This window comes from 'Nostoc azollae' 0708 (assembly GCF_000196515.1).
GTDB lineage: Bacteria > Cyanobacteriota > Cyanobacteriia > Cyanobacteriales > Nostocaceae > Trichormus_B > Trichormus_B azollae.
In genome coordinates this window covers 2,980,001-3,095,343 of the sequence record NC_014248.1, presented here as the reverse complement: position 1 = coordinate 3,095,343, position 115,343 = coordinate 2,980,001, and the positions used below count along the sequence as shown (strand labels likewise).

Sequence of the window (115,343 nt, the reverse complement as noted above, 5' to 3'; positions counted from 1 at the left end):
ACCCAAGTATCAAAAGAACTTTGATCCTTTAGTACCTGGTTTCCATTATGTAGATTACAACGATATTAGAGCAGTTGAAGCTGCTGTAACTGAATTAGATGAAGGCAATTATCGCGTTGGTGCAATTTTAATTGAACCCTTGCAGGGAGAAGGGGGTATCCGTCCTGGTAACGTTGCTTACTTCCAGCGATTGCGACAGATTTGTGATGAAATCGGTATTTTATTGATTTTCGACGAAGTGCAAGTGGGGATGGGACGCAGTGGTAAATTATGGGGTTATGAACATCTGGGAGTAGAACCAGATATCTTCACCAGTGCTAAGGGACTGGGTGGTGGTATCCCCATCGGTGCAATGATGAGTAAAAAATCCTGTGATATTTTCCAACCAGGAGAACACGCTAGTACCTTTGGTGGAAATCCTTTTGTGTGTGCTGTGGCGCTGAGTGTTTGTCAAACTTTGGAAAAAGAGAATATTTTGCAGAACGTCCAAGAACAAGGCACACATTTACGGGAAGGATTAAAAGTGATCGCACTCAAATATCCTCAGCACATCTCAGAAGTCCGGGGTTGGGGTTTAATTAACGGTATGGAAATAAAAGCAGAATCTTCTTTAACTGCGGCTGATTTTGTCAAAGCTGCAATGGATGAAGGTTTATTATTAGTAGCTGCTGGTCCAAAAGTCGTCCGGTTTGTACCTCCTTTAATTGTCACTGAGGAAGAAATAAATCAAGCACTACACGCTGTAGAAAAGGCTTTAGCTAAAGTTACAGCATAATTTATTTGTAATTCGTAATTCGTAATTCCTAATGCCTAATTCCTAGTTCCTAATTCCTAATTCGTAATTTTAGGATTATCAATTACGAATTTTTTTATTTTCAATATGGAATGCAGTGGTGAGCAAAATGGTAAAAAGTCGATTATGGTTAGCAATAATATGTGAGAAATCATGACAGAAACAAAATCTAATCATGAAGTTTAGAGAGGGAGAATATTCCTAGAAACTCAGTGGAATCACGAACACAAAGATCAATGGGGAGCTGAACGTGAAACATTGTATCAACCCTGCAAAATAACTTTTGAGCAGTTACAAATAGAATTAATGAAACTCACTATAAGTCAAAAACCTCAATGACGCAAAACCTGGAAATCTAGCTTAGTTTGACGATTGTATGAACAAGGTTGGCAAGGAAAGGATATTCGTAACCTTTACCGCTTGATAGACTGGTTTATGATGTTACCAAAGGTATTAGAAGCAGAGTTTTGGAAATATCTTAAGCAATTTGAAGAGGAGTGAACTATGATTGATATTACTACAGGTGAGCGCATTAGCTACGACCGAGGAATAACAGAAGGTAAGCACAATATTGTGGTACGACGACTACAAAAATGCTTGGAAGAGTTACCAAGAAAAATAAGAGCGAAAATTCAAACTCTTTCTCTCAATCAGTTGGAAGAACTTAGTGAAGCATTGCTAGATTTTACAGCTAGTGAGGATTTATTTAACTGGTTGGAAAATAATCAACCAGAATAGGAGATTTACCTTTCATAAATTAATAGAGCCAGGTAAAAATAACTGTCCTAGCTTTTCCATAGAACTTTGATGTTCTGCACTTGCTAAACCTTGCTGTAAAATTTCCAATACTTTAGCTAAATCCCCAGTTAATAAAGCAGACTTATCTAAGTAAAGACGAGGGAAAAATTCATAACAAATAGCACCCTCACCATTAGCTTCTAAGTGTCAGTATTCTCCATCTTCTAAAATAAACCAATCAAGTTCACCGTCATAAACTTGCCAGATTAAATCTTCTTGTACCTGATTTCGACGATAAACTTTAAGTTTATCATGGGTATCAACAGCCGTACTACTAGCCGCAATTTATATAATTGATTCTGGCGCACCTTCAACATAATCATCTGCACTGATCTCCGACTGTCCAGCATTTTCAATTCTTAACAGTGTGTCTGGTTTAGGTTCATTATCGGGACGTAAACAAAAATCAAGCCCAAATGTAGCCCAAACTAGCTTGATAACAAGGAAACACATCCGGATTCAAGTTGGACCAATCAATAAATAGAAAAGATATGGCTGTTCTAAACGCTTTTAAAGCTTAAGTAAAGGTATTCAAAGGTTCCTTAGCCCACCTTGGTCTTAATCCTCCAGTCCACTGATGGCAAATAATAAAAGTGTAGGCACAGAAAACCAAAATAAAATAGCGCAGTAAACTGCTGTTATCTCGAACTTGATATTCTTTGAGTCCTAACCATCCCTTGGCTTCCCTGTAAACAACTTCTACCCAATTTCTCTGAGAATATGTATCAACTGTCCATTGGGGTGTGACAATTGATGAAGAAATATCGGTAATAAGGTAGTCAATATCAGTGGCTTGAGAGAAAGTAGAAGCCTTAATGACGACAGCAATATTCCCCTTTCCAGTTAAGGCTGATATTTCTACTTCTTTAGTTACTACCCATAATGTTTTGGGTTTATCTAACTCCAGTTGAATTTGTGTAACAGCCTCTTGGGTTAAATTTTGTGCTAATTCATCTAACCTAATTATTGCTGGACTATCCTCTTGGTCACTGCTAAGGACTGTGGGATTTTTACCTAATCCTCCTCAATACTTTCAATTCCGATTCTCTATCTTTAATAAGAAAGATGTATTGTGGCCATATCCAGGATCTATAATTACTATTCCTGGTTGATAACCACGGCTTAAGGTCAGATCTATTAATTTAATTCCTAACTCAGGTTTATTCTCAAATAGAGGGTCTTATTTCCCTTTTGGTAAAGAATCACCGTGGTGATATAACTCCATATGTAATGCTAAGCTTTTACTGCCATCATATAGATGTGTTATTACTACTACTATTCCAGTATCCCTTTTCCCAATTTCTCCAATATATTTTCCTCCTACTCCATCCCTAAAATTCCCCCTTTTTCTATGGACATAATCATCAATTATATTGACTTGGGAACTGGACCAAGGTGCTTCATTTAAAAAGTGGTGTAATCGGTGGTACGTCACCCCTAGGGCATTCTCTGCCATTTCAAATAGGTTTTTTCTCTCACTTTCACCCAATCATCCCCCTAAATAATGTCTAAACTCTCTTCTTTCTGCTTGATGAGTAAATACATCATCAAATGACACCATCTTCCAAACTATGGTGCCATTGCTGGGGCAGTGGTTTCTTTCATCAGCTTCTTTTAATCTGAAAGCTACACCGGAATCCTATTATACTCCTTTTTACTCTTAACTTTTGTTTAAGTCCCGTTATCTATACTATATCGAATCTAACACTAGCATTATTAGCTATTTCCACTCCTATATAATATGCAGTGTAAAAACCCAACCAAGCCATAATATTAGAATGAGGTTCACCATGAATTTTATATCTGACAGGTGGTGCTATATAAACAGTTCGTTCAACTAAATCGGTTCTTTTGACATCTGGCATTGTCTGACAGGTGGTGCTATATAAAGAATTCGCTCAATTAAGTTAGCTTTTTTGACATCTGGCATTGTATGATAGCGACGTTCAAATTCCATGCGGGTAAGTCTATTGCCGTTTTCCAGAGGTGGAGTATCTTGAGTCAGTGTCATAATCTTAAACCCACTAATTCAACTATTGCTTCTATTATTAAACATCTACAGGATGCTGTCCATAATATGGTAATGCTTCTGACCAATGGGGACATTTATCTTGTCGCCAATCTAAATAAGCTAATTCCAAAATACTTGTTACAGTGGCTGCTAAACTTGATGTGGCTTTGATTAATTGATATTCACTATGCCAATTTGCTAAAGTTCCTTGCCATACTTTTGGTGTGAATACTGTATCTGGTAATAAAGTTATGATTCCTGAATTATCAGGAGCCATTTGATAAATCGCGCCAAAAACTTGCGCTCTTTGTGCTGGCATCTCTACAGCAATAATTGGTTGAGTATTGGGATTTTTACTGTTTTCATACCAAGCTACTGCTGCTAAAGTAGAAATTGGAAATACGGGAATTTCTAACTGTTGTCCTAAAGTCCTAGCTGTTACTACACCAATCCGACTGCCTGTAAAACCTCCTGGACCTTTAGCAACGGCAATAAAAGCCAAATCTGTCCAGGTTTGGGGTTCAATTAAATCAATTAAATATTGATGGATGAGACTGGATAAATCACGTCCTAAATTCCAAACATGGGTGCGGGTATATTCTGCAAAATTACTAATTACCAAACCCAGTTCAGGTGTAGTAGTGTGCAGTGCTAAAGCGTATTTTCTGGGAGGGAGAAGTTCTAGTTTAGTGGTCAAAGTGATTTATTTATAAGAGTAACTGCAAATATAGATTATAAAGTAATCAACAGAAATTAAACTATATAATAATGTAGAGATGTTTACGTAAACATCTCTACAAAATCGAAAGCAGGTGAAATCCAAAGTCTAAAATCTAAAGTTCAAGTCGGTACTAATTCACCGGGACGCAATTTAGCCCATTTACCCATTTCTTTTTTAAAGCTGAGACAACCAACTACATCCCATTCCATTTCAATCATTTCGCCTTTTGTGCGAATATTGACATTGATGGAGGGTTCGTTGGGATCAAGATCTGGGGTTTCAGTCAGGTGGGGTTGTTGATGCTGACTTTCTACAGCATTGTAGGTTACACAACGGTCTACATAGTGGCAGTTCACACAAATACACATAATAGAACCAACTCCAGGAACCTTTATACTTAATGTAGCTCACGGAAAAATGTTAGGCATTAGTTAGTGGATTGATTTTTATTAGACTTATTGCAAAATTGTTTATGTGGTATGATGGGGAGTTTTAGATTCTATGTATTGTTGGTATTCCTTGCGCTCCCTAATTCAAACATAACCCTGTAACTCTAACTTTTGGCTAAAACAAAGACAACCCCCTTTTATAACATAAAGTTAATTCTGTAAGAGGTCTATTACAATGAGTGATTTTGTTGTTTCTCGTTTAGATGCCCAAAATTGGCCTTTCAGTTTGGAGTGGTTGCCAAAACCTGTTTATATGGTTGGTGGGGCAGTGCGAGATGCGATTTTGGGTAGGAGTGCGGAATATTTAGATTTAGATTTTATTATCCCAGATGATGCAATCAAAGTAGCATGTGCGATCGCCAAACATTATCAAGCTGGTTTTGTCTTACTCGACGCAGAAAGAAACATTGCCCGTGTGGTGTTTCCCCATGCTACCGTTGATTTTGCCCAACAGGAAGGAGATAGTTTATTCACTGATTTACATAGAAGGGATTTTACAATTAATGCGATCGCGTATAATCCCCATACCCAGGAAATTATTGACCCCCTCCAAGGCTATGCAGACATAGCAACTGGTATATTACGCATGATATCACGTGCCAATTTGCAAGATGACCCTTTGCGATTAATGCGGGCTTATCGTCAAGCTTCCCAACTTGGCTTTACCATTGAACCATCTACCCAAGCTAATATTCGTACCTTAGCAGCAGATATTAATCAAGTTGCACCTGAAAGAGTGCGGGTAGAAATTGGTTATCTCTTAGCCAGTTCTCAGGGTACACCGTGGCTAATCAGCGCGTGGGAAGATGGCTTATTAAGCTATGTCTTCCAAAATGCTATACATGAAAACGTGCTAAAATTAACGGCAGTTGATCAAGCAGCACATTTGATTAGTGAAAATTGGTCAAAACTAGGAGAAGAACTGCAAAACTATGTTCGTGATACTGTTAGCACAACATGGTTAGGTATTGCTAAACTAGCTTGTCTTGTTCACCAAAACCCAGAAATTGCAGAAACGGAACTCCAAGACATTACTTACAGCCGTGTAGAAATTCGCGCTGTTATTACCGTCCTGCGACTGTTCCCGCAGTTTAAAAGAATTAATCTTTCCCTACGAGAACAGTATTTTTTGTTTCAGGAGGTGGGAGTTATGTTTACTAGTATAATCACCTTAGCCTTAGCAGATGATATTGTCATAGAGGCGAAATCTGGCCATAACCCGCTATTGGTTTATACACCTTTAATCAACCGTTATCTGAACCCTGATGATCTGGTAGCTCACCCCTCACCGTTAGTTAGTGGTAGAGAGGTGATTATAGCACTAAATATTCCAGCTTCACCACTCGTGGGAAAAATATTGAGTGAAATCGCTGTAGCCCAAGCTGAAGGGAAAGTTTCAACAGTAGAAGAAGCAATAGAGTTTGCAAAGCAGTGTTTCGAGGGTTAATTGAGCCATACTTATTTGCCTTTCGTTGAATTTGGTAACAAAGATTTTAAAATCAAAAGAAAAAATAAATTGAATTAACTATGATAGTGATATGAAAGTTCTATTTGACTTATGAACTTACTCATGGAAACTGGGCATTGGGCATTGAGTTTGTTCAAGTCCTATTTAGGATTCTGATATGACAGTGTTATTGTGTGGATAAAAATATATGGCTAATGGGTAATTGGGAATAACAATGGTAAGAATTCAGGAGTCAGGAATCAGAATGTTTGAGAAATTGGTTAATTATCAAATAGGTATTTTTGGCGTTAGTCTGAAAAAGCTGACTGCTGATGGCTGAATGCTTACTAAGTAGGTTGGCATTAAAAATTGTCCTTACGACAGGGAAAAGACAAGAGGTGAACCGGCGCGGTCCTGGGGGTTTCCGCCATCAACGACTAGAGAGGCTGAAGGGCAAAAGGGAACAGGGGTTTGGTGACTTTACCTTTTGTCACATAATTCTGTTTTTTACTAATGAGTTACTTAAGTATAATAAAATATACCAAAGTTATGAACAGTAATTAGCCAGAAATTCCTATTCAATAGGATTGAGCGTGAGTAAGTGAGGGATAAAATCATTATGTTTCGGAAAAAACACATTTAAAACTTTAAGAATTACACAATGCAAGGAAAGGACAATTACCAAGAGCAACAGGAAATTAATTCTACTGATGAAGAGGGGATGATTTTCCAGCTTGCTGATACCACTATACAGGCGTGTAATGCTGCTGCTGAGAGAATAATTGGATATAAAAATGAGCAAATATTGGGAAAAACTCCCTTTAAACCTCCATGGCAAATAGTTCATGAAGATGGAACAATTTTTACGCCAGAAACAGTTCCACCTATAGTTGCTTTACAAACAGGTAAGCCATGCAAAAACGTCGTCATGGGGCTTTATCAGCCAACTGGTCAGCTAGTTTGGTTATTGCTTAACTCCCAGCCTTTATTTCAAACTAACAAATCTACTCCCTATGCAGTTGTCACCACATTTACCGACTTTACAAAAGTGAAATGTCGGCAATCTAGGAGTGATGCTTGTATTACCAATAATAAAAAACTAATAGTAACTTGGAATCAAGATCAAGCTGTAGAAATTTCTCCAAATACGGATAAGCAAAAGCTAAACCAACCAGTTGCAGAACCTATATCTGACGATTGCACCAAAGCCTTCTTATCCATGCAAAACCATATTTTAGAACTAATTGCTACGGGTAATTCACTCTCTGAGATCCTCGAAAAGTTAGCTCAGTCAATAGAAGCGCAGTTGGCTGAAGTTTTCTGTTCCATCATGTTACTAAATGATACAGGCACAAAATTATATCCTGGCGTAAGTTCTAGTCTACCAGAAAAATATATTCAAGAATTAAAGAATGGTGTTCCCGTAGGTGCAGATGTAGGTAGTTGTGGCACATCAGCCTATACCAAACAAACAGTAATAGTCTCAGACATTGCCAGCGATCACAAATGGGTAAAATACCGTGACTTGACATTGACGAATAACCTCAAAGCTTGTTGGTCTACACCCATTTTGGACAGTCAAGGCCATGTTTTAGGAACATTTGCACTATATTATCCCACAGTTCGCATTCCTCAAAAATCAGATCTGCAACTCATTGAGAGAGCATCTCACCTAGCAGGTGTAGCAATTGAACGTCAAAGATGGCAACTAGCTTTGCAACAAAGTGAATATCAATTGCGATTAATGACGGAAACAATTCCCCAACAGGTATGGACAGCACAACCTAACGGTCTGGTTGATTATTATAACCAGCGGTGGTGTGACTTTACAGGTAAAACGCAAGAACAACTGAAAACTGAGAGTTGGGAGCAGATTATTCACCCAGAAGACTTACCAAAGGTAGAAGAATTGTGGGCTAAAGCGGTACAAACCGGCAGTGACTATGAAGTAGAAACTCGGATGCTCTCTGGGAGTGGAGAGTACCATTGGATTTTGGGACAGGCACGTCCTTTGCGAAATCAACAGGGACAGATTGTTAAATGGTACGGTACCAATACCGACATTACAGACCATATCCAAGCCAGAGAAGCTTTACGAGAAAGTGAGCTAAACTTCCGCACCTTGGCAGATACCATGCCGCAGATGATCTGGACTGCTAAAGGAGATGGCTGGTTAGAATACTGTAACCAACGTTGGTTGGACTATACTGGTATGACACTGGAGGAAACTCAAGGTTGGGGTTGGCAACCTGTACTGCATCCCGATGATGCACAAATCTGTATAGATATTTGGAGTGAGTCAGTTCGCACAGGTCAAAATTATCAAATTGAGTACCGCTTACGTCGCGCTAGAGATGGGCAATATCGTTGGCATCTAGGTCGAGCCTTTCCACTACGCAATCAAAAGGGACAGATTATCAAATGGTTTGGTTCCTGTACTGATATTGACGACCACAAGCGGTCTGAGGAAGCATTGCGAAATGCCCTCCAAGAAAAGCAAGCAGCTTATGAAGCCGCTGAAACAGCGAATCGCGTTAAAGATGAGTTTCTGGCTATCCTTTCCCACGAACTCCGTACCCCGCTTAATCCGATCCTGGGATGGTCTCAATTGTTAAAAACTGGCAAACTGGACAAAGATAAGACAGATGAAGCCCTCAAAAGTATTGAGCGTAATGCAAAATTGCAGGTTGACCTGATTGACGATTTACTAGATGTGTCACGCATCCTCCGAGGCAAACTAACTCTGAATGTGACTACAGTTAATTTGGCAGATATAATTTCTGCAGCATTGGAAACAATGAGTTTAGCAGCCTCTGTTAAACAAATTGCCGTTCAAACCCTAATTGAACCGAATATAGGAAAAGTTAGAGGTGATCCGGCTCGCTTGCAACAAATTGTCTGGAATCTTTTGTCTAATGCTATTAAATTTACACCTCAAGGCGGAGAGGTAGTAGTACAGCTAGAGCAAATTGGTTCAATGGCTCATATTATAGTTAGTGATCAAGGTAAAGGTATCAACCGTAAATTTCTACCTCATATATTTGAACACTTCCGGCAAGAGGATGGCTCAACTACCAGAAAATTTGGTGGTCTGGGATTGGGACTAGCAATAGTCCGCCATTTAGTAGAATTACACGGTGGTACAGTTGAGGCCGATAGTCCAGGAGAAGGACAGGGCACAACTTTAAAAGTTATACTACCGTTAATATCTTCCTTGCCAGTGACAGTTACGAATGGTCAATTTGAGGACGTAGCTTTAAGTTTAAAAGGAATTAAAATTTTGGTTGTGGATGATGATGTTGATTCGCTGGCTTTTGTTAAAGTTGTGCTGGAATTGTATGAGGCAACTGTGACCACAGCGGCATCAGCACCAGAAGCATTACAAATTGGGGTACAGTTAAAGCCTGATGTTTTGATCAGTGATATTGGAATGCCGGAGATGGATGGTTATGAACTGTTAAGAAGAATGAGAGCTTTGTCGTCAGACTTGGGTGGAGACATTCCAGCAGTAAGCAAAGCTATACCGAAGGCGATCGCTCTAACAGCATTTGCTGGAGAACTTGACGAACAACAGGCAATGGCGGCAGGTTTTCAAATACACATACCTAAACCAGTAGAACCAGAGGCGTTAGCAGCAGCTGTTGCCCAAGTTCTGAAAATAAATGTTTAGCGGGACTTAAACAAAAGTCAAGAGTAAAAAGGAGTATAATGCGGTTTCGGTGTAACTTTCACGTTCAAAGAACCTGATGAAAGAAACTACTGCCCCAGCAATGGCACCATGGTTTGAAAGATGGTGTTAAAGGTTTGATGGTGTATTTACTCATAAAGGGGAAAGAAGAGAGTTTAGACATGATTTAGGGGGATGATTGGGTGAAAGTGAGAGAAAAAACCTATTTGAAATGGCAGAGAATGCCCTAGGACTGTGGAAGTAGCAATTCACACCGGCAGTTTGAACAAAGTCAGTTATGTTGAAGATACTATATGCTGCTTTTAAACATCGCGCTATTCATACTTACCATAGAGAAGGGGCAGGAAGAGGACACGCACCAGAAATTATTAAAGTGTCTGGACAATTTAATGTTTGGCCATCTTTCACTAACCCGACTCGTCTCTACACCCTCAACATCTTAGATGAACATCATGGTGTGTCATCATCTTGATCCCAGTATTCCGGAAGATGTGGCTTTTGCTGAGTCGCGCATATGGCAAGAAACTATTGCTACTCAAGATATTTCGGACAATTTAGGTGCATTTAGTATGATCTCTTCTGATTCTCAAGGGATGGGAAGGGTATGAGAAGTAATAATTAGAACATTGCAAACAGCCCGTAAAATGAAAATACAATGGGGAAGACTAGCTGGAGATAGTTTAGCTGATAATCTCCGCGGTCAAAGATATGTGGCTAAATACACTATTAATCCGTCAATTACCCATCGTATTTCTGAGTATGTTGGTTCTGTGGAAGAGGGGAAAATCACTGATTTGTGTTTATGGAATCCGGTATTTTTTGGTATCAAAGTAGAAATAGTTATTAAAAGAGGAATGATTGCTTAGTCACAAATGGGTGACGCTAATGCTAGTATTCCTACTACTCAACCTGTCCATATCTGTCCCATGTTTGGCAGTTTTGTCGGTGCGCGTCACGCGACATCATTCACTTTTATTTCTCAAGCAGGTTTAGAAAAAGAAATTCCCCAAATGTTAGGTTTACAAAAGTCAGCTGTTGCTGTTTCCGGAACTCGGCAAATTAGTAAGCGCGATCTGAAATTCAATTATGCTTTACCTCAGATTCAAGTTGACCCGGAAACCTACGAAGTTCGAGCAGATGGAGAGTTATTAACTTGTGAGCCAGCAACGGTTTTACCAATGGCGCAAAGATACTTTTTGTTTTAGGTTATGACTGAACAATCTACCAATTATGATAAAGGCTGACCCTATTTCCCCAACAGTCCCTGATGTTCACACTTAAAACCATGCTGTTGCCAACTATGTATATCTACATCTACCAGTTTTGTTACCTGTGAGCATTGGGGCTGAATGACTTGACTGAGGAGCGCCCAAAGCAAACTACGTATTATATCTAACTCAGTCTTTATCCAAGATTCTCGATTACCAGGAATACCGATTTCCTTGACTGTTTCAGTTTCTACCCAAATTCCATGAGCGCCTAAGATAATCTGTGCCATCAACTTGGCTCGGAAGAAATGAGTACCAGAAGTAATTAATTTTACCTTCCTTACTCTCCAATTTCGCAAAATTGGTACACCATTATAAAAATTTTCAAAGGTAGAATGAGCACAATTTTCTAACCAAACCTTTTCTAGGTGTGCTGCTTCCCGCTGAAAAATGATCCAAATACATGGATCTGGAGAACCTTGAGAAATTAAAATCGGGATTTGGGGATATTGTTTTGCTAGTTGGGCGGCATGAATTTCTCGGCGAATACTACCCCCTAGTACAAGAAAACCATCTACTGGCTTTGAGGAAGCAGAAACTAAGGTTATAGTTGTGAAAGTCAACCAACTAAACAAGATAAAACACAACCCAAAAACAATATTTTGTAACAACCGCCACAACTTTCTAAATCTAGCCTTCAAGGAAATAGACAATTTGATGGTAAATCTCTGCTTCATAACATAGAAAAATAAAACTTTGTTATCTACTATTAAAAAGTACTGTTATCAAGTCAACGAAGTGCTATCTTAGGAAAAGAATTTAACGTTTAAAGATGAAGTGGTGACTAGTATCACTATGTTGCTTTAGTTGTTTTTACAGTGGAGCCAGGAAAACCAAAGGTTCATTTTGAATAAAAAGACAATAGATTACTCATCCCTTACAAAGGAAGAAAACGATGGATTAAGCATAGCTGAAATTACGGTATAAAAACTTAAAAGTCTCAGTAAAAACTGATTGCTAAACTGTCAACAATACAAATATTCCATCTGATATACATGAACCAATCTGCGAAACGTTACTCACCGCTTCAAGCAGTCTTAATTGGTGGAGCGATGGCAACAACTGCCACTATATCTCTATTTGGTCAAGCTTGGACTCGGTGTGTTCATGCTGCTTTACAAGATAGTCCTAAAGCGTTGGTTTACCAAGTATGGCAACTGGTGAATCGTGAATATGTTGATAGCAAATTTAATCAACAAGATTGGGAAGCAACCAGGCAGAGCCTATTAAGCAAAGACTATACTTCCAATGATCAAGCTTATGTAGCGATCCGCGAAGCCCTTCAAAAATTGGGAGATCCATACACACGTTTTATGGATCCCAAACAATTCACAGCCTTGACTACTCAAACATCTGGGGAAGTTTCTGGGATTGGTATTCGCATGGAAGTCAATGAAAAAACCAAGCGATTAACCATTGTCGAAGCTATAGAAAATTCTCCTGCGGTAAAAGCTGGTGTTAAGTCAGGTGATGAGATCTTAGCAATTGATGGTAAAAGCACTCTCAAAATGAAAGTGGATGAGGCATCTAATTTAATTCGCGGTAAGGCTGGTACTGGTATAACTTTGCGGTTGGGACGACCAGGAAAAAATCAGTTTGATTTGAAGCTGACAAGGGCAACTATCGAACTTCCTACTGTGAATTACACTCTTAAACAAGAGGGTGGTCGTCGGATTGGCTATATAAGATTGCGGGAGTTTAGCGCCCACGCGGCTGATCAAATGCGTCGAGCTATTGGCAATTTGAACAACAAAAAAGTCGATTCCTATGTATTAGATTTGCGAGGAAACCCAGGTGGTTTGTTGCAAGCTAGTATTGAAATAGCGCGGATGTGGCTAGATAATGGTGGCATTGTCAAGACTGTAGATCGTGTGGGAGGTAGTGAAGAAACTAAAGCCAATCGCACAGCCTTGACAAACCAACCTTTAGCTATTCTCGTTGATGGTAATTCCGCTAGTGCTAGTGAAATTCTCACGGGGGCTCTCAAGGATAATAAACGGGCATTAGTTGTCGGTAGTCAAACTTTTGGTAAAGCTTTGGTGCAATCAGTACATGAACTTACTGATGGTTCTGGGTTAGCAGTGACTATTGCTCACTACTACACCCCCAAAGGTACGGATATCAATCACAAGGGCATTACACCTGATATTCAGCTAGATTTGACGGAGGCTCAAGAACGTCAGTTAGCTGCTAATCCAGATCTAATTGCAACTGTCAATGATCCACAATATGCCCGTGCTATTGTTGCTCTGTCTAATACAAAGTTTGCCCAACCTATGACACCTCCTCAAAGTTCTCAACCTCTAAGCATTCGAGCTGAAGATTTGAAATTTTAAACTTTGTTTCCAGCTGTTCATGTATTTTCTGTAATTGATTCAGATCCCACTCTTAAGAATAAAGAGTGGGATTCGTTTGGAAATTTGAGATTTTGGATTTCGGATTGAGAATAATAAAACTGAAATAGAGACATTCTAAGTAGTTACTAGTATAAATTTATTAATTTACCTTAGAGGATTTTACCCGTATTTCTCACAAGCAGTAAAAAATAAGTTTACATGACCTGATGTGAGACTAAATTTTGATACATCATCAATCAAAATTGAATCGCAGAGATAAATTAAATATAAAATCTCATTTATAAAGCTAAAAAAGTCACTATCTTTTTATTGGTAGTAAAATCAAAATGCTCTGTTCATAAAATTAAGCATGACAAAACAAGACTTGAATCGACCCAAGGGCGAAGTATGATTAATTAGAAATAAGTAAAAGGCAATTTAACTTCAAATTAAGCAGTATTAGTGAGCATTCTTAAGCGTCTATGAGCAGTAGCAAAGATATGTCTGTATGGGCAAGAACTAGTAATCGCAATTAAAATGGGACGTGTACTTACAGTAATCAAAGCTCCTAACTTCAATAATTTGGTACGAATAGTCCCAACAGTAGCATTTTGTAATTCGGTTTTAGCTAAACATTTTTGACCCAAGGCATTGAGCAAAACCTAAGCCATAGAAGAGAACCATAAACCTCATTGATTTCCCGCAAATGTATGGTTGCTTGTTCTATCACTAAAAAGTTCTAATTGTTGTTCTTTAAAACGATTTTCCATCTCCTCGCGCTGACAATATTTTTGTCTATATAGTTGACTAGGAGGTACTTTATTAGTAGAAAGTGAAGTTACAACAAAACGAAGATTAGTCTCTTTTACTCCATATTCAACTTTAAAAACAACACGACGACTACGGCTCCAAGATTCACGAGTTTTATAGTCTAACGACTTATACCAAATTGAGTTATTAATCAATTCACCAGCAAATTCTGCAAGTTCTTCATCTATTTTAAACATAGTTTCTAAACTTTGAGTCGTTCTGTCCATCCCAATTAAACGACTATTTTGCACCAATCCAAAAATATAATCCACACCCATTTGGGATTCACACCATGTCATGATATCGTCTCTAGAATAAGCACTATCTCCACCTACTAAAATCTCAACATTCTTCCATTATTGACCTATTTGTTTAATCACTCTTTGTAGTTCTGATAATGCCCCAAATGCTGGGTCTACCTTTAAAGGGCGAAGTTTGGCTGCTAATAGATGTTTTCCACAGAAAACATAAAGTGGAGCATAGCAGTATCCCCCATCATAAGTATTGAAGAAAACTTGCTCCTGATAGCCGTGTACTAAGTCATCAGTTACATCTAAATCCAAAACAATTTCTCTTGGTTCTTCGGCGTAAGATTCTAGAAATATTTTAACAAATAAGCTTTCAATTTCTGATGGAGAATGCCCGATTTTATGGTACCCGCTGTCTGCTCCTTATTCCACATCTTCAGGACAATGTTCCAGGGGATTTAATATACTCTTTGCTGTCAATGTTGCAGGTTCATTCTCTACTCCAATGCTTTTTCCTAATGCTATAGCAAACATCTAGTCATGACGTAATTCTTCGTGGTTATTCAAGTCTTTATACCCCATGACCGGCCCGTATATTCCTTGTTTAATTAAGCTCTCTATTAAATGGTCAATCCGATTTGGCTTTCGCTAATCTTGGAAACATTGTGCAAACTGTGATGTGATTTGTAATTTTCTGTCTATTTCAGCAATTAAGCTGAATCCTGCATCTGCTCTTACTTGTCCACCCTGGAAATTGACTATCACTGGCAGCCATTTTTGTTGCTCAAATTTCAACTGTTTTGGTATATAATCTGTTGAAGATGGGCTCATGGTTGACAACTGCTGAAATGCCTACTATATATACATTTTCGCAGTTTTAGACCCCTTTTTTTATCTTTTTGTGAGAAATCCGGGTTTAGATTATGAATCATCAGTTAGTTGATGTAAATACTGCCCAAAGCTTTCTACCCAAGGTGTCCGTGGTGATTCCTTTTTATAATAGTGAAGCAGACTTACCAGATTTGCTGAGTTGTCTATTGTTGCAAACTTACCCAAAAGAGCAGGTAGAGTACTTATTAGTAGATAATAATAGCAGCGATCACACCCTCTCCATTCTACAAAAGACGGCTGGAGATTCTCCCATTGCTATCCGTCCTTTAAGTGAAAACAATATTCAAAGTTCCTACGCAGCCCGCAACACAGGGATTAAAGCTGCTACTGGTGAAATAATTGCCTTTACTGATGCTGACTGTCGTCCCCAATGCCAATGGTTAAATACATTAATTCAGCCTTTCATAAATTCAGAGGTGGTAATTGTTGCTGGTGAGATTGTGGCATTACCAGGTACAAGTTTATTAGAAAAATTCGCTGCTCAACAAGAAACCTTATCTCAAAAACATACCCTTGCCCATAAATTTTGTCCCTATGGACAAACCGCAAATTTAGCAATTCGTCATCATACTTTTACCAAATCAGGCTTATTTCGTCCCTATCTTACCACTGGTGGAGATGCAGATATCTGTTGGCGCATTCTTAATGCTAATCTAGGTAAATTAGAATTTGTGACCGATGCTATTGTTAAGCACCGTAACCGCGTTACTACGAAAGAACTAGCCAGTCAATGGCGACGCTATGGACGTTCAAATCGTTATTTACATGAATTACATGGTATAGAACTAACGAGAGAAATAAAAACTAAAGAATACATTTATATCTTACTACGTTGGTTATTAAAAGAGGTACCAACAATAAGTATTAATAACATTATTGGTCAAGCTAGTTTTCAGGATTTATTAAGTACTCCTTTGGGCTTATTTACCTCTAGAGAAAGAAGTTTAGGGCAAAGAAAAGCCAAGTTACCAGAAAATGCTAAAATCATTGAATCGTTATAAAATACTAAAATTTTTGAGGGTTGAAAATTGATTTCAGCAGTGGTAATTTTATTATCCTTTTATAGATAGGTAAAATCAGAAGATAATCTTCTATATACATTTTTATAAGAAAATAGGCTGAAACCCCTGATAGCATGGCGTTAGCCATATTTGTGACAAGTAAAGGCTGAAAGTCTTTTGTCAAGAGGCTTTTGGAGAAATATGGGAAAAAATTAGTCAGTCCCACTTTGAAGATCAGGAAAAGGAGCGACAATTAACTTAATATTTGTTTTTCGCTTCTGTTTGATAATACCTAAATCTCGATTTTGAGGGTCAGCAAAGTATTTAACAGGATCTGTTGCGTTACCTTTTTGATGAGCCATAGTAGAATGATAAAGACCACGATAGATCATTTCTAATGAAATCTCATCAAAAGGCAGAGAAAGTTCATCTACTACGGCATCACCTAAATATACTAAAACACTATAAAATAACCACGTTACCCAAATTTGTAATTTAATTCCATTGATCGAACCTGTTTATAAATAACTTAAACCCAAGAGTCTTTTGACCGTACTAAAAGCATCTGAAGTTCGCCTTGACTAAGGTTTGTGGGATTACACCACAGAAAACCATCTCTGGCTAACATTCTTGTCAGTTCTCTGACTCCTGCTATATCTCGCCACAGTAAGGGTCAACACTGCAGCCATGATCAACGGTAAATTCAGTATCCGTTGTCTGAGTCCTAGTTTTCAGTAGTAATTTTCTTGATTTCTAATGTCTGGTGTTAGTAATCTTTCCAATTGCTGGGCTATTACTTCATCTTCCACCATTGGTCTTTGTTTGTTTTTGCCGTGGTCTCGATTGGTTTTTCGGCTGCCTGTCATGGCTTGTTTCAATTGCTCAATTACTTGTCTACACTGAGTTTCTCACGATTTTTAACCTATCCAAATACCACCCTTGACAATTTCTTCTTTTCCTTAACTTGTCACCAATGCGTTAGGCATATTGAATACCTCAAAACCTAAAAAGTTTTGAGGGACAAACGTATATATAAGGTATATATAGAATGTCAATTTTTAAGTCAGGGATGGAAGCTAACAGCAGGATTTATCCTGCATTGATATTCTAATTGATTACTTGAATCTTTGTAAAAAAAATAGCCAGAACCAACTCCAAGACTTCCTCGGATGAGGCTAAGTGTTCCTATATCTGCCAGAAATTCCCGTCGTTTGGTTCTGCGACTTGATCTTAATTCTTTGATAAGTAGGTAGACACAAATAAACATAACTATGTGAAAAAATGTAAAGTACTTAAAACCCTTGGGATTGCTTGATTGCCCTTTGCTGCATCCGCCATGATATAGTCATAAATCTTTCTGCCCACCTACTTAGCAGAAATGCGTTCAATACCTTCGCTAGTGGAAATGTTGTTTTGTTGACAAAAGCGAATAATCTTGATTGTGTGTGGTACTGTTCTAAACAGTTCTCAGTGAGTCATATTTTGGCCCAGGTGAGTTTGTTTCTTGGTACTAGCCTCTAGGTGCTGAAGTATATATCAATGTGATTGAATATTTAATAATACACTTTAAAAGTGTCACCTTTGATTTCACTTGAATTGAAGCACATTCTAACTATTGATTGGTATCAATAAAAGTTATTCACAGGATTTGCATCAGATATGCCCATCCCCAATACCCAATCCAGACCAAATTTCGCTAAAGTTAGATAAAGGTAAATTTATAGGAATTTTCGATGTCAGCACAACTGTTACTGGTAGATGACGAACCCGGATTGAGGGAAGCCGTGAAAGAATATTTACAAGAAAGCGGTTTTAAGGTTCAAACTGCCAGTAATGCCCGTGAAGGTTGGGATATGATGCAGCATAGTATACCTGATTTAGTGATTTCTGATATCATGATGCCCCAAGTGGATGGTTATCATTTCTTGAAGCAAATGCGAGATGATGCGCGTTTTCAAGCTTTACCTGTGGTATTTTTAACAGCTAAAGGCATGACAGGTGATCGCATTCAAGGCTATCAAGCTGGTGTTGACGCTTATCTAGCCAAACCCTTTGATCCTGATGAACTGGTGGCCATAGTTGAAAACTTACTCGTCCGTCACACTGTAAAAACACAGGTAGCTAGTGAAGATACGGAAAATATGGATATTGCTAAATTAGCCCATGAAATTTCCAAAATCAAAGATTTATTAAGTCCCAGAAATGCAATTACTCAAACCCCTCCTCCGTTCAAAATAGATTTAACTCCCAGAGAACAAAGTGTTTTAAATCTAGTAGCCGAAGGTTTAATGAACAAAGAAATTGCACGTCGCTTAGAAACCAGCGTTCGCAACGTAGAAAAATACGTCAGCCGTTTATTTAGTAAAACCGGCACAAATAGCCGTACAGAATTAGTGCGTTTTGCCCTAGAACATGGACTAGCTAAGTGATTTAATGTCCCATTAAAGCTTGCATTATTTTTGTTTGGGCTAGTACAGTACAGCGTAAATAAACCAACGATTCCAAATCTCTGAAGAGATCACGCTGTATACGTTTTGGATTTTGTTGGACCAGCCTTCTGGAAGCACTATTTTCTGAGCTTGGCTCTTCTAAAAGAAGCATTTTCAATTCAGGGCGGTAGTGGTGATTGGTAATAGGAACAACCTATACTCTGAGTTACTTATTAAACAGAAGAATTGAGGTTTCCCGCAAAGGCGCAAAGTTTAGAATCTTGAATTTTCCGATTTCTTATGCTAATTCAGTAATGCCAAGTTTATGATTCCACCCAATTCAAACACAACTGACGGAAATCTTCACCCCTTGCTTCAAAATTAGGATATTGGTCAAAACTTGCGCAAGCTGGAGATAATAACACAACTGATGCTTGATATTGTTTTGCTAATTCTGCGGACTTGGGTACAGCTTTTGCCATTGTTTCGATAATTTCAAAGTTAGTATATCCCACTTCTTCTAGACGTTGAGCAAATGTAGGTGCAGCATTACCAATTAATAAAACAGTAGCAGCTTTAGCCTGAATTTTATTTAACCAGCCTGTATCATCTCCAGCTTTTGCTTCACCACCGGCAATTAAAATGACAGGACTTTTTACAGATGCTAAACCCACTTCAGCCGCATCATAATTGGTGGCTTTGCTATCATTAATAAAATCAATTCCTTCCCATGTGCAGATATGTTCTAAGCGATGGGTAACACCAGGAAATTCATGGACTGCATGCGAAATTGCTTCAATATTAATTCCTCCTAACCGGGCTGCAGCTACTGACATGAGAAGATTTTGTTGATTGTGTTCTCCTACCATTCGCAAAGCAGAAACTTCTACAATCGGTTGAGATGTGGAAGTTGCAGATAATTTTTCTATTACCCAGCCATTTTCCATATAAAAGCCCTTTTCACCGATTAAAAATTCTGGTCCTTTCACAGTTGTCCAATAAGCATTATGCCAATGATTTAATCCTACTTTGTTTAAATAAATATCATCGCCGTTAAATATTTGTAAATGAGAATTATTTAACAATTTGGCCTTAATATTGTAGTAATTTTCTAAGGTTTTATGACGGGCTAAATGATCTGGTGTGAATGTTGTCCAAATACCAATGGGGGGAGAAAGTGTGACAGAAGATTCGATTTGATAACTGCTAAGTTCTCCAATGATCCAATCTGGTTTTTGTACTGATAAAGCCACTTCACAAGCAGCCATACCGATGTTACCACAGGCAGGAGCGTTCAATCCTGCGGCTTGAAAAATGGCGGCAGTTAGCGACGTAGTGGTAGTTTTACCATTCGTGCCGGTAATGGCTACCCAAGGGATATTTTGCAAATGTCGCCAGGCTAGTTCGATTTCACCAATGGTTTCAATGCCTAACTCTCGCGCTTTGACTAATATAGGAATGTCCCAAGGTACACCAGGGCTAACAACTATTAGTTGTGGTAAAATTTCACTCTCTAGGTCTGGTGTGTTACCTAATTTAACGGGAATTTGTTCGTTAGCAAGTTCTTGTTGTTGTTCCAGGAGGTTTGGAGAGGTGTTGTGATCGCTTAATTCCACCTCCCAGCCTTCCTGTTTCAACAATCTTGCTGCAGCAATACCGGACTTTCCCAATCCAATCACAACAGCTTCTGGCATAGACTGTGCAGCATCCCTGGTTAAGCTACCCTATAATAGCGTTAATCGGCAAAAATTACACCTGTTTTTGTTGTCTTTTGCTACAGATTTTTGACGATCGCCCCAAAGTCAGCTAAAACACGGGCATGATTACGAAGTAGTCCCAGTAAATTTAACCGATTTCGTTTAATCTCAGGATTTAGATCCATGACTAAAACGCTATCTTCACCATCAAATAATTTACTCACGGTGGGAGCAATTTTTTCTAGTGCGGCTATTAATATTTGATAGTTGCGGGTTCGTTGTGCTGCTTGGGTTTGGGGTACTAACTCAAGCAAGGCGTTGTAAAAGGCAGATTCAGAAGATTTTTGGAATAATTCGGGTTTAACTACCGCTGTTGGTTCTAACTGCTGGAAGTTTAAATTACCTTGTGCAGCCAGACGGGTAGAACGGTTGACGGTTTCGTATATTTTATCTAATGTACCATTATTGCGGATTTGTTGTAAATAAAGGGCGCGATCGCGCACATCTAATAAATCCTGTAATGCCCGTTCTGTATATTCTGGATCATTTTCTCCCAATACAGCATTGACTAAATCATAATCTATTTCGTCAATAAATATTTGTACTTCTGCTTCTTGAAATAGAGTGCGGATTCGTTGTATGAAAAAGTCCTGCAATACTTTAATTAGTGAGTCTCTATCTTTGTTAAAAGCTGCCGCAAACTCTGTGGCTGTTTGCTCTAACAAACCTGCTAAATCAAGCGTTAAACCATCTTTATAGTCTTGGTGAGTTGAGTCAGAAGATTGTGAGCAAATAATCTTAATTATTGCATTAGCTGCCCGTCTTAAAGCAAAAGGATCAGAGGAACCTGAAGGTTTTAAACCTAAACCAAATATACTTACTAAAGTATCTAACCTATCTGCTAAGGCAACAACTTTACCTGTAATAGTTCGTGGGAAATTATCACTTGCATATCGTGGTAAATAATGTTCATAAATTGCCAGTGCTACTTCTGAATCTTCAGCACTAGCTAGAGCATATTTTTCACCCATAGTGCCTTGCAATTCTGGGAATTCAGACACCATCTGGGTGACTAAATCTGCTTTACAAAGTAAGGCTGCTCGTTGAATTTTCTGTCTTTCATTATTGCCTAATTGCAACTGCTGAGAAATTCGGGCAGCAATATTCACTACTCTCTCGACTTTGGCACGAACTGATCCTAAGTCTTCTTGAAAAGTAACTGTTTCCAATTGAGGTAAAAAGCTTTCCAATGGTTTAGCTAAATCAGCTTTATAGAAGAAACGCCCATCAGCTAACCGCGCCCGAATTACTTTCTCATTACCAACGGCAATGATATCTGATTTTGTCGGATCGCCGTTAGAAACAGTGATAAAATTAGGTAATAATTCGTGATTCTCTGAAGTCTTGAAAACAGGGAAATAACGCTGATGGTTCACCATTACTGTAGTTGAGACTTCTGTAGGTAATAGTAGAAATTCGTCTTCAAATTTTCCAACTACTGCGGTAGGATACTCTACTAAATTTGTAGTTTCTTCTAATAAATCAGGATATATTGGTGTGAAACCGCCTAATTTTTGAACTGCGGTTTTGACTTGTTCAGTAATGATGTTTTCCCGTTCTTCTGGTGAAACTATCACGTAACCAGAACGCAGGGTATTTACATATTCTGTCGCGTGGGAAATGCTGACAGGTTCGGGATGTAAAACGCGATGTGCTTGAGAAATGCGATCGCTCTTAACCGTTTTATCTCCATTCTTTAATTCTAAGGGCAAAACATCCCCATCCAACAAAGCCACTAACCAGCGAATTGGACGGGAAAATCTACCATCACCACTTCCCCAACGCATCAACCGCTTTCCTTCTAAACTCCAAACCCACTGGGGAAAAAGTTCTGTCAAAATTTCCGCAACTGGACGGCCGGGAGTCTTTTTCTGGATGAAGACAAAATCACCTTTCTCCGTAGGTCGAATTTCAAAAGCGTCCAGTTCTACACCTTGTTTTTTAGCAAACCCAACTGCTCCCGGTGTGGGTTTACCATCTTTAAAAGCTGCTTGTGCCGATGGACCTTTGATTTCTTCTTCTTTATCTGGTTGCTGGGATGGTAAACCTGTAATTAGAACTGCTAACCGTCGGGGAGTTCCATAAACTTCCACAGTTTCAGTTTTGAGGTTGTTAGCTTCCAGAGTTTGAGGAATGCGCGATCGCCATTGTACTATGGCACTACTCAAAAAGCTTGCAGGTAGTTCTTCAGTACCAACTTCTAATAAAAACGCAGGCATAGGACACTAATCTTTATCAGTCAACTCCACCAGTTTACCTTGTCATAAGGCTGAGATATGCGACGTACAACAGATTTTGGTGAATAATCTCTGTGATTTCTCAGTTAAGTTGGGATTCTCAACAGTCATTGGTGCTGTATGATAGCTTCACAAACAAAACCAATAGAGAAAATCAAGATTGTACAAATTGTTACTTTAAAAAAGACGTTTCTGTAGAAACAAAATAAATATATAGATTATAACATTGATGAGCAGGAGGGACGCAGAGATCTTTTGATTAGCAATTAAGCAGAATAGCAGGTGATAGAGTTGAATCTCTGGTACTGTCTGTAATGCAATGCAGCGTAAGCCATATTTTATGATAGCTGTATGTTCTCATCCAAGTGATAACCGCCACAATGACACACTCAATATTGTGTAACTATTTAGTAGGATGAATTTCCTCTCGGAGACCTACGCCATTGATTCATTATTTCTCGCTATTTTGGAGTCAAAATCCTCTCAATTTGTTGTAGTTGCTGTTGTATAATTTGAGTTCATTACTATCTTTGTTCTGCGGACAAACTGAGCGATCACAATTTCTTCATTGACAATTTATAGCGACCATTATTAACAGATTTTACTTGCTGTTGGTATTCGGGAGATAAAAGTGCAAATATTTGTGCTTCACTTTCCTCTCTAATCCGTTTAACTTGTGCTTTTTGAGTGTCAGTTAAATTAAGTTCTGACATTTTCTCTGAAGCTTGATTTAAATCTTTTTGATTATGATGGATAATGTCTGCCATTGTTAGACGATGGATAGTTTCTGTCATTGTCCTATGTTTGATAACTTGTTCCATTTTCCCTGGAATTATTGGGAACAGAAGTGCGATCGGGAGAGGTTAGTTGACATCCTGTAGTAAGAATAGAGATAGGTAAACCCACAACAGCAACAGCAGGAATAGCATAAATACTCAACTTCCGTTTATAGTTCATGAATTGATACTCCATAAATACATCTCAATTTCACCGAGACATACTATTTATATATCAGTTCTTTTGGCGATAGGTCCAAGAATTATAGTTGTTGTTAACAACTAAGAAAACTACCATCTCTGTGTAATTCAATGAATTTGATATTAAATAGTAGCTACAAAAATTAGCAAATATATTCAGAACTTTAACTAACCTTAATATAGACCAAAATCTGGCCTGTGGTTATTGTCTCGTCGTTGATTATTGTCTGATCTATGACGAGTTTCTTGGCGCTGGTTTCTATAATTGTTCGGATTATCAGTTAATGCTGGAGATATTCCTACACTACGGAGTGTAACTAAACTAAGTGTACTAAGTAAGACAAGAGGTTTGTCCAAATTCATAACACTTCCTCTTGACAGTCAGATGAATTTGATGCTTGTTTTATTCAACCTACTTAAAGCAGAAAATTATAGTTGCATAGCTATATATAGGTAAAAGGGCACTAATTTATTCATAAATTTAGTTATGTTGATGTATAATTATGAAAAATAATTGTATTGCAAAAGAATGTGTAGTCTGGTATAACTAAAAAAATAGAATAATTATTTTTTGAACTGCTAAAATGCCTCTGGAATTACAAAATCTCACAGGTGGTTATACTGTTTCGCCAATTATACTACAAACGGGTGGAACTTGGACTTATGTCATACTGATAGCGCAGCTTATCTCTTCAGGACACTGGGTGAACGCGGAGCGTGCCCTACGTAGGCTCTAGTATCTCGGAGATTCTTTACTATCTCTTTCAGAGACGCTCCGCAAACCTTCAGAATGACACCTTTAAACCGTTTCTAGTAGATCCAAGATATTAATCTTTCTTTGCAAACTGGAGAATGGTTGAGTTGAGTAGATGCTAATAGTTTTGGTAAATCTACTTTACTGAAAGTAATTAGTTGAATTCTCTCTCCTCAACAAGGAGTAATTTTAGTAGATGGGAAGGCAACTCACTCACAACCTCCTCTTAGGACGTTTGAAAAGTCCTTAGTGATGTATCAAAACCTTTTAAAACAACCTCTAATTTAGTAGCTCAAAAATTAGCACTTTTACCATAACAGCAACCAATTCCTGCTGGTTTAACTGTGCGTCAATTAGCTAAATTTAGGCAGAATACCACATCAAACTTGGTGGTAATGGGAGTTAAGTGATAATGATAGGCAGAAAATTGAAGCAGCAATTAAAGAGACGCAACTAGAAAATTTTGAGGATCACCTAGTTGAAGAACTTTCCGGTGGTGAACGAGAAAGCTATCCTTTTCCTGATCCCAAGGTCAGGTTAAGATAGAACCAATTTGGGTTCTATAAAATTTAATACTCAAGCTGGAATTTCAATAATAAACTCTGTACCTTTGCCCAAAACAGAGTGACAACTCAATTTACCACCGTGGGTTTCCTCCACAATTTGCCGAGCGATCGTCAGTCCCAATCCAGTTCCCTTTCCTACAGCCTTTGTAGTAAATAAATGTTCAAAAATCTTCTGTTTAATTTCTTCACCCATTCCCTTCCCGTTATCAGCAATTGAGATTTTTACATATTTGTCTACGATTGATGTTGTAATTTTAATACGGTTAGGATTGGTTTTAATGTCTGTAAAGCTCTTGCCAATGTTTGATTCCTCTAAGGAATCAATAGCATTAGCCAAAATATTGATAAATACTTGGTTTAATTGTCCGGGGAATCCTTCTATTTGAGCTAAATCACTGTAGTTAGTCACTACTTCAATTGCGGGGCGTTGTTCATTAGCTTTCAGGCGATGTTTGAGAATTAAAATTGTACTATCTATACCATCATGAAGATTAAACTGGACTTTGTAATCTTGATCTGCACGAGAGAAAGTACGAAGACTAGTGCTAATATTTCTTAATCTTTCGCACGCCATCACCATTGCATCTATCGCTGTAGGTAAATCTTCTAAAAGATAGTCTAAATAAATTTCTTCGGCATGGTCTTGAATTTCATCACCTGGGTTTTCTAGAATTTCTTGGTAGAGCTTTAAATGTTCAGTGAGATCAGCAAAGTTGGGTTTAATTTGTTGAAGAGTAGCATAAATAAAAGCAAGAGGGTTATTCATTTCATGAGCAACACCAGCCACTAAATTACCCAATGCAGACATCTTTTCACTTTGGATCATTTTTAATTGGGCATTTTGCAAATCAGTTAGTGCTTCTTCTAGTAAGAGTGATTTTTGCTGCAAGGTAAGTTCAGCTTGTTTTCGATCGCTAATATCCAAAAACCATCCATCCCAAACTAGTGAGTTATCAGCACGCCGTTCAATTCGTGATTCACCATGAATCCACTTGACAATTCCTGATGGAGTGATGATTCGTCCTTCCCACTGCCAGGGAGATAAAAATTGAATCGTATCGGTATTAGACTGCTGATAATTTGCAATATCATCTGGATGTACCATATTGCCGAAAAACTCAACATTTGACGTAGCTTGACCTGGGGTAATTTCAAAAAAGTTATTACATTGTGCACTAATGTAATTCAACGACATCACCCCATCGGTAGTCATCTGATATTGATAAACAACCCCAGGGACATTATCTACTAAGTTGTGGAAACGAGAATTACTTGCACTCAATTCGGCAAATGATTGCTCTAGCTGTTGGGCATATTCCTGGGAAAGTTCATAAAGTCGGGAATTTTCTAAAGAAATTGCAGCTTGAGAGCAAAGTAGATTTAGCAGTTCGACGCGATCGCTGGTAAATGCTCCCATTGTCAGATTATTTTCCAGATATAAAATACCCATTAACTTGCCTTGATGCAAAATCGGACTACACAGGATACTCTTAGGTTTTTTACGCATAATGTACGGGTCGTTGGCTAAGTTAGGATCTGCTGTTGCATCCAATAGTACAACGGTCTGCTGATTGTGCTTGACTTTGTAAATTAGCTTCTTTGGAATGTTGTGGCTATCTTCAATAGGAAGGCGTTGCAATACAACGGGTTTTGTTCCCTGCGTAATTGAGCCTTTAATTAGTAGGTGCTCATCCCGCGACAGCATTAACACGCATTTATCAGCCCCGGCATTTTCGATGATGATAGAAAGTAAGGATGCCAGCAGTTTTTCTAGTTCGATTTCACTGGAGATAGTCTGAGATGCTTTGAGAATAGTTTTTAAATCTAGGGTATCTGAAACACTTGTGCTAGAACTGGAATAACTGGTAGATGTCACGCTCCCCAAGGCAAAGATAGTGTCGTTAGTTGAAACAGTAGAACGGGTTTGCTGTAATATAGGCGCAAGTAATTGGGGATAGCGTTTTTCCAAGTCAGCAACCTTGGCTTTTGCTCCCCAACGGGTATAGGTGTAGTAAGCTTCAGTTATATATTCCCTAGCCATGCTTTCTCTACCCCAGCTGAGGTAAAATTTAGCAGCGAGTTCCTTAGCAAGTGCTTCTTCTTGGATATATCCGTGTTCTTTAGCAAGAGCAATAGTGCGATCATAATAGTCCATTGCGTCAGCTTTGTTACCTAGAATACGAGACTGTTCGGCTGCAACTAAATCAAATTTATGCTGAAAATTCATAGGTGCGTAATCTGCCCATAGCCTCATCTTTTCTTGGTTTTTAGTCACTCGACTTAAAATATCTTCTTGTTGCGAATGCGATATTGATGGGTAAATTGCTAGGTGGGCTAAGGAATCATAGAAATGAAATATTGGAACTAATATGTGTCCCTGTACTCCATCTAAATACTGTTTAGCTTGCTGTGCATTTTCCTGTGCCTGTTGATATTCTCCAAATAGGTAACAAAGAATTAGTTTATTAACATACAAGGAGTGAAGCCCGCTTCTATCATTAGCATCTTTCATGAGTGGTAAAGAAGTTTCTTCGTTGTAGACTTCACCTCGTAAGTTGCATGAATTTTCTAAGGGGTTTAATAAGTTCAATACTGTCTGTTGAGAAATTTGATGCCAACGTAGAGCGTTTTCTTGCTTGAGCCGAGCTAAAACATCACTGATAGAGGCCATTTCTCGTACCAGTATTGTTAGTTCCTGTCCCATAAAATAGGAGTATTCATATTTCAGCATGGCAGATATGCCAGCATGTTCAAAATTTCCGCCTTGAAGTCCGCTTTCGTAGGAATCCCAAAGAAGAGACAATGTTTCTTTAATATGAACTTTGCTATGAGTCGTACATGCACCCACTACATTAAGTACCAACGCCTTGATTTCTGGAGCATTGAACTGTTCCGCTAGGCTAATAGCTAACTTACCAAATTGATAGCCTGACTCAATATCCTGAAATACTACATTCAATAGCAGACCATAAAAAGCGTAACCAGAACTGGAAAATGCTGAATTACCATAGTTGAGCGATAAGTTAATCAATTCACATGTAACTAAAGGTACAAGCGTAGGTGCAGCTTGATAGGTAGGAGTAAACATACTTGTTAAAATCTTAGTAGCTGCTAACTTTTCAATATCTGTCATTAACGGTAGGTTAATTAACCCTTCTATTTTTTTCTCTTGAAGATTGCTTACAGTTTGACTAAGTGCTTGTTGAATGTCTGAGGGTTCAGGTGATTTAGGTAAACTTACCCCCACTAATTCCAGAGCTTCTAATCCAATTTGGACTGCTTCTAGCTTTTTGGCTTGCGCCATATAACCTTGGATTTTGACAGCATAGACTTTCATTTTATCAATGGAAGTTTTGGCCTGTTGCAAAATAATATCTGCCCATTGCTCCATCTGCTCAAAATCGCCGCTAAGGTAGGCAGTTTCTGTTGCTAGTTCATACAGTGTCAAGGTTAAGTTGTAGTGTGTTTCCCACTTGAGAAGGTGTAGTAAACTAATGCCTGTGGTAGCATATTCCAACGCAGCAGTATAAGCTGTTGCTGCTCTAGCTTTTTGTCCAGCATTTAAATTGAGTTGAGCCAGTTCTATTTGCTTTTCTGGTTCAATAATCAGGGATTTGCCAATATTGAGTTGATTGACAATTTCAAACGAGTTTTCATTCTGTTCCCTTAGTGGCGCATTACTCAGTAAAAGTTGCCCAATCTTGAGGTGAGTGGTTTGCTTTTGGTCATCAGGAATCAAGGAATAAGCTGCTTGCTGTACTCTGTCATGTAAAAATTTATAACTAACAGTCTGTTGATTTTCGGAAGTACCTGCTAGAGTTTCTTGACCAACATAAAACTTATAAATATCACCAATTGGTAAAATTAACCCTTCTTGTAATGCCTTCCATAAACAGGCTGCTGTTTCGATTTGAGATTGTTCCGAAACAATAGCCAAAGTTGCTAAATCAAACTGATTCCCAATACAAGCCGCTAACTGCAATACTTGTTGAGTTGATGGCGGTAGTTTTCGCAATTGCAAACTCATAAAGGTGACAATATTATCTGTAACCGCCTGCGTTGTCACTTGGGCAATCTCACATTGCCAACATCCTAACTCAAAGTCAAAGTGAATCAGTTCATCTTGATGTAATGCTTTGAGAAACTGTGTTGCGAAAAATGGATTCCCCAGAGTTTTTTGATATATCAATACAGAAAGATTCCATACGAGTTCTTCTGTAGATTTGAGTGTATCAGCAACTAATTTATTTACTTCCACTTGACTTAGTGGTACTAAACTAATCGTATTAATCGTTGCTTGTGTCTTTTGTATATTACTCAAAGTCAACATTAATGGATGTCCTGGTGGGACTTCATTATCACGGTATGCACCTATTAATAAAAGATGACTTGTATCAGCCATTAATAGTTGTATTAACTTTAGTGATGCTGAATCTGCCCATTGCAAGTCATCTAGAAACATTACTAAGGGATGTTCAATACTAGTAAAGACTTGGGTAAATTTTTGAAATAATAAGTTAAAGCGATTTTGGGCTGCTGTTCCTGATAATTCTACTGCTGGTGGTTGTTCACCAATAATTATTGATAATTCGGGGATGACTTCAATAATTACTTGTCCACTGTCGCCAACAGCATTTAATATTTTGTTTTTCCATTCCTCTAGTTGGACATCATTTTCTGTTAGCAATTGCTCCATTAAATCACGAAATGCTTGTACAAAAGCACTGAAGGGAATATTACGTTGAAACTGGTCATATTTGCCTTTAATAAAATAGCCACGTTGTCTGACAATTGGTTTATGCACTTCTTTGACGACTGCTGTTTTTCCAATTCCAGAAAAACCAGCTACTAGCATCATTTCTGATGTACCTCGACTAACTCTCTCAAATGCTTCTAGTAGGGTTAAGACTTCGGTTTCTCTGCCATAGAGTTTATCAGGGATAATGAAGCGATCACATATATCACGCTGTGCAATTTCAAATTTCTCAATTCCACCAGTTTCTCTTAGCTGAGTTAAACAATTTTCTAAGTCGAACTTTAATCCCAACGCACTCTGATACCTGTCTTCAGCATTTTTAGCCATTAACTTACTAATGACTTCTGCAATAACCCAGGGAATTTCTGAATTGATTTCGTGTATTGATGGTGCTATTTTAGCTATATGAGAATGCACCAACTCCATTGGCTCGTTTGCTACAAAAGGTAACTCTCCAGCTAGTAATTCATAGAATGTCACACCTAGTGAGTAGAAGTCTGTGCGATAGTCTATCCCGCGATTCATTCTCCCTGTTTGTTCTGGTGATATATAAGCTAATGTCCCTTCTAAAACATTGGGATTAACTAGGGTTTGGGTTTCCCTCGGTAATAAAGATGCGATACTAAAGTCAATTAATTTGACTTGTTTAGTTACGGGATTAATTAATATATTGCTGGGTTTAATATCTTTATGAATAATGCGTTCCCGGTACAATATATCTAGGGTATTGGAGAGGGCAATCGCTATTTCTAAAAACTCCTGTAGAGACTTTTGTTTGACCTTCCCTACCCATTCATTGAGAGAAGTCCCCCCAAAGTCTTCCATCACCAACACATAACCATTTCGGTATGGTTCTAGGGTGTAAATTTGGACAATTAAAGGCGAGTTGAGATTTTTAGCAATGGTATATTGATTACGAAATGATAAGAGTTCATTAAACGTGGGATAAGGATTTTTCAGCAGTTTAATCACTACTGGTAATGAATCTCTTTCTCGATATCCTCGATAAACTAGCGTTCTAGAACCGTTATAAAGTTCCTCACTGATGAGATATCCGGGAATATTGACAAGATTACTAACCATATTGCGCTCATCCTTAATGATTTCTCAATCTAGTATTCCCAAATATCTTAATTGATCTTTGAGCGAAAGTAAAAATGTATTGGCTCAATAAATAGGGGTAGCGGAGAAAAAGAAAGTAAACAAGGGACAAAGAATGTAATAAAATATGAAAGACAACGCAAAAACTGGATTCGAGTAAAAAGTAGGGAGAAGAGTTACTGCAAACCATCGAGCCAAAAGGCATTGCAGACGAATCAATGCGTCAGACAATGGAGATATTACTAACAGCATGTTTGAAAAGTTTTAGGAGGTATAAATTGTCATTCTGAGCGCAATGAAATGGAGCGTATCCCTTCGGGACACTGCGTCAACACAAAGCGTGCCGAAGCCTCTAGAATCTAGGTTTTGAGCGTGTACTGAGATATTTGATTCCCCTCCGCGGCATTCAACATGATACAAAGACCGACTTTTCAAACAAGCTCTAAACTTAATAGAGCAATTACAAAGAAAAATCAAAGAATTACGAGCCGAAAATCAACAGTTAAAATATGAAAATAATCCACTCAAGGGGAAACAAGGTCAACCAGACATAAAAGCCAACTCCAAAGGCTTTGACAAAAATCACTCATCAGAGAAAGAAAGGAAAATCCCAAAAAAGCACTCCAAGAACAGTAAAAACGCAACTATTAAAATAGACCGTGAAAAAATACTAGAATATCCCCAGGAGAAACTGCCAGAAGATGCAGAGTTTAAAGGATACGAACAAGTAATTATTAAAGATATCAATTTGACAACGGACAACATTTTATTCCATAAACAGAAATATTACTCACCCTAAGTGGGAAAAACCTACTTATTGAGCCGACACGTAAAAAATTATATATAGCAATCCTAAGTCATTCGTGAGGGAGAAAATACCTGTAACCCTTGTCGCTCAATACTTTTTAGCACCGTGTTATCTCATATTTCAGATAAGGCTGCTATAGGAATTTTAATAATAAATTCAGTACTATTATCCAGGAAAGAGTTACAATACAAATTTCCACTGTGGGTTGATTAGACAATTTACTGAGCGCTCGCCTTTTGCTGCCCAATGCTCATAACTGTAGTAGGCTTCAATCATGTATTCTTAGGCTATGCGCTGTTTACCCCAATCTAAGTAGAATTGTGCGGCTAGTTCGTTGGCAATTGCTTATTATTACAAGTATTTCCTTTAGCTCCAGATATCGCCTTGTGATATAATTCGCCGGCTTCAGTTTTCTGTCGTAAAACGCGACATCTTTCTGATCCTACTAAATCAAACTTATGGTGGTGATTCATCGGTGCATGGTGCGCCCAATGCTGTAACTGAGTTTGCCTTTCTGCTACTCGCTCTAATGTGGTTGGTTCTTCACCTAAAGGTTGACTCAATTGTGCTAGGGCAAGCAAAGAATCGTAGAAATAAAGTACAGCTACGCCAACCGATTCTGGAACAGTAATTAAATAGTTTCTGCACTCAAGGGCATAACTGTTAGCTGGTTCAAATTCCCCAAACAAAAAACCAAGCATGAGCTTATGTAAGTAGAACATATTATATATATATAGTCCATACAGATCATCTCTAGACTGCAGCAGGGGGAGAAATTCCGTCCCTTGGAGAAGTAAATTAGACAAAAGGGTAGTATTCTCTGCGAAAACCAGTAAATTTAACATAGTTTGCCAATAGATTCGGCAATAATTAACTGCTGTGACCTGATTAAGTTACACCAAACTATCGTGGTAAATGTGCGTATCTTGCTCCAAGGTAGCAAGGGGGTGACCGCAACACAACGAATGGAGGCAGAAACTGTTACCGCTATATCCGACAAATGTCAGCTTTCCGACTTCTAATGGAATTGCGTAGCTTTTCCTCAAGAGAGGTAAGGTTTCCTTAGCAATGGTTTTAGCATCTGTCATCAGAGATAGATGAATAAAATCTTCAACTTTCCGGTTGCCAATCAGTTCGCTAGTTTCTTGGATTCACTGTTGAATATCTTCCAGTGTGGGTTTTTCTGGAACTTTTACCCCCAAGTTTTGTAGAAGATCGATGCCAATGACAATGTTTTCAGTGAGTTTATTATGAGAGGTCTCTCCGTCAATTCTAATGCGGTTAATACTGCTTCAAGCAGTAAGTAATATGAGTGTTCTATGACAGTATCACTGAATTTTTCCATCCCCTTAAAGTCACTACACAGGGAAGCTACTTCAGCAGCTAATTCATGGAAGGCGAGACTCATTTCATATTGTCGTTGCCAAGCTTTTTCTCCTAACAAAGACAATCCTACTGCGGCATATTCATGAGCTGCTTGATAGGCAGTTGAATTTTTTTTAGCTTTGCGACAGACGGTGAGGTTAAGTTATGCTAATTTATCTCGTTGTGTTTGTCCACTAATTAAAGCAATGCCGTCATTTAATTGATTAACTATTCAAAAATCCGGTCTTCTATCGCTCCTGGGGAAATCTGTTGCAGCAGCAGTTACCCAATCTTGAGGTGAGTAGTTTGCTTTTGGTGATCAGGAATCAGAGAATAAGCTGCTTGCTGTACTCTGTTATGTAAAAACTCATAAGTAACAGTCTGTTGATTTTCGGAAGTACCTGCTAGAGTTTCTTGACCAACATAAAACTTATAAACATCACCAATTGGTAAAATTGACCCTTCTTGTAATGCCTTCCATAAACAGGCTGCTGTTTCGATTTGAGATTGTTCCGAAACAATAGCCAAAGTTACTAAAGCAAACTGATTCCCAATACAAGCCGCTAACTGCAATACTTTTTGAGTTGATGGTGGTAGTTTTCCCAATTGCAGAAAAACCAGCTACCAGCATCATTTCTGTTGCGCCTTGGCTGACTCTCTCAAATGCTTCTAGTAGTCTGCCAAGGCAATTTTGCTGGGTTAAATGCTCGGATATAAACGCTGCATTTTTTTACCTGCATCCTTGGTTTTAAAACCCTAATAAACACCGGGTTTTTGTTGATTACGCTGTGACTCCGAAATAGCAATTTCAGAAGATAATATTTCTACATTAGGAATACGTCGTTCTAAGCATTGGCGAGATAAAACTGATAATTCAATTTCTACTTGATTCAACCAAGAAGCGTGTTTAGGAGTATAGTGAAACTCTAATTTCCGAATAATGCGGCGTGCTTCTTGTGGAGAGAAAACTTCATATAAAACACTTGGAGTATGAATGTTTAGGTTATCAACAAGTAAAGGTATCACATCAGCTTGGGGGTAATAAACATCTACTAAATCTTTTAATTGTTTAGCAAAATCAGCTTTTGTCCGACGTTGTGTAACTTCAATATGCCTCCACCCGGCTATTGGTTCAAAAAAGGCAAATAAATTTACAATACTATTGCGTTTATACTCACAATCATAACCTTCAGGCTGATGTGGTTCTGGTGGCAAAGGAAGTCTTACTTCTTCTAATAATTGATATGGGCCTTCATCTAGGCAGAGTGTAGGTTTTTTCGGATCATATGGCTCATTGTACAAATCCAAAACATCTTCCATTCTGAACACATATTCTGGGTTAACTTCGGGAATACACCACTATTCTTTTAACCACGGTTTAATTTCATTTTTCTTAGAGTTTGGCTATTGTTTCGTCTGAGATTCAATCTATGATACCAACCTTCACTAAATGCTCCGCTAATAATTGCATTGTCCAACGCACTCTTCCTTCTAGCGGAGTATAACAAGCAGTCGCAATCAAAAATGCTTCTTGTTCTTCATCTAATTTTTTGGGTTTTGGTGGATTTTCCCCATCCTTTAAAGCAAACTCTAATCCACCAATCACAAAGTTTTCTCTTGTCCTTTCCACCGTGGCAACATGAACTCGAACTGCGGCAGCGCCGTGTCCGTTTCTCCCTCAGATGCCATTTAAAGAATGTTTGCACGGGTTATACTTCTTGCTTTGTGCTTTCCTTTTTTGAGGATTGCTTGCAGTTGTAAAACTTCCTCTTCGCCTAAATATACAACATACTTTTTTGCCATGATCAACCCCTTTTTTGACTAGTTTATCAATTATAGGGGCTTACCCAGCATCATTGCCTTGGTGGACTACTAGTAGGGTTGAGACCTAGATTTCTCTGCCATAGAGTTCACCAGGGATAATGAGGCGATCACACACATCCCTACTCGCGATTTTAAACCTCTCAATTCTCCCGGTTTCTCTTAGCTGTTGTAAACAATTTTCTAAGTCAGACTTTAATTCTGAAGCACTCTGATACCTGTCTTCAGCATTCTTCGCCATTAATTTACTGATGATTTCTGCGATAACCGAGGGAATTTCTGAATTAATTTCGTGTATTAATGGTCCTGTTTTAGCAATATGAGAATGCACCAACTCCATTGCCTCGTTTACATTAGTGACAAGTTAAGGCTGAAAGTCTTTTTTCAAAAGGCTTTTGGAGAAATATGAAAAAAAATCGGTCAGTTCCACTTTGAAGATCAGGAAAAGGAGCAACAATTAACTTAACATTTGGTTTTCGCTTCTGTTTGATAATACCTAAATCTCGATTTTGAGGGTCAGCAAAATATTTAACAGGATCTGTTGCGTTACCTTTTTGATGAGCCATAGTAGAATGATAAAGACCACGATAAATCATTTATAATGAAATCTCATCAAAAGGCAGAGAAAGTTCATCTGCTACGGCATCACCTAAATCTACTAAAACACCATAAAATAACCACGTTACCCAAATTTGTAATTTAATTCCATTGATTGAACCTGTTCATCAATAACTTAAACCCAAGAGTTTTTTGACCGTATTAAAAGCATCTGAAGTTCGCCTTGACTAAGTTTTGTGGGATTACACCACAGAAAACCATCTCTGGCTAACACTCTTGTCAGTTCTCTGACTCCTGCTATATCTCGCCACAGTAAGGTCAACACCGCAGCCATGATCAATGGTAAATTCAGTATCCGTTGTCTGAGTCCTAGTTTTCAGTAGTAATTTTCTTGATTTGTAATGGCTGGTGCCAGTAATATTTCCAATTGGTGGGCTATTACTTCATCTTCCACCATTGGTCTCTGTTTCCTTTTGCCGTGGTCTCGATTGGTTTTTTGACTGCCTGTCATGGCTTGTTTCAATCCCTCAATTACTTGTCTACACTGAGTTTGTCACGATTTCTAACCTATCCAAATACCACCCTTGACAATTTCTTCTTTTCCTTAACTTGTCACTAATGGCTCGTTTACTACAAAAGGTAACTCTCCAGCTAGTAATTCATAGAATGTCACACCTAGTGAGTAGAAGTCTGTGCGATAGTCTATCCCGCGATTCATTCTCCCTGTTTGTTCTGGTGATATATAAGCTAATGTCCCTTCTAAAACATTGGGATTAACTAGGGTTTGGGTTTCCCTCGGTAATAAAGATGCGATACTAAAGTCAATTAATTTGACTTGTTTAGTTACGGGATTAATTAATATATTGCTGGGTTTAATATCTTTATGAATAATGCGTTCCCGGTACAATATATCTAGGGTATTGGAGAGGGCAATCGCTATTTCTAAAAACTCCTGTAGAGACTTTTGTTTGACCTTCCCTACCCATTCATTGAGAGAAGTCCCCCCAAAGTCTTCCATCACCAACACATAACCATTTCGGTATGGTTCTAGGGTGTAAATTTGGACAATTAAAGGCGAGTTGAGATTTTTAATAGTTGTGTATTGGTTCCGGAATGAGAAGAGTTCACTGAAACTCCGATAAGGGTTTTCAATACTTTTATGAGTACAGGTAATGAGTCAATCTCTCGGTATACTCGATAAACGACCGTTCTGGAACTATTGTAGATTTCTTCAGTGACGTAATATCCATCAATATTTACAAAAGTCTCTACCATACCTCTAAATCCTCAACTCAAAATGTCTGTATTTAGTAAGCTGTTACGCAGCTAAATTTAATATTTAGCAGCCTAGCATCATGTTAGTAAGGCTTTTGGGCAAAAAAAGTAAATGCGAAACAGGTTATTCCCATTAACAGAAAATCTTTCACTTATTTTTACCTGATTATGCCAGGAGAATAATTTTGGCTTGTATTGCTATTTGCTATGTTAGATTATGTTGGTTAAGTGGGTTGCTGTTAAAAATTATCGTTATGACAGGCAAAAGGCAAGAGCTGAACCAGCGCGGTCTTGGGAAGCCACTGCGGTGGACGGGTTTCTCGGCATAAAGCAAGTGGCGTAGTTTCCCCCATATAGGGGCTTCGCCTTCCCCCAGGGTGCGACTAGAGAACCCGAAGGGCACTGATGCAACAGGGAAGAGGGTTTTGGTCATTTTACTTTTTGTTACATACTTCTATTTTTTCCCGCTGACTTACTTAGGTAAGTATTACAGTTTCTTAAGATACTTCTGTTTTTGTGCCTTCCTACTTAGATACAGAATAAACAATTAAAAATCGGTAAATGAAAGTAACTTTTTCTATCTTTGCTTTAATTAGCGTCGTATTAACATCCGTCACTTATAACAGTCGCGTTCAGGCAAAAGTGACTCCCGACAGCAAACTCAAAACTACTGTGACTGGCAGTAATAATTATACCATCACCAATGGTAACCGTGTCGGCAATAATTTATTCCATAGCTTTAGTGAATTCTCTATTCCTACTAACGGATCTGCATTCTTCGATAATGCTAACGATATCCAGAATATTTTTAGCCGCGTGACTGGCGGCAATCTTTCCAATATTGATGGCTTGATTCAAGCCAATGGTAGTGCCAATTTATTCTTACTCAACCCATCTGGGATTATTTTTGGTGCAAATGCCCGCTTAGATATTGGTGGTTCATTTGTAGGAACAACTGGCAATAGTATTAAGTTTGCTGATGGCACAGAATTTAGCGCAGTCAATGCGAGTAGTTCGCCATTGTTAACCATGAGCGTACCGATAGGCTTGCAAATGGGTCAAGATTCGGGAGCCATCACAGTCCAAGGGTTAGGGCATCGCATTATACCACCATTCTCTGTAGCACAGGAATTGGATCTCAGCAATAATCCCACTGGGTTACAAGTCAAGGCAGGTAATACCCTGGCACTCATTGGTAGTGGGCTAAATTTCGCGGGGGGCATTGTGGCAGCAGACGGAGGTGGACATATAGAAATAGGGAGTATCAATCATGGGCTAGTCAGACTCAATTCTACAGTGACAGGATGGAAGGGAGATTACTCACAAGTAGAACAGTTTAATGATATCCATCTAGCCCAACAATCTCTACTAGATGCTAGTGGCAGCAATGGTTCAATTCAACTACAGGGGCAAAATATCAACTTAACTGAAGGTTCTACTGTAGTAATACAAAACTTGGGGACACAATCGCAAGGAATTACTGTCCACGCCACAGGTTCTTTGAATTTGACAGGCTATACTCCCGACCAAAAACAGGGCAGTATAATCGCAATCGAAAACTTGGGAACAAGTTCATCAGGAGATATTGTAGTTTCCGCCAATCAACTTTTCGTACAAGATGGTGGACAGATTCAGACTTTCACTCCTACCGCAGCAGCCAGCGGGAATATTTCAATTGATGTTGAAGACTTGATTTACCTGAATGGTTTTATCCCTACTAACCCGACTGTGAACACCAAGATCATAACAATCACGGATGGCTCTGGTAAAGCTGGTGATATTACCATTTCATCGGGCAGCTTAAAAGTTTTCAATGGGGCTAGTCTCATTTCTGTGACAATGGGTTATGGGGAGGGCGGAGCGATGCAGATCAATGCCAAAGACCTCATCGAGATTGTCGGTAACAATCCCATTATCTTAGTACCTAGTGCAATCTCTTCGGCAACGATTGGTACCGGCAATGCAAATAGCATATTGGTTAACACATCCAGATTAATCCTTAGAGATGGGGGAGTTCTGGGTTCTAACACTCTGAGTCAGGGTAGAGCGGGAAATGTAACAGTTAATGCTTCAGATTTCCTAGAGGTTAGTGGTAAAGCACCTGGATCAATTAGATCGAGTAACATTATGTCCTCATCTGAGATTCTCGATCAAGTTGTTCAAGAGACTTATGGACTACCGTCAATTCCCACTGGTGATGCCGGTTTTCTGACGATTAATACCCCATCATTACGCATTAGTGATAGTGCATTCGTGAGTGTTAAGAATGATGGACCTGGCAGAGCTGGAGATTTACAAATTAACGCTAATTTGCTTTTTCTATACAAAGAAGGTAGTATCAGTGCATCTACTGCTTCAGGAAATGGAGGTGATATTCAGTTAAACTTACAAGATTATCTGTTGATGTATCAAGATAGTGTTATTTCCGCTACTGCTCAGGGTAATGGAAATGGCGGTAATTTGTCAATTAACTCACCAGTAATTGTTGGTTTAGAAAACAGTGACATCATCGCCAATGCAGTTCAAGGTCGTGGTGGCAATATTAATATCAGCACTCAAAACATAATCGGTCTAGAGTTTCGCGATATCCTCACTCCCCGCACAGTCCCAACAAATGATATTACTGCTAGTTCCCAGTTTAATGTTAATGGCACAGTGCAAATTAATAACATCAGTATTGTCCCCAGTTCTGGTTTAGTCGAACTACCTGCAAATATTACTGACCCATCACAGCAAATAGCTATAGGATGTGCAGATACTAGTGGCAGTAGTTTTGTCGCGACAGGACGAGGTGGAATACCCCAAAATCCCACTCAGGAAGTGAGGAGCGATAAACCTTGGTCTGATGTTCGCGATCTCTCTTCATATCGCACAACAGCACAAGTGCAAGCACAAGTACTTCAATCCCGAGCGAATTTTATACAAGCTACTTCCTGGCATCGTAATTCCCAAGGGAAAATTGAGTTAGTTGTAGATAAATCTTCTATGAGTATGCAACCGTCATTAACCTGTGTTGCTGTTCCTAAAAGTTAATTTTTTCCCAAAAGTTAATTTTTTTCCAACGCAAGAGCCAATATCCGCAAGAACTAAATAATTGTATTGCAAAAAATTGTGTAGTATGGTAAGGTATCGCGCATTTAAATTTGATATACTGCAAACGGGTGAAACTTGGACTTATATGATACTGATAGCGCAGCGTGGCGGAAGCCATGGGTAACGTAGTGCATCATATCCCTTCGGGACACTGGGTGAACGCGGAGCATGCCGTAGGCTCTAGTATCTCGGAGAGTCTTCACTATCTCTTTCAGAGACGCTCCTCGAACGTTCAGAATGATACTCTTAAACCTTTCTTAGTATAATTTGGAGGGTAAAATCCTCCTACAGTCTAGTTCAGGGGTTAAAAAACTATATGCGTGACAGCTTAGAAGTAGAAAACAGAGCAATTGCTTTTTTAAACTGCTAAAATGCCTCTTAAATTACAATATCTCACAGGTGGTTATACTGTTTCGCCAATTATCCAAGATAATAATCTTTCTTTACAAATTCGAGAATGGTTAAGTTTAGTTGGTGCTAATAGTTCTGGTACATCTACTTTACTGAAATTAATTAGTCGAATTCTCTCTCCTCAACAAGGAGGAATTTCAGTAGATGGGAAAGGAATTCACTCACAACCTCCTAATTTAGTAGCTCAAAAATTAGCACTTTTACCACAACACCAACCAATTCCTGCTGGTTTAACTGTGCGTCAATTAGTAAGTTTAGGCAGGACACCACATCAACCTTGGTGGTAATGGGAGTTAACTGATAATGAATGATAGGCAGAAAATTGAAGCAGTAATTAAAAAAACGAAAATACAAAATCTTGGCGCTCGCTTAGTTGAAGAACTTTCTGGTGGTGAATGACAAAGAGCCTTTTTAGCCTTAGCCTTAGCACAAGAACCAAAGGTATTATTATTTAGATGAGCCTACAACTTACTTAGATATCAATTATCAACTACAACTATTAGAATTACTCAACAATCTCAATCAACAATAACAATTAACCATCGTCACGGTTTTACATGAATTAAACTGAGCAGCCCGCTATAGTTCACGGATTGCTTTATTAAAAGAAGGTGATCTTTGGGAAGTAGACACACCAGAAACTGTGTTGACACCAAATAATATTGCTCAAGTTTTTGGTGTAGAATCGGTGATTATTCATACGCCTGTAGGATGACGAGTTTGTGTAATCTCTCCTGTGTAAAAGGGTATTGGGCATTGGGCATTGGATTTTCCCCCTTACACCCCTACACCCTTCTTAATTTCCCATAACCTATCAACTGTTACAAATTCATAGCCTTGTTGCAACAGTTGTGGAATTAGAATTTCGATAATTTCTGCTACATCTTGTCCACGACAAACACCATCATGTAAGGAAATCTGTGATCTACCTATTATTTGAGTAAGGACGCGCTGAAAGACCACAGACACACTAGAACGTAGCCGATCTTCTGAGACCATACTCCATATTACAGGCTTGTAATTCCACTGATTAAATAATTTTAAAGTCCTAGGTGTAAAAAAACCGTTAGGGGGACGGATATCTCGCACTTGTTAAGGTTGCAAGTCACAAGCAAGCATTGTAGATAGCAACTTGGGTTCTTTCTAACCTCAGCTTTAGCTCAGTAGGGGAGAGAGTGGGAAAAGAGAGATGTTCGTAACCATGTAAACCTATCCAATATCCTCTATTTTTAACCTCTTTAGCAATGTGGGGTGAACGGTTGACACAAGTGCCCAACTAAAAAAAACTTGCTTTAATATTGTAACTGTCTAAAATTGTCAATACTTGGAGTGTATATTGGTGATGCAGTCCATCATCAAAGGTGAGACCGATCACTTTACTATTAAGATCCCCATGCCAAACACAGTTGGGAAGACTCGGTTGAAGAATTCGGTAAACAATCGGGAATAGAGGGGCAAAATGCACCTTAAATCTCAGCTTAAGTGTGTTTGAAATGATAAATCAACCCCCATTTGACTTAACACTCTCCTGAGCTTTTTGTGATTGCATATGCAATTCGAACCGCACCATTACTGAAGAGGTCCTATGGCAATCTACCATTACTCAGTTCTTCTTATAAAAGATTCGCCAGGAGAACGGTCACTATACTGTTGCTCCTTCAGTGAGGATAGATTGATTTGCAACCTATGATATTTTTGAGGGCAAATCAGGATCAGAAGCTTTAAGCTATCTAACTTCAAGTAGTCTAGACTTAACACTTCTAGATTATCAACTGCCAGATATGGACGTATTGGAATTTCTGTACCAATTAGATTAGAGAGGTCCAAAAATTTACAAATAACTCTGTATCTGGCTTTCCATAGTGTTAAGATTAGGAAAGAGCCAAGGAAAGAATCAGGGTTGGGAATAGTTACGCATAGTTCCTATCCATGAAGATGTTGATGACTAATTCATAACTGACCTCATATCCATAACACTTATGAAATGGGCAACAATAATGAACCAATTCCTAATGTGACTAAACCACAAATAGTTAGTAAGAATTACTTGTGAGTAAATTGGGGAAGTCAGGGGAAATCCTTGTTTAGGTACCCAGAATATCTTTACAAGTCTAATGACCTGTTTAATAAAAATACCCTTGGTGGAAAAATCTTTGTTTCCTACCTTTTGTTCTGATTGTCCATGGGATGATTGCTATCATATTATCATATTTTCCTACCTGTTCAAGGACACTAGGAGGGAAAACATCTCGTAATATCTCTACCCAGTAATGAAATGTGTCCTTTGCTTCCGTTTTGATATACCGAAATGTAAACCTAAAACCTCAAATTTTGGCATTTTCGTCCAATAGAACAAGGATAGACATCCCTGTTCTTTCATCTCTAGTCTCCGTTTCCCCCTCCTCCTTTCTAACCTCCTCCTGTTTGATTTATACGTGTCTTTTTACTTTCTATGTCACCTTGAAGTTTTTTATGCTACATTCATTCCAGGTTGGGCTCACAAGTCTTGAAACTGATGGTTAGTTATTCCCAGTATTTGTTCTCTACGATGTGGATATTCTTGAATATAGTTAATTTAGTGGATTTTTCCTTTTGCTACACCCTCAGAATTCCCTTCTACCATTTCTTCGACACCAAGTTAATTTTCCTGACAGGTCTATTATAGAAATAATAGTATTATCAGTTAATATAATTGGATTTTTGCCGAAGTTACTTTTATAAAGTTTACAAGACAGTTTATTAATATCATTTGCCCATACCGTTCTCATATTGGCATTTTCTAAACCTAGACGAAAACCACCAAGACCAGCAAATAACTCTATAGCTGTGAAGTGTTCTGTTGTTATATATACAGTAGCAAGAATTATTGCTACTGTTTTAACTAGTTTACTATATATTTTTTATACTTATCGTAAGGATTCAGGTCATGTCAAAATCTCTATAGTCTTTTCCTAATAAGGGTTTCTGGGGATTAGCAACAGGACCCTCAATATTAATTTCATAATGCCTATATTTCCGTTTCTTATTGGGACTAAAGGTATGTTAATAAACCAAACTCGACTTTGACCCAGGCTCTGTGACTGGACTTTAAACACCTGAATAAATCCTTACCATCTATCCTAAGTATTATCCTGGTAAGGTTTGGGCAATATCCATATTAACTGATAATTAATATTGTTTTTTCATATCTGCCATGGTTCAGATACCCAAATTATTTAAGAAGTTGGAGATTTTCTGATTTACCAAGATGGCTATAAAATATAAACATACTCATCTCCCTATTTTCCAAATATCCATACATTTTTGTAATATGATTAAATCGAGGTTATACGAATAATCAATTTATCAATGCAACGTCATTCTAGAATAAAACGCTGTTTAAAACTTTTAACGTTTACTGCTCTAATGATTTTGCTGTTTTTTACTATAGTTGGGAGCAATAATATCAACTACCATCCACGACTACAAAATACTGCCATAATAAATAACATCAACACAAGACTATGGAAAACTACACCATTTATTCCCAATCAAGAATTAGATGGACAACAGCGTTTTTTAACTACTATTACCAATCAAATCGTAAACCTGCCCCAGCCTAATACTTATGAATATACCTTATTACATGCCTATAGTGGAGTATTTATCAATTAACAACTAGAAGTTAAATTACCACCGAAAGTTATTTTAGAAAACGAACAAGAAAAACAAAAGTTCCAGGGAACTATGGCAGTTACTTTAGTTTAAGGCAGTAGTGAATGTTACCTAGAAAAAGTTTCTGCAGATGCGTTTAATAAAGCTAGAAGTATAGTCAATATTCCTCTGAAATCAGGATATTCTGGGGACTTTACTCGCAGTTACACTACTAATTTAAGATTTTGGCGAAAATACGCTAATAATCGGACCTTAGAAGAAATACAACCAGGAAAAGAAAGAAAATTTCTCGGTACAGTTACACCCCCTGGAACTTTACAACATCTCTAGGGATTACCACTTAATTTAACAGTGTCTAGCGCCGCACAGAGACAAGCATTAAACAAAAATGGTTGGTTTCGAAGTTTTGAAAATGATGTTCCTCACTGGACTTATCTTGGTTGGGATGAAGAGAGTTTACCAAAATTTGGTTTACAGGATAAAATTGTGAGGGGTGTTACCTATTGGTTGTCACCAATTTAAGTGATTTAATAGTGACAATACAACTGATAAGGCACGGCGTAAATAGAGCAACTATTTAAAATAAACGAAAGGCCTACTCCATAAAAGTATTGACTTTTTATTTTTGACTTTCCCCTTGCGGTACTAGCAGCATTATTTCACTTCTATATAGTAAAACTCCGCATTTTTAGTAAGTCCATCAAGTCCTTCTAGATGGTCCTTAATTACATATTTGATCTTGTCTAATGCTTCTTGTTCAGAATCACCTACAGTCCAGCATCCAGGTAATGCAGGACACCAAATAGCGTAGACTTGATCTATTTTATTCAACTTGACTTGATATCGCATATCCCAATTATCGCTAATATAGCTGTCAGCAATCAATAGTCAGCCGTCAGATTTCCTAAAACATTTGTATAATCAGGATTCAGAATTGTACACATACTCTGATTCCTGTAAGGATTTAGTATTGCTAAATCCCTACTGACTTTTGACTCCTTACATATTCTTTATAATTCTATATTATTAATTAAGACTAAAAGGAATTATTTGATACTGTACTAGCTCACACTGTTGCTAAACCTGGGCAGAAAATGAAAAATTAATTTATTATGTATCCTGGTATGATACAGACTTACAAATACAAAATTTAAGGTAATTATTTTCTAATTTGTAGTAATAAATTTAAAATCATGATTGGTTCGGAATTAGTATGGTTCTCTTCAGGGATATGCTATCACGACTTACAGAAGTGGCATAGTTGATAGTAATCATTACAATGAAATAATCACACCCCCGAAATTTGGAGTCCTCACAGTGGGTTTATTTGATGATTTAAGCCGGTTTTTAGAAGATCGTTTAGAAGAATTCTTGCGGAATAACCCTGAGTTGGAGTTAGAAATGCTGCTAGAACAGCTGCGGGAGCAAGAAGAGGATACACTAAAACTAATTGCAGATTTACAATTAAAGCAAAAGCGATCACAAGACAAAATTCTTTCTACAGCGCAAGAAATACAAGGTTGGCACATCCGTATTCAAAAAGCCAAGGCTGCACGTAGAGAGGATTTAGCCGCACCAGCACAGGCAAGAGAAGACTTACTCCTGCGGGAAGGAAACCAACAATGGGGACAAATGCAAGGTTTAAAAGAACGCATTACCCAATGCCAAGAACTTCTACGCAAAATTCAACAGCGTCGTCAAGAAGTCCAAGCTAAAGCAGCAGAAGCACAAACAGCACGGGCTAAAGCTCAAACCCAGCAGCTTTTAGAAACTAATACCTGGCAAAGTCCACCTAGTAGTCATTCTAGCAAATTGGACGACTTAGAAGAACAGTTTCGTCGTTGGGAAACTCAAGACGAATTAGAAAAAATGAAACAGAATTTGGGAAAACAATTTAACTGATATGGCAATCTTATTTGATTTGTGAAAACTAAGGAATATAGCTTATACTAAGCTACGCTATTATATCCCTTACTTCTTCAAGAAGTCGGGGATTTTGTTGTTGAAATTTGCGTACCTTTAGAATTTAGCCCTCACATGAAAATAAGTCAACTATGGAAATGATATGTAACTTATTCCTGAAATTTGTATTTATTGATAAATTTGATTTAGTCGGATTCTTATATCTTTTTTAACTCTTCCCTTTCACAGATATTGGCTATTATTGCTTGAGGATTCCCCAGAGGTTTCAAATCATAACTGAGGAATGAAAAGTAGTATATTATTAGACATTCTTGCTACCCTGCAACCATTATTTTTATGTTATATTCCCGCCGCTATTTTGGGTATATTTATCGGCTATACCATTGGTGTCAATGCTATAGCTTATCAGCTATTTAGCCGATTATTACAAATACGAAATAGCATTACTTCCATAGCATTTTCACCCATTGCTTTAATTCTACTTAAAGAAAACGACATCGCAGCTATTTTTGTCGTTCTTATTCGTATTCTCTCGTCAGTTATTGTGGAAACAGCCACAGGGATTCAAAAGTTTTGCAAACAAGATAATAACGTTTGCGTAGGTATCCATTATATATTTAAAGCCCTGAAGATTGGACTGTGGACAGCTTGGTTTAAACTCATTGCCACAGAAATGCTTGCAGGTTCAAAAGGACTAGGTTTTCTGATTTGAAGTGGGTATCAAGCTGGTAATTATAAATATATAATAAATGCCCTAATCTACATAGCTATTATCGGTGTTCTCCTAGCTCAGATGCTAGCTTCGATAGGAAATATTCTCTCCGAAATAGTTAAACATAAAGGTAAATCTTCTAAAAATTAATTACTAATGAATGAAAGAAAAACCTTTTCAAGAAAAGCTTTTTAGTTTAAGCCTCCAGCTCTTTAACTATCTACTCCTGCGAATAGCACCTTGCTACCTGAGAGTTTGTTGTGCAGAACTTCCCGCTCAAGAAGCTATTGCCACTAATTCAGTCTCAACATTTGTACCAGAACTAAGGGCATCACTAGGAATTTCTAGCTTACCTAAAGCCAAGATAAAACGATTTTAATCACGATTTACCAATGTAGCGGGTATTTTTCCTTCATAAAAATTTTGATAATCGAAAGCACCTGAGAAGTTAACCTTTGCCCGGTTTTTTACCTTAAATTGAGTATTGATTAAATCACATTTTGCTGCTAAATCAACTACCTTTAAATTTAGGTCTTCTCCCGCACTAGAAAATTCCGAGACTGCTAAGGGTGTCACCTCTTGTTTAGGAATTGCATAATTAACAGTAAATTCTGTTAATTTATCCTGAGTCTTGGCACTACCATCAACTCATATATCTTCAGGAAAAGCAATTTATACTTGTTGGTTATCATTTAAATTGAGTGTGACAGTTTGATTAGTAAAATTACCAATTAGGTTGTTTTTCCTGCTAAATTAATTTAAGAGTCCATTCTAAACGCCATTCAAATTCTCGATATTCATCTGCAATCACAGAATCGGCAGCTAATAGAGAAACTGCACCTTGAAGGAATTGCCATTTATTGTTGGAAAGGTTGAACTGTTGAGTATCTAGTTAAGAAATGGCTACTTTCTGAGTTGGTTTATCCTTTACTAAAGGTTCTTTACTATTAATGATACTTAAAGTTCCTAAGCTGCTACGTTTACCATCCCGTCCATCACTCCCATCACTTCTATTTCTACCGTCGTAACACCGATAAACTTTGTTAGTACATTTATGATCAGGAGTGCCGGGAGTCCCTTTACAGCTTTTTACCTCCCACTTTCTAGGAGGACAGTTACAGGCAGCCTTTTGTTCCCTGACCAACACGGCCTCCACATCCACCTTCTCCCCCTGTAGCACAGATGAAAATTTTCGTTAAATCTGCGAAATTGGTGTAATAAACGCTGAGAGAATCGGCCTTTCCCCCATCTCTACCTTTACCACCGACACCACCATTACCACCATCCGGGGGGTTAATATCTCTGTTGACGTTTTCACTGTAGTCTTTACCATATCTGGAACTAGAAGCGTTTTCTCCAGCTTCCCCATCTTCACCATTTCTACCTGAGAGGTCAAGACTTAGCGGTGAACCTTCAGCAGAAAGAGTTTGGTTCTGTCCACTGCGTCCATCTTTTCCAGCACGGCCATCACTTCCTCTCTCCCCATATTGGTTGTCATATCTTCCATCCCTATCTCTGTCGTAGTGTTCAGCTATTTTCAAGTCTCCTTTACCAGTGTTTTCTGCACAAACATCAACAGCAGATGCAGGTAAAAAACTAACACTATTTAATAGGCAAAAACCTAACAGGAGTGGTAGTTTACTCCTAAAACCTTTAAACATAGATATTCTACCTGTTATATAAGTCCTACCAAAATCGAAAATCTCAAATGCTACTCCCTTCCCACTAAAAGAATAAGGTCATAGTAATAGTTTAGAGGAGAGGGATAATGCTTGTGCGTAAGGTGGAATCCCACACCCCTAATTTCATAACCCCTAATTTCATACTGGGAAGGGAGTATAATCTTTTCTGAATTTTTAATTTCCCAAAGGCGTTGACGCTGTTTTTCTAGGATTTGATCCCTAAATCTGCTGAAAATAACAAAAAATTGGCTCTGTTGTGTACAGAACCACTAATAAATATTTTTACACAATCAAGTTCACTATCAAGTTAAATTACCGAGCTTGACCGTGAGCAGAAATCGCATCAATGGGTTTTATGAGGTATAGGTTTAATAATTGCCAACCATGAGAAATGTAAATTGGCAGTTTTTGGAGGAATTGCAGGAATTTGGGGGTATTAGACTTGGAAATTGCTGTCAATTTTTCGTTATTTTTGACACAAACATCCAAACGCTGATAAAACTCTGGATTATCAACATCTAACATGAGTGGGAAGACTCGACCTGCGGTTTCATTGGTCTTCTTAATTACATGAATGTCGTACTCTCGCGCATCCAAACCCAAGGAAGCATAAAAATCTTTCCGTTGAATGTCATTGAGATACATTGTTGCAAATACTGACAACAGGAAGAACCGAGTCCATAATTTAGCCTTCCAATCACTGAGCATTTGTGGCTGCGCTCTCATGACGGCATCAAAGAAGTCACCATGGCGGTTTTCATCCTGACACCAATTTTCAAAGAAGCGGAAAATTGGATAAATCTGGTCTTCAGGATGGGATTCTAAATGACGATAAATGGTGATATAGCGCCAATAACCAATCTTCTCAGAAAGATAGGTAGCGTAGAAGATGAATTTCGGCTTAAAGAAGGTATAACTGCGGCTCTTGGTCAAAAAACCTAAATCTAGGGACAGATTAAAGTCTGTCATGGCTTTGTTCAAAAACCCAGCATGACGGGCTTCGTCCCGTGACATCAGGTTGAAGCATTCTGCTAATAAAGGGCTTTTCTCTTTTAAGCGGCGGCCAAGTTCTTTATAAAGCAAAAATCCGGAAAACTCCGCAGTACAGGAACGTTCCAAAAATTCAACGAACAACTGCCGAGTTTCCCCATCAATATGATCCCAGGATTGTTCAAATTCGGCATCCCGAATAAAGTGATGGCGGTTGTAGTCAACTCGAAATTCTTCGAGGATAGCTTGTAACTCGTTTTGGTTGACGGAGATATCCATCTGCGCCATTTTATCAAAGTCTGTTGTGTAAAAACGTGGTGTTAAAAGGGTTTCTCTAGAAGGGACTTTAACGCCTGGACGCATTTCCTCAAAGTCTGGTTTTTTTAGGGAATCTACCATGTCTTGATTGCTCTTTTATTTTTCTTAATTTTGAGTACACCAAATAGTTAAAGCTTATGCTCTCACAAGGTGTAGCTAAGGACAATAATTTCATTTGTATGAAATACAGTGTAGCAAGGTCTAGGTGCGAAAAAGGCAAATAAAAAGTTAAGAGTTGCAACAAATCTTTAGTTGTTACCCAGGTTGTGACGGAATCATGAGTTGAGAATGGCTATGTGAGAAGAGATAACGACACCGTTACAGGAATCGTTATCTATTATTTTCATGAATTGAAGCAACAAAAAGCACTTATAGACTACCAATAACCACTGACCAATAATTAATTTCTACCTAGCCACTTTTGACCGTTTAAACGGTAAACTAGGCGAGATACCAACAAATCAAGGGTAGTTTTGCGTTCATCTATTAAGAAAGATTCAAGGGTGCTGGGTTTTTTGCCTTCGTTACAAGAAAATCCCTTTTTCCCTTGAATATCTGCTTCGGGGAAATAGACGTTAAATTGGCGTTGTCCATTTTGCCAAGAGCCGATAATTTGCCAACATTCTTCGGCTGAGTTAAATCCAACAATGGGATAGGTCTGCTTGGCAAAAGTCAATTGTACATCTGGTACTCCTTCCTGTGCGATCACCTTTTGCAAAGCTGGTAAGTATTCTTGCTGGATAAACTCTTCAAATGGTTTATCTTCCACCGCAGGAGGTTTTCCTTTTTTAGCTGCAGGTTTAGCAACAGGGGATTTTTCTTCAGCAGGTACAGCAGCATTCGGGTTAACTGCTGTGTTTGCTGTTTTGGGATCTGGTATGTTAGCTGTCGGAAGGCCTGATGCTACTGGTACATCACGACTGGGAGGCACTTCTCCCGCTTGATTTTGATTGGTTTCTTCTGCCATTTCTCAGGTCAATCCTTTATCTAGCTTTTCGAGCGAGTTGCTTACCTTGCGATAGTCATTCACTTTCATTTTGACATAGTGCTAACTTTCTTCAGATCGCTGTTTGAGAATTTCAACTAATTTTGAACTACAAACTCAAAAAACAATCTGGAATGGTAAGCAATACAGACACCACCCAGATAATCAGCATTCAAACGTTGGCTAATACTACTTAAATATATCAACCACCAGCAACAGCCGGAACTATACTCACTTCATCACCATCTTTAAGGGGCGTTTCTGTATGTTGTAAAAAGCGAATGTCTTCACTGTTGACATACAAGTTTAAAAAGCGTCTTGGTTTTCCTGCTTCATCACACAAACGTGACTTGATACCAGGACAAGCTTCCTCTAAGGAGTCGAATAATTCGGAAATGTTACTACCACTGCACTCTAGAGAAGCTTGGTTATTTGTAAATTTTTGTAGAGCAGTAGGAACTAAAACAGTTACGGCCATAGTTAATTATCAGTTATCAGTTATCAGTTATCAGTTATCAGTTATCAGTTATCAGTTATCAGTGGTCATTGATTCAGTTATTAATTTGCTAACAAATAATGACCACTGAATAAGGACTAAACAAGAACTTGTTGCCATTCTAGGCGATCCAGTGTGCGGGATCTTTCTAGCGCCCGTTCAAAACTATCAAGTTTGGCATCAATAGTCAAAGGTTCTCCAACATAACCTTGAATTGCTTCTTGGGTTTTTAAACCGTTACCAGTGATGTAAACCACTGTAGTTTCATCTGGATCTATTTTGCCAGCTTCTACTAATTTTTTCAGGACGGCAACAGTTGTACCACCTGCGGTTTCTGTGAAGATACCTTCAGTTTCTGCTAGTAGTTTGATACCGTTAATAATTTCTGCATCATTGACAGATTCAATGTTACCGCCTGTTTTTTGAGCGATTTCTACAGCATAAACTCCATCTGCTGGGTTGCCAATGGCGATAGATTTAGCGATGGTATTCGGTTTAACGGGTTGAATAAAGTCTCTTTTTTCTTTAAAAGCTGTGGCTATGGGGGAACATCCTTCCGCTTGTGCGCCGCTGAAACGAACATTCTTACCTTCTAGCAAACCAACTTCTGTAAATTCTTTGAAACCTTTATAAATTTTGGTGAAGAGAGAACCAGAAGCGAGTGGTGCAACTATATGGTCAGGTAGTTCCCACCCTAGTTGTTCTGCAACTTCAAAGCCTAGTGTTTTGGAACCTTCGGAGTAATAAGGACGTAAATTAATATTGACAAAACCCCAGCCGTGTGTATTAGCAACTTCTGAGCAGAGACGGTTAACTTGATCGTAATTTCCTTTTACAGCCATGAGAGTAGGGCTGTAAATTAAGCTACCCAATACTTTACCAGCTTCTAAGTCAGCAGGAATAAAAACACAACAATCTAAACCAGCATGGGCTGCGATCGCAGCGGTTGAATTTGCCAAGTTGCCAGTACTTGCACAGGAAACAGTCGTAAATCCTAATTCTCTAGCTCTACTTAGTGCAACTGTTACCACCCGATCCTTAAAGCTCAGGGTAGGCATGTTGACGGCATCATTTTTAATATAAAGTTTATTTAAACCCAGGCGACGGGCAAGACGCTGGGAACGTACCAGGGGAGTCATACCCGTTCCCACATCTATGTAATTATCGGTAGTAATGGGTAAAAAGTGACGATAACGCCAAATAGAGTTGGGACCAGTTTCAATACTTTTTCGACTTACAGACTGACGCAAAACATCATAGTCATACTTTACTTCCAATGGACCAAAGCATAACTCACAAACATGACTAGCTTGGAGTTCATATTCTGCTCCACATTCTTTACACTTCAGTGCTTTCAATATGGAAGTGTTGGCTTGGTTTAAGTTTGCGATCGCCTGAGTCATAAACTAGCTGTCCCCGTATTTCCATCAACTTTGGAATGATAGTAACACGAGCAAAAATGCACGTCAAACATACCCGATAAAAATAGTCGGGTATGGATTGGGGAAGATGTGGAGAAGAACAACTCATAACTGATAACTGATTCAACCACCGCTAACGGGTGGAATGAGTACTACTTCATCACCATCTTTAAGAGGGGTGTGTGATTCGACAAAGATAAGATTGATACCAAAACTGGTAACTTCAGGCCATTTTGCTAGTTGTGGGTGTTCAGAGATGAAGCGATCACATACCGCTTTTACTGGTGTACGATGAGGAAATTACAGCACTAATTCGCTCAGACTATACGCTTCCTGATAAGCAGCAAACAATTTAATAGTGACAGTAATTGCAGATTGAGACATAAAATTCTTATTACACCCTTACTTATCTAAGATTCTTAGAAGAAGTCAAATGCAAGCTGAATTCAACTTTTTCCACCACTGGTATCCTCTCTCACCAGTTGAGGACCTTGATTCACCGCGACCTGTTCCCGTAACTTTATTAGGAATTCGATTAGTTATATGGAAGCCTAGAGATGCAGACAATTACCGTGTATTTTTAGATCAGTGTCCTCACCGTCTTGCACCCTTGAGTGAAGGAAGAGTAGACGATAAAACTGGGAATCTCATGTGTAGTTATCACGGTTGGCAGTTTGATGGTCGGGGTATTTGTACTCACATTCCTCAAGCTGAGAATCCTCAACTTGTAGCTAAAAATCAACAAAATTTCTGTGTACTTTCCCTACCAGTGCGGCAAGAAAATGATTTACTCTGGGTTTGGCCTGATGCTAAATCAGCGGAACTAGCTGCAACTACACCCCTACCTTTATCACCACACATAGATACTAACAAAGGTTTTGTCTGGTCTTCTTATATTCGTGACTTAGAATATGATTGGCAAACCTTAGTAGAAAATGTAGCAGATCCTAGTCATGTTCCCTTTTCTCATCATGGGGTACAGGGTAATCGTGACAAAGCAACATCCATTCCTCTTAATGTTGTCCAATCAACAATCAATTTAATTGAAGTTTCCATTTCCAAAGCCTTGCCCACAACAATCACTTTTCAACCACCTTGTCTGTTAGAGTATGCAATTAGTATTGGTGACACTGACAAGAAATTAGGATTGATAGTTTATTGTGTACCAGTTTCTCCTGGTAAATCTAGAATTGTTGCTCAGTTTACTCGCAACTTTGCCAAAAACCTGCATTATCTTATACCGCGTTGGTGGGAACACATCAAAATACGGAATCTAGTTCTAGACGGAGATATGATGCTGCTACATCAGCAAGAATATTTATTGCAACAAAGACAAGAAAGCGAAAGTTGGAAAACTGCCTATAAGTTGCCTACAAGCGCAGATCGTTTAGTAATTGAGTTTCGGACTTGGTTTGATAAATATTGTCATGGTCAACTACCTTGGAGTAAGGTGGGAATTAGTAATCCAGAAACTAAAATCAATAACAACCGTGCTGTCATGTTGGATCGTTACCACCAACATACCCAACATTGTAGTAGTTGCCGGAAGGCGCTGAAAAATCTACAAAGATTACAAATCTTGCTTTTAACCTATGTTGTAACTTCTGTTTGTGGAGTTGCAGTTCTTTCTGATGCTTTACGTATGCAGCTAGGTCTACCAGTGGTCATTACAGCACTTTTAGGATTGGGAGTTTATTCTTGGTTGAAATTTTGGCTCATTCCTAAATTCTACTTTGTAGACTATATCCATGCTGAGAAATGAGCTAATTTCAATAAATCCTAAGGTTTAATCCCCAAAATTTCAAAATCTCGCTGCACTTCTATTAACAGAGCCTTGTTGAAAGGATCTGTCTTGATAGCTTTTTTAAGATAGATTCTAGCTTTTGGGAGTTGTTTTTCAGCAATTAAAGCCCTGCCCCAAATTTGATAAGCGATCGCTTGCCATTGACGTACTTCTATATCTTCTGGCAATCTTGCTGCTAAAGCTTCCACCAGTGCGATCGCCTGAGGAAAACGTTTTTGTTGTAAAAACCGCTGCAACTGCTCATAAGTCTTCCACTTTAACCGTTGTTCTATGTCCTCTACGGTTGGTGGATGTGGCATTATAGTTGTTGTTGATGCTGACTCCTGGGATTTTACCTCGGTGTAATCACTGAGTAAACTTGATGCGGCAGATGAACTAATTGATTTTGGGGCTATTTCCTCTTGCGGTACAACTGTTTGTAGGAATTTATAAGCCTCAGTCAAAGCGATAAATTTTTCTTTAGATTTTTCATCATCTGGGTTGATATCGGGATGATATTGCTGTACTAGTCGGCGGTAAGACGCTTTGATTTCAGCAAAAGAGGCCCCTGACCTTAACCCCAATAAACGGTAGCAATCTCCGATATCCATATTGCTTTACTCCAATCCAAAATTCAAAGTTGAAAATTCAAAAATAGGAATTCTTCATTTTGAATTTCGAATTTTGAATTTTGAATTTATTTTTTCCTTTCTACAGGCGTTCTTCAATCACACGGTCAATTAAACCATATTCTTTCGCTTCTTGAGCAGACATGAAGAAATCACGATCCATATCTTTTTCAATCTTGGCCAAAGCTTGACCAGTGTTATCAGCATAAATCTGATTTAGCTGACTACGAATTCGCAGAATTTCCTGAGCTTCAATTTGAATATCAGTTGCTTGTCCACGAGTTCCACCAGAAGGTTGGTGAATCATGATTCGGGAGTGAGGTAGAGCCAGACGTTTGCCTTGAGTCCCAGTAGCTAATAGAAAAGATCCCATTGAAGCCGCTAACCCAACACAAATTGTCACTACTTCAGATTTGATGTACTGCATGGTGTCATAAATTGCCATGCCTGCGGTGACAGATCCACCAGGAGAATTGATATACAGATAAATCGGCTTTGTCTGATCATCGGAATCTAAATAGAGGAAATAAGCGACAATTGCATTGGCAATACCGTCATCTACTTCCTCTGTCAAAAAAATAATTCGCTCCCGAAATAGACGATCTTCGAGATCGATCCATTGCTCATAGTTGCTACCAGGGAGGCGATAGGGAACTTTGGGAATACCAATAGGCATAGGAAAATTTGGGTAAAAACTAGAAGATAGAACTGTAGATTTTCGGTAAAAGTTGAGAACTCAGAGTTGAGGATTTAGATCAAGCCACAATAGAGTTTTGCAACTGTTTACTATTTTCCAAAACCCGATCAATCAGTCCATATTCTTTGGCTTCCAGAGGAGTCATATAGAAAATACGTTCACTATCTTTCGTAATTTTGTCAGCTGGTTGCCCCGTGTTTTGCGAGAAAATATCCAGAATAATGGCTCTTTTCCGCAATACTTCTTCCGCGTTAACTTGAATGTCTGTTGCTTGACCTTGCGCTGCAACCTGGAACTGAGTCAGTGCGATACTGGCATGAGGTAAACTGACCCGTTTTCCTTTTGCTCCAGATGATAGGATTAGGGCTGCCATGCCAACAGCTTGACCGAAACAAATAGTAACAACTTCTGACTTGATGTACTGCATGGTGTCATAAATTGCCAAACAAGATTTAATTGACATCATGCCAGCCGTTTCATCTATCCTACCAGCTAGGACAGGATCTCCCAGAGAATTGATGTAAAGATAGATTGGTTTGCTTTGATCCTCTGAATCCAGATATAGTATTGAGGAAATGAGGGAATTTGCCAGACTGGTAGTGAGTGGCTGGTTCAAGAAGAGAATGCGCTCCTGAGTCATGCGCTGACCAATACTGATCCACTGCCATTGGTTACTACCAGGAATGTTATAAGGAACCCGAAGTGCTGAATCAACAGGCATAATAGGGATAATTAGAAGAGACTAGGGATGATTGGAAGCAATTTAAGCTAGGATCGGTACAGGTTTGGGGAGATCCTTCATGCTTGCTAGGACAATATCAATTAGCCCATACTCTTTCGCTTCTTGGGGAGTCAAATAGAACATCCGCTCAGTGTCTTTAGCAATTTTCGCAGGAGTCTGTCCAGTGTTCTTGGAGAAAATATCCAGGATGGCTGCCTTGTTTGCTAAGACTTCCTTTGCATAGATTTGAATATCTGTTGCTTGACCCCGTGTGCCACTTCGAGGTTGGTTCAGGACAATGGTGGCATGAGGTAAACTAGCCCGAAAACCTTTAGTTCCAGCTGATAAAATCAATGCTGCTGTGCCAATTGCCTGACCAATACAAATTGTATGTACGGGTGTCTTGATATAGTCGATGGTATCGCAGATGGCAAAGGCTTCTGTTTCATAGCCGATCGAATCCCCTGTATACCAAGAGGTCCCTGTCGAATTTATATAAAAGAAGATTGGCTTTTCTGGATTGTCAAATTTCAGATAGAGTAACTGAGCAATAATTAACTTTGTTACATCAACACCGATTTGACGCTTGTATTCATCTGCTGAAACCAAAGGCATTCCCAGATAGACAATTCGTTCCTTCAGCAGTAAGGAGGGTAGGTCTGGTGGTGGTGTCCGGTAGGAACTGTCGCCGTAGTAGGAGGCTTGAACTGCCTTGATGGGGGAATTTTCCATAGCAACTGATGATCTGAGATTATGCCGTTAACTGTATTACATCCTAACGCGATGTTTGGGAGATTTAGGGTGTGGATTTCTCGCTGAGGATAAAGAAAGCTAGGTTGCTAGAATGGTTGTTTTGAAGAATACCTTAGCCAAAAAAAGAGTATGAAGAGAGCGCTGATCTAGTAGAGTTATAGTCTTCCAAAACAAAAACTCGAAAGCCATACACATACCATGTTCCACATCCTAACACTATGCAACACCTACTACCAGAAATAAAAGTGACGACAATGCGGTAGTTCAGCCGAATTATCATGGCCATGTTAGGGATGAGCAGATAAGTAATAATGTTGGGAATTTCCCGTTGGTCAGTTATTGGTGGTAGTTATCGGACAGTGATGAGATTCTTTCATACAGTTTTGGGAACAACAGTGCTTTCCAGATGGCTCGGCAGATTAACTTGCACATAATTTCCAAGTTACGCCACGATTCAGCATTTTATAGATACCTTACCAAAATCCTGACTCGAATCATCGTTCCCGTCGTAAATACAGTTCAGCAGTCCCCTGCGACGGGAAACCCGTCTGGAGGGGACTGCTGAACTGAAAGGGAGATCAGCTGGACTACCGTAATATTTATTGCTGATGAATATTTGCGTTACAGTAGTCTTGAAGAAGATATCCAAACCGATACTTATCAAGCTACTTTACTGCACAAAGAATTTCCTCAGCCCCTGAATGTATTTATTTTGGTGAAAACCAATCTTAAAACTAATGCTCGCAGTCACGTAATTCTATTTTCTAGTGACCTAAGTTTGTCATATGAGAAAATAATTGACCACTACGAACTTCGTTTCCAAATCAAATTTAATTTTCGTGATGCTAAACAGTTTTGGGGATTAGGAGATTTTATGAACCTGGGTCAAATATCTGTGACTAATGCTGGTAATATTTCTTCTTTTATGCTTAACTTATCTCATTATATTCTACCTCAGTTCCGTCAAGATAGTTCCGGCTCTGGCATTGTTAATCTTAAGGCTTACTGTCGTCGTTTTCGATATGTTCCTGAAATGTAAAAAATGCCTCCGGAACAACTAGAACCTATTTTATTAGCCCACATTGTTACCAAGCTTACCTCTCTTGGTCGTATTCACAATCTTTCTACATCCGTTGAACCCTCGTAAATTCGCGAAGGTATTGTTTTCTATAATTGAATTGACACTACTATCGAAACAGTCACTTTAGTATTCGATGCTATTGATACAAATAATCCTAGTGGAGCATCAGGGTCAATTTGGCTGTCACTACCTCCCAGACGGTCAATAGAAATCTGAAACTCATTCTCTCTGCCAATAACGTGATTGAACACACTACTGGTGCCACAGGAAATGACCATCGGTAATTCCCTGGGTAATAGCGTGATGGGTGGTGACGGGAATAACTTAACTAATAGGCGCTGCGGGAAATCGTACTCTCTGGGGACGTGCAGGTGATGATAATCTCACTGGTAGAGTAAATAGTGATAAATATTTATTACAAAGCAATGGGGTATTTACTAGTATGGTAAGTGTTGACTTTATTACCCAGTTTAAAATGGGACTAGACTAGATTATACGGAGTAAGACTACCTTCAATGCGATTAGTAACTCTGTTGGACAGTCATTAACAGATTTTGCGGTGGTTACTGATGATGAGTTTGTAGACGCTAGTAATTCCCCTATTGTCTATAGTCAAAGTTCTGGTAGTTTATTCTACAATCAAAATGATAATATTCTCAGTGGAGTGGGAGTGTTTGAGTTTGCTTACTTAGGTAATCCTAATGTTACCCTCAGTGGGAGCAATTTCAGTTTGGTTTCCTAGTAAGGTAAGTGGCTAGTGAGGTGGAGTTGTTATATGCTTAATCTATATATTAATCAATACTAAGCTCGACTAAATAACCAGCAAATTGGCTGAAAATAGTTTTAGCCAATTTGCTGTAGGTGGAGAAATTCCTACAGCCTGTTTTTTTATTGGCAAGGTTATTGATATAGCTGTTCTCCGTAGCGATGAAGCTACCTTTTGGAGTTATCTATTAAATAGATATAGATGATCTCGATAGGAAAATTAGTTTATGAAGGTTAACTTACAGCCTGTTCTCAATGACGCTAAATTAAACGCGTGTCAGCCAAGCAGTCAACGTCAGTTGGCGGTTTCTATTTCGGCTGTTGGCGAAACTCTGGATCGCAGAGTGCCATTAAATTTATGCTTAATTTTAGATCATAGTGGTTCGATGAATGGCCGAGCACTCGAAACTGTGAAAAAAGCAGTTTCTTTGCTGGTTGATCAACTCAGTTCCGAAGATCGGCTGAGTATTGTCGTTTTTGACCACCGTGCTAAGATTTTAGTCCCTAATCAGATAATTTCTGATCGCAACCAGATCAAACAGCAAATCAATCGCCTAACAGCTGATGGAGGAACTGCTATTGATGAGGGTTTGCGGCTGGGGATTGAGGAGTTAGCCAAGGGTAAAAAGGACACTATTTCCCAAGCATTTTTACTCACAGATGGGGAAAATGAACATGGTGATAATAATCGCTGCTTGAAATTCGCTCAGTTAGCAGCCAGCTATAATTTAACCTTGAATACGTTGGGTTTTGGTGACAATTGGAATCAGGATATTTTGGAAAAAATAGCCGATGCGGGGCTAGGGAATCTGTCTCATATTGAACACCCTAATCAAGCAGTGGATAAGTTCAGTCGCTTGTTTAGCAGAATGCAAACGGTGGGATTGACTAACGCTTATCTGCTATTTTCACTGTTACCCAATGTCCGTTTAGCTGAACTAAAACCTATTGCCCAAGTGGCACCAGATACAATTGAGTTACCAGTACAACCAGAAGCTGATGGTCGGCTTGCAGTGCGGTTGGGAGATTTAATGAAAGACGTAGAACGGGTAATTTTGGCTAATATTTATTTGGGACAGTTGCCAGAAGGTAAACAGGCGATCGCTAATGTGCAAATCCGCTACGATGACCCCGCCCTGAACCAAACCGGTTTATTTTCCCTGAAAATACCAGTTTATGCGAATGTAGAGCGCATTTACCAACCAAGTTCTAATCCCCATGTGCAGCAGTCAATTTTGGCTTTAGCCAAATATCGCCAAACCCAGTTAGCCGAAGCGAAATTACAACAGGGTGATCGGTCTGGGGCAGCGACAATGCTACAAACTGCAGCAAAAACAGCTTTGCAAATGGGAGATGCTAGTGCAGCAAGGGTGTTGCAAACTTCGGCTACTCGCTTACAGGCTGGGGACGAGTTATCCGAAAGCGATCGCAAAAAAACCAGGATTGTCTCAAAAACTGTGTTGCAGGATGCTCCTCCTAAATGAAAGTTCAATTACTATCGGCACTCAACGATACTAATGTTGACGCTACTCAATTGAGTAACCAACGTCAACTGGCAATTTCCATTTCTTCCATTGCTGATGAGCTTGACCCAAGTTTACCGTTGAATTTATGCCTGATTCTGGATAAAAGCGGTTCTATGCACGGCGAACCCATTAACACCGTAATTCAGGCTGTAGAACAATTATTAGCTCAACTCCAGCCAGGCGATCACATCTCAATTGTCGCGTTTGCAGGTACTTCTGAGGTCATTATCCCTAACCAAATCGTCCAAGATGCTGAGAGCATCAAATGCCAGTTGCACAAAAGACTCAAAGCTGGTGGTGGCACAATCATTGCCGAAGGTTTATCTTTGGGAATTACTGAATTACTCAAAGGGACAAAAGGCGCTGTTTCCCAAGCATTTTTGTTGACAGATGGACATGGTGACAGGGGGTTAAAAATTTGGAAGTGGGAGATGGGCCCCAATGACAAGAAACGTTGTTTGGAACTAGCACAAAAAGCCACTAGAGTAAGCCTAACGCTCAACACCTTCGGTTTTGGCAATGACTGGAACCAGGATTTGCTGGAAAAAATTGCTGATGCTGGTGGTGGTACTCTGGCTTATATTGAGCGTCCACAACAAGCCGTAGATCAATTTAGTCGCTTGCTTAAGCGAATTCAGTCTGTGGGCTTAACCAATGCCCACTTATTGCTGTCTCTAGTCCCTAGTGTGCGTTTAGCAGAACTAAAACCCATTGCCCAAGTTGCCCCAGAAACCATTGAGTTACCAGTGGAAACAGAACCCAATGGTAGCTTAATTGTGCGTTTGGGAGACTTGATGAAAGATGTAGAACGGGTAGTTTTAGCGAATATTTATTTGGGACAGTTGCCAGAAGGGGAACAAGTAATTGGACATATCCAAATACGCTATGATGACCCAGCTATTAACCAAGAAGGTTTACTTTCCCCACTCATACCAGTTTATGCCAATTTCACTAAAACTTACCAACCACTACTTGATTCACAAGTGATCAAATCAATTTTGGTATTGGCAAAATATCGCCAAACTCAAGTAGCAGAAGCAAAACTGGAACAGGGTGATCGCACTGGTGCTATCACAATGCTACAAACAGCCGCTAAGACTGCTTTACAAATCGGTGATATTGGTGCAGCAACAGTGCTGCAATCTTCCGCTACTCGTTTGCAAGCCGGTGAAGAACTCTCTGAAGCAGACCGCAAAAAAACCAGGATTGTCTCGAAAACTATTGTGAGGGAGTGATATTTGCAATAGTAAGTATACACGGAGAGTAGTAAATTTCTAGCCGCCTGATATTTCTTTTAGCAATTAAGTGCAAAGGAAATATTAGGCGATTTTAATATCCAGAAATTTTTTGGGAATAATAAAGAAAGAATATCAAGTGCGGGTTAGAATATTGTCTCCTTTAAATACTGATCATAAAAACGGCAGCTAATACCAATTCTCCCAACGTATAAACCCCTGTTAAATGTGGATTGCTTAATTTTTATTAACTCTTAATTGCTATAAGAGATGATTTATAAAGTAAATGTTTAGGAGACAATAGGAAGTAGCATAATTCTAGTCATAAGAGCATATATAGCCCCTTCCCTCATTTGTGTTAAACGCTCATAATCCTTGCTTAGACGATAATATTGGTTAAACCACCCAAATGTTCTTTCTACTACCCAGGGTTGTGGTAAAACTTTAAATTCTTGCTCAGTAGGTCCTATGACTTCAACATGAGCTTGAATCAGGAACCAAACTGCAAGTGCAAATTTATCACCGTCATAACCGGAATCAACCCATAAAACTTGGACTTTTTCCAATAATTCTGTGGGTTCCTCTAGCAGTTCCATTAGTGCATAGGCAGCAAGTATTCGTTCTGGGGCATTCGCTTCACTAACAACAACTTTAAACACAAATCCCAGGCTATCAACTAAAGTCTGCCCCTTTCTTCCTTTTACCTTTTTACATCCGTCAAAACCATACACATCCCCTTTTTTTGGTCAGTGTTGACCGACTGACTGTCTGCGGCGAGCGCGGTAAGTTGTGTTGATTTACCTAATTTCGAGCGAACTTGACTACCCAATGTATGGTTGAATTTTTCCCAGACCCCCTGGCCCTGCCATTTACTGTAATAGCTATATACCGTTGACCTTGGCGGGAAGTCACCTGGAAGCATATTCCATTGACATCCAGTTTTCAAATGATAATAGATGGCATTACATATTTCACCCATATCTGTTGTGGGTGGATGCCCTCCTTCTTTGGCTGATGGAATCAATGGGGCCAGGATTTCCTAGTCCATATCAGTTAAGTCTGTGGGGTAAGACTTTCGTTCCATGATTAGCTATGTAAATACACTACATGTTATGTATCCTATCCTTCCAACATTCCTTTTCTACTCCTCTTTACATTTACTTTATCAATAGCCTCTAAGAAGTATTCAGCATTTTTCTGAAAATGCGGGAATCATAACTATATCACCCGACATGATATTACCCATTACCAAACTCAACAGATTTTGCACGGGAGCATCCCAATTTGGCAAGAAGATGAAAGAAAGGAGAGATGATTCACGATGATGCATCGCGAATTAAGGGAGGACTATACGAATGCAGTCGATAACTAAGAAAATTATGGTAATCAGAGAGTATGGCTTAAAACCATGACAGCAGAAGATAAAAAAACTTTTAGAAGCTGAGATCAACATCACAATACAAAAACGGATGTTTCAAGACCATGGTGGCTTGCAGGAAGCACTTAGACTGATGAGGAAATTACTCCAGTCTGATAAAAGAGTAGGGCATTTGCTACGTCAGGATGTTTAAATCAATCGGGAACTGATTACTACTGCAATGGAGGGTTGGAAAGCTTGAAGGGTTTTTCCTAATTACGTACACAGAGTTTATCAAAGACACTTCTCCTCACTTGCGGTTTATCCCTTGCTACCGTTGGTTTGGGAACTTTGTGGACTAACATCACCTGATTAGATTAGACCTAGTAGTCTGCCAAGGCAATTTTGCTGGGTTAAATGCTCGGATATAAACGCTGCATTTTTTACGTGCATCCTTGGTTTTAAAACCCCAACAAACACTGGGTTTTTGTTGATTACGCTGTGACTCCCAAGTAGCAATTTCAGAAGATAATACTTCTACATTAGGAATACGTCGTTCTAAGCATTGGCGAGATAAAACTGATAATTCAATTTCTACTTGATTCAACCAGGAAGCGTGTTTAGGAGTATAGTGAAACTCTAATTTCTGAATAATGCGGCATGCTTCTTGTGGAGAGAAAACTTCACATAAAACACTTGGAGTATGAATGTTTAGGTTATCAACAAGTAAAGGTATCACATCAGCTTGGGGGTAATAAATATCTACTAAATCTTTTAATTGTTTAGCAAAATCAGCTTTTGTCCGACGTTGTGTAACTTCAATATGCCTCCACCCGGCTATTGGTTCAAAAAAGCCAAATAAATTTGCAACACCATTGCGTTTATACTCACAATCATAACCTTCAGGCTGATGTGGTTCTGGTGGCAAAGGAAGTCTTACTTCTTCTAATAATTGATATGGGCGTTCATCTAGGCAGAGTGTAGGTTTTTTTGGATCATATGGCTCATTGTACAAATCCAAAACATCTTCTATTCTAAACACATACTCTGGGTTAACTTCGGGAATACACCACTTTTCTTTTAACCACGGTTTAATTTCATTTTTTTTAGAGTTTGGCGTATTGTTTCGTCTGAAATGGAATCTATGATACCAACCTTCACTAAATGCTCCGCTAATAATTGCATTGTCCAACGCACTCTTCCTTCTGGCGGATTAGAACAAGCAGTCGCAATCAAAAATGCTTCTTGTTCTTCATCTAATTTTTTGGGTTTTGGTGGATTTTCCCAATCCTTTAAAGCAAACTCTAATCCACCAATCACAAAGTTTTCTCTTGTCCTTTCCACCGTGGCAACATGAACTCGAACTGCGGCAGCGCCGTGTCCGTTTCTCCCTCAGATGCCATTCAAAGAATGTTTGCACGGGTTATACTTCTTGCTTTGTGCTTTCCTTTTTTGAGGATTGCTTGCAGTTGTAAAACTTCCTCTTCGCTTAAATCTACAACATACTTTTTTGCCATGGTCAACCCCTTTTTTGACTAGTTTATCAATTAGATGGGCTTACCCAGCAACATTGCCTTGGTGGACTACTAGATAAACAAGCTCGCACTCGTGCTTTGTCCATTACCCAGTCCATTGAACTTCCCACTGAACACTTATCCTCGCAGATAGTCGCGGGAACAGTGAGCAGTTATATTATAAAGACAAATATCCAGAACTGCTACCAGGCATTAATCAGGGGGAAAATACAGGTATTGCTGCTACCAAGGAAATATGACAGTATAAAGAATACCCTAGTGTAAGTACTAATTTTCAGTAGTGTGCTGTTTAGGACTTCGGCCAGAAGGGGTTTAGCAATCACTTTCCTAGAGTTGAGACAAATGCAGCGGCAAGTTGGCAAAACTTTTCTGACTTCCACATTAATAGTGCTGGCTGGGATTGTCATGATTTTGCTCTTGATGGGAATACTAATCAGGAATGGCAATGTCAATTAGTTATCAAACTATTACACAAAGGCATAATGACAACTTGGAATGCTTTTCTAGATATGCTACAGGAACTGTATTTGTTATTATAATTCCTGTTTACCAGAAAAAATCGAACATTCAAAATCTCACAAAACCATGAAAACTTCCAGCATTCATCAAGTAGCTATTATTTATTCCGATTACCAAAAAGCAAAACATTTTCATAAAATATTAGATTGTCAGACTATTAATCAAACATTTCGTAGTGTAAGGAACTCTTGTAAACTAGATCTAAAACTAGGAAATAATCAAGTTAAATTATTTTTCCTACTGATCCTCAGCAAAGATTTAGCAATCCTGAAGCCTGTAGATTAAGACACCTGGCTTTTGGAGTTGAAGATATTTAGGAATGCCTTAGTTATTTAATATCTCACAATATCAAATTTGAAAATATCAGGATTTATGAAATTACAGGAACGAAATCTACCTCTTTTAAATACCCTGATAATTTGCCATTGCAAGTTTATGAAATTACGTAACCCTTCAGGGGGCAATACTGTTTCGTTAAGGAAAAACAGGAGGTAAGAACAAGAGAAAGGAGTTTGTAGTTCGCTTACGAGAACTATAAGAATTGAGAGGCTTACTTTTTCTCTTTGAGACTGTTGTATAAATCAGCCCAGTTTTATCAGAGAGAATCAATACATGATTGTCAGTAATCAACTTAAGTCCTTCTAGGAACCGAGCGGACTGCATCAATATGAGCAGGGCTTCCAGCCTTGCCTAAATGGTTGTACTTACTCAATTTGTCTGGTTGAGTGGTAGGAAAAATTGCTTGAAAAGCGTGTAACTTGTAGTCCCACTAAACCCCTTGTTTACCCCGTGCTTGGTAACGAGAACCACAGCAACCAGGAGGCGCTATTTCCCCACTAGCTTTAATTTTTTGAATCATCAGTTGCACCATCGCAATCGCTCGCTTGTTGGAGCATTTCCGCTCTGGCAATCAGATCATCTTCTTTCATAGATATGATCAATTTAGAAAAGTTATATTGTTCTCGAAATACTATCGAGAACACGACTAAATTTAATATCTTAAAACTTGATAACGAAAATTCCACAAGGACTTCATTCAATTCATAGTATATGTCACTGGTAAATTTTCAGTTACAAACAGCCTGTGTAGATCCTAAATAAGTAATTAAGGCTTTGTCACAGGTAATTATACCACAAACCATAACCAATGTCATTGAAACTATTTGTAGCTCTCAACGGAGACTAAGAATACTACCAAATTATGTCATAGTCACCTTAGTAATTGCCATGAGTTTTTGGTCATCTACCTTAATAGTTAATGTATTCAAAAATCTCACTCATGGTTTGAGTTCTTTACACATACCATCAGGTTTAGGTTTTTAAACCCCATCTGCTTGATCAATTACAGAATCCCATCAAAGAACCGAAGCAGCTGTAATGGAGAGATTATTTGAACTAGTAGTCAAACCCTTAGCAACAATATTAACGCCTGGTCCCTTTTTGGGAGGATTAAGAATCATGGCTATAGATGGAACAGTTTTCGATGTTCCATATACTCCAACAAATGCTAGAGTATTCAGCTATCCTGGTTCTCCCCAAGGGACATATCCAGCTTTTCCTAAAGTTAGATTAGTATTTTGAGTGGAACCAGTTACTCATTTAATCATAGATGCTTTTTGTTCTCCCTATCGCATGAGAGAAGGAAGAAATGCTTTAAAACTACTACGCAGTATTAACTCTAGTATGTTATTAATGTGGTACAGAGGATTACATTCTTTTCTTTTAAGATGGTTCATGCTGTCATCAAACAACAAGGTCTTTTTTCTTGGTCGCCTTCCTGCCCATGTCAGATTTGAAGTAGTTAAAACGTTGACAGATGGTTCTTATTTACCATGGATTCCACCTGATAGAGTGTCGAGAAAGAAGGGTGCAAAACGAATTTCGGCTCATATTATTGAATATGTTATTAATGAGAATGGTACTCTGAAAACGTATCGGTTGATTACTAATTTAATTGATGTTGATAAGTTTCCGGCTTTGATATTAGCACAGGATTCCCATAAACGATGGGAAGCTGAGAATACTTTAGATGAATTGAAAGTACATCTATTGGCACGCAAAATTCCTATTCTTTCTAAGAGTCATCGTGAGGTAGTGCAAGAAATTTATGGTTGGTTATTGGTTCAATATTGCCTACGTTGTTTGATTTTTTAACCTGCTAATTTGAGGAATATTTCTCCTTTCAGGTTAAGTTTTGTTGGTAGTTTACGGGTGATTCGACTTGCTATTCCTGAGTTTCAACTTCAGATACATACTCTGGGGGATATCGATTTATATTATAGTTTATATAATAGTTGGTCGATGGCAGAAATACTCATTTGGAAACTCCTTTCCGACAACAGCGAAGTAATCCCAGACTGCTCGAGAAAGCACGTTCTAAGTTTAAGACTAAAAAACACAGTCACAGGAACAATTGTACTCCCCGACAACAATTATCGTCTCAAATTATTAGACTGGCAAGTTAAATATATCTATTTTCATGCTAGACTAATTTTTTCTTTCTCAATTTATAATTGAACAATTTGACTATTTTCTCTCTCATCACTTGTTTGAGAGTGTGTGAGAATTTATCAATCTTTTTGTTGGTTCTTAGTTCTCCTAATGAAAACGCGAACTCTTTTCTCTTATTCTTACCCTCTCTATTTCCTTAACCGAACAGTATTGCTTCAGGGGGTATAGAGAAGACGAAAAACAACCCCCAAAATTAAGGAATCAAATCAAGCAGCTTTCAACTTTTCAGAATCATCAGAACAAGTAGTAGCTTCTGGAAGCAAAGAAGGGGTAGTTGTACCACCAGGAGCAGCAACAAAAGCCTGAGTAATAAACTCCAGAACATTACGCTTTTTGGACTTGAGGGTTGTTACCACCGTGAGTATCCGGGCAACAAAAACACGACCAGCCTGGCTTTGAGGACCAAAACTAGTACCGCCGTGAACTCAAAATGGTTCTTTCAGAAGAGCTACGCTAAGAAAATAGTGCTTCCATCAGGCTGCGCAACAAAGTTCAAAATGTATACGGCGTGAGCTTTTCAGTGATTTGGAATGGTCGGTTTATTTAGGCCGTACTGTACTAGTGCATCGCCAAATCATAGGAAGATGAATAGCCCTTTCCGCAGCATTATTAGTCGGCTCAAAACCTGGAATCGAGAGGAACAACCACATCGCCGACTCAACTTTCAGTTATTGACGACAAGTGCGAACTGTTTTTGCCAAGGGTGTTTTTCTCCTGGTTGTAATTTCGTATTTGTGAGGTTCTTGTAAAGTGGCTCTCATGGATGAGCGAATATCTTGAACCAACTCATCAAAATCATCGCCAGATAAAGTACCATCTCTGACTGGATGACACAACTCAAATAACTTCTCTCGTTGTTTAACCAGTGGAGTTCCTAATTCTGCTGACACTCCAGTCCCTTCTGAAATTTTGATAAATTTCCGTCGCAGATAGGCCTAACATCATTGCCGACATTCCAGGTCTACCCATAAGCACCATTACAGTCATAGTTTAGAATTCCACTGAAGTTCTCACCCAATAAGTTTCTTGCACCTTGAGTACAACCGGTGAGGGCAACTTGAAAAGATGTGACTAGGGGTGTGACTGCAACCCATAACCAAGCTTTTCGTTGTTCAGGATTAAAACCGTCAAGATTTCATTGATAAAAGCTGGTTTCGTTGGCTCCAACGATGTTGGCCTTTTGAATATAATAGGCATCTCCAAAAATTAAATATTGTCACTTAATTTATCAGATCTTTGGGGGAATTTTTGCCTATCTGTCTTCTACCCCCCTTAACGCTTACCAATACCTAACACATCAGTGAACAAAATTTTCCAAATCCTGCCTTCTGCTTGGTTGGTGAGCCTGTAATATCCTGAGCTTGTTGAAGGGTCCAACCTAACCACTGCCTTCTGTCTCCTTGACTGAATACGTCCTAAATTTTTGCAAGTTTTGCCTTGTCTATGATATACTTGGGTAACTGATAACTGAATAACTAATAAAAAATGGGAGCAATGAAGACTAACTTCACCTCCCATTTTTCCTAAATATCAGTAATGAGTAGTTGAAAGCTAAATTAGCACTGGTCAAGCTAGTAGTCTGCCAAGGCAATTTTGCTGGGTTAAATGCTCAGATATAAACACTGCATTTTTTTACGTGCATCCTTGGTTTTAAAACCCCAATAAACACTGGGTTTTCGTTGATTACGCTGTGACTCCCAAGTAGCAATTTCAGAAGATAATATTTCTACATTAGGAATACGTCGTTCTAAGCATTGGCGAGATAAAACTGATAATTCAATTTCTACTTGATTCAACCAAAAAGCGTGTTTAGGAGTATAGTGAAACTCTAATCTTTCAATCATGCGGCGTGCTTCTTGTGGAGAGAAAACTTCACATAAAACACTTGGAGTATGAATATTTAGGTTATCAACAAGTAAAGGTATCACATCAGCTTGGGGTAATAAACATCTAGTAAATCTTTGAATTGTTTAGCAAAATCAGCCTTTGTCCGATGTTGTGTAACTTCAATATGCCTCCACCCGGCTATTGGTTTAAAAAAGCCAAATAAATTTACAACACCATTGGGTTTATACTCACAATCATAACCTTCAGGCTGATGTGGTTCTGGTGGCAAAGGAAGTCTTACTTCTTCTAATAATTGATATGGGCGTTCATCTAGGCAGAGTGTAGGTTTTTTTGGATCATATGGCTCATTGTACAAATCCAAAACATCTTCTATTCTAAACACATACTCTGGGTTAACTTCGGGAATACACCACTTTTCTTTTAACCACGGTTTAATTTCATTTTTTTTAGAGTTTGGCGTATTGTTTCGTCTGAGATTCAATCTATGATACCAACCTTCACTAAATGCTCCGCTAATAATTGCATTGTCCAACGCACTCTTCCTTCTGGCGGATTAGAACAAGCAGTCGCAATCAAAAATGCTTCTTGTTCCTCATCTAATTTTTTGGGTTTTGGTGGATTTTCCCCATCCTTTAAAGCAAACTCTAATCCACCAATCACAAATTTTTCTCTTGTCCTTTCCACCTTGGCAACATGAACTCGAACTGCGGCAGCGCCGTGTCCGTTTCTCCCTCAGATGCCATTTCAAGAATGTTTGCACGGTTTATACTTCTTGCTTTGTGCTTTCCTTTTTTGAGGATTGCTTGCAGTTGTAAAACTTCCTCTTCGCTTAAATCTACAACATACTTTTTTGCCATGGTCAACCCCTTTTTTGACTAGTTTATTAATTAGAGGGGCTTACCCAGCAACATTGCCTTGGTTGACTACTAGTGGTATCAATTCCATTGAGCATTCCAATAGATATACTACTGAGCGCAATACTTTACCTATTAATAAAGCGATTTGATCTGTATTCCTTCTATCCACTTCGGTTGCGCCTTCCCATGGCGCACGACTCAACCTAAACCCCACATCTTGCAGAATTAGTTTTATGTTATAATGAGAGGGTGTCGCGGTTATGGTTGAATTAGCGAGCCCAAAGAACACCAAAAATACATAAAATCTAAAACTCTCCATCCTACTACACAAATAATTTTGCAATAGGTCTATTAGTAGCGATACCTAGAGAAAATTGTGTACTACCATGGGTTTCTTCACCAGCAAAGTAGATGTGATCGGGAAAACCCTTGTTATTATCAAAATGGTTGGGTTCAAGCAAACTTGCTGAACAAAAGGAGTTTATGGGGGGATAAAGAAGTTAAAAAGGTTGCTCTGTAAGCATCATAGCTATCAGACCCTGCTGGTAAAATGGCTGTTTATTGCGAACGGCAGCCATCATTTCCAAGACGAATGTTTGACACTCATTCATAGAAACTACCTAAGGATAACCCTATGAACCTATCGAAAAACCACTGTTCCTTCTTCTAGTTCTTTGATTTTCACAAGGACGACAAACATAACATTGTTTTCTTGTAAATTGAGTTTCTTGACCTTGTAACCATGCAGGAGTCATTGCCAAAGCAATCAATAAAATAAGGCGTACAAGTCTATGGGGATAAGCTTGGGAAGTTTCTAACTTATAACTACCCCCAGGTTTACAGTCTTTAAACATAGCTTCAATTCCAAAACGTTGACGATATATTTTGACTGCCGTTGATACATCTGGCAGATTACTTGATAAATACCGAGGTTCTGGTTCTTGCTTACCACGATATTTGTGTTTCCAATAAACCACTAAATTACAACGGTTAAAACCTTTATTTTGAAAGATGTTAGGATGACGACTACCGCTGTTTTCTTGTATTGGTAACGGTAGGTTGGCAGCTAATCTTTCTATTCTTACTTCTTTATGAGTTTTAAGTCCCCATACCAACATTTTTAGGGTGATTAATTATCTATTACTCAGGTATTTTTTTAGGATTTCTTGATAGAATCACGATAGTATTTGTCTTTGTGGTCTTGTTATTTTGACGAGATCATGATTTCTTACCATCAAACTGCCCCCATAGATACCCATCTAATAGCCGCATACTATTAGTTTAGTAATGAGAACTGTTTCTTTTGAGACGCTCTGTTGATTGAAATCCTCTAAACTTAATACTTTGATATCTTTCAGCATCCAACCCTTCTCATTAGCAAATTCTCGAATTCTTAGCTTAATCAGCCCCATTGACTACTGAAAAACGATTGAATTATATCAACGATTGAATTATATCGTTGAATAGATTGTATCATATCAAACAACCATCTTCGGGCTTACAAACTGAAAAGCGATCACTTAAAGAAAACTTGTTAACCAGAATTTGTTTTCAGCTCCGTTAAGCAACGAAGAGAAAATCTACTCTAGTTACAGACATTTTCATGGTAACATCTTTCCAGCCAAAAACAACACTTGTTTGCTCATCGCAAATTGTTCACAAATCGTCAACACTTCATCCACAAGCAAGATTTGTCACAGCAAAAGCAGTTTTCGTAATGTTCCGAATTGGTTTTGAAAATATTTATAGCGTGGAGTTCTGGCGATATGTGGTTTATGTCCACGGCAAAGGTTTACGCAAATTTGTCAGTTACGCCTATTTTCCGCCAATTATCAGAGTAGGTTCACCAACTAGCCCAGACTGTACCAAATGGCGTAAACGCTGGACTAAACACCATAGTTATACCGAAAGAAAACATGCTCCCTACTGGTGGGCAGAATTTTGGACCCTTCAACTAAGTGAAGCTACTTCCGATTGTATATTACAAAATTGGTGGCAATTAATTACATTCATTAATTTCGCCTTTAGTGAAGAGAAATTAGAACAACTCCACAGCAGCTACCGTCAGCTCGAAATGATGTGATAGCAGGTGTGAGGAGTCAGGATTCAGGAGTCACAAGGTCAGTGGGAAGAATGACAAGTCCCCAATCACCAATCCCCTATTCGGAAGAAGGTTTATTAGCCGCCCGATGAGCACGCGCTTCTGCGGAAGCCATTACTTCTGCCATATTTTCCACTACTTCACCAGCGAAGTTTTCCAGAACTCTGGTAGAAATAGCTACTCTACCTTTACCTTGATCTAAGTCGATAATTACAGCTTTAATTTGCTGACCAATTTGAAAAACTTTTTCTAAAGACTCAATAAATTTTTGGCTAACTTGTTTGATGTGCAGCAAGGCGCTAACACCTTCTAAATCTACGAATACACCAAAAGGCTTAATACCTGTAATTGTTCCTTCTACCAACTGACCGACTTCTAATAAACTGAAGTTGCTGGAACGAGTTGCTAAACGTTCTGAGAGAATGAGTTTTTTGGTATTACGATTGACTTCTAAAAAGCCAGCGGTGAGAGTTTGACCTTTGAGTGCTTCTAGGTTATCACGTTCGGATAAATGCGATCGCGGAATAAATCCTCTTAAAGATAGAACTTCAACTGTAATCCCACCTTTATTTACACCTGTTACTCGTGCTTGTATAGTTTGGGAATTTTCCTGCATTTGGGTTAACGTATCCCATAGGTGCTGAATTTCCAACTGCTTACGAGAAAGGGTTACTTGACCTTCAGCATCCTGATCCCGAATAATCAAGAATTCTAGTTCCTCATTCATCGGTAACACATCTGATAAATTAGTTACTACTCTCAAAGAAACCTCATCACGGGGAAGAAAAGCGGATGATTTGCCTCCAATATCAACATAAGCGCCGTCATGGTCAAGCTGAAATACTTTACCATGTACAACTTGTCCCTTTTGAAATTGGTAATCGTGTTTTTCTAGTGCTTTAGCAAAGTCGTCCATTGAAAAAGACGAATTGGCTGTTTGAGAATTTTTTGATTCGGAATTCATGACTTTGAAGATAAGTTGTTATTTGTTATTTGTCAGTCGTCAGTGGTCAGTTGTCAGTTATTTTTCACTCACTACTGACTAAGGAGGGTGTAGGTTGTCAGATGAGTTGACCAAAAAGTTGTTGCACTTGCCCCCAAGCATCCGCAGCCGCTTTAGGATTATAACTGCCACGACGGTAACAGAAAAACCCATGTTCAGATATCTATCGTAGCGAAACACACGATGGGAAATGTTATATCTTCCTAATTGTTCTACAATCTGATCTACTTCTGTTTGGGGAATGCTAGCATCTTCTATCCCAAAGGAAGTATAGAGAGTTCCTTGAATATGTTTTGTACGGTTGATAGTTGGTTCTCCTCCTTCGGGGGTGGAAGTGGTAATTCTGGCACCATAAAAGGACGGGGTAACTTGAATATCAGGGAGTGTAGCCACTAGGTATGCTACATGACCACCAAAACAAAAGCCAATACAGCCAAACTTCTCTGGGTTAACTTCTGGGAGGGTTGTGAGGTAATTAATAGCTGCTTGAATATCGCTTAAGAGTTGTGAGGCTGTAGTTTGTGACCAGGCGTACTTTCTACCAACTTCCATATCTTTGGAGGTTTAACCAGTTTCAAATCCAGGGGCTTGAAGTTGAAAAAGTGCTAGTGCTACCTATAGCAACATATCCCAACTTAGCAATCCGTTCTGTCACATCTCGAATATGAACATTAACCCCAAAAATTTCTTGTAAAACCAACAGCACCTGGGATAAATCCCAGGTGCTGTTGGTTTTGCTCTCAGAGGCTATTGATAAAGTAAATGTAAAGAGGAGTAGAAAAGGAATGTTGGAAGGATAGGATACATAAAATGTAGTGTATTTACATAGCTAATCATGGCACGAAAGTCTTACCCCACAGACTTAACTGATATGGACTAGGAAATCCTGGCCCCATTGATTCCATCAGCCAAAGAAGGAGGGCATCCACCCACAACAGATATGGGTGAAATATGTAATGCCATCTATTTTCATTTGAAAACTGGATGTCAATGGAATATGCTTCCAGGTGACTTCCCGCCAAGGTCAACGGTATATAGCTATTACAGGAAATGGCAGGGCCAGGGGGTTTGGGAAAAATTCAACCATACATTGGGTAGTCAAGTTCGCTCGAAATTAGGTAAATCAACACAACCTACCGCGCTCGCTGCAGACAGTCAGTCGGTCAAAACTGACCAAAGAAAGCGGATGTGTATGGTTTTGACGGATGTAAAAAGGTAAAAGGAAGAAAGGGGCAGACTTTAGTTGATAGCCTGGGACTTGTGTTGAAAGTTGTTGTTAGTGAAGCGAATGCCCCAGAAGGAATACTTGCTGCATATGCACTAATGGAACTGCTAGAGGAACCCACAGAATTATTGGAAAAAGTCCAAGTTTTATGGGTTGATTCCGGTTATGACGGTGATAAATTTGCACTTGCAGTTTGGTTCCTGATTCAAGCTCATGTTGAAGTCATAGGACCTACTGAGCAAGAATTTAAAGTTTTACCACAACCCTGGGTAGTAGAAAGAACATTTGGGTGGTTTAACCAATATCATCGTCTAAGCAAGGATTATGAGCGTTTAACACAAATAAGGGAAGGAGCTATATATGCTCTTATGACTAGAATTATGCTACTTCCTCTTGTCTCCTAAACATTTACTTTATAAATCATCTCTAAGCCTCAATTTGGCAATCATCTTGGGGCAGATTAACTTTTGTAGTAACTATGGCTAGGTCTGTCATAATAATTTTTACCAATCTTTTATGATTTGATATAAATCATATGCCAATATGTTCAAGATGTTTATCACTAAATTATCAACTAGCTAGGTTGAAAACATTAGCAATACAGTAGATCGCAGATCAATGAGGTACAGAATCTAAATTGAAAACTAGATAGCAAGAGAGCTTTACTCCTGACTCCTGCTGTATTATCCAGAGCTATTTAACCCATTAATAATACATTTAACAGGTATAGGAACTTTCAAGGTGATGAAGAAATCAGCTGATGATCAAACTTAGAGACAAACAGACCTTCAACTTTTTCACCTCTCACCTTTCAGTTATCTGTTGCCATAAAAGATCCATCTGGTTAAGTGTAAATACCAGCTATCAGGAGAATTAGTAATGATTCAATTCCGTATTCAGCCAGACAGTGAAATTCCTGCTTCTGCTCAATTATTCAATCAACTCCGATTTGCGATCGCATCCGGGCAGTATCCACCCGGTTATAAATTACCAAGCACCAGGGCGTTAGCAATGCAAACCGGTTTACATCGTAACACCATTAGCAAAGTTTACCGCCAGTTGGAAGAAGAAGGATTTGTCGAAAGTCTAGCAGGTTCAGGAATTTATGTCCGTTCTCAAGGTCATGAGGGTGGAAGTAGATTACAGTCCCCAATTCTTAAACAATATCCCGAAGCATATAAAGTAGTTCAACAAGCCTTAGATGACTTACTTGGTCAAGGTTGTTCTCTTAATCAAGCACGGGAACTGTTTTTAGCAGAAGTTGACTGGCGCTTGCGTTGTAGTGCCAGAGTGCTTGTAATAGCACCATCTCAAGATATCGGTGCTGGAGAATTAATGGCCGACGAACTGGAAGAATCCTTGCAAATTCCAGTCCAACTAGTAGCCATGGAAGAATTAATAGCGGTACTAGATCAAACTACCTCAGCTACATTAGTTACCAGTCGATATTTTATCGGAGAAGTGGAAGCGATCGCCGCCCCCAAAGCTGTGCGTGTAATTCCCCTAGATATTCACGACTATGGCAAAGAACTCAATGTAGTGAAAAGCCTACCCAAAGCGATTTGTATTGGTATAGTTAGCCTCAGTCCTGGGATTCTCAGAGCCACAGAAGTCATCCTTCACGGATTACGCGGTGATGAACTATTAGTCATGACTTCCCAGCCAAAGGACACTTATAAATTACACGCGATCGTTAAACGGTCAGAAATAATCTTTTGTACCGATCAGGTCAGTTATTTAAACGCACAAGAAACTATACAAACAGTTTTAGAAGACCTAATTCGTCCACCTAAACTAATTCGCTGTGAAAACTATATTGGTTCTCTATCAATTAATTTGCTTAAACGAGAACTGGGTTTAACCTGACATCTTGTACCATTTTCAATCAAGTAGGGTGGCAATACCCACTTTACTGAAATCGAGCTATTTTATCCTGTGACGAATATCAGAGTCGGCAATTTCTGCAAATAGATTCCAAATTCCATCATGCCCATCTCCCAAGCAGTAAAGAGTTTTACCGATGTTTTGGCTATTGACCCAATTACTTAGGGAGAGATTGTCTTGAAAGAATGCTCCTTAATATATACCCTCTAATCGCTCTATTTTTTTATACTCCTTACAAGTACACAGGCTTTCCTTTCTCTTGAGAGCCTAACCGCACTTTTCCCCCCTCTACGCAGACCTCTGTTAATTTCTGTTTTACCTTCGGGGGAGATAAGTCCACTTTTTTGATTTGGCAATGATAGGTACTATAACCAAATTCTATCCCTCTTAGCGGGACTTAAACAAAAGTTAAGAGTAAAAAGAAAGGAGTATAATGCAATTTCGGTGTAGCTTTCACGTTAAAAGAAGCTGATGAAAAAAACCACTGCCGTAGCAATGGCACCATGGTTTGAAAGATGGTGTTAAAGGTTTGATGATGTACTTACTCATAAGGCGCAAAAAAGGAGTTTAGACATTATTTAGGGGGATTATTGGGTGAAAGTGAGAGAAAAAACCTATTTGAAATGGCAGAGAATGCCCTAGGGGTGACTTACCACCGATTACACCACTGTTTAACTGCAGCACCTTAGTCCAGTTCCCAAGTCAATGACCGTCGGTTAGAGATTATGAACAAGTGTAGTCAGAGGAGAATCACCAGAGGATTTAGCTTAATAATTGATGATTATGACCATAGGAAAAGCGGGAATTTCAGGGATGGAGTAGGAAGAAAATATATTGGAGAAATTGGGAAAAGGGATAATGGAATAGTAGTAGTAACAACACATACATCTATTATGATGGCAGTAAAAGCTTACCATTACATATAGAGTTATATCACCACGGTGATTCCTTACCCAAAGGGAAACAAGACCCTCTATTTGAGAATAAACCTGAGTTAAGAATTAAATTAATAAATCTGACCTTAAGCCGTGGTTATCAACCAGGAATAGTAATTATAGATCCTGGATATGGCCACAATACATCTTTCTTATTAAAGATAGAAAATCGGCATTTAAAGTATTGAGGAGGATTAGCTAAAAATCCCAAAGTCCTTGGCAGTGACCAAAAGGATATTCCACAAATAATTAGCTTAGATGAATTAGCACAAAGTTTACCCCAAGAGACTGTTACACAAATTCAACTGCAGTTAGATAAAACCAAAACATTATGGGTAGTAACTAAAGAAGTAGAAATATCAGCCTTAAGTGGAAAGGGCAATATTGCTATCCTCATCAACGGTTCTAATTTCTCTCAAGCCACTGATATTGACTACTTTATTACCAATGTTTCTTCATCAATTGTCACACCCCAATAGATAGTTGATACATATTATCAAAGAAATTGGGTAGAAGTTTTTTGCAGGGAAGCCCAGGGATGGTTAGGACTCAAAGAATATCAAGTTGGAGATAAAAGCAGTTAACTGCGCCATTTTATTTTGGTTTTCTGTGCCTACACTTTTATTCTTGGCCATCAGTGGACTGGAGGATTAAGACCAAGGTGGGCTAAGAAACCTTTGAATACTTTTACTCAAGCTTTAGAAGCATTGAGAACAGCCATATCTTTTCCATTTATTGATTGGTTCAACTGGAATCCGGACGTGTTTCCTTCTTACCAAGCCAGTTAGGACTACATTTGGGCTTGATTTGTGTTTACGTTCCATTAGAACCTTAAGGTCATTCTCTGCGTCCTGGAATGACTCCTTGGCTGAAAGTAACAAACAGCACTTTTCAACCAATGGGCTAAATCGCCTATACGGTTCTCTCCCCAAAGGAGATGCTTGTTTGTTAGTGACTTTAATCTTACCAATGCAACTCCTTATTGTCCGTGTTTTGCCCTTGTTGTGACAGTCTTTTCTCCGACAAAAAAAGGCGCTTTTCGGACTGACATGTTCTAAAACCTGGTCGCCTACAGATGTTTCGATGCCCTCAAATGTTTCCATTTTCTCGGGTGGGGTATTTTTATAAAAGATTTTGGCTATCTATTTTGTTTGATGTGAGCTTCTAAGAGTCTTTTATCTTCTGCTGTGATTGTTTTAAACCATACTCTCTGATTCCCATAATCTTCTCAGTTATGGACCGCATTCGTATAGTCACCCTGAATTCGCGAGGCATCATCGCAAATTATTTCTCATTTCTTTCATCTTCTTCCTAAATTGGGATGCTTCCCTTCCTACAGCATTTTTCTTTTCATTATCCAAGTCTTCCAACTCCTGAATTAGATTTTCTAAATCTAGTTCATCAAAATGACTTTGTTTCAATAGACCTCTTGTAAAATTGTTTCTGTAGTAGAATAGAGAGATTTAGATTTTATATATTTCTGGTGTTCCTTGTGCTCGCTAACTCAAACATAACCCTGTAACTCTAACTTTTTGGGTATAATAAAGACAAAATCCCATTATAACATAAAATAAATTAATTCTTCAAGAGGTCTAATAATTCAATAGTTTGTAATAACCATAGATGGTCATCAGTTTTATAGAGTTGCTGTAAATTAGTAGTAACAGTCATAAATTTACACCTTATCTACCTCTAAATCTACCTCTAAAATAACGCAATATGGAAGTTTTCATTTGGATGACAGCATAAAGCTATCATCAAACTTAGACATAAGAATTAAGGAGTCAGAATTTTTCAGAAATTGGTTAGTTATCCAATAGGTATTTTTGGCGTTAGCCTGAAAAAGGTGACTGCTGTTCGTGTACCTTGCCGTTAGGCATTAGCTGAGTGCTTAAACTTAGACATACATAATTAAGATTTTTAACTCTGTCACCTGCTATCGCAATTAGCAATCATTTAAAAACTCTCTTATCCTTCCTAAATAAGTTTCTGAATCTTCCAACATTGGGAAATGCGCAGTATTAGGAACTACGAAAAACTCAATGTTGTGATTTAATGCTGCTGCTTGTCGTCCCATTTCTACCGGAATGATAATGTCATATTCACCCGCCACTAGCAATGTTGGGACTGATAATTTAGCAAATTCTGTGGGCATTAATTCCGATTGAGCTTTACTAACAGAAGTAAAAATAGTTCCTAACGCTGCATCATAATCAGCACTAATAAAGTCTTGTAAAAAAGCTTGTCTCTCGGATTTGGGAATAGAACTATGGACAAATCTGGCCATAAATATCTTGTCAGCTAAAGGTATGTTACCTAACCACTTAGGACGGAATTTAACTACTAATCTACCAAACTTATAAAAAGCAGCAAAGGCTTTCTCATCATATTCAAAAATGCCGCTACAGGTTAAAACTCCCTTTTTCACTCGTTCAGGATAACGGTTAAAAAATAAAGTCGCAACAGAAGCGCCCATGGAATGAGCATTAATATAAACACGCTGAAGTTGCAACCCATCTAATAAAGCAGCTAAGTCTTCAGCGTATTCTGTTAATTCATAACTTAACTCAGCAATTGCTTCACCTTGTCCCTCTGTTGACTGTGACTCAACCACAGACTTACCAGCTTGGACAATGCTAGGTTTACCACCAGAGTGCCCAAAACCACGCATATCATATAGTAAACAGTCAAATTCTCCCAATAAAGCCTCAGCCGTACTGCGCCAATACCTAGAGGAACCAGCCCAGCCGTGAATGAAAACCATTACAGGCTTGACCAAACTCGATGGTTTTTTTATCCACTCGTAATAATGCTCAACTCCGCGAACATTTATATAAGCCATTCTTCACAGTTAAAAATTATAAAATCAAAAGTCAATAGCCAATAGTCAAAATTAAAGAACTCTTGACTCCTGACTCCTCAATTATGCTGATTCTGGTTTGGGTAGCGAAGAAGGATGGACCAACAGTTCCGCAGTAGAACGTTTCTCTACCATTTCCCTTGTTACTGTGCAGCGAGTTACATCTTTCCGAGATGGCAACTCATACATCACATCCAACATCAATTCTTCCACAATACCCCGCAGTGCCCGCGCCCCAGTTTTGCGTCGATGAGCCTCTTGAGCGATCGCTCGCAAAGCTTCTGGTTTAAAATCTAACTGAACATTATCCATCTTCAGCAGTTTTTGGTATTGCTTCACCAAAGCACTACGTGGTTGGGTAAGGATTGCCATCAGCGCCTCTTCATCCAGAGGATCTACCACCGCCACCATTGGCATCCGCCCTATAAATTCGGGAATCATACCAAATTTCACCAAATCATCAGGTTCAAGATGACGCAGAGTATCAGCAGCTCGTTTCTCTTTAGACTGACCTTCCCCAGATTGAACAAAACCAATTGACTTTTTGCCCACTCTCTGATCTACAACTTTTTCCAAACCTACAAAAGCACCACCACAGATAAATAGGATGTTACTAGTATCAATCTGGATACAGTCTTGATAAGGATGCTTACGTCCACCTTGGGGGGGAACATTTGCAGTTGTTCCTTCCAGCATTTTCAGCAAAGCTTGCTGTACACCTTCCCCAGAAACATCCCTTGTAATTGAAGTATTTTCACTCTTACGGGCAATTTTATCAATTTCATCAATGTAAATAATTCCCCGCTGTGCTTCCTCAACATCCAAATCTGCCACTTGCAAAAGTCGCAGCAAGATATTTTCCACATCTTCCCCCACATACCCTGCTTCTGTAAGAGTTGTGGCATCAGCTACTGCAAAGGGGACATCAAGGATTTTAGCGAGAGTTTGTGCTAATAGGGTTTTACCGCAACCAGTCGGACCCATTAATAAAATATTAGACTTTTGTATTTCTACCGCATCATCTGCTCCACCCTTGCCATTACCTTTAGACTGGATTACAGCCAACCGCTTGTAGTGATTGTAAACAGCGACTGACAACACTTTTTTGGCTTCATCTTGACCAATAACGTGTTCGTCTAAATATTTCTTAATTTCTCTAGGCTTGGGTATTTGATTAAACGAGATATTGGCAGAACGGGTACGGCGTTTTTGAGGTGGTTCTGACCGTGGTGCTGGTTGGGAGGCTGCACCACTCGTATCAAGCAACTCCTCATCTAAGATTTCATTACACAAGTCAACGCATTCATCGCAGATGTAGACTCCCGGACCCGCGATTAATTTACGCACCTGTTCCTGAGACTTGCCGCAAAACGAACATTTTAAATGGGAGTCGTACTTAGACATACCAAGCCTCTTATTTCAGAATGGTGACGTTTTCCCCTACTGTGGGGAGATTTTGTCTAGAAATAACCTGATCAATCAAACCGTAGTTTTTCGCCTCTTCTGCCGACATAAAAAAGTCGCGTTCCGTATCTGCCTCGATTCTGTCCAATGGTTGACCAGTATGTTTGGCCATTAGCTGATTCAAGTTGCCCTTAATGTAAAGAATTTCTCGCGCTTGAATTTCAATATCAATTGCTTGTCCTTGAGCGCCACCAAGGGGTTGGTGAATCATAATCCGCGAGTCAGGCAGAGACATACGTTTTCCTGCTGTCCCAGCCGTTAACAAAAATGCCCCCATACTGGCAGCTAATCCAAAACAGATAGTAACAACATCGGGGCGTATTTGTTGAATCGTATCATAGATTGCCATTCCTGCGTAGACTGAGCCACCAGGAGAATTAATGTAAAGTTGAATATCTTTTCCTGAGTCTTCAGCGTCCAGAAATAGCAATTGCGCCACAATTGAGTTGGCTACATTATCATCTATTGGTGTTCCCAAAAAAATAATCCTCTCTCGCAGTAGGCGGGAGTAGATGTCAAAAGCCCTTTCTCCCATACCGGATTGTTCTACCACCATGGGTACTATGTTGTTAGGACTACTGTAGTTACAGCTAATGCTGATGGGACTCAAGCTGCTGATTGGGTAATTTCCCGACTGCGATACAAGCATACAAGAATATTTAACAATAAGTTAACTGGGACAGACTTTGTAGCCGTTATGGCTGATTTTCTCAGAAGTTGAATTTGTATTTGAGCTATGTCTTAACCATTATGCCTTATTTAATTTGTTCCTGTTGAAGTTTAGGAGTTTCAGGAGTATGGCTATTGCTACGCTATCAGGAGTTCAGGAGGAATATATGATTCCCCATCCTCCCCATCCTCCCCAAACCCTACACCCTATTCTGCTTCAGTGCTGTGATCTTCTGAATCAGTTTCTTCTGTGGTGCTGAGAGAACCAACTGGTACTAGTTCCACAGATGAGTTTGCTAAAAGCCAATCAATGATTTTTTCGTTTTTTAGTTCCTTTTCCACCACTGCTTGCAGTCTTTCCTCATCTATTTCCTCGTCAGCATACTGTTCTAACAATTCATTGACTCTGGCTGTTATTTCTGCGGATGTAATTTGGATGGATTCGCGGTTGCCAATTTCTTGGAGGGCTAGGGAACGTTTGAGGCGCTCAATTGCTTCTGGCTGTGATCGCTCCCGCAATTGAGGAATAATATCTTGGGTAAACAGCTTTCTCACCTCTAATCCTTGCTCTGACAGTTTCATTGCTGTTTGTGTGAGCATAGTATCGACTTCTTGATCAATCAAGGTTGTAGGTAAATCTATCTCCACATGCTTTATCAGTTCTGCCAACAAAGCTTCTTGCTGATTAGCTTTGGTTTGATCTTGAGCTTCTTTTTGAGATCGTTCCTCTAAAGATGCCCGCAATTGTGCCAATGTTTCAAATTCACTCACTTCTTGAGCAAAATCGTCATTCAGTTCTGGTAGTTCTTTTTCCTTGATTTCTTTGAGTGTCACAGTAAACAGTGCGGGTTTACCAGCTAATTCCTGGTTCGCATAAGGATCTGGAAACTGAGCCGGAATTTCTCTCGTTTCTCCAGGGTTCATTCCCAGCATACCGGAGATGAAACCAGGGATAAACTTATCCTCTTCCAATTCAACTTGAAAATCAGTTGCTTCTCCACCAGGAATCGGTGTAGGTTCTGTTGACTCGTCTTCACCTTCAGCTTTAGTAATTACACCTTTAAAATCAACCACGGCGATATCACCAATTTGGGATGCTCGTCCTTCCACGGGAATCAAGGTTGCCATTTGTTGCCGTTCTTTGTCTAAAACGGTATCGACCTTTGTGGAATCGTAGTTGATCTCCTCTGCTTGAAGTTGAAAACCTGTGTACTGATTAATAATCACTTCTGGTTCTACATCGACAGCAGCTGAAAAAATCAGGGCTTTCCCAGGTTCATAATTATTAATCAATTCATCAAAAGAGGAGCGTAATCGTGGTTGACCAATGGCTGAAATTGCTTCTTGTTTAACTGCTTTTTCAATGCCATCAGGGACTAGTTCTTCCAGGACGGCTGCTTTGATGCGACCTACGCCCAGGCGCTGTAATAATATCTGCCGGGGTACTTTGCCTCTGCGAAACCCAGGAATATTTACAGTACCACTTAAATTTCTAATGACCTGTTCGTATTTTTGTTTGGTAATTTCTGGTGTAATCTCTATTTCTAGTCCAATCTGACTTTTCTCAAGTTTTTCCTGGGTAACTTTCATACTTTGTCTCTGTTTTTTGGTGTTTTCATCTTGAGAGTACACACAAGAAGCGTATCGCTTGCGTTATTAACTTGATGTGCAACACAATAACTAAACAAATAGTTCATAGTTTAGATAACTAGAACATTTTGATGTTTGCTTCCTGCTTTGACCAGTCTATAAGGCTGGTCCTTATGCAACACAAAACCAATACAAATGGCTCCTACTATTGAGGGTTTTGCTGGTTGCTTCCTGCTTCTGACAAGTCCGAAAGGCGGGTTGTTTTTCACAGGGGTAAATTCCGCACTTGCCATGCGTACTCTATAATATGGCTTAAGGCACACTAAGCTATCGGGGCATTTATTAAATTGACAGTAAGATGCAAATTACGATATTCAACTTGTCCACAACCGCTCAATCAATTTTACCTTAGTTCCGCATCTAGATTTTTTATACGTCAATATTCTCCACAACTCGCTGATAATGGCATAATCTGAATGCGAGGAAAGATTGAAGAACTTTTTAGCTGTCGAGTACGTCTTGCAGCTATGATCAAATCCAGTCCGGAAAAGTTTCTCCTTCAGCAGATATCTAGTTTACTGCCAATAGAGAGGGAGTTAGCACTTTGCTGGAATATTTTCTTATCAGAAGATAGGCTCAGAACCCTTGAAGTTGGTCAGGGTGCAGGGAAACATACTTTAATTAAGCATTAGAGCCAAATTTCTACTCAGATTGCTCACACTGTGATATCCTATCAACATAGCTACAGTGTTTTTTAATGAGTCTGAGATATCCATATGATAGTATATCAATAATAGTTATATTATAATATATAACTATTATTGATATAATCTTGTCATTAGCCAACCGAGGTGATCCTATAATTAGGTATTAATATCTTAAAGATATCCAACTTGAATATGATCTATTTTTATCTGGCTTAGCAGTTTGGTATGAAGTAGTGTATAATTAAACAAAATGAATACTAAAAGATTACTTATTACCAACAAAAATTAAAATTATTATTATCAAGTAAAGAAAGCGCTATAACTGCTTTTAAAATATACCAGATGTGAAAAATCCGATTAAGTATACAAATTCGTTTGATTTCTGAATCTTGTCAATATAGAAATATTGAGTTATACAAAAAAATCGCTAATAACCTGTTAAAGGAGGACGTGAATTTGTCTAAATCCTATCATGTAGCTATTTTGGGTGCGACTGGTGCTGTTGGCACAGAGTTACTCGAACTATTGGAAAACCGGGATTTTCCCCTTGCTGACTTAAAGTTGCTGGCATCAGCACGGAGTTCGGGGAAAACGATCAAATTTAAAGGAGAAAATATCCCCATTGAGTCTGTTAGCGATCATTCCTTCGATAAAATTGATATAGTGTTGGCTAGTGCTGGTGGTGGGATATCCAAAACCTGGGCTGGTGTAGCTATCGAAAAAGACGCAGTTGTAATTGATAACTCCAGCGCCTTCAGGATGAACCAAGAAGTTCCCTTAGTAGTACCAGAGGTGAATCCCCAAAACGCAGCTAGTCATAGAGGCATTATTGCTAATCCCAACTGCACAACAATTTTAATGACCTTGGCAGTATGGCCATTGCATAAGGTTAAACCAGTAAAACGCATTGTTGCTGCCACCTATCAATCTGCTAGTGGTGCTGGTGCTAAGGCAATGGAGGAGGTCAAAACCCAAACCAGTGCTATATTACAAGGACATCCGGCAGTTGCTGAGGTATTACCTTATCCATTGGCCTTTAACTTATTTCCCCATAATTCCCCAATGACCGATTTAGGATATTGTGAGGAAGAACTAAAAATGGTCAACGAAACCCGAAAAATATTTGGTAGTCAAGAAATCAGAATTACTGCCACTTGTGTGCGGGTTCCCGTACTTCGCGCCCATTCAGAAGCAATTAACCTGGAATTCGAGACACCTTTTAGTCCACATGAGGCTAGAGAAATTTTAAGCCAAGCCCCTGGTATCAGATTTGTAGAAGATTGGCAAACAAATCATTTCCCCATGCCAATAGAAGCTAGTGGTCGCGATGAAGTTTTAGTAGGGAGAATTCGCCAAGATATATCTCATCCTTGTTGTTTGGAATTATGGCTTTGTGGTGATCAAATCCGTAAAGGTGCAGCCTTAAATGCAGTACAAATTGCTGAACTGTTAATAGAGAAAAATTGGCTAAGTCATTAGTCATTAGTCATGAGTTTTTGACGACTGACAAGTGACAACTGACAACTGATAAATCAGGAGTAAAAAGAGGGTGGGAGATTTTGGCACAATTGTAACTGCTATGATTACGCCGTTTAAGCCAGACGGCAGTGTTAACTATGATGTAGCAGCCAAATTAGCAGTACATCTGGTTGACAACGGTACAGACACATTAGTTGTGTGTGGGACAACAGGTGAATCCCCTACATTGACTTGGGATGAAGAATACCAGTTGTTTGTTGAGGTATTGCAGGCTGTAGAAGGTAAAGCCAAAGTCATTGCTGGTTGTGGTTCTAATTCAACCACAGAAGCGATCGCAGCAACCCAAAAAGCAGCTAAAATAGGAATACATGGTTCTTTACAAGTTGTTCCCTATTACAACAAACCGCCCCAGGCGGGATTATATCAGCACTTTGAGGCGATTGCTCAAGCCTGTCCCGAATTACCGATGTTGTTATACAATGTCCCCGGTCGTACTGGTCAAAACCTATGTCCAGAAACAGTGGTGCAGCTAGCAAAAATCGACAACATAGTGGGAATTAAAGAAGCCAGTGGGAATTTAGACCAGGCTAGTGAAATCCGCCGCTTGACACCAAAAGAATTTCAGATTTACGCTGGAGATGACTCTTTAACATTGCCTCTGTTAGCAATTGGGTCCAAGGGTGTAGTAAGTGTGGCTTCTCATCTGGTAGGCAATCAACTAAAACAGATGATCAAGTCCTTTAATATGGGCAGCATGGAAATAGCCACCGAGATTCACTTACAACTTTTCCCATTGTTTAAAGCTTTATTTTTAACAACAAATCCCATTCCTGTTAAACAAGCATTAAAACTTCAAGGTTGGGAGGTTGGTTCAGTTCGTTCACCTTTATGGGAAGCTGACGCAGAAATCTGTCAAAAGATAGAGGACGTGCTGAACAAACTTAGTTTAATCTAAGCGCCAATATTTTGGACGCTCGCTAATTGCTAGTTGCCAGAGATATCTATAAGTAATTGGTAAAACTTGTTACTAAGTTGTAATTTAACATCTGTGTTAAAACTGAGCGGTATAAGCATCATTCAGTGAAAAATCCCTTTTATTTATTCAAGCGAAAATTTGGATATTCTAAATTCAAAATCATCTGCTTTTACACTGACTTAAATAGATATTTTTAGTTGTCTTTCATACAAGAACGCTAACTATCAACTTACTAACACCACACACAATCTCAAGGAGAAAATGGCTAAAAACGAACTTGATTCCACCCTCAAAATTATTCCTTTGGGTGGCTTGCATGAAATTGGTAAGAATACCTGTGTTTTCGAGTACGAGGACGAAATAATCCTGTTAGATGCAGGTTTGGCTTTTCCCACAGAGGCGATGCACGGCGTTAATATTGTGTTACCTGATACAACATATCTCAGAGAAAATCGCCATAAAATTAAAGGAATGATTGTTACTCATGGTCATGAAGATCATATTGGTGGGATTGCTTTTCACCTGAAACAATTTGACATCCCCGTAATTTATGGACCCAGACTAGCAATGGCAATGCTAGAGGGTAAATTAGAAGAAGCAGGAGTGCGGGATCACACCGAATTAAGAACTGTTATGCCTCGCGATATAGTCCGCATTGGTAAAGCCTTTTTTGTCGAATACATCCGCAACACCCACTCCATAGCTGATAGTTTCACCGTTGCTATTCATACCCCATTAGGTGTAGTTATCCATACAGGCGATTTTAAAATTGACCATACCCCGGTCGATGGAGAAAAGTTTGATCTGCAACGGTTAGCAGAACATGGAGAAAAAGGCGTACTGTGTCTACTAAGTGACTCTACTAATTCAGAAGTGCCTGGTTTTACACCATCAGAACGTTCTGTTTTCCCCAACCTGGATCGAGTATTTTCTCAAGCTACTGGGCGCTTATTTGTCACCACCTTTGCTTCCAGCGTACATCGCATCAACATGATTTTGCAACTGGCAAAGAAACACAATCGTGTAGTTACAGTTGTGGGACGTTCAATGCTGAATTTAATTGCCCACGCCCGGAACTTAGGTTATATCAAGTGCGAAGATAATCTATTCCAACCCTTACATACTGTCCGTGGGATGCCAGATGAAAATGTGTTGATTCTGACCACTGGCTCCCAGGGTGAAACAATGGCAGCTATGACCAGGATTGCTAATAAAGAACACCCGCACATTAAAATTTGGGAAGGTGACACAGTTGTATTCTCTGCTAACCCCATTCCAGGAAATACAATTGCCGTAGTTAACACCATTGACAAATTGATGATGCAAGGGGCAAAAGTAGTCTATGGAAGGGATAAAGGTATTCACGTTTCTGGCCACGGCTGTCAAGAAGAGCAAAAGCTAATGATTGCTTTAACTCGTCCTAAGTTCTTTGTACCTTTCCACGGTGAACATCGGATGTTGGTGAAGCACGCAGAAACCGCTCAGAGTATGGGTATACCTGCTGAAAATATGATTATTATCCAGAATGGAGATGTGATCGAACTCACGGAAGAATCTATCCGTGTTGCTGGTAAAGTATCATCAGGAATTGAACTGGTGGATACTACTAGTTCTGGGATGGTGAGTGCAAAAGTCTTGCAAGAACGACAACGCATGGCTTCTGAAGGACTTGTGACCATTGCTGCTGCCATTGATTGGAATGGTAAACTGTTGGCGAAACCAGAAATTCATATGCAAGGTGTGGTGACAAGTATTGATCGAGCACTTTTACTAAAATGGGTACAACAACGCATTGAAGAGATTCTAACCGTGCGTTGGTCAGAATTTGTCACCGGAAACGAAGCAAATGATATTGATTGGGGTGGTTTGCAAGTAATGTTAGAAAAAGAATTGCAGCGTTCTCTTCGTCGGGAGTTACAATGTCAACCATGTTTAACTTTGTTGATGCAAATTCCTGAAGAACCACCTGTTTCCGTAAAAGCTGCTGCTGATGGCAGAAGACGACGGACTCGTCCAACAGCGCAAGTAGCTTCTTAAGATTTATCTCGCGCAAAGATGCAAAGAAGCAAAGGTGTTATTTAGCATCTTTGCTCTTTCTATTTAAACCAATCATTTTAGGACTTACCCACTGAGAAAGTAGCAAAATAGTGTAGTGATAAAAATGTCATCTACTTAGCAGGTATCGGAGAATTGGAGAAATAACCAAACCTGCTACAGCAGAATGGAATCTGGAACATTACACTCTGCTTTTGCTATCATAACTAAAGCATCGGGGATGTTGTAGATTGGCAGAGATATTGGAAAACGTTTCACATGATAGTGTGAATAGATTATTCCTCAGAGAGAGATAGGAACAGAAAGATTTATTCGATACAGTAAAGGAAATCATAAATATAGTAGGAGGTATCCCCTGAATACTTCGGGGGAAGAAGTTATTCAGGCATCCATGAGCAACCAAAAGGATTGAGAGCAGATTTTTAGTTAAAAATAGTCGCCAAACAGGGAATATTCCCAACCTTAGAAATGCGGTCACGAATATATTCAAAAAAGCTAATTCCCAACTTACAAGTAGTAGCAACAAGAGAGATAAAAGTATCCCAAGTCTGAGTCCCTTCGAGCCCTCCTTCCGCACCCTAACTGTCACAGATAGTAGTACACAATAACTAAAGCTCCTTCAAGGAAAAAAAGGGTTAATAAGAACAAGTATGATTAAAATGGCAATAGAGTGAGAGAATAAAGTTTTGTAAAGAAGATAAAAGAAAAGAAAATTTAATGATTTAAAAATTAAATTAGAACAGAAGAAAAAATGATGTAATCACAACAGGAGTTGTGGATAATTCTTTTATGAAATCAAAGCTTCAAAAAATGGAAATTCAAAACCTAGACCATTTAGGCATAGTAGCAGGAATAATAGACGCCATAGGAGTAGTAGAAATAACCGTTGGAATTGGAGAGAAAGTAAGTCCGTGTCATGTAGTAAAAGCCATGATAATCAACGGGTTAGGATTTGTATAAAAACCCTTATATATGATATTTCCCTAAGATTTTGAAACAATCCCCTGTGACCATCTAATAGGACCAGGAGTAACACCAGAATATCTCAAGGATGATAAACTGGGGAGAGTCATGGATAAACTATTTATAAAAGGATTGGATAGAATATTTTTTATTGTCGCCTTAAAAGCAGCCCAAAAATTTTTGGAGTATCCCTATGAGCAGGCCATCTAGACTCATCATAAATGCAGATACATGGGCAATATAATACCAGCTTACCAGAAGTAATATTTGAGAGTCAAAAAGTAGGAAATAATCAAGAAATAGAAGAATTAGCAGTAAAATCACCAAAAGAAATAACCATTACCTACGGTTATTCTGGTGACCATAGAGCGGAGTTAAAACAGTTCATCATAGAAATGATATGTTCAGGAGATGGAGACATACCAATATATATTTTTAAAACTAGCATCGGGAAACCAAGCAGATTCATCATGCTTCGGTAAAATAGCAGTAGAGTACCAAAAACAATTAAAACTTAACAGTCTCATAGTAGCAGACTGGTCCTTATATACAGAATCAAATCTAAAAATGATGTCAGATTTAAGCTGGTTATCTCCAGTACCATTAAGCGTAAGATCAGCACAATGATTAATATGAATATTACCAGAAACAGAATTTGTTAATAGTAACTTACCCGGATATAAACTAGCTTCAAAAACAGTAAATTATCCAGGAATAGAACAAAGATGGTTAGTAGTGCAAAGTCAAGAAAGAAGAGAATCAGACCTGGGTAAACTCTCACAAAGAATTACCAAGGCACAATCAAAAGCTGTACAAGATTTCAAAAAGTTATCACCAGAAAAATTTGCTTGTGAAGCTGATGCTATCAAGGAGTTATCTAAACTATTCAAACAATTCAAATATCACCGAATTAACCATAGTAAAGTTACTCAAATCAAATCTAAGAAAAAATATAGTTCAGGAGAGATACCCTATGAAATATCAGCTACATTCTCCCAGAATGAAAGTAAAATTAATAGAGAATTTCTGAGGACAGGGCCTTTTATTATTGCTACAAACTTTTCGGATTCAAATGAACTTAGCCATGACTCCATCTTGAGTGAATATAAAGCTTAACAGTCTTGCCAGAGAGGGTTTGCTTTTCTCAAAGACCCATTATTCTTTGCAGACAGTATTTACCTAGAAAGTCCAGAGAGAATAGAGTCCCTGGGAATGATTATGGTTTTATGTCTGCTGGTTTATACTTTAGCTCAATGACAAGTTAGAACCACCTTGAGAGAGTCTAGATCAAGAGTAAAAAATCAATTGGGCAAACCAACTGACCGCACCAGTTTACGCTGGATTTTTCCATGCTTTCAGTCTATTCGTTTAGTTACACTTAACCAAGAAAAACACATCTGTTACTGGACTCAAGAGAGAGATTTCATTGTGAATATTTTACCAGAGCATTGTTTTCCCTACTATCAATTACTTACCTAATTTTTCTCTCTATTAATTTAATTTCTATGAGAAAATAACCTCATCTCTCTGATTTATAGCTCTATTTTAATAGAATTTCTTTTTTCACTTCGATTTATTAGTCTAATTTATGATTTATCTCTTGAAAATCTTCATTTATCTGTTGACTCCTCTGGGCGGTGTTCTTTCTTATTACTCCTTATTGAGAATAGCTTTTGATGCTATTTTTGGTGCTTTACTGTTTCTCCAATGCCTTTTTTTACGGCACTTATTTGTTCTTATACTTCCTTGCAGTTTTCCTCTCCGTAATTTCTCTCTGTGGCACTTTAGGGTGCCGAATGTGGGTTCGAGAGTCTGAGTGGCATAACTAAGATTACCTCGCTGCACCATAGCATAGTTCTAGCAGCTAACTCAGCCGGGTTATTGTGCAAAGGTAATTCAGGATGCTCTAAAACATAAAGCAACTCAGAAATTCTGACCAGAGTTAATGGTTTTCGCTCATCTGATTGTCGATAACCACTGTCAGTGTGGAACAACTTCCAAAACTTACACCGGAGTTTATTTGCTGTTTGCTGACTGGGAGAATCTTGACAAGGGAGTAAGTCTCGGTAGTAATTCCAGAAATCATCCAGGAATTTATCTAAAACCTTTTGGTGACAAGCAATAAACGCACTTAACTTCTTATAATTTCTTCCTTCATCTACCCAACACAAAGCGATATTATCATTCAGTAACTTCAATTGAGGAGCATCATTACAGACCAGAGTTTGCGCTTTTTGCACCACTGGCCAATCAGTTTGTTGATGATAGAAAGCAATAACTGCTGCTTCCATAATCCGAGTCCGTTGTTGTGAACCCAGTTTAGGTAGATGTGTATCCAGTAGGTTATGAAACTCTGCCTCACTCAACACAGTTTCTTGAGGCAATACTTGGAGAGCATTTCTCCATTTAGTTGGTAGTTGAAAATGCTCGAGCAAGTCAATATTCTCTAGGAACTCTAACAAATTGCCTTGGGTCATGTTACCCCCATAGTACAAGCTGATAATCAGGGTTTTTATTCCTAAACCGAATTCTCCCTCATAACCCCAAGGAGGTTCTGCCAAATAGGTTCTTCCTTCTCATGGTGAGTAGTATTTCTCTTTCCGCAAGAGTACGTTATCGGCTGCCAGGATGATGTCTTGGATGATTACTTCTTCATACCCTTTGAACTGTGCCTGTCCTGGGAGTAATTCTTGGGGATATTCTAGTATTTCTTCTCTGTCTATTTTAATCCCAGCCTTCTTACTGCCTTTGTTGTCCTTTTTTGGTGTTTGTCGCTCTTTCTCCGATGAGTGATTGCTTGTGAACCCTTTTTGATTCTTGGCTTTTATCTTTGCCTGACCCTTTTCTCCCTTCAATCGGTTGTTTTCATCTCTTAACCCTTGATTTTCTGCCCGTAATTCTTTAACTTCTGATTGTAACTGATCTCTTAGATTCAGTCATATCTCTACTTTCTGACCCATGGATTCCTCTGCAATTCCTTTTCGCTCAATGCTTTGGAGCAACTCTGTTTGTGATAAGTCTTTTGCTAAAATTTTTTGCCTCATGTCTCATATTTTATAACGCCCTGTGTCCCACCCTCAACTTTTTCTTTTTTTCTCTTACCCCTACTTATTCCGCCGATACGTTTTTTAGTCGCTAATTAAACCATAAGTAAACTACAATTAAAGTATATATTATCAACACTACTTAGGTAAAGACTTTTACCTAGCGAGAGCTTATTCTAACTCAGTACCAGTCTCAAGGGTAATTGAATTGGTAGGAGCACCAAATAATGTTAAATTACCAACTAGAATTGATGATCCTGAAAGTAATAGCTAAGAACGAGTATCATCTTGAGTAATTAGTAGTTGTAGTAAAAGTACAGTCTGAAGGGGGGAGGAAATCAGCTAAAAGATAGACTCTATAAGCCTCATACTTCTTAGACCTTATTGATAGATACTACTATTAAAATTAATTTCATTAATTCCGTAACCAAATCCATACAAATATCCTTGAAATTGACCCAAGTTTGACCATATCAACCGAAATAAAAACTACTATGTCTTAGTTCCGACCGAGCATATTCTTTAATACGAGCAATATATTTCTGTATTCCTTTACGTTTAATCTATTGACCCTGAATTGTTGCAGAAGAGTAAGTAATTGCTATCAATAAAACTAGCGAAATAAAGCGTTAACCAGTTACATGAGTAACTTCTAAAATATAGCCTCTTTCCTGGAGGGCAATAATTTAAAATGGATTGGGAATGCTCTTTTACCACAAATGACGCTCACCATAAATGAATTTATCCGGTTCCAATTGGTTCTATCAATTGCTAAGTCAATCCTTTGTAAGGATTCAGGTGGTGGAGTATTAACAAGTGTGATAGGTGAGGCAGAATATAGCAGTTATGGAAAAGAAGCTGGGACCAAAACTAGACAGAGACATATTGAAGCAGTTGGGAACAGAGCAACTGGTAGGAGTCATTATTGACCAGGGGAAAAGTATAGAGAACCTAATAAATAGAGTAGTAGAATTGGAAAAAGAAATAGAGAAACTCAAAGTCAGTGGAGATTTAGAGACCATAACATGATCCAAACCACCCTTGGGAGACATCCTCAAAGAAACCGAGAACAAACAAGAAGAGAAACCAGAAGAAAACCAGACACGAAAGCGGAAACTAGGAGGACAACCAGGGCAGAGGGGAAAAAGGAGAAAGGTGTTTGTTGGAATAGATAGAATAAATTTGAGATAGTGGGACGGCAAGTCTATGGATGGTGAAGTCAGGGGCACTTGTTTGGCGAACCAATAAAAATCCAAACACAACAAGTAGGGACTTGGTGGACAGGCCAATCCAAATAGTAGAATATGAAAGATATACGTGGACTTGCAGTGTGTGTGCGGAAACAGAAAGGGCACACTGGTCACCAGAGATAGTACCGGGACAAGATATAGGAATCACACTACAATCTTGTTTGGGATGGATCAATAACTAGGGCCATTGAGCCTATGAAAAACAACACTTGTTGTTGTGGGAACTGGGTCAAATAGAAATTGGAGTGGGAACATTAGTAGGTACCAATGAAGGAATAGACAGTACAGTGGCTCAAAGTATTCATAGCCTCAAACAGTGGATAAAACAAACCTAGCCTCATATCCTTGGGGATGAAACACCCTGGGTAGTCAAAGGGCTGAAACAATGGTTATGGATTTTTGCCAATAGTGACTTTCCTTGATTTCATGGGTCTGATACTCCTTATCCTGGCGAATTAGAATCGATTGTGGGGTCAAGTTACTCTGGTGTACTCAGTTCTGATGACTTTACTACCTATAACGGTTATGCGGTCACAGCTCAACAGAAATGTCAGGCACATCTACCCTACCCCGTCACTTCAAGACACTAATCAAGATTCCTGGCTTCAATCACCAAGAAATTGGCACAAAATTCATCGACCTCATAGATGAAGGTTTTAAAAACTACCCTTTATTCCAACAAACCCAAAACCTTCATGAATTCTTGACTTGCCCATCCTAGTTTCAACCAAAAGTTGAATCTTCCATTCATTGATTGATCAAGCCCCAGGGGAACCTGGTAAACTTTTACCTTCCTTAGGCAATAGACCTTGATCATAATTTAGCTGAACCAAGGTTAGATTTAGCACTGATACAAGGAAAAGTCTGTGTTAGTTCTATTTCTCTGGCGCTATTCCAGCATACTGCCAATTTATTGACGGTTACACAAACTTGTCGCCGTCAAGCACTTTCTCTAGTTGAGTTTTTTGACCAACCTATGAAAGCTATGGTTCACTCTGCTTTCTATACACCTTTTTTAATCCCTCTACCTTAAACCTGAATCCTTACAACTTCAGAAGGTATTCTTATCGTTCTTGATGAACTAGAAAAACAGGACTTTAGCTTATCAGAAAATATTATTTTAAGATATTTATCTGCTCTGCAGGCTTTAATTAATGCACTACCTAAATATCTTTTCTTAATGGTTGCTGTAACTATAGATCCTCTTAATCTTTACCGTGAAATGCTTCCAGCTATTAGAGGTCATCTTGCTAACGAAGTTCAACTTTCACCTATAAGAAATGAAGAAGAAGCCGTAAAATTATTCCGATTTTATTTGAGTCACGCGAAGAAGGAAGCTAAAAATTTCTCACAAGACAGACATGGCAAGGAGGAAGTCATATACTCTTGCATGAAGATTCCTCTAGACTGTTGTTTTATCAACTATTGAAGGGTAGCAACATTCAAGGTGTACGTCAGCGCGACTACCTGAATGCTTTGTATGATAAAGAAAATGAGTCTATTACAGCATTGCTTTAGTTAGAACTTACTGATAAATAGTTTTTCCTAACTTGAATAATTCAAGAGGTACTAAGCAAGAACAAATCAAAGTGTAAGCCGTTGTAAAAATTAAGTTTTTTCAACGGAGAGGGGGAGATTCGAACTCCCGGAGGTTTTAGCCTCATCCGATTTCAAGTCGGACGCAATCGACCACTCTGCCACCTCTCCAAATTATCTGTCAGGGTGTTGGACACAAAAACTGACAGACAAAATCATAACCTATAATTACGCAGATTGCACCACTGAAGGTTAAGAATTATAAAGAAGTTCTTCTGATACCACTCGGAAGTCATTACTCACCCAAATCGTAGAAGCCTTTGTCACCACACTCCCTTCTAGGGAAACCAGGGAAAAATTCCGTAATTTTACGCCATCTATTTCGATAATTCGCGGTACATTAGCTGCATTTAGGTAGATGATTCCTTCTGGACTTCTAAACACAGCCCTTCTTTGCGTCTTCTTAGTATGGCGAAGGGTGCGGTGCATGTGACCAAAGGTAACTAAGGGGATGGTTTTTGCTGTGTTGAGACATAAGGAAATGGCTTCAGCTAAGTCTGGATCACCAAAGTCACCACCTACAGGATGCCAATCTTTCCCACAGGGGTCATCTGGGCGATCACCTAAACCACTTGGTCCATTATGTCCTAAAAAGATGATATTCTCACAAGCTGCACTTTTGACTACCTGAAAGATTTTTTCAGCGGACTCTTCCAAGCAGGAAATACCATAGCGTTCTGCACAGATATCCGCAAATCTCCACTCGTGGCCACCCCAGGTAAAAGGACGACCTCCCACCACAGTCAAATTCCACTCCGGGAAATCTAACTTGCTGTAACTAACATGGGCAACACCTAGTAAATCTAGCTGTTTTTGCAACCAGTCTTCCTTCGTTCTGTCGTAGGGACACTTTTTTCTTCCCCATTCAGTAGCAGTATACCAAGCATCATGGTTTCCCATTACGGCAGCCTTAGGAATGTCCAGAGAAGCGATCACCCGCACCACCTCTACCGACTCATTCCCAAAATCCCCCACAAACAACACTAAATCAACACCCAAATGCTTGAGTGCTAAACCATCTTCTACTTCCCATTGCTCATGAACATCGCCAACTACAGCAATTTTGAGACTTAATTGAGTTTTTTGACTGGTCATGCCACTTTAAAAAGCCATATATCTCCAGGATATGAAACTCCACCGAATTTGCACATTATTAATTGCGAACATAAATGTTCTTTTTTTGGTGAAAACTACTATAATTGAATGGTAAAAACTACTATAATTGAATCAAGGAATACAGAAGTTTAGGACTTCCGTAGTTAAAAATTTCATACGTTCTTAGAAGAACTTAAATTCTAGCTACCAATCAGTAAGCAAGTTTCATATTGGTGGGGACTTGCTATTGCAAAACCTCTACTTCTGCACATCCAACAACTCCCTGATTCTTCAACTCACCAAATCATTATTTACCGCTAAAAGCAACTTCTAACTGTGTTTACAACTACACTTGCTCAAAAACCAGGTACACTACCACTAGATTTATTTACCGCCATTGAGGATTTAAAGCAGGAACTCAACGCGGTCATATTGGCTCATTATTATCAAGACCCAGATATTCAAGATATCGCCGACTTTATTGGCGATTCCTTACAACTAGCAAAGGCAGCAGCCCAAACTAACGCCCATGTTATTGTATTTGCTGGTGTTCACTTTATGGCCGAAACTGCAAAGATTCTTAACCCTGACAAATTAGTATTGTTACCAGACTTAAACGCGGGTTGTTCTTTAGCAGACAGTTGTCCTCCTGATGAATTTGCAGCTTTCAAAGCCGCACATCCTGATCATCTGGTAATTTCCTATATTAACTGCTCTGCAGAAGTTAAAGCCATGAGCGATATTATCTGCACCAGTTCCAATGCGGTAAAAATTCTTCAGCAAATACCCAAAGAACAGCCCATCATTTTTGCACCCGATAAAAATTTAGGACGCTATCTAATCCAGCAAACCGGACGAGATATGTTGTTATGGCAAGGTAGCTGCATAGTTCATGAAACCTTTTCTGAAAAGAAAATTGTCCAGTTAAAAACCATACATCCTGAAGCCGAAGTGATCGCACACCCAGAATGTGAAACTAGCGTTTTGCGCCACGCCAGCTACATCGGTTCCACAGCAGCCTTATTGAATTATTGTCAAAAAGTCCCTGCACAAGAATTCATTGTAGCTACAGAGCCAGGCATCATCCACCAGATGCAAAAACTCGCACCTCACAAACACTTTATTCCTGCACCACCTGACAACAACTGTAACTGTAATGAATGTCCATTCATGCGTTTGAATACTTTAGAAAAGCTGTATTTAACCATGAAAAATCGTACCCCAGAAATTACGATGTCCGAGGACATCCGAGTTGCAGCACTCCGTCCTATCCAACGGATGTTAGAAATGAGTGTTTAATTAAAATTACATAGGGCTTGCTGAAAAAGTTGTTCGTGACGATTAGGAATCAGGAGTCAAGAGTCAGAAGAAAGAAGAGGAGGATTTAGAAGAATCCAGAATGTCAAAAAGTGTTTGAGTTTTCATGGTATCAAGGCTTATTTCCTGCATCTTATCCACATTAGATGACCCTTAAACGATTTATCCAGGTTGTCAGTTTATATGGCTTAACGCCAAGCTAAGCTATCAGCAAGCCCTACATAGTTAGTAGAGACACTTGATTAAGTGTCTCTACACAAATTTTGATCTGTAACTAAATTTTTTAACTCTTAATTTTCCACAGGAATTGATTTGGTTTTTTCTGCTTCTTTTTGTGCTGCCTTACTATATTCCTTATATAATTTAGTTCTAATTTGAGCCTCTTGATAACGGCTATGACCAGCAGAAACCTGATTCATTAAATCAGAAGCTCTTTGCCATCTAGCAGCTAATTCCCACCACTGAGTTGAAGTTATAGCTACTTTACCAGCGGTAGTAGCCTGGTTAGCAAGCCTGACAGCATCTGCAAATGAATCATTCGCGGGATTAGAAAAACTTTTCTTATCATCAGGAGATAATGTTGGTGATTTGATTTTGTTTGTTGTTTGTAAATATGGTGAAACATCTAAAGGAAACAGATTCTTAAGTGCTTTTCCTAAAGGAGAATCAACTTGACCAACAAATACAATAATTATGGCTAAGCCAGTGGCTGCTAATACCAATTTTCTAACTGAAATTTTCTGTTTATATTTGTTACTTAGTAAAGGTTGAGATTTAGGGAGAATCGGTTTTCTATATTCAGTAGAAACTGCTTTTAAATCTTGAATTAGTTGCTTGACAAGACCGGGCTGAGAGAGAGTAGTTTCCTGTGACCACAGGAATTGATTAGTGGGATTGCGATTAATTTCCTCCAACCATAATAATTGTTCTTCCCTGACAATTCTACAGTTAATATTGACCGTGCGAATATTACGGGGTGCAATTGAATCAAGAATTTGCTGAACTTCTTGCACCAAGGTAGATTGATCAAGTTGTTCTTCCGTAGCTGCCTCACACAAAAGTTGTAAGACACCATCAGCGAAAATAGCTCTAGTTCTGACACCAAAGATAACTAGTTTTTCGTTCAACAGTTGAATAATTGCCGCAACACTACCTTGGCGAGCTTGCCAAGCGATATCGTTTATTCTATCTACCATTGGATACTTTGTGATAGCTCTTACACCCTGACCTGTTAACTGATTCATTAAGTTAGTAAACGGTTCTTACAAAGAGTACCTAGTTTAAAATTGTATGGGTAAATATAAGAAGTTGCCAGGTTTTATTATAAATAAATTGTTATCATCTTAGTCTACAATTCCCAGATGTGAATGCAAAATGTTGTATTTCTGAAGCATTACAGCAGAATAATTTTAGTAGAAATGAGATTCTTCGCGAATAAAAACTCCTAGACTCTATATAGGCAATTACTACCTAGCTTTGAAATACTGTAATTAGCTAAGGCTAATAGCTGTAGCCTTGCTCAACTTAGCTGTGCATATTAGAATTCACTGCAATGAAAGCAATTGCAGAAGATAATGCAGGGTATGATGCTGGAATCAAATTATTGAGAAAATATAAAATAGTCCACTTATAAGATCAGATTTTGTACTTTTATAAAGTATAATTAAGAAAATGATAAAGAACTCTAGGCAGTAAAGATCCGCTTAGTTTGCCTTATTTATTACACTAGAATTTCTAGAAATAAGTAAAGCGTAATTCTTTCTTGTAGCTAAAACAGAAAGAAGCTCATTACTCCACCTAAAAATCTTGAGTATTAACCAGCTTGTAGCTAAAAAAACAAGCAACCGAAATTGTAAAGTTCCCAGTTGAAGAGGCAAATAAAGGCGTGGGTCAGTATCAACCTGCTCAACTACAGCAGTATAATCCAGACGCGATCGCTCGTTACTACCGTTACCGTCCCTGGTTAGCTTGGGGCAGACTACTGAGAATAATCTTCTCCTTTGCAAGCTTTATACTCAGTCTCAAGTGGGATGAATGGCAAAATCAAGTTGAGCAGAATCAGGGAAAACGAGCCACCCAATTACGAGAACTGCTCACCCACTTCGGACCCACTTTTATCAAAGTAGGTCAAGCCCTCTCCACCCGACCAGACTTAATCCGCAAAGACTTTTTAGCAGAACTGGTGAAGTTGCAAGACCAGTTACCAGCCTTCGACCATAACTTAGCGCAACATATCATTGAAACAGAACTAGAACGATCCATTGACGAGATATTTAGCGAACTATCACCCAAACCTGTAGCAGCTGCTAGTTTAGGTCAAGTATATCGAGCTCGTCTCATCAGTGGAGAAGAAGTCGCCGTCAAGGTGCAACGCCCTAACCTGCGTCCAGTAATAACACGGGACTTATATTTAATGCGTTGGGCTGCCAGTTGGCTAACTCCTTGGTTACCCCTCAATCTCGGCCACGATCTAACATTAATTGTCGATGAATTTGGCACAAAATTATTTGAAGAAATTGATTACATCAATGAAGGTCGTAACGCAGAGAAATTTGCTACCAACTTCCGTGACGACCCCCATGTCAAAGTTCCGTCTATCTACTGGCGTTATAGCAGTAACCGGGTTTTAACCCTAGAATGGATTAACGGCTTTAAACTTACAGATACGCAAAGTATACGCCAAGCAGGTTTAGATCCCGAAACAATCATCCAGATTGGAGTTACCTCTGGTTTACAACAACTCTTAGAACATGGCTTCTTTCATGCCGACCCCCATCCAGGTAATTTATTTGCCGTTACCGATGGTCGCATGGCTTACATCGACTTTGGCATGATGGATCAACTAGAAGAAACTACCAAAGAAACATTGGTAGATGCCTTAGTACATCTTGTCAATAAAGATTACACCGACTTAGCCGAAGACTTTGTAGAACTTGGCTTTCTCGCTCCAGGTACCAATATTACCCCAATTGTGCCAGCATTAGAAGCTGTGCTGGGAAATGCCATCGGTAAAAATGTCAAGGACTTTAACTTCAAAACCATCACCGATCAATTCTCTGAGTTGATGTATGAATATCCCTTCCGAGTTCCCGCCAAGTTTGCCTTAATTATTCGTTCCTTGGTGACACAGGAAGGTATTGCCCTGAGCCTCAACCCCAATTTTAAAATCGTAGAAATAGGTTATCCCTACATAGCACGACGGTTGCTAACAGGAGAATCTGTAGCATTAAGACGGCGCTTACTCAATGTGTTATTTAAAGATGGTAAATTCCAATGGCAGAGGTTAGAGAATCTAATTTCCATCGCTCGCACTGATGTAGAATTCGATGTTTTACCTACAGCGAAAATGGGATTACAATTCTTACTATCTGAAGAAGGTAAATTTCTCCGTCGTCAGTTGGTGCTTGCCCTAACTGAAGATGACCGTTTGCACACCGACGAAGTACAAAGACTCTGGAACTTAGTCAAAGATGACCTACCACCAAATCGGTTATTAAATGTAGCGTTTGGGATTTTGACGGAGTTATCTAGAGAAGGTGTAGCAGCTATTCTACCAAAAGCTACTTCTTTGATTTCCTTTACTAATAACCAGTCACCAAGTTTAAATTAATTTAATAACAATTGGGATTTTCATGTACTATTACCCTCTGCAACCACCTTACATCTTACTTCTAGTGGGATTCCTCACAGCATTCACTTCTGGTTTAGCCTTATCTGGTACTTTGCAGGTAATTGTCCAGAAATGGTCAAGTGTTAACAAAGAACCTATAAAATCTAGTTCCTCTTTAAAACAATTGTTGGTGCCATTTATTGGCATTACAATAGGAGTTTGTTTATTTATGTCTTCTGGGTTAGAAATATTTGGCTTTCCCTTTCCTCTGGCTTTAGGTGTGGGTTTACCGCTGAGTTTGCTAACTTGTTTATTTGTTTGGTTGCAGTTGGGAAGTTTGCTGGAATTTGTCAGCAGTCGAGGAATGCAATCTCTCGATTTAGATTCTTATTCTTAAGCAGCAATTAATGCAGCAATTAATTTAGTCAAATTAATTACCATTTATGCAGGTGAAAATTAAGATTTTAGGAAGTGATTGTTATTTGATGACTTCCTAAGTTTACTACATTTTACTACATGTAGTAAAAGTTGAAATTCCTTGTAAGTCCATAACATAAATTTATTCCTGAATTCTCACGATTTGGGTTGAAGTTGGCGTAACTGATTTTTTATATGATCTAACGTTTGCTGCCATTTACTTTTCCGCACAGGTACCTGTATAGCTGTAGTTGGTAAGACTGGATTTAAATTACGATAATGTTCCCAAGTTTTCCAGTAGGGACAACCTGGTTCAATTCTAATACCAGCCCAGTGAAGATATTGTAAAGGTTGATTTACTGTCGGATCAAACAGGAGGTTTCCTTGATTTTGAAAATGAGGAGTTCCTGCCCAGTTTCCTGGTGCTTTACCTTCTCGACGCACAATATTAAAGCGGTGGGGAATTCGCTTTAATATCATATAGTTAATAATTGGTTGATCTGAAGTTTTTTCAGAAAAATCAAAATATTCTGTGTTCGCTGCACATTCACTAAGGATTTCATACAATTCCGTTTCGGAAATTAAGTTTTTCTTAGATCCCCAAAAACCACCGTTAAAAATTGCTTTGACTTCATATTCACTAAATACTTGATCTTCTATAACTTTGGGACTAAAAACATTTTTAATCCCTCCTAAGTGTTGGTAATCACAACAAATGAAATCGGCAGTTTTCAAATAGTTAAGATTATCAATGATTTTTTCAAAGACAACAATATCAGTGTCAATATACAAAAACTCATCAAATACTCCAAACCAGCAAGCTTGTTTACGAAATTGATTAGGACGCGCAAAAAACTGGCCTCCGAAAATTTCGTGTAATTTTTGGGAAAGACGGTCGATAATATCTAAGTCTTCATAGATTTTCACGCCATAATTTTGACTGAGAGTATCTGCAATATTGTAATAATTATCATCGTAAGGAATCATGACGATAGGGGTATCAGCATCATGCAATCGGATACTATTGAGTAGTGCGATCGCTTGGTCTGTTACTTTGTCATTAGCAATGATATAAATTCCCCTGTTTATGAGCATAATCCTCTATTGTTTAGCTAAACCTAACTTTTTTAAAATTCGCTTACCTAAACTGGGAGAAACATCATAAGGTTTAGGTTTAGTTATGAATTTCGGTTTTTTTTCTGGTGTATATAAATAGCGATAGTGCAAGAAAATATCCCGGTAAGGGAAATCTATATTTTCACCAGCACAAACTCGACTAAATAACTTGGAAGATAAACCTATATAATGCAAATAAGTGAGTCTGTTACCCTTATCATAGAGAATTTGATCTCTATTTTCAAAGTGCAGGGAACTTACCGAACAACCTGTTGCTTCTTTAGCAGGTAAGGTGCGGGCGAAATTATAGCTAGGAATGCCCAATCGCATTACCATATAATTGAGAATCGTTTGGTCAGGAGCCATATCATAGAGAACTTCTGCCTCTCCCTGACGCAAATAATTCAATAAAATATCTCGCTTTTGTTCAGGAAATATATCTTTTTTAGACCCATAAAAACCAGAACAAAAAATTTCTGTTTGCAATCGTTCTGGAGTGAATAGTTCCTTTAATTTAGTTGATGATACGCTGTAAACATGAGATACATCTTTAAATTGAAAATCATATACTACCCAATTAGTATGATTTAGCTGAGTAAAAATATGATCTAGGGGACTCATTAATAAAATATCAGCATCCATATAAACAAAGCGATCAAAAGGCGCATCAAAAGCACAATAACGGCGATGAGTTCCCACTCGGTGATATTTATTCGCGCCTATAGTTTGCCAATGTTGTTGGGCTGTGGGATGCTTATCCCAAATATCTTTAACAAATTTATCCCATTTTTGAATCGAATCTTGGTGATTGTAAAGTTTTACATGAGGACGGTGAGCAAGTTCAGCAGCAATTTTAGCTGTATTTTCATCATAAGGATAGATACATACAGGCATTGTTCGGCCATAAACCGCCTCTATGCTATTGAGTAGGGCAATGAGTTGGTCGTAAACATAATCATTAGCGAGGGTACAAATACCATTCATATATCAATTCTCAAAATGTATATCTAATGGAATTAAGAAAATTGGGTGACAAATTCTGATAGCCAGTTGAGTAAATTTAGTTTGTGTAAGATAACTTGTCTAGCTTCTGTGATCGCATCCTTGGCAGCATACCAAGCATCAGAGGTAGAAGTTATTTCCTGAATATAAGCGATGCCTTTTTCATCTAAACTGGGTAATCTTAAAAAACTACCTGGTGGTAATAGTTTATCTGCTGCTGATCCACCATAGTAAATTGGTAAACACCAAGCTAGTAAACTATCCCAAAGTTTCTCACTCACATACCAATCATTTTCAGCATAGTTTTCAATTGCTAGATTATAGTAGTATGGTGCCATGCCGTACCACTTATTACCAAGTTCTCCTGAAGTTTTTACCCATTTTTGTAAACCACGTCCATAAAAATCAATTTGCATACCGCTAGATTGTAAAAATTGCAAGAAATTCAAACGCTCGCGATGGTTAGCTGTGCGTTTAATTCCTGAAGTAATCCAACTACAGATAGCAATCTTTTCTGGAGATGGCATTTCATTTAAATCCTTAAACGAATTGGAATGATACCAAATCGCAGGCATATAATCTGGAGTGGGAGCAAAATTATCTGGTCCAGAAATATAGCCACAATAATTTTTTGCCTGTTGATAATTACGCTTATTCATTTCTACAATTTCATCTAAAGGTGGTTCTCTCAATAAATAAATAGTTCTTTCTTGCTTGACATCACGCAGTAATTTATAAATATTTAATTCTGGTTGTTTTTGCTTTTTTCGTAATCGATCTAACAAAGACAGTTGTTTTACAGATTGAGGAAAATCAAACTGATACATTAGTAAAAAATCAGGTTTTTCTGCTAGTGCTTGTATTTGCATATTACCCCAAGTCCCAAATGGATGAGGCGTTTGTTGCCATAGCCAGTCTGCTCTAGATTCCAGAGCCATATAGCTACTAATCATACCTACTTTTTTGATCATGTTTCTATAAGTTATTGTTAAATAAGATTAAATTAAGCTCTATTTTAAATAGATGGGATTTCATAGTTTAATACTATCTTCAAATTTTCGTAAATCTCCAAGGATATAGATAAAAGATTCATAAGCTCCTGTTAGTAATTGACTTTGAAACTCATCCTTGTTTATTACATTATTAGTAACTGTACGAAGGCAAACTAATGTAGGATTTAGACTAGATCGGAGTTCATCGAATATACATATTAACTTTTGATAATAGCCAGTAATCCTGCTATCATTCTGCTCGGCAATCACAACTAATTGTCCTTTAGTTTGTCGATTAATTACATCTTCAAAAAAATCGACAGTGTTAATAATTCTCCATACTGCTTTATAAGATTGTTCAAGTAATTCTTGACGTTCTTGAGCATCGTCTACAAGATCATGTATTACTAATAGTAGTAATCCGATTAATGAATTTAGTTCGGTCCGAATTTCATAAGATATGCGGATTAAGCTTTGGTTAGGCTTGCTGGAAGTATCAGTATTGTTAGGAAATTGCATTGAATACAGGTGAGCATAATAACCGCCTTTTTGAAGTAGTTCTTGATGATTGCCAACTTCTACTACTCTTCCTTGATCTAAGACGGCAATCTGATCAGCTTTGCAAACTGTGGAAAGTCGGTGAGCAATTACTAAGGTAGTGCGATCTCGACTCAGTTCATCAAGTGCACATTGTACCAACCGTTCGGAAACAGTGTCTAATGCGCTGGTAGCTTCGTCCAAAATCAGGATTTCGGGGTTTTGGAGCAGTGCGCGTGCGATCGCTAATCTTTGTTTTTGTCCACCGGATAACATCACACCACGATCGCCTATCACAGTATCAAATTGTTCAGGGAGTTTACTAATAAATTCATAGGCATTAGCCAGCTTTGCTACTTGGATAATTTCTGATTCTGTCGCTTCTGGCTTACAATAAGCTATGTTATTCCGCACCGAATCATTAAAAAGAAAAGTATCTTGACTAACAATTCCCATAATTTTCCGCACAGATACCAAATCAAAATCTCGCAAATCTATGCCATCGAAAGTAATACAACCACTTGTTGGATCGTAAAATCTTGCTAAAAGGTCTGCCAGTGTAGATTTACCGGCACCTGAACTACCAACTAATGCTAGAGTTGTACCACAGCGTAAATATAAATCGACTTCTTTAAGTACTTGCCTGTCATTGTTCGTATAGCCAAAAGAAATAGATTTAAAATGCACTCCCTCTTTTAATTTTTTGTAGGGAAGTTTGCCATTACCCATAAAGGGCTTATCATCTAGCCTTAAAAACTGACTCACCATATCTACACTGGCGGCAGTACTGGCAAAGTTACTGCGAAGACCATTTAGCTGAGAAACTAGTGGCAGCAATCGCAATAATACCAATAAATACGTCAGCAGTACTGTGGAAATTGACGTAACTTGTTCAGCAAATAAAGTTTTACTTAAGGTTACAATCAGCAGTAGACAAGCAATTCCTAGAACTTCACTTAATGGTGCAATTATTTGTGAATTTGCCTGATCTTGAAAATCTGCTTGCTCACGCATCTTAATTAATTTCTTTATGCGTTTATATTCTTTTCCCTCATTACCTGTTGACTTAAGTAATCTAATCCCATTTAAAACTTCCAGAACAGCTATTGAATAACCTTTAGACACTTCACTAAGTTGTTTTCCAGATTTTTTAGACCGATTAATGAAATACTGATTAACTAGGGTTACTAACAGCATTAAACTCGTTGCTGCAATGGTTAATTGCCAAGAAATTGACAACAATAAACCAATAAAGACTAGAATTGTAATTGATAGAGTAATTAACTTGACGCTGTTATTAATAACAGTAGATGCACGACTTATTTCTCCACCTAGACGGTTGATTAAATCGCCAATTTTTATCGTGGTGTAATAATCTACATCTACTTCTAATAACATACTAATTCCAGCTTCTCGCATGTCGGAGGTTATCATCCGGGTTAGAGAAATAGATGTTAATGAACCAGCATAAGTAGCTAAGTTTTTCAAAGTAATTATGGCTAAAATTGCCCCAGACATTACTCCAATCCTGTAACTTTCTGCTACACCATTAAACGGGTTGAGCATGAATCTTAAAATACCAGGAGCACCTTGTAAATCTACTGGTTGTCCCACTATTTTTAAAATCACTGGAACAATTATAGCTGTACTCACACCATTAAATAATGCTCCAGAAAATCCTAATGATATTGTTAGTAAAATCAACTTTGAATAAGGCTTAGAGAACCTTAGTAGTATCTTGCTGGTAGACATTGGAGTTTATTTCATGACAAGAAAGTTTTTCAAATGAAAAATAATTAATTGCCAATTAACTATCATTCAAAATTAATCACAACTTACTAATAACAGATTCTAGAATATTAGACATCGAGTTGATACTATATTTCTCTACACATCTTTCTCTAGCTTTAACTGCACGCTGATTAGCTGCATCTAAGTTTTGAAATATCAATTTTATTTTTTCGGCAATTTGTTCTGGTGACTCAGGATCAACTAAATAACCAGTTTCACCTAAAATTTCAGGAATATCTCCCACACGGGTCGCTAATATCGGTTTAGCCATTGCCATACCATCGGTTAATTTTAATGGAAATTGAGCTAAAGCGGCTGGTGTATTTTTCTGGGGAACAACCACAATATGTGCTGCTGCAACTATTTTAGGCATTTCTGTCGGTGGATACTTTGGTAGTTTTATAATCCAACGTCCCCACTTTGCTGAAAGTTGAGCATCATAATCATCATAAGGACTACCTCCCACAATTACTAGTTTTATATCTGGTTCATTGAGAAATTCAAGAGCTAATAATACATCTTCAACACCTTTATATAGTCTAGGAGCGCCCGGAAACATTAAAATTCTATATCCAGATAAACCATAGAAGATCCTACTTTTTTCTGGATTATAGTAATTGGGATTAAAAAGTTCTGTGTCTTTCCCATTAGGTAAATATGTACCACCAAATTTATCCTGTAAAAATTTAGTATGTATTGTAATAGTATTTGCTTTTTTGGTCATGCCTTCTACTATTCTTAAATAGAATGGATGATCTGGCTGTCTTAATGCTCCATCTGATTTAAAGATATCACGATAAAGTTCTTTAAAAGAGGCTTTATACTCCCATTTTTTACCTCCATACCAACTAAGTTCCCAATCATCTATATCTAAAATTATTGGTTGATTAGTTTTTAATTTTTGTAATAGTGCTAGACCAAAAGTTGTAGGCTTGGGTCTCATAGCATAAATAATATCACCATCAATTTTTTTTAAAAGCTGAGAAGCCGACATCAAGAATTTTGGATAACTATAGCCAATGAACTGATTGATCCTAATTTCTGATTGAGGAATTACAGTTGCTTCTTTACCAAAGAGAAATCCTAAAATTTCTACTTGATAATTAAGTTTTTGTAGGGATTGTGCTAACAGGAAGGAACGAACCGCTCCTCCTCCCCATCTTCCTGCTCCAGCACTAGATAGATCGCTCACAAGGATAGAAATTTTCAATTTGGATCTTTTCTCCTGCCACTTCAAATCTTTTGATATATTGGGAAACGTACTTCTAATTAGCTATAAATAGTTGGAGATTTTAATATAGTCTCTGTTTGCGGATACCATAAAACTTGTGTATGAGTAACTTTCTATACTATCAAAAGTATGATTTTATATTATCATACCAGCTATATTTTGATATTTACCTAAGAAGCTCAGTACTTGTTCGCGATGTTATATAAAATAAAGCGGGGTATAGGATATGTTTTACATTAATTACGTATAAACAACGGAGGTAAAGTAATGCAGGTTATCCGTCTGTCGGCACTTTCTGACAACTATATATTTCTGTTATATGATTCACAACAAGATATTGCTGTAGTGGTTGATCCGGCTGAGTCTGAACCAGTTTTAAAACACTTGCAGCAAATAAAAGCTAAGTTAGTAGCGATTTTTAATACACATCATCATGATGATCATGTAGGTGGAAATCAACAGCTAATACAGGAATTTCCTGAATTAAAGGTTTACGGTGGGATTGAGGATCAAGGTAGAATTCCTAGACAGCAGGTATTTTTGCAAGAAGGCGATCACGTCCCATTTGCTAATCGTACAGCAAAAGTGTTCTTTGTTCCCGGACATACTCGCGCTCATATCGCTTACTACTTTCCACCAGTAACAACAGGTGACACAGGAGAATTATTCTGTGGTGATACTCTATTTGCTGGTGGTTGTGGTCGTTTGTTTGAAGGGACACCAGCCCAAATGCTAGACTCCTTAAGTAAACTCCGGGCCTTACCTGACAATACCCGTATTTGGTGTGCCCACGAATATACTTTGAATAACTTGCGCTTCGCCTTGACTGTAGATGGAGATAACCCAGACTTAGGAAAGCGTTATAAAGAAGTAATAGCTATGCGTAAACGCCAAGAAGCTACAGTTCCTTCATTACTCGAAGTGGAAAAGCGTACAAATCCATTTCTGCGGTGGGATAAACCTTCACTACAATTATCTGCAAAAAGTAACGAAGCAGTACAAACATTTGCCTGGATTCGTAGTATGAAAGATAAATTTTAGTGATCACATCAGCATTGAGTGTCACCCTTCCCTATTGCGCTCGCTCCCCCTAATTAGCTACAATGTTTAGTCTTTGGGGTATAAGCAAACTCGCTTAAGGTCAAGCTACACTTTTGTAAGCTTTCCTGCTGACACCCAATTCAATGAGATTTTACAGGAAAAACAAAAACAATGGCTAAACAAGTGCAGTTAGTTTTAATAAAAGATGTCAGCAAGCTGGGTAAATCCGGCGACTTAGTAGATGTAGCACCAGGCTATGCTCGTAATTATCTAATTCCCCAGAGTTTAGCCACTCATGCTACACCTGGTATTCTCAGACAAGTAGAACGCCGTCGTGAACAAGAACGTCAACGCCAAGTAGAAGTTAGACAACAAGCACTAGAACAAAAAGCAGCCTTGGAAAAAGTCGGTAAATTGAAAATTGCCAAGCCAGTTGGTGAAAACGAAGCTATTTTCGGTACAGTCACAACCCAAGACGTAGCAGAAGCAATTCAAGCAGCCAGCAGTCAAGAAATCGATCGGCGTCGTATTACGATTCCTGATATTAACCAACTGGGTACATACAAAGCCCAAATCAAGCTCCACTCTGAAGTAACAGCAGAAATAAATATCGAAGTTGTTGCTAGTTAAGTTAGGTAACAGGTGACAGGTGACAGGTGACAGGGAAGAGGGAGATGGGGTGATAGAGAAAATAAAGCATAGTATCCCTTCTGCCTTTTGCCTTTTGCCTCCTAACCTGCAAGTTATGTTAGTATTTAAAACCTGCTTACCAATCCAAAATCGCTTATGGCTGAAGAACTTAGTTTTCAAGGAGATGGTAGCAACCGCCTACCACCCCAAAACATCGAAGTAGAAGAAGCTATATTGGGGGGTATTTTACTAGATCCAGAAGCTATCAGTCGAATACGCGATCGCCTAGTACTGGAAGCCTTTTATATTAATGCCCATAAAGATATCTATCAAGCTGCCCTCACCCTTCACGCCCAAAATAAACCCACAGACTTACTCTCCCTTACAAATTGGCTAACTGACAACGACAAACTAACCCGGATAGGTGGCAGAAATAAATTAGCCACATTAGTAGACCGCACAGTATCAGCAGTTAACATTGATGCCTTAGCAGGGTTAGTCATGGAAAAATACCTGCGACGACAATTAATTAAAGCTGGCAATGAAATTGTACAACTTGGTTACGAAACAGAAACTGAATTACCCATCGTCCTTGACCAAGCAGAACAAAAAGTTTTTGGCGTTACTCAAGAAAAACCCCAATCAGGATTAGTTCACATTTCTGATACCCTCATTAACGCCTTCCAAGAAGTTGAAAGACGACATGAAGGCATCGCTTTACCCGGTATTCCCTGCGGTTTTTATGATTTAGATGCCATGACCAGCGGGTTTCAGCGTTCTGATTTAATCATCGTCGCTGGCAGGCCATCAATGGGAAAAACAGCCTTCTGCCTTAACCTAGCTCATAATATTGCCGTTGGTTATAAACTACCCGTTGCAGTTTTCAGCTTAGAAATGTCCAAAGAACAACTAGTACAGCGACTACTTGCTAGTGAAGCACAAATTGAAAGCGGTTATTTGCGAAGTGGACGCATCAGCCAAACCCAATGGGAATCTTTAAGCCGTGCGATCAGTAATCTCTCAGAAATGCCGATTTTCATTGACGACACCGCCAATATTACAGTTACCCAAATGCGGAGTCAAGCCCGACGACTCCAAGCCGAACAGAATACAGAACTAGGATTAATAGTCATAGATTACTTGCAACTCATGGAAGGAGCAGGAGATAATCGCGTTCAAGAATTATCCAAAATAACCCGTTCTCTCAAAGGTTTAGCCCGTGAGTTGTCCGTTCCCATTATCGCCCTATCTCAGTTAAGCCGCGGTGTAGAAGCACGTACCAATAAACGCCCAATGTTATCAGATTTACGTGAATCTGGTTGTTTAACAGGTGATAGTCTAGTCAGATTGACAGCTAGAGGATTACAAGTACCAATGAAAGAATTAGTAGGTAAATCTGGCTTTCCAGTTTGGGCATTAAATGAAAAAACAATGAAGGTAGAAACAGCAATTGTGAGTAATGCCTTTTGCACAGGTATTAAACCCGTATTTACCTTAACAACTAGACTAGGAAAAAAAATTAGGGCAACAGCTAATCACAAATTCCTCACAATTCATGGTTGGAAGAAACTTGATGAATTAAATCCTCAACAACATCTGTGTTTACCAGTAGTTGCCAATATTGTTCAAACCAATAAGTTACTTGCCCTTCCCAACAGTCATGTATATTGGGATGAAATTGTATCAATCATACCAGATGGAGAAGAACAAGTCTTTGACTTAACAGTTCCTTATCTGCATAACTTTGTAGCCAATAATATCATCGTTCACAATTCCATTGAACAAGACGCAGATTTAGTAATCATGCTTTACCGTGACGAATATTACTCACCAGAGAGTCCAGATCGCGGAATAGCAGAAGTGATTATAGCTAAACACCGCAACGGACCGACCGGAACAGTCAAACTTTTATTTGATCCACAATTTACAAAATTTAAAAACCTAGCCAGACCAAATAACTATTAATTTAATTAAATATTGCAAATCGGGAATTGGGAATTCGTTTTTTTCCTAAATCCCAATTTCCGAATAACTACTTAATATCCAACAATTCCACATCAAAAATCAGTGTCGAGAATGGTGGAATCACACCACCAGATCCTCTAGGACCATAACCCAACTCCGAGGGAATAATCAACTGACGGCGCTCGCCTACTTTCATAGTACTAAGACCTTCATCCCAACCCTTAATTACCTGCCCTACACCAATTTTAAAGCTGAAGGGTTGGCCATGATCCCTTGAACTATCAAACTTAGTACCATCTTCTAAAGTACCAGTATAGTGAACCACAACCGTTTGTCCCCGTTCAGGAGTAACTAGTCCATCCCCTTTTTTTAACTCAATATACTTCAGTCCAGAGGAAGTAGTTACAACATTCTTTTCCGACATAATAATAGTATTGCTCGCTGTCAAAGTATTGTTCTCAACAATTGCAGTAGTCGCTACTGATGGTGTTTGAATCAACTTAGCCGCAACAGCAGTATCCTGTTTACTACCCATTTGCGTTAATACCAAAGCCACAACAGATAGCAGCATGAACACCACGCTCAGTAAAATTCCTTTCAAAATCAGCCCTCCCTATATAAGTAGCTTAGTAATCAGATTACCGATAGGACAAAAACCAGTTTAAATCACAATCAATATCCTAACGCCAAAGCTTATTTTCCAAATTGCGCAGCTCACGTTCTAAACGATCAATTCTACCCCGCAATTCATCCACTTCTGACTGACGAGCCACCCCCAGATCCTGCATCATATTTCGCATCTGTCGTTGCATTTGTAGTTCCCAATTACCTTGCTCGGACTTTAACTGCTGCACAATATCATTCATAAGCACTTTGGCTTGCTCAGGATTGAGCTTACCATCCTTGACAAGTTCATCACTGACTTGTCTTAGTTTCTCCGCTACCAAAGAAGTTGTGCCAATACCCAGCATCATAAGCTGTTCCAACCAATTATTGCTATCCATACTTCCTTCCTGTTAATTCTTTCTCGTTAATGAATCTAGACTCCTGAATCCACCTTATAAGATCATGTTGAAAGCTTAGTGATTCTAGCTTACAGATATATTTTGGCAAATTTGGCAACATAAAAAATCAAAGGTTCGCAAGAAAGGTAAAACCTCAGACAAGACACATCACACCCAGCCCAAAACAACATATAAATCTGTAATTTACCGAAACATATTAAGGATAATCAAACTCTATAATTGAGATGTCATTACCTGTTGTACAAGGATTAAAGCCTATTTTGCGGTTCATTCACTCAACCCCGACCAAAAAAAGTTTAAAGAACTGCTTGACAAAAAAGAGAAAGAGTTGGTATATTAATAGAGGTGAAGGGCAAGCGCCTCAACTACTGAACCGAGAAAAGATAATACTTTGAAAGAATAGAGACGACCATTACTCCTCAAGAGATTTGAGATTTAAGAATCCTGGAAAGACAAGTAGAGGATTCAGATACTCGAAAAAAATAGAGCTAAAAAACAAACTTACCAAAACGGAGAGTTTGATCCTGGCTCAGGATGAACGCTGGCGGTATGCTTAACACATGCAAGTCGAACGAAGTTCTTAGGAACTTAGTGGCGGACGGGTGAGTAACGCGTGAGAATTTGGCTTTAGGTCGGGGACAACCACTGGAAACGGTGGCTAATACCGGATATGCCGAGAGGTGAAAGATTTATTGCCTGAAGATAAGCTCGCGTCTGATTAGCTAGTTGGTGGGGTAAGAGCCTACCAAGGCGACGATCAGTAGCTGGTCTGAGAGGATGATCAGCCACACTGGGACTGAGACACGGCCCAGACTCCTACGGGAGGCAGCAGTGGGGAATTTTCCGCAATGGGCGAAAGCCTGACGGAGCAATACCGCGTGAGGGAGGAAGGCTCTTGGGTCGTAAACCTCTTTTCTCAGGGAAGAAAAAAATGACGGTACCTGAGGAATAAGCATCGGCTAACTCCGTGCCAGCAGCCGCGGTAATACGGAGGATGCAAGCGTTATCCGGAATGATTGGGCGTAAAGGGTCCGTAGGTGGTACTGTAAGTCTGCTGTTAAAGAGCAAGGCTCAACCTTGTAAAAGCAGTGGAAACTACAGAACTAGAGTGCGTTCGGGGCAGAAGGAATTCCTGGTGTAGCGGTGAAATGCGTAGATATCAGGAAGAACACCGGTGGCGAAAGCGTTCTGCTAGGCCGCAACTGACACTGAGGGACGAAAGCTAGGGGAGCGAATGGGATTAGATACCCCAGTAGTCCTAGCCGTAAACGATGGATACTAGGCGTGGCTTGTATCGACCCGAGCCGTGCCGGAGCTAACGCGTTAAGTATCCCGCCTGGGGAGTACGCACGCAAGTGTGAAACTCAAAGGAATTGACGGGGGCCCGCACAAGCGGTGGAGTATGT

General features: G+C 38.8%; 92 protein-coding genes, 1 tRNA gene, 1 rRNA gene and 22 pseudogenes (2 of these 116 running past the window's edge). 45 read left to right on the top strand and 71 right to left on the bottom strand.

What is annotated here, in order from left to right; all coding sequences use genetic code 11:
- The 3 genes from AAZO_RS14325 to AAZO_RS42550 form a co-directional block, all read left to right on the top strand.
- Positions 1-775, top strand: the 3' portion of a protein-coding gene (locus tag AAZO_RS14325) for an aspartate aminotransferase family protein (RefSeq protein WP_013191809.1). 509 nt of this gene lie to the left of the window's left edge; the window shows 775 of its 1,284 coding nt (coding positions 510-1,284); its start codon lies off the left edge, out of view; its stop codon occupies positions 773-775.
- Between the two features lie 390 nt (positions 776-1,165).
- Positions 1,166-1,294: a hypothetical protein gene (locus AAZO_RS42555; RefSeq protein ID WP_338026868.1), complete on the top strand. Its 129-nt coding sequence runs from the start codon at positions 1,166-1,168 to the stop codon at positions 1,292-1,294.
- Positions 1,295-1,297: 3 nt separating this feature from the next.
- Entirely contained in the window at positions 1,298-1,531 is a 234-nt protein-coding gene (locus tag AAZO_RS42550; RefSeq protein WP_041643157.1) for a DUF4351 domain-containing protein, read from the top strand.
- A 207-nt stretch (positions 1,532-1,738) separates the two neighbouring features.
- Here the strand turns inward: AAZO_RS42550 and AAZO_RS38395 are convergent, their stop codons facing one another.
- The 7 genes and pseudogenes from AAZO_RS38395 to AAZO_RS14290 form a co-directional block, all read right to left on the bottom strand.
- A complete protein-coding gene (locus tag AAZO_RS38395) occupies positions 1,739-1,876 on the bottom strand; it encodes a PDDEXK family nuclease (protein WP_228371716.1) in 138 nt (45 codons plus the stop codon).
- Positions 1,877-2,044 (bottom strand): hypothetical protein, encoded by a 168-nt coding sequence (locus AAZO_RS38390; RefSeq protein ID WP_228371786.1) that lies wholly within the window; start codon positions 2,042-2,044, stop codon positions 1,877-1,879. It lies immediately after the preceding gene.
- Positions 1,998-3,196: pseudogene (locus AAZO_RS14305) on the bottom strand (IS701 family transposase). Before AAZO_RS14305 ends, AAZO_RS38390 begins: the two are co-directional and overlap by 47 nt.
- 80 nt (positions 3,197-3,276) lie before the next feature.
- Positions 3,277-3,456 carry a hypothetical protein gene (locus AAZO_RS42545; RefSeq protein WP_041640484.1) on the bottom strand — a complete coding sequence of 60 codons (180 nt, stop codon included), beginning with the start codon at positions 3,454-3,456 and terminating at the stop codon, positions 3,277-3,279.
- Positions 3,429-3,602: a hypothetical protein gene (locus AAZO_RS42540; RefSeq protein WP_187289491.1), complete on the bottom strand. Its 174-nt coding sequence runs from the start codon at positions 3,600-3,602 to the stop codon at positions 3,429-3,431. The genes AAZO_RS42545 and AAZO_RS42540 overlap by 28 nt, the downstream gene beginning before the upstream one ends.
- A 37-nt stretch (positions 3,603-3,639) precedes the next feature.
- A complete protein-coding gene (tsaB, locus tag AAZO_RS14295) occupies positions 3,640-4,299 on the bottom strand; it encodes a tRNA (adenosine(37)-N6)-threonylcarbamoyltransferase complex dimerization subunit type 1 TsaB (RefSeq protein WP_013191808.1) in 660 nt (219 codons plus the stop codon).
- Between the two features lie 143 nt (positions 4,300-4,442).
- Entirely contained in the window at positions 4,443-4,691 is a 249-nt protein-coding gene (locus AAZO_RS14290) for a Ycf34 family protein (protein ID WP_013191807.1), read from the bottom strand.
- A 256-nt stretch (positions 4,692-4,947) separates the two neighbouring features.
- On the opposite strand from AAZO_RS14290, the gene AAZO_RS14285 reads away from it, so the two are divergent.
- The 3 genes and pseudogenes from AAZO_RS14285 to AAZO_RS14270 all read left to right on the top strand — a co-directional run.
- Positions 4,948-6,219: a tRNA nucleotidyltransferase/poly(A) polymerase-related protein gene (locus tag AAZO_RS14285; protein WP_013191806.1), complete on the top strand. Its 1,272-nt coding sequence runs from the start codon at positions 4,948-4,950 to the stop codon at positions 6,217-6,219.
- Between the two features lie 661 nt (positions 6,220-6,880).
- Positions 6,881-9,889, top strand: coding sequence for a PAS domain S-box protein (locus tag AAZO_RS14275; protein ID WP_013191804.1), 3,009 nt, complete (start codon positions 6,881-6,883; stop codon positions 9,887-9,889).
- Positions 9,890-10,141: 252 nt separating this feature from the next.
- A pseudogene (locus AAZO_RS14270) lies at positions 10,142-11,112 on the top strand (urease subunit alpha); the annotation flags it as partial.
- Between the two features lie 41 nt (positions 11,113-11,153).
- Here the strand turns inward: AAZO_RS14270 and AAZO_RS14265 are convergent.
- Positions 11,154-11,852 (bottom strand): YdcF family protein, encoded by a 699-nt coding sequence (locus AAZO_RS14265; RefSeq protein ID WP_013191803.1) that lies wholly within the window; start codon positions 11,850-11,852, stop codon positions 11,154-11,156.
- A gap of 318 nt (positions 11,853-12,170) precedes the next feature.
- On the opposite strand from AAZO_RS14265, the gene ctpB reads away from it, so the two are divergent.
- Positions 12,171-13,511, top strand: coding sequence for a carboxyl-terminal processing protease CtpB (gene ctpB / locus AAZO_RS14260; RefSeq protein WP_013191802.1), 1,341 nt, complete (start codon positions 12,171-12,173; stop codon positions 13,509-13,511).
- A gap of 449 nt (positions 13,512-13,960) precedes the next feature.
- Here ctpB and AAZO_RS30485 read toward each other — a convergent pair.
- Positions 13,961-15,400, bottom strand: a pseudogene (locus AAZO_RS30485) (IS1380 family transposase).
- 92 nt (positions 15,401-15,492) lie between these two features.
- On the opposite strand from AAZO_RS30485, the gene AAZO_RS14245 reads away from it, so the two are divergent.
- Positions 15,493-16,461, top strand: a complete 969-nt coding sequence (locus AAZO_RS14245; protein ID WP_013191801.1) for a glycosyltransferase family 2 protein — start codon at positions 15,493-15,495, stop codon at positions 16,459-16,461.
- 212 nt (positions 16,462-16,673) lie between these two features.
- On the opposite strand, the pseudogene AAZO_RS43805 reads toward AAZO_RS14245, so the two are convergent.
- Together AAZO_RS43805 and AAZO_RS43800 are read right to left on the bottom strand one after the other, a co-directional pair.
- A pseudogene (locus AAZO_RS43805) lies at positions 16,674-17,036 on the bottom strand (IS4 family transposase); the annotation flags it as partial.
- A gap of 156 nt (positions 17,037-17,192) precedes the next feature.
- Entirely contained in the window at positions 17,193-17,327 is a 135-nt protein-coding gene (locus AAZO_RS43800) for a hypothetical protein (RefSeq protein WP_420807022.1), read from the bottom strand.
- 867 nt (positions 17,328-18,194) lie between these two features.
- Here AAZO_RS43800 and AAZO_RS14235 point away from each other — a divergent pair.
- Positions 18,195-18,890, top strand: a complete 696-nt coding sequence (locus AAZO_RS14235; protein ID WP_013191800.1) for a response regulator transcription factor — start codon at positions 18,195-18,197, stop codon at positions 18,888-18,890.
- A 323-nt stretch (positions 18,891-19,213) separates the two neighbouring features.
- Here the strand turns inward: AAZO_RS14235 and murD are convergent, their stop codons facing one another.
- The 15 genes and pseudogenes from murD to AAZO_RS14185 all read right to left on the bottom strand — a co-directional run.
- A complete protein-coding gene (gene murD, locus AAZO_RS14230) occupies positions 19,214-20,584 on the bottom strand; it encodes a UDP-N-acetylmuramoyl-L-alanine--D-glutamate ligase (RefSeq protein ID WP_013191798.1) in 1,371 nt (456 codons plus the stop codon).
- An 80-nt stretch (positions 20,585-20,664) separates the two neighbouring features.
- Positions 20,665-22,866 (bottom strand): glycine--tRNA ligase subunit beta, encoded by a 2,202-nt coding sequence (gene glyS, locus AAZO_RS14225; protein ID WP_013191797.1) that lies wholly within the window; start codon positions 22,864-22,866, stop codon positions 20,665-20,667.
- A gap of 572 nt (positions 22,867-23,438) precedes the next feature.
- Positions 23,439-23,678, bottom strand: coding sequence for a hypothetical protein (locus AAZO_RS14220; RefSeq protein ID WP_041640481.1), 240 nt, complete (start codon positions 23,676-23,678; stop codon positions 23,439-23,441).
- A gap of 4 nt (positions 23,679-23,682) precedes the next feature.
- A complete protein-coding gene (locus tag AAZO_RS35430; RefSeq protein WP_013191795.1) occupies positions 23,683-23,841 on the bottom strand; it encodes a hypothetical protein in 159 nt (52 codons plus the stop codon).
- Positions 23,842-24,035: 194 nt separating this feature from the next.
- Entirely contained in the window at positions 24,036-24,224 is a 189-nt protein-coding gene (locus AAZO_RS33890) for a hypothetical protein (RefSeq protein ID WP_013191794.1), read from the bottom strand.
- A 967-nt stretch (positions 24,225-25,191) separates the two neighbouring features.
- Positions 25,192-31,020 carry an AAA family ATPase gene (locus AAZO_RS14215; RefSeq protein ID WP_013191792.1) on the bottom strand — a complete coding sequence of 1,943 codons (5,829 nt, stop codon included), beginning with the start codon at positions 31,018-31,020 and terminating at the stop codon, positions 25,192-25,194.
- 1,152 nt (positions 31,021-32,172) lie between these two features.
- On the bottom strand, positions 32,173-32,547 hold the full coding sequence (locus tag AAZO_RS26765) for a hypothetical protein (protein ID WP_144031305.1): 375 nt from the start codon (positions 32,545-32,547) through the stop codon (positions 32,173-32,175).
- A 946-nt stretch (positions 32,548-33,493) separates the two neighbouring features.
- Positions 33,494-33,817, bottom strand: coding sequence for a hypothetical protein (locus AAZO_RS26755; protein ID WP_049790720.1), 324 nt, complete (start codon positions 33,815-33,817; stop codon positions 33,494-33,496).
- 150 nt (positions 33,818-33,967) lie between these two features.
- A complete protein-coding gene (locus AAZO_RS14205) occupies positions 33,968-34,564 on the bottom strand; it encodes an IS630 family transposase (RefSeq protein WP_228371715.1) in 597 nt (198 codons plus the stop codon).
- A 70-nt stretch (positions 34,565-34,634) separates the two neighbouring features.
- On the bottom strand, positions 34,635-34,841 hold the full coding sequence (locus AAZO_RS33885; protein WP_144031304.1) for a helix-turn-helix domain-containing protein: 207 nt from the start codon (positions 34,839-34,841) through the stop codon (positions 34,635-34,637).
- A gap of 264 nt (positions 34,842-35,105) precedes the next feature.
- Positions 35,106-35,381 (bottom strand): annotated as a pseudogene (locus tag AAZO_RS14195) (hypothetical protein); the annotation flags it as partial.
- Between the two features lie 4 nt (positions 35,382-35,385).
- Positions 35,386-35,811 (bottom strand): annotated as a pseudogene (locus AAZO_RS44615) (hypothetical protein); the annotation flags it as partial.
- Entirely contained in the window at positions 35,766-35,924 is a 159-nt protein-coding gene (locus AAZO_RS44610) for a hypothetical protein (RefSeq protein WP_476691466.1), read from the bottom strand. The pseudogene AAZO_RS44615 and the gene AAZO_RS44610, both read right to left, overlap by 46 nt.
- Positions 35,925-35,966: 42 nt before the next feature.
- Positions 35,967-36,101, bottom strand: a complete 135-nt coding sequence (locus tag AAZO_RS44605; RefSeq protein WP_476691465.1) for a hypothetical protein — start codon at positions 36,099-36,101, stop codon at positions 35,967-35,969.
- A 105-nt stretch (positions 36,102-36,206) separates the two neighbouring features.
- Positions 36,207-36,865, bottom strand: a pseudogene (locus AAZO_RS14185) (serine/threonine protein kinase); the annotation flags it as partial.
- A 217-nt stretch (positions 36,866-37,082) separates the two neighbouring features.
- Here AAZO_RS14185 and AAZO_RS41440 point away from each other — a divergent pair.
- The 3 genes and pseudogenes from AAZO_RS41440 (at position 37,083) to AAZO_RS14175 (ending at position 41,084) form a co-directional block, all read left to right on the top strand.
- Positions 37,083-37,208, top strand: coding sequence for a hypothetical protein (locus AAZO_RS41440; RefSeq protein WP_266885127.1), 126 nt, complete (start codon positions 37,083-37,085; stop codon positions 37,206-37,208).
- Between the two features lie 218 nt (positions 37,209-37,426).
- Positions 37,427-39,898: a beta strand repeat-containing protein gene (locus tag AAZO_RS14180; protein WP_013191791.1), complete on the top strand. Its 2,472-nt coding sequence runs from the start codon at positions 37,427-37,429 to the stop codon at positions 39,896-39,898.
- Between the two features lie 431 nt (positions 39,899-40,329).
- A pseudogene (locus tag AAZO_RS14175) lies at positions 40,330-41,084 on the top strand (ABC transporter ATP-binding protein).
- 62 nt (positions 41,085-41,146) lie between these two features.
- Here AAZO_RS14175 and AAZO_RS14170 read toward each other — a convergent pair.
- Both AAZO_RS14170 and AAZO_RS30455 read right to left on the bottom strand, forming a co-directional pair.
- A pseudogene (locus AAZO_RS14170) lies at positions 41,147-41,834 on the bottom strand (polysaccharide deacetylase family protein).
- Between the two features lie 1,138 nt (positions 41,835-42,972).
- Positions 42,973-43,191 (bottom strand): DNA cytosine methyltransferase, encoded by a 219-nt coding sequence (locus AAZO_RS30455; RefSeq protein ID WP_228371714.1) that lies wholly within the window; start codon positions 43,189-43,191, stop codon positions 42,973-42,975.
- Between the two features lie 589 nt (positions 43,192-43,780).
- On the opposite strand from AAZO_RS30455, the gene AAZO_RS38375 reads away from it, so the two are divergent.
- Positions 43,781-44,023 (top strand): hypothetical protein, encoded by a 243-nt coding sequence (locus AAZO_RS38375; protein WP_228371206.1) that lies wholly within the window; start codon positions 43,781-43,783, stop codon positions 44,021-44,023.
- A gap of 351 nt (positions 44,024-44,374) precedes the next feature.
- Complete coding sequence (locus AAZO_RS38370) at positions 44,375-44,545, top strand: hypothetical protein (RefSeq protein WP_228371205.1); 171 nt, start codon at positions 44,375-44,377, stop codon at positions 44,543-44,545.
- A 132-nt stretch (positions 44,546-44,677) separates the two neighbouring features.
- Here AAZO_RS38370 and AAZO_RS14160 read toward each other — a convergent pair whose 3' ends face one another.
- Positions 44,678-44,908, bottom strand: a complete 231-nt coding sequence (locus AAZO_RS14160) for a type II toxin-antitoxin system HicB family antitoxin (RefSeq protein ID WP_228371204.1) — start codon at positions 44,906-44,908, stop codon at positions 44,678-44,680.
- 432 nt (positions 44,909-45,340) lie between these two features.
- Here AAZO_RS14160 and AAZO_RS14155 point away from each other — a divergent pair, with 432 nt between their 5' ends.
- A complete protein-coding gene (locus AAZO_RS14155; protein WP_013191789.1) occupies positions 45,341-45,925 on the top strand; it encodes a TIGR04376 family protein in 585 nt (194 codons plus the stop codon).
- A gap of 304 nt (positions 45,926-46,229) precedes the next feature.
- Positions 46,230-46,658 (top strand): binding-protein-dependent transporter inner membrane component, encoded by a 429-nt coding sequence (locus AAZO_RS14150; protein ID WP_013191788.1) that lies wholly within the window; start codon positions 46,230-46,232, stop codon positions 46,656-46,658.
- 375 nt (positions 46,659-47,033) lie between these two features.
- Here AAZO_RS14150 and AAZO_RS42535 read toward each other — a convergent pair whose 3' ends face one another.
- The 9 genes and pseudogenes from AAZO_RS42535 to AAZO_RS30450 all read right to left on the bottom strand — a co-directional run bounded on the left by AAZO_RS42535 (position 47,034) and on the right by AAZO_RS30450 (position 52,934).
- Positions 47,034-47,234: a hypothetical protein gene (locus AAZO_RS42535; protein ID WP_338026867.1), complete on the bottom strand. Its 201-nt coding sequence runs from the start codon at positions 47,232-47,234 to the stop codon at positions 47,034-47,036.
- Between the two features lie 316 nt (positions 47,235-47,550).
- A complete protein-coding gene (locus tag AAZO_RS42530; RefSeq protein ID WP_338026866.1) occupies positions 47,551-47,805 on the bottom strand; it encodes a hypothetical protein in 255 nt (84 codons plus the stop codon).
- Positions 47,774-48,319, bottom strand: a complete 546-nt coding sequence (locus AAZO_RS42525) for a hypothetical protein (protein WP_338026865.1) — start codon at positions 48,317-48,319, stop codon at positions 47,774-47,776. The genes AAZO_RS42530 and AAZO_RS42525 overlap by 32 nt, the downstream gene beginning before the upstream one ends.
- A 333-nt stretch (positions 48,320-48,652) precedes the next feature.
- Positions 48,653-49,729 carry a magnesium-protoporphyrin IX monomethyl ester (oxidative) cyclase gene (gene acsF, locus AAZO_RS14140; protein WP_013191787.1) on the bottom strand — a complete coding sequence of 359 codons (1,077 nt, stop codon included), beginning with the start codon at positions 49,727-49,729 and terminating at the stop codon, positions 48,653-48,655.
- Positions 49,730-50,048: 319 nt separating this feature from the next.
- Positions 50,049-50,615 carry a DUF2996 domain-containing protein gene (locus AAZO_RS14135; RefSeq protein WP_013191786.1) on the bottom strand — a complete coding sequence of 189 codons (567 nt, stop codon included), beginning with the start codon at positions 50,613-50,615 and terminating at the stop codon, positions 50,049-50,051.
- A gap of 220 nt (positions 50,616-50,835) precedes the next feature.
- A complete protein-coding gene (locus AAZO_RS14130; protein WP_013191785.1) occupies positions 50,836-51,111 on the bottom strand; it encodes a MoaD/ThiS family protein in 276 nt (91 codons plus the stop codon).
- Between the two features lie 116 nt (positions 51,112-51,227).
- Positions 51,228-52,532, bottom strand: coding sequence for a threonine synthase (gene thrC, locus AAZO_RS14125; RefSeq protein WP_013191784.1), 1,305 nt, complete (start codon positions 52,530-52,532; stop codon positions 51,228-51,230).
- The gene (locus tag AAZO_RS35425; RefSeq protein WP_187289675.1) at positions 52,468-52,659 is read right to left on the bottom strand and encodes a hypothetical protein; all 192 of its coding nucleotides are present in this window, start codon (positions 52,657-52,659) and stop codon (positions 52,468-52,470) included. The genes thrC and AAZO_RS35425 overlap by 65 nt, the downstream gene beginning before the upstream one ends.
- 14 nt (positions 52,660-52,673) lie before the next feature.
- A pseudogene (locus AAZO_RS30450) lies at positions 52,674-52,934 on the bottom strand (MoaD/ThiS family protein).
- 49 nt (positions 52,935-52,983) lie between these two features.
- Here AAZO_RS30450 and AAZO_RS14120 point away from each other — a divergent pair.
- Positions 52,984-54,312 carry an aromatic ring-hydroxylating dioxygenase subunit alpha gene (locus AAZO_RS14120; RefSeq protein WP_013191783.1) on the top strand — a complete coding sequence of 443 codons (1,329 nt, stop codon included), beginning with the start codon at positions 52,984-52,986 and terminating at the stop codon, positions 54,310-54,312.
- A gap of 17 nt (positions 54,313-54,329) precedes the next feature.
- Here the strand turns inward: AAZO_RS14120 and AAZO_RS14115 are convergent, their stop codons facing one another.
- The 4 genes from AAZO_RS14115 to AAZO_RS14100 form a co-directional block, all read right to left on the bottom strand.
- Positions 54,330-54,944: a J domain-containing protein gene (locus AAZO_RS14115; RefSeq protein ID WP_013191782.1), complete on the bottom strand. Its 615-nt coding sequence runs from the start codon at positions 54,942-54,944 to the stop codon at positions 54,330-54,332.
- Between the two features lie 100 nt (positions 54,945-55,044).
- Positions 55,045-55,638: an ATP-dependent Clp protease proteolytic subunit gene (locus AAZO_RS14110; protein WP_013191781.1), complete on the bottom strand. Its 594-nt coding sequence runs from the start codon at positions 55,636-55,638 to the stop codon at positions 55,045-55,047.
- A 79-nt stretch (positions 55,639-55,717) separates the two neighbouring features.
- Positions 55,718-56,380 (bottom strand): ATP-dependent Clp protease proteolytic subunit, encoded by a 663-nt coding sequence (locus tag AAZO_RS14105; RefSeq protein WP_013191780.1) that lies wholly within the window; start codon positions 56,378-56,380, stop codon positions 55,718-55,720.
- Positions 56,381-56,422: 42 nt separating this feature from the next.
- Positions 56,423-57,112 (bottom strand): ATP-dependent Clp protease proteolytic subunit, encoded by a 690-nt coding sequence (locus tag AAZO_RS14100; RefSeq protein ID WP_013191779.1) that lies wholly within the window; start codon positions 57,110-57,112, stop codon positions 56,423-56,425.
- Between the two features lie 403 nt (positions 57,113-57,515).
- On the opposite strand from AAZO_RS14100, the pseudogene AAZO_RS30445 reads away from it, so the two are divergent.
- The 4 genes and pseudogenes from AAZO_RS30445 to AAZO_RS14075 all read left to right on the top strand — a co-directional run.
- Positions 57,516-58,280 (top strand): annotated as a pseudogene (locus AAZO_RS30445) (transposase); the annotation flags it as partial.
- A 493-nt stretch (positions 58,281-58,773) separates the two neighbouring features.
- Positions 58,774-58,956 carry a hypothetical protein gene (locus AAZO_RS14085; protein WP_041640467.1) on the top strand — a complete coding sequence of 61 codons (183 nt, stop codon included), beginning with the start codon at positions 58,774-58,776 and terminating at the stop codon, positions 58,954-58,956.
- A 250-nt stretch (positions 58,957-59,206) separates the two neighbouring features.
- The gene (locus tag AAZO_RS14080; RefSeq protein WP_013191778.1) at positions 59,207-60,463 is read left to right on the top strand and encodes a vWA domain-containing protein; all 1,257 of its coding nucleotides are present in this window, start codon (positions 59,207-59,209) and stop codon (positions 60,461-60,463) included.
- A complete protein-coding gene (locus tag AAZO_RS14075; protein WP_013191777.1) occupies positions 60,460-61,740 on the top strand; it encodes a vWA domain-containing protein in 1,281 nt (426 codons plus the stop codon). The genes AAZO_RS14080 and AAZO_RS14075 overlap by 4 nt, the downstream gene beginning before the upstream one ends.
- A 290-nt stretch (positions 61,741-62,030) precedes the next feature.
- Here AAZO_RS14075 and AAZO_RS30440 read toward each other — a convergent pair.
- Positions 62,031-62,776 (bottom strand): IS5 family transposase gene (locus tag AAZO_RS30440; protein ID WP_228371713.1). Its coding sequence is split into 2 segments (ribosomal slippage): positions 62,031-62,488 and positions 62,488-62,776, totalling 747 coding nucleotides; the frame shifts between segments, so codons are not numbered across the junction.
- Between the two features lie 685 nt (positions 62,777-63,461).
- Positions 63,462-64,614: pseudogene (locus tag AAZO_RS30435) on the bottom strand (IS630 family transposase).
- A 603-nt stretch (positions 64,615-65,217) separates the two neighbouring features.
- Here AAZO_RS30435 and AAZO_RS42520 point away from each other — a divergent pair.
- Entirely contained in the window at positions 65,218-65,436 is a 219-nt protein-coding gene (locus AAZO_RS42520) for a VOC family protein (protein WP_338026864.1), read from the top strand.
- A gap of 484 nt (positions 65,437-65,920) precedes the next feature.
- Here AAZO_RS42520 and AAZO_RS42515 read toward each other — a convergent pair whose 3' ends face one another.
- Positions 65,921-66,061: a hypothetical protein gene (locus AAZO_RS42515; protein WP_338026863.1), complete on the bottom strand. Its 141-nt coding sequence runs from the start codon at positions 66,059-66,061 to the stop codon at positions 65,921-65,923.
- Between the two features lie 230 nt (positions 66,062-66,291).
- Between AAZO_RS42515 and AAZO_RS43795 the strand changes: the two are divergent.
- Positions 66,292-67,392: pseudogene (locus tag AAZO_RS43795) on the top strand (IS4 family transposase); the annotation flags it as partial.
- A 476-nt stretch (positions 67,393-67,868) separates the two neighbouring features.
- On the opposite strand, the pseudogene AAZO_RS35420 reads toward AAZO_RS43795, so the two are convergent.
- From AAZO_RS35420 to AAZO_RS33865, 4 genes and pseudogenes are all read right to left on the bottom strand, one after another.
- Positions 67,869-68,075: pseudogene (locus AAZO_RS35420) on the bottom strand (hypothetical protein); the annotation flags it as partial.
- Between the two features lie 255 nt (positions 68,076-68,330).
- Entirely contained in the window at positions 68,331-68,552 is a 222-nt protein-coding gene (locus AAZO_RS26740; RefSeq protein WP_049790718.1) for a hypothetical protein, read from the bottom strand.
- A 711-nt stretch (positions 68,553-69,263) separates the two neighbouring features.
- Positions 69,264-70,367 (bottom strand): annotated as a pseudogene (locus AAZO_RS43790) (IS630 family transposase).
- A 632-nt stretch (positions 70,368-70,999) separates the two neighbouring features.
- Complete coding sequence (locus tag AAZO_RS33865; RefSeq protein ID WP_228371196.1) at positions 71,000-71,482, bottom strand: hypothetical protein; 483 nt, start codon at positions 71,480-71,482, stop codon at positions 71,000-71,002.
- Between the two features lie 488 nt (positions 71,483-71,970).
- Between AAZO_RS33865 and AAZO_RS14000 the strand changes: the two genes are divergently transcribed.
- Positions 71,971-72,450, top strand: coding sequence for a hypothetical protein (locus tag AAZO_RS14000; RefSeq protein ID WP_013191770.1), 480 nt, complete (start codon positions 71,971-71,973; stop codon positions 72,448-72,450).
- Between the two features lie 76 nt (positions 72,451-72,526).
- Here AAZO_RS14000 and AAZO_RS13995 read toward each other — a convergent pair whose 3' ends face one another.
- Complete coding sequence (locus AAZO_RS13995; protein ID WP_013191769.1) at positions 72,527-73,432, bottom strand: S1 RNA-binding domain-containing protein; 906 nt, start codon at positions 73,430-73,432, stop codon at positions 72,527-72,529.
- Positions 73,433-73,529: 97 nt separating this feature from the next.
- A pseudogene (locus AAZO_RS13990) lies at positions 73,530-74,215 on the bottom strand (dienelactone hydrolase family protein).
- 139 nt (positions 74,216-74,354) lie between these two features.
- Here AAZO_RS13990 and AAZO_RS30420 point away from each other — a divergent pair.
- A protein-coding gene (locus tag AAZO_RS30420; protein ID WP_228371712.1) for an IS5 family transposase occupies positions 74,355-75,100 on the top strand; the annotation gives its coding sequence in 2 pieces (ribosomal slippage) (positions 74,355-74,643 and positions 74,643-75,100; 747 coding nt in all).
- 475 nt (positions 75,101-75,575) lie between these two features.
- Complete coding sequence (locus AAZO_RS13975) at positions 75,576-76,562, top strand: GntR family transcriptional regulator (protein WP_013191767.1); 987 nt, start codon at positions 75,576-75,578, stop codon at positions 76,560-76,562.
- A gap of 63 nt (positions 76,563-76,625) precedes the next feature.
- Here AAZO_RS13975 and AAZO_RS33860 read toward each other — a convergent pair.
- Positions 76,626-76,971, bottom strand: a pseudogene (locus tag AAZO_RS33860) (ISKra4 family transposase); the annotation flags it as partial.
- A gap of 80 nt (positions 76,972-77,051) precedes the next feature.
- On the opposite strand from AAZO_RS33860, the pseudogene AAZO_RS30415 reads away from it, so the two are divergent.
- Positions 77,052-78,303, top strand: a pseudogene (locus tag AAZO_RS30415) (IS701 family transposase).
- 36 nt (positions 78,304-78,339) lie between these two features.
- On the opposite strand, the pseudogene AAZO_RS38330 reads toward AAZO_RS30415, so the two are convergent.
- From AAZO_RS38330 to clpP, 5 genes and pseudogenes are all read right to left on the bottom strand, one after another.
- Positions 78,340-78,707 (bottom strand): annotated as a pseudogene (locus tag AAZO_RS38330) (ISKra4 family transposase); the annotation flags it as partial.
- Positions 78,708-78,789: 82 nt separating this feature from the next.
- The gene (locus tag AAZO_RS38325; protein WP_228371195.1) at positions 78,790-78,936 is read right to left on the bottom strand and encodes a DUF29 family protein; all 147 of its coding nucleotides are present in this window, start codon (positions 78,934-78,936) and stop codon (positions 78,790-78,792) included.
- Between the two features lie 524 nt (positions 78,937-79,460).
- Positions 79,461-80,357, bottom strand: a complete 897-nt coding sequence (locus AAZO_RS13960) for an alpha/beta fold hydrolase (RefSeq protein ID WP_013191764.1) — start codon at positions 80,355-80,357, stop codon at positions 79,461-79,463.
- Between the two features lie 81 nt (positions 80,358-80,438).
- Positions 80,439-81,779: an ATP-dependent protease ATP-binding subunit ClpX gene (gene clpX / locus AAZO_RS13955; protein WP_013191763.1), complete on the bottom strand. Its 1,341-nt coding sequence runs from the start codon at positions 81,777-81,779 to the stop codon at positions 80,439-80,441.
- A gap of 10 nt (positions 81,780-81,789) precedes the next feature.
- The gene (gene clpP, locus AAZO_RS13950; protein WP_275450195.1) at positions 81,790-82,449 is read right to left on the bottom strand and encodes an ATP-dependent Clp endopeptidase proteolytic subunit ClpP; all 660 of its coding nucleotides are present in this window, start codon (positions 82,447-82,449) and stop codon (positions 81,790-81,792) included.
- On the opposite strand from clpP, the gene AAZO_RS38320 reads away from it, so the two are divergent.
- Positions 82,381-82,560: a hypothetical protein gene (locus AAZO_RS38320; RefSeq protein ID WP_228371785.1), complete on the top strand. Its 180-nt coding sequence runs from the start codon at positions 82,381-82,383 to the stop codon at positions 82,558-82,560. The genes clpP and AAZO_RS38320 overlap by 69 nt on opposite strands.
- Positions 82,561-82,715: 155 nt before the next feature.
- Here the strand turns inward: AAZO_RS38320 and tig are convergent, their stop codons facing one another.
- Complete coding sequence (gene tig, locus AAZO_RS13945) at positions 82,716-84,098, bottom strand: trigger factor (RefSeq protein ID WP_013191761.1); 1,383 nt, start codon at positions 84,096-84,098, stop codon at positions 82,716-82,718.
- Between the two features lie 1,163 nt (positions 84,099-85,261).
- Here tig and AAZO_RS13930 point away from each other — a divergent pair.
- From AAZO_RS13930 to AAZO_RS43780, 6 genes and pseudogenes are all read left to right on the top strand, one after another.
- Complete coding sequence (locus AAZO_RS13930) at positions 85,262-86,284, top strand: aspartate-semialdehyde dehydrogenase (protein ID WP_013191758.1); 1,023 nt, start codon at positions 85,262-85,264, stop codon at positions 86,282-86,284.
- Positions 86,285-86,354: 70 nt separating this feature from the next.
- Positions 86,355-87,239, top strand: coding sequence for a 4-hydroxy-tetrahydrodipicolinate synthase (gene dapA / locus AAZO_RS13925; protein WP_013191757.1), 885 nt, complete (start codon positions 86,355-86,357; stop codon positions 87,237-87,239).
- Positions 87,240-87,521: 282 nt separating this feature from the next.
- Positions 87,522-89,297: a ribonuclease J gene (locus AAZO_RS13920; protein WP_013191756.1), complete on the top strand. Its 1,776-nt coding sequence runs from the start codon at positions 87,522-87,524 to the stop codon at positions 89,295-89,297.
- A 152-nt stretch (positions 89,298-89,449) separates the two neighbouring features.
- Positions 89,450-89,608, top strand: a pseudogene (locus AAZO_RS38315) (IS701 family transposase); the annotation flags it as partial.
- A 496-nt stretch (positions 89,609-90,104) separates the two neighbouring features.
- Positions 90,105-91,757, top strand: a pseudogene (locus AAZO_RS43785) (IS1634 family transposase).
- A 109-nt stretch (positions 91,758-91,866) separates the two neighbouring features.
- Entirely contained in the window at positions 91,867-92,094 is a 228-nt protein-coding gene (locus AAZO_RS43780) for a hypothetical protein (protein WP_013191754.1), read from the top strand.
- Here AAZO_RS43780 and AAZO_RS35415 read toward each other — a convergent pair.
- The 3 genes and pseudogenes from AAZO_RS35415 to AAZO_RS38285 form a co-directional block, all read right to left on the bottom strand.
- A complete protein-coding gene (locus AAZO_RS35415) occupies positions 92,063-92,839 on the bottom strand; it encodes a hypothetical protein (RefSeq protein WP_013191753.1) in 777 nt (258 codons plus the stop codon). The two genes, AAZO_RS43780 and AAZO_RS35415, sit on opposite strands and share 32 nt — an antisense overlap.
- 15 nt (positions 92,840-92,854) lie before the next feature.
- Entirely contained in the window at positions 92,855-93,133 is a 279-nt protein-coding gene (locus AAZO_RS38290) for a hypothetical protein (RefSeq protein ID WP_081462786.1), read from the bottom strand.
- 596 nt (positions 93,134-93,729) lie between these two features.
- Positions 93,730-93,987 (bottom strand): annotated as a pseudogene (locus tag AAZO_RS38285) (IS4 family transposase); the annotation flags it as partial.
- 181 nt (positions 93,988-94,168) lie between these two features.
- Here AAZO_RS38285 and AAZO_RS13900 point away from each other — a divergent pair.
- From AAZO_RS13900 to AAZO_RS41420, 4 genes are all read left to right on the top strand, one after another.
- Complete coding sequence (locus AAZO_RS13900) at positions 94,169-94,351, top strand: hypothetical protein (protein ID WP_041640450.1); 183 nt, start codon at positions 94,169-94,171, stop codon at positions 94,349-94,351.
- 12 nt (positions 94,352-94,363) lie between these two features.
- Positions 94,364-94,513: a hypothetical protein gene (locus tag AAZO_RS35410; protein ID WP_187289490.1), complete on the top strand. Its 150-nt coding sequence runs from the start codon at positions 94,364-94,366 to the stop codon at positions 94,511-94,513.
- Between the two features lie 268 nt (positions 94,514-94,781).
- Positions 94,782-94,907, top strand: a complete 126-nt coding sequence (locus AAZO_RS41425; RefSeq protein WP_266885069.1) for a hypothetical protein — start codon at positions 94,782-94,784, stop codon at positions 94,905-94,907.
- A gap of 132 nt (positions 94,908-95,039) precedes the next feature.
- On the top strand, positions 95,040-95,162 hold the full coding sequence (locus AAZO_RS41420) for a hypothetical protein (protein WP_266885066.1): 123 nt from the start codon (positions 95,040-95,042) through the stop codon (positions 95,160-95,162).
- 1,032 nt (positions 95,163-96,194) lie between these two features.
- Here AAZO_RS41420 and AAZO_RS13890 read toward each other — a convergent pair.
- Together AAZO_RS13890 and AAZO_RS13885 are read right to left on the bottom strand one after the other, a co-directional pair.
- A tRNA-Ser gene (locus AAZO_RS13890) sits at positions 96,195-96,279 on the bottom strand.
- 81 nt (positions 96,280-96,360) lie between these two features.
- On the bottom strand, positions 96,361-97,263 hold the full coding sequence (locus AAZO_RS13885) for a TIGR04168 family protein (RefSeq protein WP_013191751.1): 903 nt from the start codon (positions 97,261-97,263) through the stop codon (positions 96,361-96,363).
- A gap of 336 nt (positions 97,264-97,599) precedes the next feature.
- Between AAZO_RS13885 and nadA the strand changes: the two genes are divergently transcribed.
- The gene (nadA, locus tag AAZO_RS13880) at positions 97,600-98,562 is read left to right on the top strand and encodes a quinolinate synthase NadA (RefSeq protein WP_013191750.1); all 963 of its coding nucleotides are present in this window, start codon (positions 97,600-97,602) and stop codon (positions 98,560-98,562) included.
- Between the two features lie 308 nt (positions 98,563-98,870).
- Here nadA and AAZO_RS13875 read toward each other — a convergent pair whose 3' ends face one another.
- Complete coding sequence (locus AAZO_RS13875) at positions 98,871-99,776, bottom strand: hypothetical protein (RefSeq protein ID WP_187289489.1); 906 nt, start codon at positions 99,774-99,776, stop codon at positions 98,871-98,873.
- Between the two features lie 689 nt (positions 99,777-100,465).
- Between AAZO_RS13875 and AAZO_RS13870 the strand changes: the two genes are divergently transcribed.
- Both AAZO_RS13870 and AAZO_RS13865 read left to right on the top strand, forming a co-directional pair.
- A complete protein-coding gene (locus AAZO_RS13870) occupies positions 100,466-102,190 on the top strand; it encodes an ABC1 kinase family protein (RefSeq protein ID WP_013191748.1) in 1,725 nt (574 codons plus the stop codon).
- A gap of 22 nt (positions 102,191-102,212) precedes the next feature.
- Positions 102,213-102,587: a hypothetical protein gene (locus tag AAZO_RS13865; RefSeq protein ID WP_013191747.1), complete on the top strand. Its 375-nt coding sequence runs from the start codon at positions 102,213-102,215 to the stop codon at positions 102,585-102,587.
- A gap of 176 nt (positions 102,588-102,763) precedes the next feature.
- Here AAZO_RS13865 and AAZO_RS13860 read toward each other — a convergent pair whose 3' ends face one another.
- The 5 genes from AAZO_RS13860 to AAZO_RS13840 form a co-directional block, all read right to left on the bottom strand.
- Positions 102,764-103,696 (bottom strand): Npun_R2821/Npun_R2822 family protein, encoded by a 933-nt coding sequence (locus tag AAZO_RS13860; RefSeq protein ID WP_041643125.1) that lies wholly within the window; start codon positions 103,694-103,696, stop codon positions 102,764-102,766.
- A 12-nt stretch (positions 103,697-103,708) separates the two neighbouring features.
- Entirely contained in the window at positions 103,709-104,707 is a 999-nt protein-coding gene (locus tag AAZO_RS13855; protein ID WP_013191745.1) for an Npun_R2821/Npun_R2822 family protein, read from the bottom strand.
- Positions 104,708-104,739: 32 nt separating this feature from the next.
- Positions 104,740-105,696: a glycosyltransferase family 10 domain-containing protein gene (locus AAZO_RS13850; protein WP_013191744.1), complete on the bottom strand. Its 957-nt coding sequence runs from the start codon at positions 105,694-105,696 to the stop codon at positions 104,740-104,742.
- A gap of 60 nt (positions 105,697-105,756) precedes the next feature.
- Positions 105,757-108,006, bottom strand: coding sequence for an ABC transporter ATP-binding protein (locus AAZO_RS13845; protein ID WP_013191743.1), 2,250 nt, complete (start codon positions 108,004-108,006; stop codon positions 105,757-105,759).
- A 76-nt stretch (positions 108,007-108,082) separates the two neighbouring features.
- Positions 108,083-109,255, bottom strand: coding sequence for a glycosyltransferase family 4 protein (locus AAZO_RS13840; RefSeq protein ID WP_013191742.1), 1,173 nt, complete (start codon positions 109,253-109,255; stop codon positions 108,083-108,085).
- Between the two features lie 288 nt (positions 109,256-109,543).
- Between AAZO_RS13840 and gloB the strand changes: the two genes are divergently transcribed.
- The 3 genes from gloB (at position 109,544) to dnaB (ending at position 112,912) form a co-directional block, all read left to right on the top strand.
- Positions 109,544-110,317, top strand: coding sequence for a hydroxyacylglutathione hydrolase (gene gloB / locus AAZO_RS13835; protein ID WP_013191741.1), 774 nt, complete (start codon positions 109,544-109,546; stop codon positions 110,315-110,317).
- Between the two features lie 171 nt (positions 110,318-110,488).
- Entirely contained in the window at positions 110,489-110,947 is a 459-nt protein-coding gene (rplI, locus tag AAZO_RS13830; protein ID WP_013191740.1) for a 50S ribosomal protein L9, read from the top strand.
- Positions 110,948-111,103: 156 nt separating this feature from the next.
- Complete coding sequence (dnaB, locus tag AAZO_RS13825; protein WP_013191739.1) at positions 111,104-112,912, top strand: replicative DNA helicase; 1,809 nt, start codon at positions 111,104-111,106, stop codon at positions 112,910-112,912.
- Positions 112,913-112,979: 67 nt separating this feature from the next.
- On the opposite strand, the gene AAZO_RS13820 is transcribed toward dnaB, so the two are convergent.
- Positions 112,980-113,483, bottom strand: a complete 504-nt coding sequence (locus tag AAZO_RS13820; RefSeq protein ID WP_013191738.1) for an FKBP-type peptidyl-prolyl cis-trans isomerase — start codon at positions 113,481-113,483, stop codon at positions 112,980-112,982.
- Positions 113,484-113,592: 109 nt separating this feature from the next.
- Positions 113,593-113,916 (bottom strand): phasin family protein, encoded by a 324-nt coding sequence (locus AAZO_RS13815; RefSeq protein ID WP_013191737.1) that lies wholly within the window; start codon positions 113,914-113,916, stop codon positions 113,593-113,595.
- A gap of 527 nt (positions 113,917-114,443) precedes the next feature.
- On the opposite strand from AAZO_RS13815, the gene AAZO_RS13810 reads away from it, so the two are divergent.
- A 16S ribosomal RNA gene (locus tag AAZO_RS13810) occupies positions 114,444-115,343 on the top strand; it runs 589 nt beyond the window's last position.

Coding starts and splice junctions, on each gene's coding strand:
- AAZO_RS42550 (WP_041643157.1), top strand. CDS start 1,298: ATGATTGATATTACTACAGGTGAGCGCATTAGCTACGACCGAGGAATA.
- AAZO_RS38390 (WP_228371786.1), bottom strand. CDS start 2,044: ATGTGTTTCCTTGTTATCAAGCTAGTTTGGGCTACATTTGGGCTTGAT.
- AAZO_RS42545 (WP_041640484.1), bottom strand. CDS start 3,456: ATGCCAGATGTCAAAAGAACCGATTTAGTTGAACGAACTGTTTATATA.
- AAZO_RS42540 (WP_187289491.1), bottom strand. CDS start 3,602: ATGACACTGACTCAAGATACTCCACCTCTGGAAAACGGCAATAGACTT.
- AAZO_RS14290 (WP_013191807.1), bottom strand. CDS start 4,691: ATGTGTATTTGTGTGAACTGCCACTATGTAGACCGTTGTGTAACCTAC.
- AAZO_RS14285 (WP_013191806.1), top strand. CDS start 4,948: ATGAGTGATTTTGTTGTTTCTCGTTTAGATGCCCAAAATTGGCCTTTC.
- AAZO_RS14275 (WP_013191804.1), top strand. CDS start 6,881: ATGCAAGGAAAGGACAATTACCAAGAGCAACAGGAAATTAATTCTACT.
- AAZO_RS14265 (WP_013191803.1), bottom strand. CDS start 11,852: ATGAAGCAGAGATTTACCATCAAATTGTCTATTTCCTTGAAGGCTAGA.
- ctpB (WP_013191802.1), top strand. CDS start 12,171: ATGAACCAATCTGCGAAACGTTACTCACCGCTTCAAGCAGTCTTAATT.
- AAZO_RS14245 (WP_013191801.1), top strand. CDS start 15,493: ATGAATCATCAGTTAGTTGATGTAAATACTGCCCAAAGCTTTCTACCC.
- AAZO_RS43800 (WP_420807022.1), bottom strand. CDS start 17,327: ATGACAGGCAGCCGAAAAACCAATCGAGACCACGGCAAAAACAAACAA.
- AAZO_RS14235 (WP_013191800.1), top strand. CDS start 18,195: ATGTCAGCACAACTGTTACTGGTAGATGACGAACCCGGATTGAGGGAA.
- murD (WP_013191798.1), bottom strand. CDS start 20,584: ATGCCAGAAGCTGTTGTGATTGGATTGGGAAAGTCCGGTATTGCTGCA.
- glyS (WP_013191797.1), bottom strand. CDS start 22,866: ATGCCTGCGTTTTTATTAGAAGTTGGTACTGAAGAACTACCTGCAAGC.
- AAZO_RS14220 (WP_041640481.1), bottom strand. CDS start 23,678: ATGACAGAAACTATCCATCGTCTAACAATGGCAGACATTATCCATCAT.
- AAZO_RS35430 (WP_013191795.1), bottom strand. CDS start 23,841: ATGAACTATAAACGGAAGTTGAGTATTTATGCTATTCCTGCTGTTGCT.
- AAZO_RS33890 (WP_013191794.1), bottom strand. CDS start 24,224: ATGAATTTGGACAAACCTCTTGTCTTACTTAGTACACTTAGTTTAGTT.
- AAZO_RS14215 (WP_013191792.1), bottom strand. CDS start 31,020: ATGGTTAGTAATCTTGTCAATATTCCCGGATATCTCATCAGTGAGGAA.
- AAZO_RS26765 (WP_144031305.1), bottom strand. CDS start 32,547: ATGCTTGGTTTTTTGTTTGGGGAATTTGAACCAGCTAACAGTTATGCC.
- AAZO_RS44610 (WP_476691466.1), bottom strand. CDS start 35,924: ATGGCTGCGGTGTTGACCTTACTGTGGCGAGATATAGCAGGAGTCAGA.
- AAZO_RS44605 (WP_476691465.1), bottom strand. CDS start 36,101: ATGACAGGCAGTCAAAAAACCAATCGAGACCACGGCAAAAGGAAACAG.
- AAZO_RS41440 (WP_266885127.1), top strand. CDS start 37,083: ATGTTGGTTAAGTGGGTTGCTGTTAAAAATTATCGTTATGACAGGCAA.
- AAZO_RS14180 (WP_013191791.1), top strand. CDS start 37,427: ATGAAAGTAACTTTTTCTATCTTTGCTTTAATTAGCGTCGTATTAACA.
- AAZO_RS14150 (WP_013191788.1), top strand. CDS start 46,230: ATGAAAAGTAGTATATTATTAGACATTCTTGCTACCCTGCAACCATTA.
- AAZO_RS42525 (WP_338026865.1), bottom strand. CDS start 48,319: ATGTTTAAAGGTTTTAGGAGTAAACTACCACTCCTGTTAGGTTTTTGC.
- acsF (WP_013191787.1), bottom strand. CDS start 49,729: ATGGTAGATTCCCTAAAAAAACCAGACTTTGAGGAAATGCGTCCAGGC.
- AAZO_RS14135 (WP_013191786.1), bottom strand. CDS start 50,615: ATGGCAGAAGAAACCAATCAAAATCAAGCGGGAGAAGTGCCTCCCAGT.
- AAZO_RS14130 (WP_013191785.1), bottom strand. CDS start 51,111: ATGGCCGTAACTGTTTTAGTTCCTACTGCTCTACAAAAATTTACAAAT.
- thrC (WP_013191784.1), bottom strand. CDS start 52,532: ATGACTCAGGCGATCGCAAACTTAAACCAAGCCAACACTTCCATATTG.
- AAZO_RS35425 (WP_187289675.1), bottom strand. CDS start 52,659: ATGAGTTGTTCTTCTCCACATCTTCCCCAATCCATACCCGACTATTTT.
- AAZO_RS14120 (WP_013191783.1), top strand. CDS start 52,984: ATGCAAGCTGAATTCAACTTTTTCCACCACTGGTATCCTCTCTCACCA.
- AAZO_RS14115 (WP_013191782.1), bottom strand. CDS start 54,944: ATGGATATCGGAGATTGCTACCGTTTATTGGGGTTAAGGTCAGGGGCC.
- AAZO_RS14110 (WP_013191781.1), bottom strand. CDS start 55,638: ATGCCTATTGGTATTCCCAAAGTTCCCTATCGCCTCCCTGGTAGCAAC.
- AAZO_RS14105 (WP_013191780.1), bottom strand. CDS start 56,380: ATGCCTGTTGATTCAGCACTTCGGGTTCCTTATAACATTCCTGGTAGT.
- AAZO_RS14100 (WP_013191779.1), bottom strand. CDS start 57,112: ATGGAAAATTCCCCCATCAAGGCAGTTCAAGCCTCCTACTACGGCGAC.
- AAZO_RS14080 (WP_013191778.1), top strand. CDS start 59,207: ATGAAGGTTAACTTACAGCCTGTTCTCAATGACGCTAAATTAAACGCG.
- AAZO_RS14075 (WP_013191777.1), top strand. CDS start 60,460: ATGAAAGTTCAATTACTATCGGCACTCAACGATACTAATGTTGACGCT.
- AAZO_RS42520 (WP_338026864.1), top strand. CDS start 65,218: ATGAAAACTTCCAGCATTCATCAAGTAGCTATTATTTATTCCGATTAC.
- AAZO_RS14000 (WP_013191770.1), top strand. CDS start 71,971: ATGGTAACATCTTTCCAGCCAAAAACAACACTTGTTTGCTCATCGCAA.
- AAZO_RS13995 (WP_013191769.1), bottom strand. CDS start 73,432: ATGAATTCCGAATCAAAAAATTCTCAAACAGCCAATTCGTCTTTTTCA.
- AAZO_RS13975 (WP_013191767.1), top strand. CDS start 75,576: ATGATTCAATTCCGTATTCAGCCAGACAGTGAAATTCCTGCTTCTGCT.
- AAZO_RS13960 (WP_013191764.1), bottom strand. CDS start 80,357: ATGGCTTATATAAATGTTCGCGGAGTTGAGCATTATTACGAGTGGATA.
- clpX (WP_013191763.1), bottom strand. CDS start 81,779: ATGTCTAAGTACGACTCCCATTTAAAATGTTCGTTTTGCGGCAAGTCT.
- tig (WP_013191761.1), bottom strand. CDS start 84,098: ATGAAAGTTACCCAGGAAAAACTTGAGAAAAGTCAGATTGGACTAGAA.
- AAZO_RS13920 (WP_013191756.1), top strand. CDS start 87,522: ATGGCTAAAAACGAACTTGATTCCACCCTCAAAATTATTCCTTTGGGT.
- AAZO_RS43780 (WP_013191754.1), top strand. CDS start 91,867: ATGATTTATCTCTTGAAAATCTTCATTTATCTGTTGACTCCTCTGGGC.
- AAZO_RS13900 (WP_041640450.1), top strand. CDS start 94,169: ATGGAAAAGAAGCTGGGACCAAAACTAGACAGAGACATATTGAAGCAG.
- AAZO_RS13885 (WP_013191751.1), bottom strand. CDS start 97,263: ATGACCAGTCAAAAAACTCAATTAAGTCTCAAAATTGCTGTAGTTGGC.
- AAZO_RS13875 (WP_187289489.1), bottom strand. CDS start 99,776: ATGGTAGATAGAATAAACGATATCGCTTGGCAAGCTCGCCAAGGTAGT.
- AAZO_RS13865 (WP_013191747.1), top strand. CDS start 102,213: ATGTACTATTACCCTCTGCAACCACCTTACATCTTACTTCTAGTGGGA.
- AAZO_RS13855 (WP_013191745.1), bottom strand. CDS start 104,707: ATGAATGGTATTTGTACCCTCGCTAATGATTATGTTTACGACCAACTC.
- AAZO_RS13850 (WP_013191744.1), bottom strand. CDS start 105,696: ATGATCAAAAAAGTAGGTATGATTAGTAGCTATATGGCTCTGGAATCT.
- AAZO_RS13845 (WP_013191743.1), bottom strand. CDS start 108,006: ATGTCTACCAGCAAGATACTACTAAGGTTCTCTAAGCCTTATTCAAAG.
- gloB (WP_013191741.1), top strand. CDS start 109,544: ATGCAGGTTATCCGTCTGTCGGCACTTTCTGACAACTATATATTTCTG.
- rplI (WP_013191740.1), top strand. CDS start 110,489: ATGGCTAAACAAGTGCAGTTAGTTTTAATAAAAGATGTCAGCAAGCTG.
- dnaB (WP_013191739.1), top strand. CDS start 111,104: ATGGCTGAAGAACTTAGTTTTCAAGGAGATGGTAGCAACCGCCTACCA.
- AAZO_RS13820 (WP_013191738.1), bottom strand. CDS start 113,483: ATGCTGCTATCTGTTGTGGCTTTGGTATTAACGCAAATGGGTAGTAAA.
- AAZO_RS13815 (WP_013191737.1), bottom strand. CDS start 113,916: ATGGATAGCAATAATTGGTTGGAACAGCTTATGATGCTGGGTATTGGC.